The organism is Variovorax sp. GW458-11-26-14-LB1, from assembly GCF_059423965.1.
In genome coordinates this window covers 1-87,694 of record NZ_JBWKYW010000026.1, presented here as the reverse complement: position 1 = coordinate 87,694, position 87,694 = coordinate 1, and the positions used below count along the sequence as shown (strand labels likewise).

Sequence of the window (87,694 nt, the reverse complement as noted above, 5' to 3'; positions counted from 1 at the left end):
GAGGAGCCCGAAGGGCGGGGGACATTCGCGGAGCAAGGCACCCCGTCGGCGGGAGCGCCGCCCTGAACAGCAGCGCTCCCACCGGCGAAGCGAAATTACTTGGCTTTACCCGGGTCCTTCACGCCCTTCAGAACGTCGAACTCGATGTTGTAGAGCTGCCCGTCCTTCTTTTCAACCTTGCGCAGGTACACGTCCTGCACGATGTCGCGCGTCTGCGCATCGATCAGCACCTGGCCGCGCGGGCTTTCGAAGACCTGGCCCTTCATGGCTGCCAGCAGCGCTTCGCCGCCGCCCTGGCCCTTGGTGGTCTTGAGCGCTTCGTAGATCACGCGCATGCCGTCATAGCCGCCCACGGCCATGAAGTTGGGGCGCATCTTGGGGTTGGCTTTCTGGAAGGCCTCGACGAACTTCTTGTTCAGCGCCGAGGGGTGTGCGGCCGAGTAGTGGTGCGAGGTGACCACGCCCAGCGCGCCATCGCCCATGTCGTTCAGTTGATCGTCGTCGGTCACGTCGCCGGTGGCGATCATCTTGATGCCGGCCTTGTCCATGCCGCGCTCCAGGAACTGCTTCATCACCGCCGCGCCCGCGCCCGAGGGCACGAAGACGAACAGCGCGTCGGGCTTGGCGTCGCGCACCTTCTGCAGGAACGGCGCGAAGTCGGGGTTGCGCAGCGGCACGCGCAGCTTCTCGAGCACCTTGCCGCCGTTGAGCTGGAAGCGGTCGCTGAAGAACTTCTCGGCGTCGTTGCCGGGGCCGTAGTCGGTGACCAGCGTGACCACCGACTTCACACCGTTCTTGGGCGCCCAGTCGCCCATCACCACCGACACCTGCGGCAGCGTGAAGCTGCTGCGCACGATGTAGGGCGAGGCCTCGGTGATGCTCGAGGTGGCGGCGGCCATCACGACCTGCGGCGTCTTCGACTGCGTGGCCAGCGGCGCGGCGGCCAGCGCGGCCGGGGTGATGCCGAAGCCGGCGATCACGTTGACCTTGTCGTTGACGATGAGCTCCTGCGCCAGGCGCTTGGTCACGTCGGGCAGGCCGGTGTCGTCCTTCACGATCAGCTCGACCTTCTTGCCGGCCACGGTGTCGCCGTTCTGTGCCATGTACAGGCGCGCGGCGGCCTCGATCTGGCGGCCGGTGGAGGCCGACTGCCCCGTCATCGGCAGGATCAGGCCGATCTTGAACTTGTTGTCCTGGGCGCTGGCCACAGGCAGCGACAGCGCGGTGGCGAGCGCAATCGCCGAAAGGCCGGCGGTCTGGATGAGATGGCGTCTTTGCATGGAATTTTTCCTTTGAGGGACGGAACGCGAAACCGGGCGTATTTTGAACAATTCGCAACAATTGACGGAGCAGGCAACCACCTACCCACCCGCCGCACGGGTCTTTGTTGCGCGATCAGTCGAATGGTTGCGCGATGATCGCGCAACCGATGTTTTCAACGGTCCGGGCGGTACGCGGAATCGAGCGTGAGCGTACCCACGGCGCGTGACACGCAGGCGCAGATGCGCGTGGTCGCCTGCTTCTCGTGCGGGCTCAGGAACACGTCGCGGTGGTCGACTTCGCCGTCCACGGCCAGCACGTCCATGGCGCACAGGCCGCACTCGCCGCGCTTGCAGTCCGACAGGGTCTGCACGCCGGCCGCATCGAGCGCATCGAGCAGGGTGCAGTCGGCCGGCACGGTGATCGACAGGTCGTGGCGCGGAATGCGCACGGTGAAGGCCTGCGTGGCGAGGCGGCCGCTGCTGCCGAAGGTTTCGAAACGCAGATCGGCGAGCGGCCGGCCCGCCGCGGCCCAGGCGCGCTTGACGGCTTCGAGCATCGGCACCGGGCCGCAGGTGTAGAGCTGGCCGCCGGGTGGCAGCGCGGCGATGGCGGCGTCGAAGTCGATGGGCGCGGCGCCTTCGTGCGCCTGCACGCCGGCCTCGCCCAGCGCGTCGCGCAGGGTGTCGAGATAGCCGAACTCGCCTGCGTGGCGTGCGCCGTACAGCATGGCCACCGGCACGCCGCGGCGTCGGGCCAGCGCGCCCAGGCGCTGCGCCATCAGCACCAGCGGCGTGATGCCGATGCCGCCAGCCACGAGCAGGTAGCCGGGCGCCGCGAGGTCGAGCGGAAAGTGGTTCTGCGGCGCGCTCACCTGCAGCCGGTCGCCCTCGGCCAGGCGCCACATGGCGCGCGAGCCGCCACGGCCGTCGTCCAGCCGCTTGACGGCGATGCGCCAGCAATTGCCGTCGCCCTCGCCCACCAGCGAGTAGGAGCGCGTCTGCACGCGACCCTGCTCGGTCATCACCTGCACCTGCAGGTGGGCGCCGGGCTCATGCGCGGCGACGAAGTCGGTGTCGGGGCGCAGCGTGAACTCGCGCACGGTGGGCGTGACGTCGCGCAGCGCCACCACCTGCGCCTGCATCCATTGAAGATCGCTTTTCATCGGGGAACACCAGCGGGGAAAGAAAGAAAAAAGAAGTCGTCGATCAGCCGCGACGGCGGATCAGTTGCACGCCCGGCAGCGGGCGCTGTTCGGCGCTCGGCGTGCCGTGCAGCGCCTCGCGCAGGTTGCGCCGTGCGATGCGGCTGTGCTCGCGCATCAGCGCCTCGGCGCGCGAGCCCTCGCCGGACTCGATGGCGTCGAGCACCTGCAGGTGCTGGTCTTGCGCGATCACGAGCATGTCGCGCGCGGCCGGCGAATTGGCCTGCACGATGACGAAGCCCGAGGGCGAGGCGAACGGCAGGTTGACCACGCGTTCGAGCTGCTGCGCGATGACGGGGCTGCCCGCCATCTCGCACAGCAGCGCATGGAATTTCTCGTTGTGCGTCACGTAGCGCGAGAAGGCCGCGTCGTCGAGCGCGGGCTCGCGCAGCAGCTCGTCTATGCGCGTGAGGCAGGCGCGCGCTTCGCGCAGCACCACGGGCGCCGCGCCGCGCTCGGCCGCCAGCCGCGCCACGAGGCCTTCGAGCGTGCCGCGCAGCTCGATGGCATCGGCCACGTCGCGTTCGGAAAACGTGCGCACCGCATAGCCGCCGTTGGGCAGCGCTTCGAGCAGGCCTTCCTGTTCGAGTCGCATGAGCGCGCTGCGCACCGGCGTGCGCGACACGCCGAGCTGTTCGGAAATGGCGACCTCGGCAATGCGTGCGCCGCCGGGCAGCTCGCCCGCCAGGATCATTTCGCGCAGCCGCAACTGCGCCTTCACGGCCTGCGAGCTGCCGCTGTCGCCGGGCTCGGCGGGAGAGACGGTGGCGACCTTCATCACGCGGCCTGGCTCTCTGGGGCGGGACGGATCGGGATCGCGGCGCGCGCGGGCCGCTCCTTCTCGATCATGCGGTCGATGAGGCGGCGCGCCCACATCGAGCCGGCGTCGATGTTGAGGTTGTAGAACTGGTGGTCGGGGTGCTCGTCGATGGCCTTCTGCTGCGCCTCAAGCACGATCTCGTCCTCGCGGAAGATGCCCGACACGCCCTCGCGCAGCTCGTGCGTGAGGCGCTGCTCGCCCAGGCAGTAGTTGCGCGCGAAGGCCCAGAAGTACAGGCAGGTCTTGTCGGTCTCGGGCGTGATGGTGTTGAGCACGTAGCCGTTGACGCCCTTGCTGCGGTCGCCGGCGTTGTCGTTCGACGGCACCGCGCCGCTGCCCGCCTCGGCCACGCCGACGTCGATGTTCACCGTGCACGGCCCCTCGAAACGGATGATCTGCCAGCGGTCGACCTTGCCCGTGTAGCCGCGCGCATGACGGATCTGGTTGCCCCAGAACGGCGGCGCGTCGATGTTCTCCATCCAGCGCGTCACGGTGGCCGAGCGGTCGCCGTGCGTGGCCACGAAGGGCGCCTCGGCCACCTCGCGGTTGCCGATCGACGAGCCGTGCACGAAGGTCTCGTGCGTGAGGTCCATGAGGTTGTCGACCACGAGGCGGTAGTCGCAGTGGACGCGGATCATCTTGCCGTCGCCGGCCCAGGCCGGGTCGTCGTTCCAGTGCATGTCGGGCACCAGCGCCGGGTCGGCCTTGGCCGGATCGCCGGGCCAGATCCACACGAAGCGGTGCTTCTCGACCACCGGAAAGCTGCGCACGCAGGCCGAGGGGTTGAGCGTCTCCTGGCTCGGCATGTGGGTGCAGCGGCCCTGGCTGTTGTAGACCAGGCCGTGGTAGCCGCAGACCAGCTCGTCGCCCTCGAGGCGGCCCAGCGACAGCGGCATCAGCCGGTGCCAGCAGGCGTCTTCGAGCGCGGCCACCTGGCCGTCGGTGCGGCGGAACAGCACCACTTTCTGGTTGCAGATGGTGCGTGGCAGCAGCGCGTGACGCACTTCGACGTCGTAGGCGGCGGCATACCAGGCGTTGAGCGGAAAGGCGATCGTGGGCGTCTTCATGAATACGCAATGTATACATAACAGCGAAGAATTCCAGAGTTGAACCCCTTATTCAAGGGTAAACACTGACGTCTACGTATACAAACAGGATTTTCACGAAGGCGCTAGGATTCCGCTCGTTCACAGTCACGACGGAGTTCATTCCATGTCCCAGCATGCCGCCCTGCCCGCCCGCTACGACCACGTGGGCAGCTTCCTGCGCCCGCAGTACCTGCTCGAAGCCCGCGAGCAGAAAGCCAAGGGCCAGATCACGCCCGCGCAACTGCGCGAGGTCGAAGACAAGGCCATCACCGAGATCGTCCGCTTCCAGGAAGACATCGGCCTGAAAAGCATCACCGACGGCGAGTTCCGCCGCACCTACTTCCACATCGACTTCCTCGACCAGCTCGGCGGCGTGAAGACCGACATCCCGGTCACCATCCGCCGCCCCGACGGCACCGAGGAACTGGCGCCGCCCGCGATGCGCGTGATCGACAAGGTGCGCCACGTGAAGGACATCCAGCTCGCCGACTTCCAGTACCTCAAGAGCCAGGTGTCGGTCGGCCGCACGCCGAAGGTGACGATCCCCTCGCCGACCATGCTGCACTTCCGCGGCGGCCGCGCGGGCATCAGCAAGGACGCCTACCCCGAGCTCGACCCGGTGTTCTATGACGACGTGGCCAAGGCCTATGGCGACGAACTGCGCTCGCTGGCCGCCGCCGGCTGCACCTACGTGCAGATGGACGACACCAACCTCGCCTACCTGTGCGACGAACACATGCGCGAAGCCGCCCGCAAGCGCGGGGACGACCCGAACGAGCTGCCGCACCGCTACGCCGCCTTCATCAACAAGGTGGTGGCGCAGAAGCCGCCGGGCATGCTGCTGGCCATGCACCTGTGCCGCGGCAACTTCAAGAGCACGCACGCCGCGGCCGGCAACTACGAGCCCGTGGCCGAGGCACTGCTGAAAGAGATGGACCTCGACGCCTACTTCATGGAGTACGACGACGCCCGCTCGGGCGACTTCAAGCCGCTGCGCTACCTGCCCAAGGGCAAGACGGTGGTGCTCGGCCTCGTGACCACGAAGTTCGGCGAGATGGAAGACAAGGACGAGCTCAAGCGCCGCATCGAGGACGCCAGCAAGTACGCCTCGCTCGACCAGCTCGCGCTGTCGCCGCAGTGCGGCTTCTCCAGCACGGTGCACGGCAACAACATCGCCGTCGAAGCGCAGCGCAACAAGCTGCGGCTCGTGGTCGAAACGGCGCAGGAAGTCTGGGGCTCGACCTGACGCGCGGTTTCTGTTGAAGTCGGGGGCATGACGACGACGCAGATTTACTCCGGCCCCCTCAGCATGTTCGGTGCGAAGGTGCAGATCGCCGCGTACGAAAAAGGCATCACTTTCGAGCTCACCATGGTGCCGTTCACCACCGACGACGCCTACGAGCCCAAGCACCCCGAGGTGTTGCGGGTGAACCCGGTGAAGCAGCAGGTGCCGGTGCTGGTCGACGACGAGGTGGCGCTGTTCGACTCGACGCAGATCTTCGAGTACCTCGAAGATCGATACCCCCAGCCCGCGCTGTGGCCCGAGGGCATTGCCGATCGGGCCCGCGCGCGGCAGCTGGAGCAGAAGTCGGACGAGGTGTTTTTTCCGAACGTCATCAAGCTCTTCGGCTTGCAGGACGCCATGCAGAGCGTGCCGGCCGTGGCCGCATGCGCCGGCTGCGCGCGCTTCTACGAAGAGATGGAGGGCCTGCTCGCCACGCGCGAATACCTGGCCGGCCCTTACTCCTTCGCCGACATCGCCTTCTACATGGCGCATGTGTTCGCCGACCGCAAGGGCGCCGGCATGACCGACGCCACGCCGCGCCTCGTGGCCTGGCGCGAGCGCGTGGGCGCGCGGCCCGCGGTACGCGCGGTGGTCGATCCGATGATGCGGTTCCTGGCTTCGCAAGGGCGCGGCGTGCCGGCCTTCCTGCAGCGCTGAGCGGGCACCGAGGCATCACCCGCCCATGCCGGACCCCCTCTTCGACTGGCTGCCCTCCCCTTCGCAGCATTTTCTTGTCGTCACTTTCGCGTTGCTGGTTTATGTGCTGACCACGCGCACGCGCCGCGAGCAGCGCGCCCCCACCACCGCCATCGCGTGGGTCATGGGGCTGGTGCTCATGCCCTACGCGATCCTGCCGATGTACCTGCTGTTCGGCCAGCGCAAGCTGCGCCCGGCCGGCGCACCCCGGCCGCCGCGTTCGCTGCCGCCGGGCCACTGGGCGGCCGACCTGATCGAGAGCTTCGGCCTGGCGCCGCCCGGGCGCTGCGCGATCCGCATGCACGCCGACGGCGAGGCCGCGCGCGAGGCGCTGTTCGAGGTGATCGACGGCGCGCGCCAGCGCCTGGACGTGTGCACCTTCATCATCGGCGACGACGCGCTCGGCCATGCCGTGCTGGCGCGGCTCGCGCAGCGCGCGCGCGAGGGCGTCAAGGTGCGCGTGCTGCTCGACGGCTTCGGCGCGCTCTCGCTGCCGCGCCATCACTTCGACCGGCTGCGCGCGGCCGGCGGCGAGGTGGCGGTGTTCCGCCCCTTCTTCAGCCTGCGCCGCATCGGGCCGCGCAACCTGCGCAACCACCGCAAGCTCACCATCGCCGACGACCGCTGGCTGTGGTCGGGCGGGCGCAACCTCGCGGGCGAGTACTTCTCCGGCAACGACAAGCACCCCGAAGCCTGGCACGACCTCTCTTTCGACCTGCAGGGCAGCGTGGCCGCCGCCGCCGCGCGCCAGTTCGACCACGACTGGAGCTCGGTGCGCGGGCGCAAGGCGCGCGCCATCACCGCCGCCGACGTGCCCGCGGGCCCCGGCTGCGCGATGGCCCAGTTCCTGCCGAGCGGCCCCGACCAGACCGAGGACACGGCGCACGCGCTGCTCATCGACGCCTGCTTTCGCGCCGAGCACCGCATCCTCGCGATCACGCCCTACTTCGTGCCGGGCGACGGCTTGCGCGATGCGCTGCGCCTCGCCGCGCGGCGCGGCGTGCAGGTGACCATCGCGATGCCCGCGCAGTCGAACCACCGGCTGGCCGACTTCGTGCGCGCACGCGCCATGCGCGACCTCGCGCGCGCGGGCGTGAGCTTTCGCATGCTGCCCTTCATGGCCCACGCCAAGGCCGTGGTGGTCGACGACGAACTGGCCATGTGCGGCTCGATCAACCTCGACCTGCGCAGCCTGCTGCTGAACCACGAGGCGGCGGTGGTGTTCTACGGCCACGACGACATCGAATGGCTGGCCGAATGGATCGAGACCACCGCCTCGGCCGGCGAGCCCTACCGCGCGCGGCGCCCGGGGCTGCTGCGCGACGTGGCCGAAGGGCTGCTGCTGACCGTCGCCTTCCAGCTGTAGACGGGCAGTGCATCGCCCAAGATGCACGAATGCAACACAATTGCAACCAATTGAACATTCACACTAGAATCGCCACCGGTTCCGGTGGATGACCGTTCTTCCGGAGCCCCCTGCATTGCGGGGCAGCCCGCTCCGGCCCGGCCTCATGGGGCCCACCGAAGCGCCATTCGTACCGCCGTTGTCGTGAGAAAGTGCCCAAATAACAGGCACCACTACAGCGAGGCAAGTTCCCTTCCTACGAGCCCAGAAATTAAGATAAAGGTTCACTGATTGTTGCCACATCGTGGGGAGGAATGAGCGGTACGCCCGCCCTCCACACTCAATGAGCAACCAGTAGTCCCCCGCACTTCAGAAGCATCGGCGCCCGTCAGGGCGTATCGCCTTCGGCGACCTCGATGCGATGCAGGAGCGTGACCGGCAAAGGCGGTCGCCGCGGGGTTTGAGCGCTGGGCGCCGGGCGACACCTTCGCGCGGCCCCAAGCGATCCCCTTTGTTGTCGATCACTGCCGGATTCCCCTGAGCACGGGGAGAAAAATCGATGCCTTTCATTGATTCGCCGCTGGCGCTCGCGCGCCGGCTGGGCGCAGCCTTGCCTGTCGTTTTGGCCCTGCTGCTGCCGTTGTCCGCCGCCCCGACCTGGGCGGCCCTGAACGAAGTCGGCCGCGCCACGCCGAGCGTGCACCGCCTGCGCTTCTTCATCGACCCGCAACTGGCGGCCGACATCGGCGCGCCCGAGGCCGGCCGCCGGCTCGCGCAGTACGTGGCCGACCTCAACACCGTGTTCATGCGCGAGACGGTGCGCAGCTTCTCCTTCGACCCCGCGAAAGACCTGCAGATCGTCGCGCCCGGCGCGGCGCCGCCCTGCGGCTTCAGCGGTGTGGCCGGCGGCGAGATCGTGCTGTGCGTCGGCCCCTCGAAGCGCGGCTACAGCCACGGCGGCCTGACCACCAGCACCACCTTCCCGCCCACCGGCGTGACCTGGAACCTGAACTGGACCGCCATCCACGACCCGCTGCGCCTGTCGCGCGCCATCACCTCCGCCGCGCCCGAGTCCACCGAGAAGGACTACCTCGGGCGCCAGCTCAAGACCCTGCTGCACGAGCTGGAGCACGTGTTCGGCGCCGGCTCGGGCGAGTACTACAACGCCATCGCCGTCGCCGACACCACCGAGACCGCGCCCGCCAGCGACCTGGCCCTGGTGAAGCACACCGACCGCTACTGGTGGCCGCGCCAGCACTGGCGCCTCGACCCGCTGCTGGGCACCGTGTTCGAGCAGCGCTACGACCCGGCCGCCAACCGCGTCGCCACGCTCGGCCTGATCCGCTTCACCGAAGGCACCAAGGCGCAGATCAACACCGACTGGCGCGACTGGCCCAAGCTCGGCAGCTCGAAGTTCATGGCCGCGACCACCGCCACGCAGGTGCGCGTGACCGAGCGCGAGAGCGGCGCCGCGCTGGCCGGCGCGCCGGTGTCGGTGTGGCGCGACCCGGGTGCCGGCAAGCCGCTGGAGCCTATCGCGCAGGGCACGACCAACGCCGACGGCCGTTTCGTCTTCGACTGGCGCTGCGGCTTCAGCTGCTTCGCCGTCGGCAAGACCACGCTGCTCGTGAAGGCCCAGGCCCCGGGCCGCGCGCCGGGCGCCACCTGGTTCACCATCTTCGATGCCTTCGAGCAGAAGGCGGTGCAGGGGCAGGCGGCCTTCACCATCGACCTGCCGCTGGGCGTGCCCGACAGCCAGAAGCCGGCCGTGTCCCTGGCCGCCCCCGCGATGGCGACCGTGGGCCAGCCCGTGGCGCTGGCGCCCGTGGCGGTCGACAACGTCGGCGTGTTCGGTGTGAAGGTGATCGGCACCGACAGCCTGCCGATCTGCACCTTCACCGCCCCGCCCTACACCTGCCACTGGACGCCGACCGCGCCGGGCGTGCAGATCGTCCGCGTGATCGCCATCGACGCCGCGGGCAATGCCGAGGTCGCGTCGGCGCAGGTGATCGTGCGCGCGCCCGCCGACACCACGGCACCGACCGTGACGCTCAATGTGCCGCCCATGGCCTCGTCGGCCGCCGGCCTGCCGGTGCGGCTGTCGGCCAGCGCGACCGACGATGTCGGCGTGGCCGAGCTGGCCTTCATCGTCGACGGCAAGACCGTCTGCGCGCTGCGCACCGCGCCCTACGCCTGCAGCTGGACGCCCGCGCGCGCGGGCTTGGCGAACATCGAGCTGCGCGCCACCGACGCGGCGGGCAACGTCGCCACCACCTCGGCCACCGCGCGCGTCGGCGCGGAACTGCGGCCCGAAGACCTGTAAGGGGTAGCGCTCAACGCCGGTTCGTGAAGCTGGCGTTGCCCAGCCCGGTGCCGATGGTCAGCACGCCCCAGTGGCGCACGTCGCGCATGAAGGGCAGCTCGCTCAGGCCCTGCACCACCGCGTCGTTGTGCATGAGCACCAGCGTCGCGCCCGAGCCGATGATCGGCAGCCGCCGCCACAGCGCGGCCGGCAGGTGGAAGGCCCGGCTCTCCCAGTCGCCCGGCAGGTTCTGCGCGCCGCGCGCGATCGAGCCGTCGGAGCGGATCAGCCCCGGGCAGCCGATGCCGATGAAGGGTGCGAGCCTGATCTTGCGGCGCTCGGCATAGATCACCATGTCCTCGAGCATGTCGGCGATGCGCTCGACCATGTGGCTGCGGTTCGGGCCGTCGTCGGCGTGGCGCCACTTCTCGCGCTTGACCACTTTCGCGCGCGAGAAGTCGGGCGCCTTGCGGTGGCGCGTTTTCACGATGCCGCAGCGCACGTTCGTGCCGCCGATGTCCACGGCCAGGATGGCGTCGTGCCCCTTCAGCAGGGGCGGCGGCGTCAGGTGCGCCCACCCGATCAACCCGCCGTCGTCCACGTTGTGCGACAGCCGGCCCAGCTGCACATGCACGCCCAGGTCTTCGAGCATCGCGCCCGCCTCCAGGATCGCGCGCTCGCCCACGTCGCTCTCGGGAAAACCGCCGCCAACCACGATGCGCTGCACCTTGCGCCACGAGGGCTGGCGCACGAAGCGCTGGACCACGAAGGCCAGCTCTTGCGCGAACTCCTCGATGGCGCCATGCATCACGTCGCCGGCGGCCGTGGCAGTCTTTCCCTGCAGCGCGCGGTCGAGCTGCTTCTTGCTCAGGTCGCGCGAGTGGGCCGCGCCCAGCGGGTCACGGCCGGCCTTGCGGCGCCGCTTGCGCCAGCGCTCGAGCAGTTCGCGAAACGCCGTCTGGCTGGCCTGGTCGCCGACGAAGCCGTCCTTGTCGCGCAGCTGCAGGCTGTAGCCGTCCACGCGCAGGCCGGGCAGCTCGCGCAGGCCGTGGATGTCGGGACCGGGGGGCGCGTGCCTGGTTTTTTTCATGACGGTCACTATGGGCCGCCGCGTGGCCCGGGCGCATCGGCTTCGCGCACCACGGCGTGTAGGAGACGGACGGGTACGGCTGGCGCGGTGATGCCGATACACTGATCCGGATGCACCTGCCTCGCAGCTTCTGGCACCCCGCCCTGTGGCTTTTCGCGATGCTCTGGCTGGCCGCCGCCGCCCCCCGCGCGCAGGCCGCCGACGAGACGCTGCGCGTCGGCTCCAAGCGCTTCACCGAGTCGTACATCCTGGCCGAGGTGCTGGCGCAGACCGCCGCGCCGCACACCGCGTCGCCGCCCGTCGTGCGGCAGGGGCTGGGCAACACGGCCATCGTGTACGAGGCGCTGCGCTCGGGCGCCATCGACCTGTACGCCGAATACACCGGCACCATCGCACTCGAGATCCTCAAGGGTTCGCCCGCCGGCACGCGCGAGGCCATGAACGCCGCGCTCGCGCCGCTCGGACTGGGCGTGGCGATTCCACTGGGCTTCAACGACGGCTACGCGCTGGCCGTGCGCGCCGCCGACGCCGACAAGCTCGGGCTGCGTACGCTGAGCGACCTGGCCCGGCACCCCGAGCTGCGCATCGGGTTGTCGAACGAATTCATCGGTCGCGCCGACGGCTGGAAGGGCCTGGCCGCGCGCTACGGCTTCACGCAGACGCCGACCGGGCTCGACCACGGCCTGGCCTACGAGGCGATGACGGCCAAGCAGATCGACGCCATCGACATTTACACCACCGACGCCAAGATCGATCACCTCGGCCTGCGCGTGCTGGTGGACGACAAGCAGCACTTTCCGCGCTACGACGCGGTGGTGCTCTACAAGCTCGACCTGCCCGCGCGGCTGCCGAAGGCCTGGGCCGCGTTGCAGGCGCTCGAAGGCAAGATCGACGAGCACGCCATGATCGCGATGAACGCGCGCGCCGAGCTGCAGGGCGTGCGCTTCGACACCATCGCGCGCGACTTTCTCGCGGGCGCCACCAAGGACGGCAAGACGCCGCCGAGCGCCGCGCGCGGCTTCACGGCCAAGCTCTTCGGGCCCGACCTCTGGCCGCTGGCGCGCCAGCACCTGCTGCTGGTGGCGGTGTCGGTCGGCGTGGCCATCCTCATCGGCGTGCCGCTCGCGATCCTCGTGTTTCCGCACCTGCGGCTGCGTGCCGTGGTGCTGGGCTTTGCGAGCGTGATGCAGACCGTGCCGTCGCTGGCGCTGCTCGCGGTGCTGATCTCTTTGCTTGGCGCCATCGGCGCCCTGCCCGCGCTCATCGCGCTCACGCTGTACTCGCTGCTGCCGATCATGCGCAACACCGTGACCGGATTGACCGAGGTGCCCAACGGCCTGCGACTGGCCGGCACCGCGCTGGGCATGACGCCGCCGCAGAGCCTTCAGTTGGTGCTGCTGCCTCTCGCGTTGCCCACGTTGTTGGCGGGCGTTCGCACCGCGACAGCCATTGCCATCGGCACGGCCACCATCGCGGCTTTCATCGGCGCAGGTGGTTTCGGTGAGCGCATCGTGACAGGACTCGCGCTCAACGACCGCGAGCTGTTGATGGCCGGAGCGATGCCGGCTGCGGCCATGGCGCTGATCAGCGAAGGCATCTTCGAGCTGATCGAATTTCTGATGCGCCGCAGCCGCAGGGCGCCATTGGCCTGAGCTGTTCAGGGCGACGCTCCCGCCGACGCGGTACCTTGCTCCGCGAATGTCCCCCGGGCTTCGCCCTCCTCCTTGATTTCGCTGCGCAAGGCACCCCATCGACGTGAGCGTGTTCAGTGCGGTCGTTGATGGGCTGCGCACCACCGCCGCTTCCCGTGCGCAGGACACTGGGTGCTTCCCGCAGCGAAATCAAGGAGGAGGCCGCAGGCCGGGGGACATTCGCGGAGGGAAGTACCCGGTGGCCTGTGCACGCGCCCCGAAAAACACAGGCGTAAAAAAGCCCCCGACTGGGGGCTTCCAACAATTCAGAAAGAGGCGTCAGGCCAACGTGTAAGCCGTCTTCACCGTCGTAAAGAACTCCTGCGCGTACTTGCCCTGCTCCCGCGGCCCATAGCTCGACCCCTTGCGGCCACCGAACGGCACGTGATAGTCCACCCCCGCCGTCGGCAGGTTGACCATCACCATGCCCGCCTGGCTGTGCCGCTTGAAGTGCGTCGCGTACTTCAGCGAGGTCGTCGCAATGCCGGCCGACAAACCGAACTCCGTGTCGTTCGCCGTCGCCAGCGCCTCTTCGTAGTTCTTCACGCGGATCACGCTCGCCACCGGCCCGAACACTTCCTCGCGGTTGATGCGCATGTTCGCGCCGGACTCGCTGAACAGCGCCGGTGACATGTAGTAGCCGTCCGTCTCCAGCTTCAGCAGCTCACCGCCGGCCGCCAACGTGGCGCCCTCGCCCTTGCCGATGGCGACGTATTCCATGTCCTGGTCGAGCTGCGACTTCGACGAGACCGGCCCCACGTCAGTGCCCTGCGCGAGCGCATCGCCGACCTTGATCTTCGCCATGCGCGCCTTCATCGCCTCGATGAACTTCGGGTAGATGCCTTCGGTGACGATGAGGCGGCTCGACGCCGTGCAGCGCTGGCCGGTCGAGTAGAACGCGCTCTGCACGCTGAGCTCCACGGCCTGCGCGAGGTCGGCGTCGTCGAGCACCACCTGCGGGTTCTTGCCGCCCATTTCGAGCTGCACCTTCTTATGGTTGGTGACGCACTGCACCGCGATGTTGCGGCCCACGCCCACCGAGCCCGTGAAGCTGATCGCATGGATGCCGGGGTGGTTCACCAGCGCATCGCCGATCACGCTGCCGCGCCCCATCACGAGGTTGAACACGCCGGCCGGAATGCCCGAGCGGCTGATGATCTCGGCCAGCGCCCACGCGCAGCCCGGCACGAGGTCGGCAGGCTTGAGCACCACGCAGTTGCCGAAAGCCAATGCGGGCGCGATCTTCCAGGCGGGAATCGCGATGGGGAAGTTCCACGGCGTGATGAGCCCGACCACACCCACCGGCTCGCGCGTGATTTCCACGCCGATGTTCGGGCGCACCGAAGGCAGCACCTCGCCCGACAGGCGCAGGCACTCGCCCGCGAAGAACTTGAAGATCTGCCCCGCGCGCGTGGCCTCGCCGATGCCTTCGGCCTTGGTCTTGCCCTCTTCACGCGCCAGCAGCGTGCCGAGTTCTTCCTTGCGCGCGAGGATCTCGGTGCCGATCTTGTCGAGCGCATCGGAACGCGCCTGGATACTGCCCGTCGCCCAGGCGGGGAAGGCGGCGGTGGCTGCTGCCACGGCCGCATCGACCTGGCCCTTGTCGCCCTGCGTGTACTGGCCCAGCACGTCGGCCAGGTTGCTGGGGTTGATGTTGGGGCTGTAGCTGTGGCCAGCCAGCCATTCGCCGTTGATGAGGTTGTTGAATTCAGTCATCGTCGATGTCCTTGTGTGCGTGTTGCGGTGAGGAGGTTGGAAAAGTCCCAAGGCTAGGTGGCGCCTTCGGACTCCACGTAGAGGGCGTACAGCGAATGGCTGGCCGCCATGTAGAGGCGGTTGTTCTTGGGGCCGCCGAACGTCAGGTTGGCACAACGTTCGGGCAGGCGGATGAAACCGATGGGCTTGCCTTGCGCATTGAAGATCTTGACGCCATCGAGGTCTTCGGACTTCGCCTGCGGCTGATAGACCTTCATGCCGTTGCCGGCATCGATGGGTTCGGGAGCGACGGCGCCGTTCCAGCCCCAGCCCATCCAGAGATTGCCGTCGCGGTCGACGCGAAAGCCATCGAGCGCCGCAGCGCCCGTGCCATCGATGAGCTTCACCTTGTTCGACACGCTGCCATCGACCGCCACGTCGTAGCTCCAGAGGCTGCGGTTGGGCGTGCCCTTCCACTCGACAACGTAGAGCTTTTTCTCGTCCGGCGAGAAGGCCAGGCCGTTCGGGTTCACGAGGTCGGTGATCACCGCCGAGAGCTGGCCGTCGGGCGTGAGGCGGTACACGTTGGTCGTCGCCTGCTCGGGCGCGGCCTTCTCGCCTTCCCACGTGCCCGAGATGCCGAAGATCGGATCGGTGAACCACACGGTGTCGTCCGATTTCACGACCACGTCGTTCGGCGAGTTCAGGCGCTTGCCCTGGTAGCGGTCGGCCAGCACGGTCACGCGCCCGTCGGATTCGGTGCGCACCACGCGCCGCGTCACCGAGTGCTCGCAGCTGATGAGGCGGCCCTGCCGGTCACGCGTGTTGCCGTTGCAGTAGCCGGCGTTCGCCTTGTGGACCTTGAACTCGCCGGTCTTCTCCTCGTAGCGCATCAGACGGTTGTTCGGGATGTCGCTGCACACGAGATAACCCTCGCGCGGCAGGTACACCGGGCCCTCGGCCCAGCGCATGCCGGTGCCGACCTGCTCGAGCGTGCTGCTGTAGATGCGGTACTTCGCAAAGCTGGGGTCGAGGATCAGCACCGACGGATCGGGATACCGCTGCTGCGGCTTGTAGGGAAACGACTGGGCGCCCGCGACGGCGGCCACGGCGCCGAGTGCCGAGCCGGCAGCCGCTTGCAGCAGGCGACGGCGATCCATGTGCTTGTTCATTCAGGCTCCTTGGATGTTTCAGCCGTCAGCGCACGAAGGCACCGGGCGCTCAGCGGACCATGCAGGGGCGCTTGTTGTCGAAGGTCCAGTTCGGAATGAGGAACTGCATCGCCTGCGCGTCATTGCGCGCGCCGAGGCCATGTTTCAGGTACAGCTGGTGCGCCTTCTCGACCTCGGCCATGTCGAGCTCGATGCCCAGGCCGCCGCGCGTGGGCACCTGCACGAGGCCGCCCTCGATCTGCAGCGGCGCCTTCGTGAGGCGCTGGCCGTCCTGCCAGATCCAGTGCGTGTCGATGGCCGTGACCTTGCCGGGCGCGGCGGCGGCCACGTGCGTGAACATCGCGAGCGACACGTCGAAGTGGTTGTTCGAATGCGAGCCCCAGGTCAGGCCCCAGGCCTGGCACAGCTGCGCCACGCGCACCGAGCCCTGCATCGTCCAGAAGTGCGGGTCGGCCAGCGGAATGTCGACCGACTGCAGCGACAGGCTGTGCACCATCTCGCGCCAGTCGGTGGCGACCATGTTGGTGGCGGTGGGCAGGCCCGTGGCGCGGCGGAACTCGGCCATCACCTCGCGGCCCGAGAACACGCCCTCGGCGCCGCACGGGTCTTCGGCATAGGCCATCACGCCGTGCAGGTCGCGGCACAGGCGGATGGCGTCGGCCAGCAGCCAGCCGCCGTTCGGGTCGAGCGTGACGCGCGCCTGCGGAAAGCGCTCGTGCAGCGCGCGGATCGCCTCGACTTCTTCCTCGCCGCGCAGCACGCCGCCCTTGAGCTTGAAGTCGGTGAAACCGTAGCGCGCGTGCGTGGCCTCGGCCAGGCGCACGATGGCCTCAGGCGTCATCGCTTCTTCGTGGCGCAGGCGGAACCAGTCGTTGTCGGCGCCGGGGTCGGTCTCGTACGGCAGGTCGGTCTTGGTGCGGTCGCCCACGTAGAAGAGGTAGCCGAGCATCTGCACCGCATCGCGCTGCTGGCCTTCGCCGAGCAGCGCGGCCACGGGCACGCCCAGGTGCTGGCCCAGCAGGTCGAGCAGCGCGGCTTCGGCGGCCGTCACGGCATGGATGGTCACGCGCAGGTCGAAGGTCTGCAGGCCGCGCCCGCCGCTGTCGCGCGCGGCAAAGGCGCTGCGCATGCGGTTGAGCACGGCGTTGTGGTTGCCGATGGGCTGGCCCACGATGAGGTCGCGCGCGTCTTCGAGCGTCTGGCGGATCTTCTCGCCGCCCGGCACTTCGCCCACGCCGGTGTGGCCGGCGCTGTCGGTGAGGATCAGCAGGTTGCGCGTGAAGAACGGGCCGTGCGCGCCGCTGAGGTTCATCAGCATGCTGTCGTGGCCGGCCACGGGCACGACGCGCATGGCGGTGACGACGGGCGCGCCCGACACGACATGGGAAACGGATTCAGGACTTGTCATCTTCGGGCTGTGGCCTCAATCGGCAGTGATGTGGCGGGTGTCGATCAATGTCTTCCATCGCGCCCACTCGCGCAACTGGAAGGCGGTGAAGTCCTCGGGCGTGCTGGCGACGATTTCCAGGCCCTGGTCGAGCATGCGTTTCTTGGTCTCGGGGTCCTGCATGGCGGCGATGACCGCGTCGCTCAGCTTCTTCTTCGTGGCGGGCGGCAGGCCCTTGGGCGCAGCCATGCCTTGCCACGAATAGACCTCGGCGCCCTTCACGCCGGCCTCGGCGAGTGTGGGCACGTCGGGCAGCACGGGCGAGCGCTTGTCACCGGTGACGGCCAGCGCGCGCAGCTTGCCGGCGCGGATGTGCGGCAGCACGGCGTTCACGTTCTGGAACGAGAAGTCGACCTGGTTGCCCAGCAGGTCGTTCACCGCTGGCGCGCCGCCCTTGTAGGGCACGTGCACGCCTTCGGTCTTCGATTGCTGCCAGAAGAGCTCAGCCGACAGGTGGTCGGACGAGCCGTTGCCCGAGCTCGCGAACGAGACCTTGCCGGGCGTCTTGCGCAACAGCGCGAGCACGTCGGCCACGGTGTGTTCGGGCCGCGCGACATTGGCGACGAGCACGTTGGGCGCCTGCACGGGCACGCTGATGTAGTCGAAGTCCTTGGTGGCGTCGTAGGGCACGCCTTTTTGCAGGTGCGGCGTGACGACGAAGGCGCCCAGCGACGACACCAGCAGCGTGTAGCCGTCGGGCAGTGCGCGCTTCACGAAGCCGGTGCCGATGGTGCCGGTGGCACCGGGCCGGTTGTCGACCACGAAACTGCCGCCGAGCTTGGCCTGCAGCTGCTGCGCCAGCGTGCGCGCCACCATGTCGGTGGAGCCGCCGGCGGGGAACGGCACGATGATCGTCACGGGCTTCTGCTGCGGCCATGCATCGGCCTGCGCCGAGGCGTGCAGCGGCGACAGCAGCGCGGTGGCGGCGAGCGCGAAGCCCGTCGCCAGGAATTGCGTTCTCTTCATGCGCGGTGGTCCGATCAGGAAGGAAGGCGAACGGCCTGGCGCGCGAGCAGCTTCCACTCGCCGCCCTGCTTCTGCCAGACGCCGAGGATCTTCAGCGCGACCTTGCCGGGCTTGCCCGAGTCGTTGGTGTCGGCCGTGAGCGTGTGGCGCACGATGGCGGTGTTTCCGTCGACCACCTTGATGGTCTGGTCGGTGATCGCGATGGTCACGAAGTCGGACTTGCGGTCGAGCAGGTCGCTGATGAAGCTGGCCTGCGTGTCGACCTTGCCGCCCGAATGGCCGTAGCTCAGGTCGTCGGACACCAGCGCGCGCAGCGCGGCGGGCGTCGGGTCGACCATGGCGACGCGCAGCCGCTCGGCGGCCGCCGCAACTGCGGGTTCGGCCGCTGCGCCGCTGCTGCTGCCACCGCTGGCGGCACAACCCGCGAACACGGCGGTCGCTGCGGCGGCGAGCAGGAATTTTCTGATGAGCATGTCGTTGTCTCCTGTTTGTTTTGTGGTGCGGTCGACTGCGATCAGTGCCGGCTTACTGCGGGCCGAGCGTGTCGATGAGCGCTTTCAGTGCGTCCATCTCGTCGGGCTTCAGGTCGGTCAGCGGCGCGCGCACGGGGCCGGCGTCGTGGCCGACGAGCTTGGCGCCCGCCTTCACGATGCTCACGGCGTAGCCGGGCACGCGGTTGCGCAGTTCCAGGTAGGGCATGAAGAAGTTCTTCAGCAGGCGGTGCTGCGTGGCCATGTCGTCGTTGGCGACTGCGTGATAGAAATCCATCGCCGTCTTCGGAATGAAGTTGAAGACCGCCGACGAGTACACGGGCGTGCCCATCGCCTTGTAGGCCGCGGCATAGACCTCGGCGGTCGGCAGGCCGCCCAGGTAGGCGAAGCGGTCGCCCATCTTCTGGAAGATCGCGACCATCGCCTCGATGTCGCCCACGCCGTCCTTGAAGCCGACGAGGTTCGGGTTGCGCTCGGCCAGGCGGGCCAGCGTGTCGGGCTTGAGGCGGCTCGAAGCGCGGTTGTAGACGATCACGCCGAACTTCACGCTCTTGCACACGGCCTCGACGTGCGCGGCCAGGCCTTCCTGGCCGGCTTCGGTGAGGTAGTGCGGCAGCAGCAGGATGCCGTGCGCGCCGGCCTTCTCTGCCGCTTGCGCGCACTGGATGGCGAAGCGCGTCGGGCCGCCGGCGCCGGCAATGATCGGCACCACGCCGCGGCAGGTGTCGACCGCGGTCTGGATGATGCCGGGGTACTCGTCACCCGTCAGCGAGAAGAACTCGCCCGTGCCGCCCGCGGCGAACAGCGCGCTCGCGCCGTAGGGTGCCAGCCATTCGAGGCGCTCGATGTAGCCCTTCTTGTTGAAGTCGCCGTTGCTGTCGAAGTCGGTCAGCGGGAACGAGAGCAGGCCGGAGCCCATGATGGTCTTGAGTTCTTGCGGGTTCATCGGAAATCGTCCAGTGAAAAATGAAAAAGGGAAATGAGGAAGAAGGGATCGCTCAATCGAGCTTGAGATTGGCCTGCTGGATCACCTGCGCCCAGCGCGCGCGCTCCTTGGCGAAGAACTGGTCCTGCTCGGGCGCGGTCATGGTCACGACCTCGGCGCCCTGCCCCGCCAGCCGCGCCCGGATGTCGGGCGTGCGGATGATGCGGACCAGTTCCTTGTTGAGCCGGGCGATCACCGCGTCAGGGGTGCCGCGCGCCGCGACCACGCCCTGCCATGTGCCCGACTCGTAGCCGGGAACGCCCTGCTCCGCGATGGTCGGCACGCTGCCGATCAGCGGCATGCGCGTCGATTTCGAAACAGCAATGAGCTTGAGCTTGCCGCTTTGCACATGCGGATAGGTGGCCAGCATGCCGTTCATGAGCACCTGCGTCTGGCCCGCGACGGTGTCGAGCACGGCCTGCACGCCGCCCTTGTAGGGCACGTACTCCCACTTGGCGCCGCTCTTGCGCTGCAGCTCGACGCCGGCCAGGTGCGCGGTGCTGCCGCTGGCGGTGACGGCGAAGTTGAGGTCGCTCTTCTTCGACAGCTCGACCAGTTCCTTCAGCGTGTTGGCCTGCACCGACGGGTGCACCACCAGCAGATGCGGCGAGTAGGCCAGCATGGCCACGCTGCGCAGGTCCTTCGACGGATCGAACGGCAGCTTGGGGTACAGCGACGGGCTGATGGCCAGCGCGCCGAGGTCGCACAGCATGAGCGTGTGGCCGTCGGCCGACGCCTTGGCCAGCATGTCGGCGCCGAGGTTGCCGTTGGCGCCCGCGCGGTTCTCGATGACCACGGGCTGGCCCAGCGCTTCGGACAGCGGCTGGCCGATGGCGCGCGCAATGATGTCCGACGAGCCGCCCGGCGGGTACGGCACGATGAGACGGATGGGCTTGGAAGGCCAGGTGCCGCCCGCCCCTTGCGCGAACGCGTGCAAGGGCAGGCTGGCGGCCAGTGTGGTGGCGAGGGCGGCGCCGAGCGCGCCGCGTCGGTTGACGGTCATGGGGGCTGTCTCCTGAGGTTCGATGCAGGCATGCGGGGCCGTGATGGCGCCACATGTTATCAGTCATCGTACAACTAGAAAATCAGCTTGTCCAGACTTGAGCCCCGAAAACCCGGGGCGAACTCAGCGCGAAGGGGTGTTGTCGGACGAGGCGGCGCCGTGGCCGGCCGCCTCCGCCCTGGCTTTCTGTTGTTGCGCGGCTTCCTGCGCCATGCGCAGCCGCTCGCGGCTGTTGGTCAGGTGGATGCGCATCGCGGCGCGTGCCGACTCGGGGTCGCGGCGCGCGATGGCCGCGTAGATTTCCTCGTGCTCGCGGTTCACGCGGCTCAGGTAGCTGCCGTCCTGCACGCGAATCGCGCTGATGCGCGTACGCGGGATGATCGTCGTGCCCAGGTGCCGCATGATGTCGGCGAAGTAGGGGTTGCCGGTCGACTGCGCGATCTCCAGGTGGAAGGCGAAGTCGGGCGCCACGGTGTCGCCGCCCACCTTGACGTTCTGCTCGAACGCGTCGAGCGCCTGGCGCATCGCCACCAGCTGCTCGTCGGTGCGCCGGCTCGCGGCCAGCCCGGCGGATTCGGTCTCCAGGCTGATGCGCAGCTCGAGCACGGCGAGCACGTCGACCGAGGTCGCGATCTCGCCGGGATCGAGCCGGAACACGCCGCCCATGCCACCCGGACGCGGCTGCAGCACGAAGGTGCCCACGCCGTGCAGCGTCTCGACCAACCCGCCCGCCTGCAGCTTGGACAGCGCCTCGCGCACCACGGTGCGGCTCACGCCGTAGGCCTGCATGATGGCCGACTCGGTCGGCAGCTTGTCGCCGGGGCGCAGCGACTGGCTGCGGATCTTCTCGCCCAGGTCTTCCACCAGCCCGTTCGCCAGGCCGCGCGCGCGCTGGCGCGGCCGCCCCACGAAAGCGGCGTTGCCCGCCGGGTTGTCAGCGGTCGTTATCTGAACTTCGGGATTACCCGCAGTCGTTGAGGCCATGACGACGATCATAATCCCCTCACAGTTGTACGACAACAGATAACTTATCACCTAAAAACGGTGACGACGTTGTCCACCTCCTCTGCTTCCCCTCACACATCCCGAAGACATGTCGACGCCTGAAGCCCCCTCCCCCCAGCTCGGCCGCCTGCTGCTGACCGGCGCCGCCGGCGGCCTGGGCCGCGTGCTGCGCGAACGGCTCGCGCCTTTTGCGAACGTGATCCGCCTTTCCGATATCGCCGACATCGCGCCGGCCACGGGCACGCATGAAGAAGTCGTGCCCTGCGACCTGTCCGACAAGGCCGCGGTCGACGCGCTGGTGGCCGGCTGCGACGCCATCGCCCATTTCGGCGGCGTGTCGGTGGAGCGCCCGTTCGAAGAAGTGCTCGAAGCCAACATCAAGGGCGTGTTCAACCTGTACGAAGCCGCGCGCCGCCACGGCGTGAAGCGCGTGGTGTTCGCCAGCTCGAACCACGTGATCGGCTTCTACAAGCAGGACGAGCACATCGACGCGCACGCCGCGCGCCGGCCCGACGGCTACTACGGCCTGTCGAAGTCCTTCGGCGAAGACATGGCGCAGTTCTACTTCGACCGCTGGGGCATCGAGACCGTGAGCATCCGCATCGGTTCGTCGTTCCCCGAGCCGCTCAACCGCCGCATGATGAGCACGTGGCTCAGCTACCGCGACCTCACGGCGCTGATCCAGAAGTCGCTCTTCACGCCCGGCGTGAAGCACACGGTGGTCTACGGCATGTCGGCCAACCGCGACCTGTGGTGGGACAACGCCGCCGCCGCGCACCTGGGCTTCATGCCACAGGACAGCTCCGAGGTGTTCCGCGACAAGGTCGAGGCGCAGCCGAAGGTGGCGCCCACCGACCCGAACGCCATCTACCAGGGCGGCGCCTTCACCGCGCAAGGCCCGTTCGGCGACTGAACGCGCCTCACCACATGCAAGCCGAACTCGTTCTCGACGCGCGCAACGGCACGGGCGAAAGCCCGGTGTGGCTGGCCGCGCAGCAGGCGCTGTACTGGGTCGACATTCCCGCGCGCACGCTGAACCGCTGGCACGCCACCGAAGGCCATGCGCAGTGGCGCGCCGACGAAATGATCGCCTGCATCGCGCCGCGCGCCGACCGGCCCGGCGAATGGATCGCCGGCATGGAAAGCGGCCTGTTCTCGCTGCGCGAGCGCACCGACGGCACGCTCGCGGCCACGCCGCTCGCCCCGGTGGCGCACGCCGCGCCGGGCATGCGCTTCAACGACGGCCGCTGCGACCGGCAGGGCCGCTTCTGGGCCGGCACGATGCTGCTCGAGATGGCCGCCGGCGCACGCGTCGGCCGCCTGTACAGCTACGGCGCCGGCGACGAGAGCGCAGCCCTGAAGCTGAACGACCTGATCGTGCCCAACGGCCTGGCCTTCAGCCCCGACGGCCGCACGATGTACCTGTCGGACTCGCACCCGAGCGTGCAGGCCGTCTGGGCCTTCGACTACGACACCGACACCGGCACGCCGAGCAACCGCCGTCTCTTCGTCGACATGAATCCCCTGCCTGGCCGCCCCGACGGCGCGGCGATGGACGTCGACGGCTGCTACTGGATCTGCGGCAACGACGCCGGCCTGGTGCACCGCTTCACGCCCGACGGCCGGCTCGACCGTTCGCTCGCCGTGCCGGTGAAGAAGCCCGCCATGTGCGCCTTCGGCGGCCCGACGCTCGACACGCTGTTCGTCACCTCGATCCGCCCCGGCGGCATCGACCTGTCGGACCAGCCGCTGGCCGGCGGCGTGTTCGCGCTGCGCCCCGGCGTGGCGGGCGTGCCCGAGCCGGCCTTCGGCGGCTGACCCCTTTCTTTTTCCTTTCATTCACGACAACCACCAAGAGGACGAGACAAATGAAGCTCTACAAGACACTCATCGCACTTGCTGCCGGCGCGGCGGCCGCGTTGACCACGCTGGCTGCCAGCGCCACCGAGTTCCGCTCGGCCGACATCCACCCCGACGACTACCCCACCGTGACCGCCGTGAAGTTCATGAGCGAACGGCTCAAGGCGCTGTCCGGGGGCAAGCACAGCATCAAGGTCTTCAACAACAGCGCGCTCGGCAACGAGAAGGACACGATCGAGCAGACCAAGATCGGCGCGCTGCAGATGGTGCGCGTGAACATCGCGCCCATGAACAACATCTGCCCCGAGACGCAGGTGCCGACCATGCCCTTCCTGTTCCGTTCGGTGGAGCACCTGCACAAGGTGCTCGACGGCCCGGTCGGCGAAGAAATCCTGAAGTCGTGCGAGAAGCAGGGCTTCGTGGGCCTGGCCTACTACGACAGCGGCGCGCGCTCGATGTTCACGGCCAAGAAGCCGGTGCGCAACTTCGCCGACATGAAGGGCCTGAAGGTCCGCGTGCAGCAGTCCGACCTGTGGGTGTCGATGCTCGAGGCCATGGGCGCCAACGCCACGCCGATGCCGATGGGCGAGGTCTACACGGGCCTGAAGACCGGCCTCATCGACGCCGCCGAAAACAACTACCCCACCTACGAAAGCGCGCGCGCCTTCGAGGTCGCCAAGTACTACAGCAAGACCGAGCACTCGATGGCGCCCGAGATGCTGCTGTTCTCCAAGCGCGCGTGGGACAAGCTCTCCGCCGAAGAGCAAGGCTGGCTGCGCCAGGCCGCCAAGGAATCGGTGCCCTACATGCGCAAGCAGTGGCAGGAGCGTGAAGTGAAGTCGCTGGCCACGGTGAAGGCCGGCGGCGCCGAGATCATCGACGTCGACAAGGCCCCGTTCCAGGCCGCGATGAAGCCGGTGTACGACAAGTTCATCACGGACGCGAAGCTCAAGGACCTCGTGAAGCGCGTCCAGGACACGAAGTAAACAGGGCTCGCCCCCAGGCTTCGCGCACTTCGTGACCCTGCGCCCCTGCCGGGGGCCACGAAGGGGCGGAGCCTCTCCATTTTTCGCGCTGGAAATATGTACACCAAACTTTGCCGCACGCTCGCCCGTGCCTGCATGTGGTTGGGCATCCTCGGTCTCGTCGCGGTGATCTGCGCCGTGAGCTGGCAGGTGTTCGGCCGCTACGTGCTCAACAACACCCCCACCTGGGCCGAGAGCCTCGCGCTGCTGCTGGTGCTCTACGTGACCATGCTGGGCGTGGCCGTGGGCGTGCGCGATGCGGGCCACATCGGACTTGAATCGTTCCTCGTGCTCGCGCCCGACTGGCTGCGCCTGAAGATGGAATACCTCATCCACGCGCTGATCCTGCTGTTCGGCCTGGCCATGGCCTGGAACTGCGCCTCGCTCGCCGAATCGGTGTGGGACTACCGCTTGCCCACGCTGTGGATTTCCGAAGGCTGGAAGTACGTGCCCGCCGCCGTGTCCGGCGTCCTCATCGTGATGTTCTCGATCGAACACATCATCGCCTTGGCCCAAGGCCGCGAAGTCGAACCCGCCTGGGGCTGAACCTCATCATGACGACCCCTCTTCTCATTCTCTGCCTCTCGTTCACGCTGTTCCTGCTGCTCGGCGTGCCGGTGGCGTTCTCGATCGGCCTGTCGGCCCTGGCCACGCTGCTGTACGAAGGCCTGCCGCTCGCGGTGGGCTTCCAGCAGATGACCTCGGGCATGGGCATCTTCTCGTTCCTGGCCATTCCCTTCTTCATCTTCGCTGGCGAGCTGATGCTCTACGGCGGCATCGCGGACCGCATCGTCAACTTCGCGCGCAACCTCGTGGGCCACGTGCGCGGCGGCCTCGGCATGTCGAACGTGGTGGCCTGCACCCTGTTCGGCGGCGTCTCGGGCTCGCCCGTGGCGGACGTCTCGGCCATGGGCGCCGTGATGATCCCGATGATGAAGAAGGAGGGCTACCACGCCGACTACGCGGTCAATGTGACGACGCACGCGGCCCTGGTCGGCGCGCTGATGCCCACCAGCCACAACCTCATCATCTATTCGCTCGCAGCGGGCGGCAAGGTGTCGATCGCGGCGCTGATCCTGGCGGCGCTGCTGCCGGCGGCGGTGCTCACGCTGAGCAACCTCGCGGCGGCGTACCTCGTGGCCGTGAAGCGCGGCTACCCGGCCGGCAGCTTCCCGGGCTGGGCCATCGTGGCGCGCTCGTTCGCAGCGGCGCTGCCGGGCCTGTTCATCGTGGTGCTGATCCTCGGCGGCATTTTGTCGGGCATCTTCACGGCGACCGAATCGGCGGCGGTGGCGGTGCTCTATGCGCTGGCGCTCACGATCTTCGTGTATCGCACGCTGAAGTGGGAGCACTTCATCAAGGCGGCTTCGAAGGCCGTGCGCACCACGGGCGTGATCCTGCTGCTCATCGGCATCTCGAGCACCTTCGGCTACCTCATCAGCCTGTACGGCGTGGCCGAGCTCACGGGCCAGATGCTGTCGCAGGTGACGACCACGCCGTGGATGATCTTCCTGCTCATCAACATCATCCTGTTCGTGCTGGGCACCTTCCTGGACATGGCCGCGACCATCCTGCTGTGCACGCCGATCTTCCTGCCCATTGCACAGCAGTACGGCATGACCTCGGTGCAGTTCGGCGTGGTGATGCTCATCAACTGTGCGCTCGGGCTGAACACGCCACCCGTGGGCACCACCCAGTTCGTCGGCTGCGCCATCGGCGGGGTGTCGGTGGGCACGGTGATGCGCACGATCTGGCCCTTCTACGGCGCGCTGATCTTCGCGCTCGGCGTGGTCACCTTCGTGCCGGCGTTTTCCACCTGGCTGCCGAGCCTGTTCATGGTGGTGAAGTAAAGAAAAGAGAAAGGGCCTCCCGATGGCCGATGCGAACACCCGACCGCCGCTGTACATCCGCATCCACGCGGCCGACAACGTCGCCATCGTCGCGAACGACGGCGGCCTGAAGGCCGGCACGGCCTTCGACGACGGCCTGGTGCTGGTCGACACCGTGCCCCAGGGCCACAAGGTGGCGCTCGTCGACCTGGCCGAAGGCGACGCCATCCGCCGCTACAACGTGGTGATCGGCTACGCGCTCAAGGCGCTGCCGCGCGGCAGCTGGGTGCACGAGCGCGTGATGCGCATGCCGGTCGCGCCCGAGCTCGACGGCCTGCCCATCGCCACGGTCAAGCCCCCTGCCCTGCCGCCGCTCGACGGCTACACCTTCGAGGGCTACCGCAACGCCGACGGCTCGGTGGGCACGCGCAACATCCTCGCGATCACGCAGACCGTGCAGTGTGTGGCGGGCGTGACCGAGTTTGCCGTGCAGCGCATCAAGGCCGAGCTGCTGCCGAAATACCCGAATGTCGATGACGTGGTGGCGCTCGAGCACAGCTACGGCTGCGGCGTGGCCATCGACGCGCCCGACGCCATCGTGCCGATCCGCACCCTGCGCAACATCAGCCTCAACCCCAACTTCGGCGGCGAGGTGATGGTCGTGAGCCTGGGCTGCGAGAAGCTGCAGCCCGAGCGGCTGCTGCCGCCCGGCACCATCCCCATCGCCGACCAGCGCGGTGCGCCCGCCGACGACCTCGACGTGGTCTGCCTGCAGGACGACGCGCACGTCGGCTTCATGTCGATGATCGATTCGGTGATGCGCCAGGCCGAGACGCACCTCGCGCGCCTCAACAAACGCCGGCGCGAGACCGTGCCCGCGAGCGAGCTCGTCGTGGGCGTGCAGTGCGGCGGCAGCGACGCCTTCTCGGGCGTCACCGCCAACCCGGCCGTGGGCTTCTGCACCGACCTCCTGGTGCGCGCCGGCGCCACCGTGATGTTTTCGGAAGTCACCGAGGTGCGCGACGGCATCGACCAGCTCACCTCGCGCGCATCCACGCCCGAGGTGGCCGACGCCATGATCCGCGAGATGGCCTGGTACGACGCCTACCTCGACAAGGGCCGCGTCGACCGCAGCGCCAACACCACGCCGGGCAACAAGAAGGGCGGGCTGTCGAACATCGTCGAGAAGGCGATGGGCTCGATCGTGAAGTCGGGCTCGGCGCCGATCACCGGCGTGCTCGCGCCCGGCGAGAAGCTGGCGCACAAGGGCCTCATCTACGCCGCCACGCCGGCCAGCGACTTCATCTGCGGCACGTTGCAGCTGGCGGCCGGCATGAACCTGCACGTGTTCACCACCGGCCGCGGCACGCCCTACGGGCTGGCCGAGGTGCCGGTGATCAAGGTCGCCACGCGCAGCGACCTCGCGCGCCGCTGGCACGACCTGATGGACGTGAACGCGGGCCGCATCGCCGACGGCGAGGCCAGCATCGAAGACATCGGCTGGGAGATGTTCCGTCTGATGCTCGACGTGGCCAGCGGCCGCAAGAAGACCTGGGCCGAGCACTGGAAGCTGCACAACGCGCTGGTGCTGTTCAACCCGGCACCGGTCACCTGATCGAACCACCCTCACGGAGCACAGCCATGGAAGACCTCAAGGACAAGACCGCCCTCGTCACCGGCGCCAGCACGGGCATCGGCGCCGCGGTGGCCATCGCGTTTGCCGCGCGCGGCATGCGCGTGGCCGTGCACTACAACAGCTCGGCCGATGCGGCGGCCCGCGTGGTCGACACCATCCGCGCCGCCGGCGGCACGGCCTTCGCACTGCAGGCCGACGTGCGCGACACGGCCGCGATCCGCGCCTGCGTGCAGGAAACGACGGCGCAGTTCGGCCGCATCGACGTGCTGGTGAACAACGCCGGCAGCCTGGTCAAACGCATGCCCATCGCCGAGTTCGACGATGCGCTGTTCGACGAAGTGATGCACATCAACGCGCGCTCCGTGCTGGCCTTCTGCCGCGAAGCCGTGCCGCAGATGCGCAAGCAAGGCGGCGGCGCCATCATCAACGTGACCTCGGTGGCCGCGCGCACCGGCGGCGGCCCCGGCGCCTACCTGTACGCGGGCGCCAAGGGCTTCGTGAGCACCGCGACGCATGGCCTGGCACGGGAACTCGTGGGCGACCGCATCCGCGTGAACGCGGTGGCGCCGGGCGTGATCCAGACGCCGTTCCAGGACCGCTTCTCGACGCCCGCGATGCTCGAGACCTTCAGGACCGGCATCCCGATGGGGCGCCTGGGCACGGCCGACGAGTGCGTGGGCGCGTTCCTGTACCTCGCGTCCGAACAGCTCTCGGGCTACGTGACGGGGCAGGTGCTCGAGGTGAACGGCGGGCAGTACATGCCCTGAGCCTGCGCCCTCCCCTGCGCCACACAACAGATCAACAACGGAGACAGAGACACCATGCAAAGAAGCCAGTTCGTCCGCGGCCTTGCCGCCCTTTCGGCCACCGCCGCCCTCTCGCTCGGCCTGGCCGCGCCCGCCGCGGCGCAAGCCAACGACTTCCCGAACCGCACCATCGAGCTGCTCGTGCCCTACCAGCCCGGCGGCGGCACCGACGGCCTGGCGCGCGCGTTTTCCGAAGCCAGCCGCAAGCACATCTCGCAGAGCATCGTGATCGTCAACCGTCCCGGCGCGGGCGGCGCCATCGGCTGGACCGAGGTGATCAACGCCAAGCCCGACGGCTACAAGCTCGCCGTGCTCACGGTGGAGCTGCTCACGCTGCCGCACCTGGGCCTGGCCAAGTTCAACTACGACGACTTCCAGCCCATTGCGCAGCTCAACGCCGACCCGGCCGCGATCACCGTGAAGGCCGATGCGCCGTGGAACACCATCGAAGAATTCCTCGCCGCCGCGAAGAAGTCGCCCGAGGGCATCCGCGTGGGCAACTCGGGCAACGGCTCGATCTGGCACCTGGCCGCCGCCGCGCTCGAAGACAAGACCGGCACCAAGTTCGGCCACATCCCGTTCCAGGGCGCCGCGCCCGCCGTGCTGGCGCTGCTGGGCGGCCACATCGAAGCGGTGGCCGTGAGCCCCGCCGAAGTCACGACGCACGTGCAGGGCGGCAAGCTCAAGGTGCTGATGGTGATGGCCGACAAGCGCGTGAAGGGCTTCGAGAAGATCCCGACCGCCAAGGAGCGCGGCATCGACCTGTCGATCGGCACATGGCGCGGCCTGGGCGCACCGAAGAACACGCCGCCCGAAGTGATGGCCAAGCTGCGCGAGATCACCGCCAAGACCGCCGCCGAGCCGCTGATGCACGAGGTGATGGACAAGCAGAACCTGGGCTACGTCTACACCGACGGCGCGGTGTTCAAGGAAACGCTGGCCAAGGACAACGCCTACTTCAAGGCGCTGATCACCAAGCTGAACATCAAGCCGTGAACGCGACACGACAAGGAGACACAGCCATGCAACGTCGCACACTCATCCAGTCCGCCCTCGCCGCCTCGCTGGCGGCAGCCCTGCCCGCCTTCGCGCAGGGCGGCAACACCTGGCCCACGGGCAAGGCCATCACCTACCTCGTGCCCTTCCCCGCGGGCGGCACCACCGACGTGCTGGGCCGCCTCATCGGGCAGAAGCTCGGCACCGTGCTGGGCACGAGCGTGATCATCGACAACAAGGGCGGCGCCGGCGGCAGTGTCGGCTCGGAGATCGGCGCGCGCGCCGCGCCCGACGGCTTCACACTGGTGGGCGGCACGATCAGCTCGCACGCCATCAACGTGAGCCTGTACCCCAAGCTGGGCTACGACCCGCAGAAGTCGTTCGCGCCCGTGACGCTGATCGGCACTAACCCGGTCGTGCTGGTGGTGAACCAGGCCAGCCCGTACAAGACGTTGAAGGACGTGATCGCCGCGAGCAAGGCCAAGGCCGGTGGCCTCTCGTCGGCCTCGGCGGGCACGGGCACCTCGCAGCACCTGGCGCTGGAACTGCTGGGCTACAAGTCGGGCGTGAAGTTCACGCACATCCCGTACAAGGGCAGCGGCCCCGCGATCCAGGACGTGATCGGCGGACAGGTCGACATGATGTTCGACACCACCGTGGTCGCCGGCCCGCACATCCAGAGCGGCAAGCTGCGCGCCATCGCCGTGACCTCGGCCAAGCGCCTGGCCTCGATGCCCGACGTGCCGACGGTCGCCGAATCGGGCATCGAGGGGCTCAAGGATTTCGAGGTGGTGTCGTGGCAGGCGATCTTCGTGCCCGCGGGCACGCCAGCGCCCGTCGTCGACCGCCTGCACACCGAGATCCGCAAGATCCTCGCGACGCCCGAGATGCAGGACAAGCTCAAGGGCTTCGGCATGGAGCCCGCCGACCTCACGACCGCGCAGATCGCTTCTTTCCAGAAGACGGAAGTGGAGAAGTGGGCGCAGGTGATCAAGGCCGCAGGCATCAAGGCCGACTGACCTACCCGAATCCGGCAGCCACCACACCCCCCACAAGCGCCCGGTGGGCGGTGTGGTGTGGGCGGCCCCTCTGTGCCGCCGAGGCGCGCAGCGTTTCGCGGATCAGGGCTCGCAGCTGTTTGAGCGAAGCGAGTTCTGCGAGACCCCGCGAAACGCGAGCACCGCAGGGCAGCCGCGAAGCGGCCGGCACAGTGGGGCCGCCCGCGCCGCACCGCCCACCGGGCGCGCATCCACACAGGTAAAGAACAAGCAAGCAACCAAGGGAAGCTTCCTACGTCCCCAAGGAGAAGCGCTTTATAGAATGCCCGTCCGATTCCGCATTCCAGGCCTTTCACAACGTGTCCGATCGCTCCGCAGTTCTGCCCCAATACCTGTTCCCCAAGCAGGCCCTGACCAATTTCGCCGGCTGGGTCGCAGGCAAGGAACGAGGCGCGGTCACCACCTGGATCATTCGCCGCTTCGTTGCCAAGTACAACGTCGACATGGGCGAGGCGCTCGAGTCCGACATCCATCACTACAAGAGCTTCAACCAGTTCTTCACGCGCGCCCTCAAGCCCGGCATGCGCCCGCTCGCGCAGGCCGACCTCGTGTGCCCCGTGGACGGCGCCATCAGCCAGTTCGGTGCCATCGAGGGCGACCAGATCTTCCAGGCCAAGGGCCACAACTACACGACCACCGCGCTGGTCGGCGGCGACGCGGCGCTGGCCGCCAAGTTCGCGCACGGCAGCTTCGCCACGCTGTACCTGAGCCCCAAGGACTACCACCGCATCCACATGCCCTGCGACGGGCGGCTGGTGCGCATGATTCACGTGCCCGGCGACCTGTTCTCGGTCAACCCGACCACCGCGCGCGGCGTGCCCGGCCTGTTCGCGCGCAACGAGCGCGTGGTGTGCGTCTTCGAATCGGCCCACGGCCCCTTCGTGCTCGTGCTCGTGGGCGCCACCATCGTCGGCAGCATGGCCACCGTGTGGCACGGCGTGGTCAACCCGCCACGCGTGGGCGAGCTGCGCGAGTGGCACTACAACGACCAGCAGATCGACATCAAGAAGGGCGACGAGATGGGCCGGTTCTTGCTGGGCTCCACCGTCGTCATGCTGTTCCCGGCGCCTGCGCTGGCCTTCAACCCGGACTGGTCGCCCACCCGCGCGATCCGCCTGGGCGAAGCCATGGCCAACTACGTCTGATTTGTGAAGCTTTGTCTCGAAACCCGCATGCTGCATGCCTGCACAGCTATAAAACCAGTAGCATCCTGATCCTTCGCGCTATAGTCGTCGGCCAGCCAGACGGTCCATGACGACCAATCACAAACAAGAGTGCGCCGCCCCGGCCTGCCCCCGGCCGACGGTCCGCCCAGCTTCGAGGAGATGATGTCGATGAGTACCAAGGAAAACGCAGCCATCAGCCAGTTGCTCGCCCTGCTCGAAGCCCGCTATGCGCTGCGTGTGCTGTGGGCCCTGCGCGACGGCCACGCCCAGACCTTCCGGCTGCTGCAGGACAGCGTCGGCGGCATCACTCCCAACACCCTCAACACCCGCATCAAGGAGCTGCGCGAAGCCGGCGTCGTGAGCCACGGCAGCGACGGCTACTGCCTCACGCTCAGCGGACAAGACCTGCTCAAGCGCCTGTCCGACCTGCAGGCCTTCGCCGCCAAATGGCAGCTCGGGCAGAGCAAGAAGGCCGCGGGGCCGGCCGCCGCGCAGCCCGCATCGGCCGAGGCATCCTCGCCCGCGGCACCCGCTGCGCCGGCGCCTTCCGCCCCCGACACAGCACCTCCCGCAGCCACGCCGCCCGGCTCCGACAGCCAGGGCTGAAGCGGGGTCCTCGCGGGCCTCGGTAAACTCCGCGCCTCCGATTCCTCTCCCATTTCATCGACGCAAGGAGCGTTTCCCATGCCCACCACCCCCTCCGGCCTGCAATACGAAGACACCGAAGTCGGCACCGGCGCCGAAGCCAAGGCTGGCCACCACGTGCACGTGCACTACACGGGCTGGCTCTACAACGACGGCGTGCAAGGCGCCAAGTTCGACTCCAGCCGCGACCGCAACGACCCCTTCGCGTTCTCGCTGGGCGCCGGCCAGGTCATCAAGGGCTGGGACGAAGGCGTCGCCGGCATGAAGATCGGCGGCAAGCGCACGCTGATCATCCCCGCCTCGCTGGGCTACGGTGCCCGCGGCGCCGGTGGCGTGATCCCCCCGAACGCCACCCTGAAGTTCGACGTCGAGCTCCTCGACGCACACTGATCAGGCTCGCCCCCAGGCTGCGCGGCACTTCGTGTCCGCTTCGCCAACCCCCTACCGGGGGCGGCACCTGCGGCCCGGCGAAGCCGGTTCCGCGGTGTCTCTCGCGAAAGCCACTTCGCACCCCTCTTGCGGCCGCTTTGGCCGCATTTTTACGCTTGAAAAGCCCTAGAGCAGCCCCAAGTGGCTGGCTGTGTTTGTTTTCCGGCGCACGCCGGTTCTTTGAAAAATGTCTGACCCGCAACAATCCGCACAGAATTCTCAAATGCTGCAAGGCGAGCCCAGTCCCGAAGAACTGGAGGCCGCGCAAGCCGCCAACGAAGCCGAGGCGCTCGACGCCCTGGCCGTGGCGCAAGGCGAACTGGCTGCCCTTCAGACCAAGAATGCCGAGCTGGCCGACCAGTACCTGCGCGCCCAAGCCGACGTGCAGAACGCCCGCCGCCGCGCCGACGACGAGATCACCAAGGCCCGCAAGTTCGCGGTCGAAGCCTTTGCCGAGAGCCTGCTGCCGGTGACCGACAGCCTCGAAGCCGGCCTGGCCGTCAAGGACGCCACGCCCGAGCAGATCCGCGAAGGCGCCGAAGCCACGCTGCGCCAGCTCAAGAGCGCACTCGAACGCAACAAGGTGATCGAAGTGGCCCCCGCTGCCGGCGACAAGTTCGACCCGCACCTGCACCAGGCCATCTCGATGGTGCCCGCCGACCAGGACGCCAACACCGTGGTGGGCCTGCTGCAAAAGGGCTACACGATCAACGAGCGCGTGCTGCGCCCGGCGCTGGTCACCGTGGCCGCCCCGAAGTAAATCGGCACTGCCCCACAAGATTCCCACAGGAAATCCCCGCGTCGTCCCTTGAATCGCACCGGGTTATCCACAAGTTCATAACAACATATTTTTCCGAATTTCAGGAGTAAGAACATGGCAAAGATCATCGGCATCGACCTCGGCACCACCAACTCGTGCGTGTCGATCATGGAAGGCAACACCACGCGTGTGATCGAGAACTCGGAAGGTGCGCGCACCACGCCGTCGATCGTCGCGTACCAGGAAGACGGTGAAGTCTTGGTCGGTGCCTCGGCCAAGCGCCAGGCCGTCACCAACCCCAAGAACACGCTGTACGCGATCAAGCGCCTGATCGGCCGCAAGTTCGAGGAAAAGGAAGTCCAGAAGGACATCGACCTGATGCCCTACACCATCGCCAAGGCCGACAACGGCGACGCATGGGTGGAAGTGCGCGGCAAGAAGATGGCCCCGCAGCAGGTCAGCGCCGACATCCTGCGCAAGATGAAGAAGACCGCCGAAGACTATCTCGGCGAAGCCGTGACCGAAGCCGTGATCACGGTGCCGGCCTACTTCAACGACGCACAGCGCCAGGCCACCAAGGACGCCGGCCGCATCGCGGGCCTGGACGTCAAGCGCATCATCAACGAACCCACCGCTGCAGCCCTGGCCTTCGGCCTGGACAAGCAGGACAAGGCCGACCGCAAGATCGCCGTGTATGACCTGGGCGGCGGTACCTTCGACGTGTCGATCATCGAGATCGCCGACGTCGACGGCGAGAAGCAGTTCGAAGTGCTGTCGACCAACGGCGACACCTTCCTGGGCGGCGAAGACTTCGACCAGCGCATCATCGACTACATCATCGGCGAGTTCAAAAAGGAACAGGGCGTCGACCTGAGCAAGGACGTGCTGGCCCTGCAGCGCCTGAAGGAAGCCGCTGAAAAGGCCAAGATCGAGCTGTCGAACAGCGCGCAGACCGACATCAACCTGCCGTACATCACGGCCGATGCCACCGGTCCGAAGCACCTGAACATCAAGCTCACCCGCGCCAAGCTGGAAAGCCTGGTCGACGAGCTGGTCGAGCGCACCATCGCGCCCTGCCGCCTGGCCATCAAGGACGCCGGCATCAGCGTGAGCGACATCAACGACGTGATCCTGGTCGGCGGCATGACCCGCATGCCCAAGGTGCAGGAAAAGGTGAAGGCCTTCTTCGGCAAGGAACCGCGCAAGGACGTGAACCCCGACGAAGCCGTGGCTGTCGGCGCCGCCATCCAGGGCCAGGTGCTCTCGGGCGACCGCAAGGACGTGCTGCTGCTGGACGTGACCCCGCTGTCGCTGGGCATCGAGACCATGGGTGGCGTGATGACCAAGATGATCACGAAGAACACCACGATCCCGACGAAGTTCGCGCAGACCTTCTCGACCGCCGAGGACAACCAGCCGGCCGTGACCATCAAGGTGTTCCAGGGCGAGCGCGAGATCGCCTCGGGCAACAAGCTGCTGGGCGAGTTCAACCTGGAAGGCATTCCGCCGGCATCGCGCGGCACGCCGCAGATCGAGGTGAGCTTCGACATCGACGCCAACGGCATCCTGCACGTCGGCGCCAAGGACAAGGGCACCGGCAAGGAAAACAAGATCACCATCAAGGCGAACTCGGGCTTGAGCGAAGACGAGATTCAGAAGATGGTCAAGGACGCCGAGCTCAACGCCGACGAAGACAAGAAGAAGCTCGAGATCGTGCAGGCGCGCAACCAGGGCGAAGCCATGGTGCACAGCGTGAAGAAGTCGCTCGGCGAGCATGGCGCCAGCCTCGAAGCCGCCGAGAAGGACGCGATCGAAGCCGCGATCAAGGACCTGGAAGAAGCCCTCAAGGGTGAAGACAAGGCCGTGATCGAGGAAAAGACCAACACGCTGATGACCGCGAGCCAGAAGCTCGGCGAAAAGATGTATGCCGAATCGCAGGCCGCGGCCAACGCCTCGGCCGCCAGCGGCCCGGCAGGCGCGGAAGCTTCCGCCAGCGCGCAGGCCGACGACAACGTGGTCGACGCCGAAGTCAAGGAAGTGAAGAAGGGCTGATCCCCTGCCCTTCAAACAAGGCTGGAACACCTGAACAGGTGCTCCAGCCTTTCTCGCTTCCAGTTCCCCGACGAGTTCCTGCCGCCCGACCGAATCTGCTGCCATGGCCACCAAACGCGACTACTACGAAACCCTCGGCGTTCCCAAGAACGCGAGCGAGGAAGAAATCAAGAAGGCTTATCGCAAGCTTGCGATGAAGCACCACCCCGACCGCAACCACGGCGACACCAGCAAGGACGCCGAGGCCAAGTTCAAGGAGGTGAAGGAAGCGTACGAAATGCTGTCGGACGGCCAGAAGCGCGCGGCCTACGACCAGTACGGCCATGCCGGCGTCGACCCCAACATGCGCGGCGGTCCCGGCGCGGAAGGCTTCGGCGGCTTCGCGGAGGCCTTCGGCGACATCTTCGGCGACGTGTTCGGCGGCGGCCGCGGCCGCACCAGCGGCGGGCGCCAGGTGTTCCGCGGCAGCGACCTGAGCTACGCGATGGAAGTCACGCTCGAGGAAGCCGCCGACGGCAAGGACGCGCAGATCCGCATCCCGAGCTGGGACGACTGCGGCACCTGCCACGGCTCCGGCGCCAAGCCCGGCACCAAGCCCATCACCTGCACCACCTGCCACGGCGCGGGCGCCGTACAGATGCGCCAGGGCTTCTTCAGCGTGCAGCAGACCTGCCCGACCTGCCACGGCAGCGGCAAGATCGTTCCCGAGCCCTGCACCGTGTGCCATGGCCAGGGCAAGATCAAGAACAACAAGACCCTCGAGGTGAAGATCCCGGCCGGCATCGACGACGGCATGCGCATCCGCAGCACCGGCAACGGCGAGCCCGGCACCAACGGCGGGCCGCCCGGCGACCTGTACATCGAGATCCGCCTCAAGAAGCACGACCTGTTCGAGCGCGACGGCGACGACCTGCACTGCGTGGTGCCCGTGAGCGTCACCACCGCGGCGCTCGGCGGCGAGATCAACGTGCCCACGCTCAAGGGCGCGGCCGCCATCGACATTCCCGACGGCACCCAGAGCGGCAAGCAGTTCCGCCTGCGTGGCAAGGGCATCAAGGGCGTGCGTTCGAGCTACCCGGGCGACCTGTACTGCCACGTGCGCGTGGAAACGCCTGTGAAGCTCACCGAGCACCAGCGCAAGCTGCTCAAGGAGCTCGACGAATCGCTCAAGAAGGGTGGCGAGAAGCACAGCCCGACCGACAAGGGCTGGTTCGACAAGGCCAAGGAATTCTTCAGCTGATGATGCTGACGCGCTGACGGCCTTCGTCAGCGCCGGGCCGACGCCCTGTCGGCCCGAAGCGTGCCCTCTTTCGGCCGCTGCCGCCCTGCGGCGGCGCGCCAGGCACGCGAACGGTGCTCCCCGCACCGTTGCGGAACGCCGCCGACCGGCACCCGCGTTGTCTTCCCACGTTGCCATGCGCCAGCCACTCGCCACAGGAGTGGCGCGGGGATTGCTTTAATGTTTTTTTGGATATGCAATAAACCAAACGACAGGTCGCGCGTTATTGCTGAAAGGCATCGGCTTTATTGAACCCGGGTTCAATTAGGAAAGGTGTTCGCCACAGAATTTCAATGAGGACGATAGCCATTCGGCATAGTCATTTCATCCGGGGACAATTACGCGAGCGCGAGCTTTTCAATTTAACAGAAACACGAATAGAAGTTCCTTGTTTTCCGAGGAACTTTACTCGGCAGAGGGGTTCAGAATAAATAAAACATTTGCCCGGTTCATTCTTTGCTTTATGCTGATTGAACCGATTGTGTAGATAGTGTGTAAGGGAGTTTTCCACGGCATACAGCCATGGGCGGGGCCCCTCTTCCAAGAGGAGCGACGCAGTCTCTGGCTGTAGGCATCGGGGTCAAAAGCCCCGCCGACCTGAAGGAGGCGCGACCATGGACGTGATCAGCAACTTTGCAGCCCGCTACGAACGCACCCGCGAGGAAGTTCTCTCGCTGCAGGAATATCTGGATATCTGCAAACGCGATCCGACGGCATATGCAACGGCCTCCGAACGAATGCTCCAGGCCATTGGCGAGCCGGAACTGGTAGATACCCGCAATGACCCCCGTCTTTCGCGCATCTTCGCGAACAAGGTCATCAAGATCTATCCGGCGTTCAAGGAGTTCTATGGCATGGAAGATGCCATCGAGCAGGTGGTGTCCTATTTCCGCCACGCCGCGCAGGGACTCGAAGAAAAGAAGCAAATCCTTTACCTGCTGGGGCCCGTCGGCGGCGGCAAGAGCTCGATCGCGGAGCGCCTGAAGCAGCTCATGGAGCACGTGCCCTTCTATGCGATCCACGGCTCCCCGGTGAACGAATCGCCCCTCGGGCTCTTCGACACCCTCGAAGACGGCGAGATCCTCGAAAAAGAGTACGGCATCCCCGTGCGCTACCTGAACCGCATCCTGTCGCCCTGGGCCGTGAAGCGGCTCGAGGAGTACGGCGGCGACATCCGCCAGTTCAAGGTGGTCAAGCGCTACCCCTCGGTGCTGCGCCAGATCGCGGTCGCCAAGACCGAGCCCGGCGACGAGAACAACCAGGACATCTCTTCGCTGGTCGGCAAGGTCGACATCCGCAAGCTCGAGACCTACGCCCAGGACGACCCCGACGCGTACGCCTACTCCGGCGGCCTGTGCCTCGCGAACCAGGGCCTGCTGGAGTTCGTGGAAATGTTCAAAGCGCCCATCAAGGTGCTGCACCCACTGCTCACAGCCACGCAGGAAAGCAACTTCAAGGGCACCGAAGGCTTCGGCGCCATTCCCTTCGACGGCATCGTGCTGGCCCACAGCAACGAGAGCGAGTGGAAGGCGTTCCGCAACAACAAGAACAACGAGGCTTTCCTCGACCGGATCTACATCGTCAAGGTGCCGTACTGCCTGCGCGCCTCCGAAGAGATCAAGATCTACGAGAAGCTCGTGCGCAACTCCTCGCTGGCCAAGGCGCCGTGCGCGCCCGGCACCTTGCGCATGATGGCGCAGCTGTCGGTGCTCACGCGCCTGAAGGAGCCCGAGAACTCCAGCACCTTCAGCAAGATGCAGGTGTACGACGGCGAGAACCTGAAAGACACCGACCCCAAGGCCAAGTCGATCCAGGAGTACCGCGACTACGCGGGCGTCGACGAGGGCATGAGCGGCGTCTCCACGCGCTTCGCCTTCAAGATCATCTCCAAGGTCTTCAACTTCGACAGCACCGAGGTGGCCGCCAACCCGGTGCACCTGATGTATGTGCTCGAACAGCAGATCGAGCGCGAGCAGTTTCCGCCGGAAACCGAGCAGAAGTACATCAGCTACATCAAGGAGCTGCTGGCGCCGCGCTACGCCGAGTTCATCGGCAAGGAGATCCAGACCGCCTACCTGGAAAGCTACAGCGAGTACGGCCAGAACATCTTCGACCGCTACGTGACCTACGCCGACTACTGGATCCAGGACCAGGAGTTCCGCGACGTGGACACCGGCGAAGTGTTCGACCGGGCCTCGCTCAACGGCGAGCTCGAGAAGATCGAGCGGCCCGCCGGCATCGGCAACCCGAAGGACTTCCGCAACGAGATCGTCAACTTCGTGCTGCGCGCACGGGCCGGCAACGCAGGGCGCAACCCGGCGTGGACCAGCTACGAGAAGCTGCGCGCAGTGATCGAGAAGAAGATGTTCTCCAACACCGAAGAGCTGCTGCCGGTGATCAGCTTCAACACCAAGAGCAGCGCCGACGAGCAGAAGAAGCACGAGGACTTCGTGACCCGCATGGTCGAGAAGGGCTACACCGCCAAGCAGGTCCGGCTTCTGTGCGAGTGGTACCTGCGGGTGCGCAAGAGTTCATAGCGGACAGCGGGAACAACGGACGCGTGCGAAGGACCTAACCAGCGCACCGTCCACCGTTTTGCAAGGAGCTTTGAAAACATCGTGGCCATCCTGCAGCAGATCATCGATCGCCGGCTCTCGGGCAAGAACAAGTCCATCGGCAACCGCGAGCGCTTCCTTCGGCGCTACAAGGGGCAGATTCAGGAGGCGGTGCGGCGCGCGGTCAGCGGGCGCAACATCCGCGAGCTGGAGCAAGGCGAAGACGTGACCCTGCCGCGCCACGATGTCTCCGAGCCGGTGTTCGGCCATGCGCGCGGCGGCGACCGCGAGTACGTGCACCCCGGCAACCAGGAATACCTCAAGGGCGACCGCATCGCGCGCCCCGAGGGCCAGGGCGGCGGTGGCTCGGGCAGCGGCGAGGCCAGCGACAGCGGCGAAGGCGAGGACGACTTCGTCTTCCGCCTCACGCGCGAGGAGTTCATGCGCGTCTTCTTCGACGACCTCGCGCTACCGCACCTCGTGCGCACCCAGATCGCCGAAGTGCCCGAATGGAAGAGCCATCGCGCCGGCTTCACCAGCGACGGCTCGCCCAACAACCTGCACGTGGTGCGCTCCATGCGCGGCGCGCTGGCGCGGCGCATCGCGCTGGGCGGCGAACCGCGCAAGGAGCTCAAGCGCCTGGAGGCGCACCTCCTGGTGCTGAAAGCGCATCCGCAGGTCGAGACCGCGCTGATCCAGAAGGAAATCCGCGAGACCGAGGATCTCATCGCCGAGCTGCGCCGCACCATGCGGCATGTGCCCTACATCGACCCGATCGACCTGCGCTACCGCAACCGCGTGAAGACGCCCGTGCCCAGCGCCAAGGCCGTGATGTTCTGCCTCATGGACGTGTCGGGCTCGATGGACGAGGCGCGCAAGGACATGGCCAAGCGCTTCTTCATGCTGCTGTACCTGTTTCTCACGCGGCACTACGAGCGCATCGACCTCGTGTTCCTGCGCCACCACACGCAGGCGCAGGAAGTGACCGAAGAAGAGTTCTTCCACGCCACAGAAACCGGCGGCACCGTGGTGTCGAGCGCACTGGTGCTCATGGACGAGATCATCAAGGCCCGCTACGCCAGCGGCGAATGGAACGTGTACGGCGCCCAGGCCAGCGACGGCGACAACTGGCACCAGGACAGCGGCCGCTGCCGCGAACTGCTGGTCGACAACATCCTGCCCGTGGTGCGCTACTACGCCTACGTGCAGGTGGCCGAGACCGAGCAGAACCTGTGGCAGGAGTACCAGCAGCTCGAAGGCGTGGCGCCCAACTTCGCCATGCGCAAGGTATCGGACGCGCAAGACATCTACCCGGTGTTCCGCGACCTGTTCAAGAAGGAAGGGGTGCCCACATGATCACCACCGAACGCCCTCCCGGGGCCCCCGTCCTGCCGCGCAGCACCGACCTGCCCACCTCCCGCCTCGAGCGCCTGCCCAGCCCGTCCGACTGGACCTTCGAGCTCATCGAGACGTACCACACCGAGATCGCCAAGACGGCGAGGAGTTTCGGCCTGGACACCTACCCGAACCAGCTCGAGGTGATCACGGCCGAGCAGATGATGGACGCCTACGCCAGCGTGGGCATGCCCATGATCTACAGGCACTGGTCGTACGGCAAGCAGTTCATCTCCACCGAGAAGAACTACAAGCGCGGTCACATGGGGCTGGCCTACGAGATCGTCATCAACTCCGATCCGTGCATTGCCTACCTCATGGAAGAAAACACCATGGCCATGCAGGCCCTGGTGATCGCGCACGCGGCCTACGGCCACAACAGCTTCTTCAAGGGCAACTACCTGTTCCGCATGTGGACCGACGCGTCGTCGATCATCGACTACCTCGTCTACGCGCGGCACTACATCGCCGAGTGCGAGGAACGCCACGGCCTCGATGCGGTGGAAGACCTGCTCGACTCCTGCCACGCGCTCATGAACTACGGCGTCGACCGCTACCGCCGTCCGCAGAAGCGTTCGCTGGCGCAAGAGAGCGCGCAGCGCACCGACCGCGAGCGCCACATGCAGCAGCAGGTGAACGACCTGTGGCGCACGCTGCCGCGCAAGAGCGAACAGGCCGCCGAGTCCGAAGCCGCGCGCCGCTTTCCGCCCGAGCCGCAGGAGAACCTGCTCTATTTCATCGAGAAGAACGCCGCCCTGCTCGAGCCGTGGCAGCGCGAGGTGGTGCGCATCGTGCGCAAGATCGCGCAGTACTTCTACCCGCAGCGCCAGACCCAGGTCATGAACGAAGGCTGGGCCACCTTCTGGCACTACACGCTGCTCAACACCATGTACGACCGCGGCCAGCTGGACGACGGCTTCATGATGGAATGGCTCAGCTCGCACACCAGCGTGGTGTTCCAGCCGCCCGTGGGCCACCGCGCCTACAGCGGCATCAACCCGTATGCGCTGGGCTTCAAGATGTTCACCGACCTGCGCCGCGTCTGCGAAAAGCCGACCGACGAAGACCGCCGCTGGTTCCCCGACTTCGCGGGCACCGACTGGGTGAAGACGCTCGACTACGCGATGCGCAACTTCAAGGACGAGAGCTTCGTCGGCCAGTTCCTGAGCCCGAAGACGATGCGCGATTTCCGCCTGTTCTCGATCCGCGACTACCAGAGCGAATCGGAACTCGAGGTGTCGGCCATCCACGACGACAGCGGCTACCAGGCGCTGCGCGAATCGCTGTCACGCCAGTACGACATCGGCAACCGCGAGCCCGACATCCAGGTCTGGAGCGTGGCCACGCGCGGCGACCGCTCGCTCACGCTGCGCCACACGCAGCGCAACAACCTGCCGCTGAACGACAACGCCGAAGAAGTGCTGAAGCACGTCGCAAGGCTCTGGGGCTTCGACGTGCACCTGGAAAGCGTCGACAGCGCAGGCCGGGTCAGCCGCAGCTGGAAGGCCGCGGCGCCGAAGCAAACCTACTGAGGAGACGCTGCGATGCAGGGCGGCTGTTGATTAGCCGCTCGCCAAGAGCGTGCCCTCGTGCGCAGGGCACTGGGTGCTTCCCGCAGCGAAATCAAGGAGGAGGGGCGAAGCCCCGGGGGACATTCGCGGAGGGAAGTACCCGGTGTCCTGCGCACGCCCCCCGAAAAACTCAAGGAACCAGCGCAGCAATCGCCAGCGTGTAGCCTTTCACCCCCAGCCCCACGATGATCCCGCGCGCCGCAGGCGAGATGTACGAGTGGTGGCGAAACTCTTCCCGCGCATGCACGTTCGAGATGTGCAGTTCGATCAGCGGCACGCTCGCCCCCTTGATGGCGTCGTGCAGTGCAATGGATGTGTGGGTGTAGGCCCCCGGGTTCATCACCACGCCCAACATGTTCCCGGCGGCCACTTCGCGGCCCGCCTCCTGGACCCAGTCGATCAGCACGCCTTCGTGGTTCGACTGGCGGCACTCGATCTCGACACCGAGTTTCGCGCCCGTCTCCTTGCACAGGCGTTCGACGTCGGCGAGCGTGTCGCGGCCGTACTGTTCGGGCTCGCGCGTGCCGAGCAGGTTGAGGTTGGGGCCGTTGAGGACGAGGATTTTCTTCATGATGGATCGGTGAAGGAAGCTGGCGGATGCAGGAAGAAGAAAGCCGATTATGGTCGCGCCGCCGACCGCGCCCGCCGTGCAGGTGACACCGCCGCGGTCGACCCCACGTAGTGGTTGTACGAGCCGATGTCCACCACGCAGCGCGCCATCAGGTCGACGAAGGCCCGCAGCTTCTGCCCCATGTAGCGCTGCCGCTGGTAGGCGCAGTACAGCCGCCGCGCCTCCGGCGGCCACTGCGGCAGCACCGGCACCAGCACGCCCTGCGCCACCTCGGGCCCGGCGAAGAACACCGGCAGCGGCGCAATGCCCAGGCCGTCGATGCAGAAGGTCTTCATCACCCAGTGGTCGTTGGTCTCGAAGGCCGGCTCCGAGCGCACCACATGGCGCCCCGAGGCCTGCTGCGACACCAGCCGCAGCGGCGATGGCGGCCCCGACGGCTCGCGCATCGCGATCATCCGGTGCTGCGCCAACGCCTCGGGCGTCTGCGGCGTGCCGTGCCGCGCCAGGTACTGCGGGCTCGCGTACAGGCCGTAGGCCAGCCGGCCCAGCAACTTGGCGACCAGGTCCGGCAGGTCGGGCGGCGCCGAGCCCACATAGCAGTCGACCTCGCCGATCCGCGGGGCCTGCGCGCCGTTCGCCACGTCGAGCTGGCAGCGCACGTTCGGGTGCGATTCGAGAAAGATCCGCACCACATGGCAGACGAAGGAGGTGCTGAACTGCGTGTCGGACAGCAGCGTGAGCCGCCCCGACACCCCGCCGGTGAGCTCCTGCACCTCGGTGCGCGCCGTTTCCAACCGACCGCTCACCTCGCCGAGCAGCCCCTCGCAGCGTGCGAAGAACGCACGCCCGGCCTCCGTGGGCGCGATGCGGCGCGAGCTGCGCAGCAGCAGCTGGGCGCCCAGCAGTTCCTCCAGCCGCGTGAGCTGCCGGCTCAGCGTGGCCTTCGACACGCCCGACAGGCTCTCGGCCTTGGTGAGGCTGCCGCTCTTCATCACGAGGACGAAGGCCTCGACCAGCGCGAGGTCGATGCGCCCTGCGCTCATGAAAGCCACCGCCGTGGGAGTCGTCGTTGCAGGAATGAAAAGGAGCGTCTTGGCATGGGGCTTTCATCGGTGCGACGGACACGCTACGGTAGGCGGCACCGCCGACAAGGGCATGGCCGATGCTATGCCGATTTGTGGCGCCCTTTCCCGCCGCCCCACGATCAAGACCCATGAACCCTTCCGCCACCTGGCACCCCGTCACGCCCTCCGCCGAGGTGCGCGCCGGCGCCAACATCGTCGCCGGCTTTGCGCAAGGCCAGGAGCTCGCGCTGTGGCGCGCGGCCGATGGCTCCCCGCAGGCCTGGGAGAACCGCTGCCCGCACCGCAGCGTGCGCTTCACCCTCGGCCAGGTGACCGGCGGCGACCGCCTGGCGTGCGCGTACCACGGCTGGCAGTACGAGGCCGGCAGCGGCGCGTGCGTGCGCATCCCGGCGCACCCGGCCATGCCCGCGCCGCGCAACGTCTGCGCCAAGACGTTCGCCACGGCGGATGCTGCGGGGATGCTGTGGGTGCGCCTCGCGGCCGACGGCGCAGAGGCGCCGCCCGAACTGGCCGGCGCCGTGCCCGCCGGCTGGCACCTCGCCCGCACCCTGACGCTGCGCGTGGCCGCGTCCGTGGTGCGCGCTGCGCTGGCGCCGCATGGCTTCGCATCGACGGGAACGCCCGATGCATGGCAAGGCACGCTGGGCGAATCGCCCGTCGCCGCCCTGCTGCTCGACGCCCAGCCGCAGCTGAGCTTCCTGCACCTGTGGACCGACGCCGCCCCTGGCTCCGACGCGATGGCCCGGGTGCACCGCGCGGCGCGGCAGCTGCGCAGCGACATCGAAGCCGCCGCATCGCTCTGAACAAGAAGAAAGAGAAAACATGCCCTTCGTCACCGACGATCCCAACATGCTCGACGACTGGCTCGTCGTCGGCCCCGCCAGCGGCTTGCCACGCACGGCGCGGCTGCTTGGCGACACCCTGCACCTGCACACCGATGCCGACGGCACGCCGCACGCCCGACTCGGCACCGACGCGCTGACCGTGCAATCGCGCTACGGCTTCCTCTGGGTCTGCCCCAGCGGCCGCCCGGCGCGCCCGCTGTTCGCCTTCCCCGAATACGACGAGCCCGGCCGCCGCATCGTCGATTGCGGCGGGCTCGGCGTGGCCGTGTCGGGCTTGCGCGTGATCGAGAACTTCCTGGACATGGCGCACTTTCCCTTCGTGCACCCCGACTACCTCGGCAAGGTGCCACACACCGAAGTGGCCAAGTACAACGTCGAGGTCGATGCCGCCACCGACGAGATCTGGGCCACCGACTGCCGCTTCTGGCAACCCCGCGCCTCCGCCGCCCACGACACGGGCAGCGAGGTGTTCTACAAGTACCGCGTGATGCAGCCCTTCTCGGCCATGCTCTACAAGTCGAGCCACCGGCCCGACAGGCTCGACGCCATCGGCCTCTTCCTGCAGCCGGTGGACGACGAGCACGTCATCGCCCACACCCTGCTGGCCTACTTCGACGACGTGTCGAGCGACGCCGAGCTCATCGCCTTCCAGCACACCATCTTCGGGCAGGACAAGCCGATCCTGGAGAACCACGCCTTCAAGCGCATGCCGCTCGAAGGCCGTGCCGAAACGCCCACGCGCGGCGACACCACCTCCGTCACCTACCGCCGCTGGCTGCGCGAGCGCGGCATGCGCTTCGGTACCGCGAGGGCCGCCGCATGACCGTCAAGCTCTACGACTACCCGCTCTCGGGCAACTGCTTCAAGGTGCGGCAGATGCTGCTGTGGCTCGGCGTGGACCACGCGAGCGTGCCGGTCGATTTCCATCCGGGCCGCGAACACAAGTCCGCCAGATTCCTCGAGCAGGTCAACCCGCTCGGCCAGCTCCCGGTGATCGACGACGAAGGCTTCGTGCTGCGCGACGCGCAGGCCATCCTGGTCTACCTCGCGAGCCGCTACGACGACGCACGGCAGCGCTGGTACCCCGCCGCCCCGAAGCTGCGCGGCCAGGTCGCGATGTGGCTCGCCATGGCCGACGAGATCACGCGCACCGCCTCGGCCGCTCGGCTGCACGACGCGCTGGACTACACGCACCTGGACATCGAGGCCTGCCGGCGCGGTGCGCGCGCGGCCTTCCGCGTGCTCGACGACCACCTGGCCGAGCAGCATGCCGCCACCGGCCTGCGCTGGCTCGTGGCCGCGCCCGAGCCGACCATTGCCGACCTCGCCTGCTTTCCGTACGTGGCGCTGGCGGGCGAAGGCGGCGTCTCGCTCGACGAGTTTCCCGCGCTGCGCCGCTGGGTCTGGGACTTTCGTCACCTGCCGGGCTTTGTGGGCATGTCGGGTATCTTCCCGGCTGGCCCCGCCTGAAGGCTCGCCTGAGTATCCTTGTCCCCTTCCGCTCTCTGAAGAACCGAATCCCATGAAAACCAAAGCCGCCGTCGCTTGGCAAGCAGGCCAACCCCTGACCATCGAAACCGTGGACCTCCAAGGCCCGAAGTTCGGTGAAGTGCTGGTCGAGATCAAGGCCACCGGCATCTGCCACACCGACTACTACACGCTCTCGGGCGCCGACCCCGAAGGCATCTTCCCCGCCATCCTGGGCCATGAAGGCGCGGGCATCGTGGTCGACGTCGGCCCCGGCGTCACCACCCTGAAAAAGGGCGACCACGTCATTCCGCTGTACACGCCCGAATGCCGCCAGTGCAAGTTCTGCCTGAGCCGCAAGACCAACCTGTGCCAGCTGATCCGCGGCACGCAGGGCAAGGGCCTCATGCCCGACGCCACCAGCCGCTTCAGCCTCGACGGCAAGCCCATCTTCCACTACATGGGCACGAGCACTTTCAGCAACTACACGGTCGCGCCCGAGATCTCGCTGGCCAAGATCCGCGAAGACGCGCCCTTCGACAAGGTCTGCTACATCGGCTGCGGCGTCACCACCGGCATCGGCGCGGTGATCTTCACGGCCAAGGTCGAAGCCGGCGCGAACGTCGTGGTGTTCGGCCTGGGCGGCATCGGCCTGAACGTGATCCAGGGCGCCAAGATGGTGGGCGCCGACAAGATCATCGGCGTCGACTTGAACCCCGAGCGCGAGGCCATGGCCCGCCAGTTCGGCATGACGCACTTCATCAACCCCAAGACCACCGAGAACGTGGTCGACGCCATCGTGCAGCTGACCGACGGCGGCGCCGACTACAGCTTCGAATGCATCGGCAACACGCAGGTGATGCGCCAGGCGCTCGAGTGCACGCACAAGGGCTGGGGCCGCAGCATCATCATCGGCGTGGCCGAGGCCGGCGCCGAGATCAGCACGCGCCCGTTCCAGCTGGTCACCGGCCGCAAGTGGGAAGGCTCGGCCTTCGGCGGCGCGCGCGGACGCACCGACGTGCCGAAGATCGTCGACTGGTACATGGAAGGCAAGATCAACATCGACGACCTGATCACGCACACCATGCCGCTGGAAGACATCAACAAGGGCTTCGACCTGATGAAGCGCGGCGAGTCGATCCGCGGCGTGGTCCTGTACTGAGCCCGAGGAGGCGCCCGCCATGAACCGCATGGAACCCCTGCGCAGAATCGAAGCGGGCGTCCTCGAAGTCGCCTACTACGAAGCCGGCCCCGCCGACGGCCCGCCCGTGCTGCTGATGCACGGCTTTCCATACGACATTCACACTTACGCCGAGGTCGCGCCGATGCTGGCCGCCCAAGGCTGCCGTGTGATCGTGCCGTACATGCGCGGCTACGGCGCCACGCGCTTCCTCGCCGACGCCACGCCGCGCTCGGGCGAACAGGCGGCCTTCGGCGCCGACCTGCTCGCGCTGCTCGACGCGCTGAAGATCGAGCGCGCCGTGCTCGCCGGCTACGACTGGGGCGGCCGCGCCGCCTGCGTGGTCGCGGCGCTGTGGCCCGAACGCTGCGCGGGGCTGGTCTCGCTCAACAGCTACAACATCCAGAACATCGCCAAGGCGATGGAGCCCGACACGCCCGCCAACGAGCACAGCCTCTGGTACCAGTACTACTTCCACAGCGAACGCGGCCGCGCCGGCCTCGCGAAGGACCGCAAGGCCCTCACGAAGCTGCTGTGGCAGCTGTGGTCGCCGACCTGGCGCTTCGACGACGCCACCTTCGAACGCAGCGCCGCCGCCTTCGAACACCCCGACTTCGTGGACGTGGTGATCCACTCGTACCGCCACCGCTTCGGCCTCGTGCCCGGCGACCCGGCGTATGCCGACATCGAACGCCGCCTCGCCGCGCAGCCGACGATCACCGTGCCCGCCATCACCTTCGACGGCATCGACGACGGCGTGCGACCGCCCGCCGATGCCTCGGCCCACGCGCACCGCTTCAGCGGGCCGCGTTCGCACCGCCTCGTGCCCGGCGCAGGCCACAACCTGCCGCAGGAAGCGCCGCGCACCTTCGCCGACGCCGTGCTCGAACTCGTGCCCGCGCTGCGAAGCCAGACGACCTCTTTTTCATGACCGACACCACCCCGACACTCCTTTCCGAACACCACGCCTTCGGCGGCGTGCAGCGCTTCGTCGAGCACCGCTCGCACGAGATCGGCCTGCCGATGCGCTTCTCGGTCTACCTGCCCCCGCAGGCCGCGCACACGCGCGTGCCCGCCCTGCTCTACCTTGCCGGCCTGACCTGCAACGAAGAGACCTTCGCGGTGAAGGCTGGCGCGCAGCGCATGGCCGCGAGCCTGGGCGTTGCGCTCATCGCACCCGACACCAGCCCGCGCGGCGCCGGGCCCGAAGGCCTGCCGGGCGCGAAAGACAGCTGGGACTTCGGCATTGGCGCCGGCTTCTACCTCGACGCCACCGCCGAGCCCTGGGCCACGCACTGGCGCATGGAAAGCTGGATCGTGCACGAGCTGCTGCCGCTGGTGGCCCGTCACTTTCCCATCGAGGGCGAGCGCATCGGCATCTTCGGCCACTCGATGGGCGGCCACGGCGCGCTCACGCTGGCGCTGCGGCACCCGGGGCGCTTCAAGTCGCTCTCGGCCTTCGCGCCGATCTGTGCGCCCACCCAGTGCCCGTGGGGCCAGAAGGCCTTCGCCGGCTACCTGGGCGAGCCCGGCGACGACCGCGCGCAGTGGCTCGCGCACGACGCCAGCGCGCTGATGCAATCGCAGACCGTGGCGCCCTATCCGCAGGGCATCCTCATCGACCAGGGCCTGGCCGACAAATTCCTCGCCGAGCAATTGCATCCCGAGGCCTTCGAGGCCGCCTGCTTCGCCGCCGGCCAGCCGCTCACGCTGCGCCGCCACGCGGGCTACGACCACGGCTACTACTTCATCCAGAGCTTCATGGCCGACCACATCGCGCACCATGCGCAGACGCTGAACGGCTGAGCACAAAGAGGTGCGGTCCGCACCCGGCGTGGCTATCATGGTCCGCATGTCCGCCGCCCAGATTCCTGCCTTCCAGCTGCGCTCGCGCGATGGCGGCGCCGAAGAGAACATGGTGCTCGCGGGCATCTGGCGCCGCGCCTGGGTGTCGGCCAACCGCAGCGCCGTCCACGTCGAGCCCATCGGCCACTGGCTGCGGCGCGTGCAGACCGAATTCATCCCGCCCGCCGACGTGGTGCTGGCCGAGCGCGACGGCCAGGTGCTGGCCTTCATGGTGCTGCTCACGGCGCGCGAGTACGTGGCCCAGCTGTTCGTCGAACCGCACCTGCGCAGCCAGGGCCTGGGCAAGGCGCTGCTCGACGAGGCCTGCGTGCGCATGCCGCACGGCTGGCGGCTGCACGTGGCCGTCACCAACACCGAGGCGCAGCGCTTCTACGAACGCTACGGCCTCGTGCGTGGCGTGGTCGACCGCCACCCGGGCAGCGGGCGCGAACGCATCGCCTACCATTGGTCGCCCACCCGCGCGCCCTGGCGCACGGGCTGACACCCTCCGCACTTCCTTTCTGCCCCATGCGCATCCGCATCGATCACATCGCCCTCTGGACCACCGACCTCGAACGCTGCAAGCGCTTCTACGTCGACTACTTCGGCGCCACCGCCGGCGCCGGCTACGTCAACCCGGCCAAGGGCTTCGCCTCGTGCTTCCTGAGCCTGGGCGACGGCGCGCGCATCGAGGCCATGACCACGAGCACCCTGTCGCCCGTGGTCGCCGAGGCCGGCGCGCAGCGCATGGGCTGGACGCACCTGGCGATCTCGGTCGGCTCCGACGCCGAGGTCGATGCGCTCACGCAGCGGCTGAAGGCCGACGGCTATCCGCTGCTCGACGGCCCGCGCCGCACCGGCGACGGCTACTACGAGAGCGTGGTGCTCGACCCGGACGGCAACCGCATCGAGATCACGTCATGAGCGTCTTTGTTCAAAGCCTGCACGAGACCTTCGAGCGCCTCGGCCGCATCGAGACGCGCCGCATGTTCGGCGGCCACGGCGTGTGGCACGAGGGCCGCATGATCGCGCTCGTCGCCAAGGACACGCTGTACCTCAAGGCCGATGCCGGCAGCGCCGCGCACTTCGATGCGCCGAACCTGCCGCCCTTCACCTACGTGCGCGAGGGCAAGGAGATGCCGATGTCGTACCGCCTCGCGCCGGCCGACCTGTTCGAAGACCGCGAGGAAGCCGCGCGCTGGGGCCGCCTGGCCTACGAAGCCGCGCTGCGTTCGGGCCAGCCGCCGAAGCCGAAGAAGCCCAAACCCAAGACAACCCCCAAGGCCGCGAAAGCGAAGACCCGGTGAACGCCCCCCACAACAACAGCCACCGGCTCCCTCCGCTTCCCGAGCGCGAACAGATCGCGCTGCTCGACCCCTTCGACAGCCTCGACCTGAAAGACATCGTGGTCGTCAGCTCGCTGGCCGAAGCCGAGCGCGCCGCGGACGAATTGCTCGACGCCGGCGTGGCCGGCTTCGACACCGAGTCGCGCCCCACCTTCGCGAAGAACGAAGTGTCGACCGGCCCGCACGTCGTGCAGTTCGCCACGCGCGACACGGCCTGGCTGTTCCAGCTGCACCGCAACGAATGCAACCCCGTGGTCGCGGGCCTGCTCGCGTCCACCGAACTGCGCAAGGTCGGCTTCGGCCTGTCGAGCGACCTGTCGCTGATTCGCCTGCGGCTGGCGATTGCGCCGCAGGCCGTGTTCGACATCGACGACGAGTTCCGCCGGCGCGGCTACCGCCGCTCGGTGGGCGTGAAGACGGCGGTGGCGCTGATGTTCAACCGCCGCTTCGCCAAGTCGCGCAAGGCGACCACCTCGAACTGGGCGCACAAGCAGCTCACCGAATCGCAGATCCGCTACGCGGCCAACGACGCCTATGCGTCGCTGCGCGTGTTCGACGCGCTCTTTCCGAACGGCTGAAGTCTTCCGTCAGTCGCGCCCCGCTTCGAGGATCGCCTGCGCCAGCCGCTGCGGGTTCGAGAAGAACATCTCGTGGCTGCCCGGGCACTCCACGAGCCGGAACAACCCCAGCCGCTCCGACAGCCGCGGATGCCACGGCAGGCTGTGCGGCAGCGCCATGTCCTGCTGGCAGTTGACGTACGACTTGCCCAGTGCCAGCGCCGCCAGCGGCTGCTTCAGCTGGATCTTGTCGGTGAAGGTGCGGTACGGGTGCGGGTTGAGCTGGTCGTAGGCGGACTGCGCCAGCGCGAGGTCGGCGTCGTTGATGAAGGCCTCGCGCCAGATCTCGAAGGGCAGCGTCACGGCGTTGTGGTTGGCCGCAGCCACCGCGTCGAACATGGTCACGTAATGCGGCGGCACCATGTCGTTGAGCGCCTCGCCGTCGAGCGGCACGAAGGCATTGATGTAGACCAGCCGCCGCAGCCGCGCCGCGATGCGGTCGGCCACGCCCGAAATCACCATGCCGCCGTAGCTGTGGCCCACGAGCCGCACCTGCATGAGGTCCTTGCCCTCGATGAAGCGGACCACCGAGGCGATGGCGTCGGCCAGGCCGGTGCCCGCGCGGTCGTCGCCGGGGTTGTTGCCTGCCACGGTGGGGCAATGCACGGTGTGGCCGGCCGCGCGCAGGCCGTCGGCCACGGCCTCCATTTCGGCGCCGGTGTGCCAGGCGCCGTGAACCAGAACATAGGTGTCGGACATGGGTGTCTCCTTCGTTGGATGCTTCGTTGGGGGTAGAGCCGAGGGCGACTGTAGAAAAAGCGGTACGTCGCGGATGGCCGCTATCTGCCAGGGCGATGGCCGATTCGTGCCACCGATCTTTTTGTCTTCTGGGTTGTCTTTATTCAATAATTCAAAGATACTTGAATAATGGAAGAAAACGATGTGGTCCGCGCCTTGGGCGCACTCGCGCAACCCGTGCGCCTTCGGGTGTTCCGTGCTTTGGTGGTCGCCGGGCCCGACGGGCTGACGCCGGGTGCGCTGACCGAAGCGCTGGCGGTACCGGCGACGGGGTTGTCCTTTCACCTCAAGGAGCTGGTGAACGCGAGCCTCGTCTCGCAGGAGCGCCAGGGGCGCAACCTCATCTACCGCGCGTCGTTCGACCGGATGAACGGCCTGCTCGGCTACCTCACCGAGAACTGCTGCCAAGGGGAAGCCTGTCTTCCGGCGAGCACCTGCGACTGCTGACCATGAAAGCTTGTGCGGTTGCACGCAGCGTGCGTGTGCTCTGGCGTGCTCCCGCCGACGGGGCACCTTGCTCCGCGAATGTCCCCCGCCCTTCGGGCTCCTCCTTGATTTCGCTGCGCAAGGCACCCCATCGACGTGAGCATGGGGCAGTGCAGTCGTTGATCGGCGCGCACCAACAGCGCGTCCCCGTGCGCAGGACACTGGGTGCTTCCCGCAGCGAAATCAAGGAGGAGGCCGCAGGCCGGGGGGACATTCGCGGAGGGAAGTACCCGGTGGCCTGTGCACACGCCCTGAACAGAAGAACATGATCCCCGCCCTCCTCATCTTCATCTTCACGCTCGTGCTCGTCATCTGGCAGCCACGCGGCCTCGGCATCGGCTGGAGCGCCTCCCTGGGCGCCGTCATCGCCCTGCTCTTCGGCGTGGTGCAGCTCACCGACATCCCCGTCGTCTGGGCCATCGTCTGGAACGCCACCGCGACCTTCATTGCCGTCATCCTCATCAGCCTGCTGCTCGACGAGGCCGGCTTCTTCGAATGGGCCGCCCTGCACGTGGCCCGCTGGGGTCGCGGCAACGGCCGCCGGCTGTTCGCCTTCATCGTGCTGCTGGGCGCGGCGGTCTCGGCCCTCTTTGCCAACGACGGCGCGGCGCTGATCCTCACGCCCATCGTGATGGCCATGCTCGTGGCGCTCGGCTTCACGCCGGCGACCACCCTGGCCTTCGTCATGGCGGCGGGCTTCATTGCCGACACGGCCAGCCTGCCGCTCATCGTGTCGAACCTCGTGAACATCGTGTCGGCCGACTTCTTCGGCATCGGTTTCAACGCCTACGCCTCGGTGATGGTGCCGGTCAACGTCGCGGCCGTGCTCGCGAGCCTGGGCGTGCTGCTGTGGTGCTTCCGGCGCGACCTTCCCGCGCACTACGACATGGCCCGCCTCAAGAATCCCGCCGACGCGATCCGCGACCGCGACACCTTCCGCGCCGGCTGGGTCGTGCTCGCGCTGCTGCTCGTGGGCTTCTTCGGCCTGGAGCCGCTGGGCGTGCCGGTGAGCGCCGTGGCCGCCTTCGGCGCGGTGATCCTGCTCGCGGTGGCGGCGCGCGGCCCGATGATCGGCACGCGCCAGGTGCTGCGCGGCGCGCCCTGGCAGATCGTCGTCTTCTCGCTGGGCATGTACCTCGTGGTCTACGGGCTGCGCAACGCCGGGCTCACCGGCCAGATCGCCACGCTGCTGAACCTGTTCGCGCAGGGCGGCGTCTGGGGCGCGGCCATGGGCACCGGCTTTCTCGCGGCGGTGCTCTCCTCGGTCATGAACAACATGCCGACCGTGCTGGTCGGTGCGCTGTCGATCGAGGCCTCGGGCGCCGTGGGCCTCGTGAAGGAGGCGATGGTCTATGCCAACGTGATCGGCTGCGACCTCGGCCCGAAGATCACGCCCATCGGCAGCCTTGCCACGCTGCTGTGGCTGCACGTGCTCGCGAAGAAGGGCATGACCATCACCTGGGGCCACTACTTCCGCATCGGCATCGTGCTGACCCTGCCCGTGCTGGCCGCGACGCTCGCCGCGCTGGCGCTGCGGCTCAGCCTGGGCTGACCCTTCTTTCGTTTCTTCTTCTCCAACGAGCCTGCCATGAGCGACATCACCATCTATCACAACCCCGCCTGCGGCACCTCGCGCAACGTGCTCGCGCTGATCCGCAACACGGGCGACGAGCCCGCCGTCATCGAGTACCTGAAGACCCCGCCCGACCGCGCCACGCTCACGCAGCTGATCGCGGCGATGGGCGTGCCCGTGCGTGAGGTGCTGCGCCAGAAGGGCACGCCGTACGACGAGCTGGGCCTGGGCGATCCGAAGTGGCGCGACGAACAGCTCATCGACTTCATGCTGCAGCACCCGATCCTCATCAACCGCCCCATCGTCGTCACGCCGCTCGGCACGCGCCTGTGCCGGCCTTCGGAAGCCGTGCTCGACATCCTGCCCAAGCCGCAGCAAGGCGCGTTCGCCAAGGAAGACGGCGAAGCCGTGATCGACGCGAAAGGCCAGCGTGTCGCCAAGCCCTGATCTCCCGCAGCTCGACGCCGACGCGTTCCGTGTCCCTCGCCTGCAGGAGCTGCTTCCCACCGCACGCGCCACGCACGCACCACGCATCCTGCTGCTGTACGGATCGCTGCGCGAGCGCTCCTACAGCCGCCTGCTGACCGAAGAGGCCGCGCGCCTGCTGCGCGCCATGGGTGCCGAGCCCCGCATCTACGACCCGCGCGGCCTGCCGCTGCCCGACGGCGAACCCGAAGACCATCCGAAGGTGCAGGAGCTGCGCGATCTTGCGCAGTGGGCCGAGGGCATGGTGTGGACCTCGCCCGAACGCCACGGCGCGATGACCGGGATCATGAAGGCGCAGATCGACTGGATTCCGCTGGCCGTCGGCTCGGTGCGGCCCACGCAGGGCAAGACGCTCGCGGTGATGGAAGTGTCGGGCGGCTCGCAGTCGTTCAACGCGGTGAACCAGCTGCGCGTGCTGGGCCGATGGATGCGCATGATCACCATCCCCAACCAGTCGTCGGTGGCCAAGGCCTTTCTCGAATTCGACGACGCGGGCCGCATGAAGCCCTCGCCCTACTACGAGCGCGTGGTCGACGTGATGGAAGAGCTGGTGAAGTTCACGCTGCTCACACGCGACTGCGCGGACCACCTGGTCGATCGCTACAGCGAGCGGCGCGAGAACGCCGAAGCGCTGTCGAAGCGAGTGAATCTCCGCAGCATCTAGACACAACCCGGGCAAGCTTCTTGCAACGGGGACGCCCGTTGCCCGGGCAACTCCCATGGCGGCGCGCGGCGCACCCACGTAGATTCCAGCGTAGAAAAAAGCGTCCGTTTCCGTCGCTTTCCCCACTTTGGCCCCGCAGGAGTGTCCATGGACGCATGGTCGAGTCAGCAACTGTCCCCGCTGTACAGGCGCGAGGTCTTCCGCTCGCGCGAGGCCGAAGAGACGCACGCGCGCGTGGCCCATGAGCTGAAGCCGCACCGCAGCGTGTGGCGCTCGGGCGATGTCGACGCGATCTTCTGCCGCGCCGAGATGAGCGCACTGTCGCTGTGCATCCTGCGCTACGGCTGCGACGTCGACATCGAGCCCGATGCGCTCGGCAACTTCGTGCTGGTGCAGATGCCGCTGCGCGGCCGTGCCGACATCCACACCGGCGGGCAGACGCTGCAGATCCACCCCGGCCAGGGCGCCATCATTTCGGCCCACAAGCCGGTGCGCCTGCGCTGGCATGCCGACTGCGAACAGCTGATGCTGAAGATCGAACTCAGCCGCCTGCAGGAGGTGGCGCGCCATGCCTTCGCGCTGCGCGGCGGCGACACCGTGGGCGAGATCGATTTCGACATGCCCCTGCGCCTGGACGACGCGGCGGGCACGCAGTGGTGCCGCATGGTGGCAAGCCTGGCTTCTCTGCTGCCGCCCACGGAGTTCGAGCGCTACGACCCGCGCTGGCTCGCGCACTGCGAAGACAACCTCATGCTCTACCTGCTGTGCCACCGGCCGAACTCGGTGCTGCAGCGGCATGCCGACGCGCAGCGCGGCACCGAAGAAACCAGCCTGCGGCAGCTGCGCCGGGCCGAAGAGTTCATGCGCGAACGGCTCGACTCGCTGCTCTCACTCGAAGAGGTGGCGCAGGCCGCGGGCGTCACGCGCCGCGGCCTCGCCCTGCTCTTCAGGCGCCACCGCGACCTGTCGCCCGGCGAGGTGCTGCGCAACATGCGGCTCGATGCCGCGCACGCGCAGCTGACGCGGCACGACGGCGCCAGCGTCACCGAGGTGGCGCTGAACTGCGGCTTCTCGCACCTGAGCCGCTTTGCCGCCTGCTACCGCGAGCGCTTCGGGCAGCTGCCGCGCGACACCTCGCGCGATCCCGCACGGCTGCCCGCCGCGCGGCACTGAAACGCCTCAGGACTTCATCGCGCACTGCACAGCGGTGCGGTCCTGGTAGCGCTCCAGCACGGTGCCGATCACCTTGTTGGCGATGCGTCCGCTGCCGTCCTTGGCGACCACGCGCAGGTAGTAGTTCTGGATCGGGAAGTTGTTGGGCCCGTAGCGGAAATCGCCGCGCACCGACTTGTAGTTGGCCGCCCTGATCGCCTTGAGCAGCGCGGGCTTGTCGGCCACCTTGCCGCCGACGTCACGCACGGCCGCATCCATCGCCATGAGCACGTCGTAGGCCTGGCCGGCGTAGAACGACGGGTTGCGCCCGTTGTTCTGCTGGCGGAACGCGGCCACGAAGCGCTGGTTGGCCGGGTTGTCGAGGTCGAACGACCAGTGCGCGGTGTTGAAGAGGCCCAGCATCGGCTCGCCGACGGCGGGAATCATGTCTTCGTCGGCCGAGAACGCGGTGGAGATCAGCGCCACGTCTTTCGACAGCCCCGCGCCGACGAACTGCTTGATGAAGCTCACGCCCATTGCGCCGGGCAGGAAGAAGTACAGCGCATCGGGCTTCGACGCGCGGATCTGCGCCAGCTCCGCCGAGTAGTCGAGCTGCCCGAGCTTGGTGTACAGCTCGTCGCCCACGGCGCCCTTGAAGGTGTGCTTGAAGCCGTTGATGGCGTCCTTGCCGCCGGGGTAGCTGGGCGCGATCATCGCGACCTTCTTGAAGCCCTTGTCGCTCGCGAACTTGCCGGCCGATTCGTAGTACGCGTCGTTCGGGTACGAAGCGCCGAAGAAGTACGGGTTGCAGCGCGCGCCCGAATAGTCGCTCGGGCCGGTGTTGCTCGACAGGTAGGGCACCTTGGCAGCGAAGAGCGGCGGGCCGACGGCCAGCGCGACCGACGAACCGACGGGCCCGGTGAACAAATCGATCTTGTCGCGCAGCAGCATGCGCTCGACCACCTGGCGCGCCATCTCCGGGTTGCCTGCCGTGTCGGCCTCGACGAACTCCACCGGCACGCCCCCGAGCTTGCCGCCCAGCTGCTTCATGGCCACGGCGAAGCCGGCCTTGGCCTCGGCGCCGCCGACGGCGAAGGGGCCGGACAGGTCCATCGCCAGGCCGACTTTCACGGTCTGTGCCTGCGTAGGTAAAGCCAGCGCGCCCACCAGGACGGTGAGCGCGCACAAGACGGATCGGGGCGTGGCCTGCGACATGAAAGGTCTCCTCGGGGTGAGTTTGTTGAACGTGGGGGGCAGCAAATGCAGGGCGCAGTCTCTGTGCGGCTGCGGCGCCCCGCTATCCGTTTCGTGCGGCGCAAACCGCTGCACGAAATGGACAGACAACGCCCCGGCACGCTCCCCAGAATCGCCGCCGACCCCACCACTTCAAGAGACGAACCGATGAGCAACACCATCGACATTCCCACCGGCGACGGCACCCAGACCTTTCGCGGCTACCTGGCCCTGCCGGCCTCGGGGCGCGGCCCCGGCATCGTGCTGTGCCAGGAGATCTTCGGCGTCAATGCCTACGTGCGCGAGGTGGCCGACCTCTATGCGCAGGAAGGCTACGTGGTGCTCGCGCCCGACCTGTTCTGGCGCATGGAGCCCGGTGTCGATCTGGGCTACTCGCCCGAAGACTGGCAGCGCGCTTTCGGCTTCTTCCAGAAGTTCGACATCGAAGCCGGCGTGGCCGACGTCACGGCGAGCGTGAAGGCGCTGCGCGCGCACCCGGCCTGCACCGGCAAGGTCGGCGCACTGGGCTTCTGCCTCGGCGGCAAGCTGGCCTACCTGGCCGCCGCGCATTCGGGCGTGGACGCGGCCGTGGGCTACTACGGCGTGGGCATCGAGGGCGCGCTCGACCTCGTGCCGCAAATCAAATGCCCGATCGCCCTGCACTTTGCGGAGCTCGACCAGTTCTGCCCGCCCGAGGCCCGCGCCCAGGTGCTCGAAGCCTTCGCCGGCCAGCCCGAGGCGCAGATGTACGTTTACCCCGGCGTCGACCATGCGTTTGCACGCACCGGCGGCGAGCACTTCGACAAGCCCTCCACGCTGATGGCGCACCAGCGCTCGATGGCGCTGTTCAAGGACGCGATCGGCCCGGTGTACGACCTCTCGGCGCTGTGGGACAAGCACTGCGAGTACGAATTCGCCACGCGCGACGTGGTCGCCACCATGGCCACGATGGTGAGCGAGCCCTACGTGAACCACATCCCGACCATGACCGGCGGCGTGGGCGCCAAGGAGCTGTCGCGCTTCTACAAGCACCACTTCATTCCGAGCACGCCGCCCGACACACGGCTCACGCCCATCTCGCGCACGGTGGGCGCGACGCAGATCGTGGACGAGATGCTGTTCAGCTTCACCCACACGGTCGAGATCGACTGGCTGCTCCCGGGCATCGCGCCCACCGGCAAGCCGGTGGAGATTCCGCTCGTGGCCATCGTGAAATTCCGCGGCGACAAGCTGTACCACGAGCACATCTACTGGGACCAGGCCAGCGTGCTGGTGCAGATCGGCCTGCTCGATCCGAAGGGCCTGCCCGTGGCCGGCGCCGAGACGGCGCGCAAGCTCGTCGACGAAACGCAGCCGTCGAACACACTGATGCCGCGCTGGGAAAAATCGACCGGCCTCACCATCGCCGACCCGGCGCTGCCCCTGGGATGAGCAGCGCCGCCGACATGCTGGCGCTGGTCGTGGACGCGGTCACGCCGCTCACGCCGGCCATCAAGGCCTTCGTGCTGCGCTCGGCCGACGGCGAGCCGCTGCCGCCGTTCACGCCGGGTGCGCACCTGGGCGTGCAGGTGGTGCAGGCCAACGGCCATCCGGGCCAGCGCGCGTACTCGCTCGCCAAGCCGCACGACGGCTCGGACCGCTGCGAGATCGCCGTGCTGTGCGAACCGCAGGGCGCGGGCGGCTCGGCCTGGATGCACGCGCTGCAACCGGGCACCGCACTGGTCGCGCACGCGCCGCGCAACGACTTCGCTTTGCACGCGGGCAGCGCGCCGCCGCTGCTCATCGCGGGCGGCATCGGCATCACGCCGCTGCTGTGCATGGCGCGATCGCTCGCGGCCGAAGCGCGCCCCTTCGACTTCGTCTATGCCACGCGCAGCGAAGAAGCCACGGCCTACCTGCACGAGGTGCGCGCGCTCGGCGGCACGGTGGTGCACGACGGCGGCGACCCCGCACGCGGCCTCGACCTGCGCGCGCTGCTGGCGGCGCCCATGCCCGGGCGCCACCTGCATGTGTGCGGCCCGCGCGGCATGGTGCAGGCCGTGATCGACACCGCCCGCGCGCTCGGCTGGCCCGACGACCACGTGCACTTCGAACTCTTCGCCGGCGCCATCGAGCAGGCGGGCGATGCGCCCTTCGAGGTGCGCACGCTGCGCTCGGGCAAGACGCTGACCGTGGCGCCCGACCAGAGCCTGCTCGACGTGCTCATCGCCGCCGGCCTGGACCCGCTGTACGACTGCCGCCAGGGCGACTGCGGCGTGTGCGTGGTGGACGTGGTCGAAGGCGTGCCCGACCACCGCGACCACAACCTCAGTCCGCGCGAGAAGGCGGACGGCAAGACCCTGTGCACCTGCGTGTCGCGCGCGAAGACGCCGCACCTGGTGCTCGACATCTGATGACGTTTCAGGAGACCCACCCGATGAATTCCGTGATCCCCATCATCCCCATGGCGGCGACAAGCCCGATCGACATCCAGTCGCTCGTGCAGCCCGACCGCGTGCACAAGCGCGTCTACACCGACCCCGCCATCTTCGAGCTGGAAATGGACCGCGTGTTCGGCCAGGCCTGGATCTACGTCGGCCACGAAAGCCAGGTGCCCAAGCCCGGCGACTACTTCACCACCCGCCTGGGCCGCGAGCCCGTGGTGATGGTGCGCCACACCGACGGCCAGGTGCACGTGATGTTCAACCGCTGCCCGCACAAGGGCGCCAAGCTCGTGCCCGACGGCAGCGGCAGCGCCGGCAAGTTCCTGCGCTGTCTGTACCACGGCTGGACCTTCAAGTGCGACGGCAGCCTGCTGTCGGTGCCGCTGCGCAGCGGCTACGAATGCACCGCGCTCGACCTGAAAGACCCGCAGTACGGCGTGCGCAAGGTGGCGCGCGTGGCCACGCACCGCGGCTTCGTGTTCGCGAGCCTGTCGGAAGACGGGCCGGAGCTGAAAGAATTCCTGGGTGGCGTGGCCACGTCGCTCGACAACTTCTGCGACCGCGCGCCCGAGGGCGAAGTGGAAGTGGCGGGCGGCGTTCAGCGCGTGATCCAGCGCAACAACTGGAAGATCTTCTTCGAGAACCTGCACGACACCATCCACGCCGTGGCCACGCACGAGTCGTCGTGGCGCGCGGCCAAGGAAGAGCACGAGGCCATGCCCACCGGCACGCCCAAGCCCTTCGAGGTGGTGATCGTCGACGGCAACGGCGAGCCGCTGGAGTTCTGGGAAAAGCTGGAGCTCAAGGGCTACGACCACGGCCACGGCTTCATGGAAGGCATCTTCGTGCCGCCCACCGACCCGGTGAGCCTGGCCTACGTGGCGTCGCTCGAAGCGGCGAAGGGCGCCGAACAGGCCGACGCGATCCTGCGCGTGAACCGGCACAACACCATCGTGTACCCGAGCTGCTCGCCGCACACCTCGTTCCAGCAGATCCGCGTGATCCGGCCGCTGTCGGTGGACCGCACGCTGGTCGAGATCTTCAGCTTCCGGCTCAAGGGTGCGCCCGAGGCCACCTTCCAGCGCACGCTCAAGTACACCAACATCGTCAACTCGCCCTCGTCGAACGTGATGCCCGACGACCTGGAGGCCTACAACCGCGTGCAGGAAGGCTTGGGTTCCGACGGCGGCGACTGGGTGAGCATGCACCGCGCCGCCGGGCGCGACCAGCCGCTGCCGGGCGGGCGCGCGTCCAACGGCAATAGCGAGATGCCCTCGCGCAACATGTTCGCGGCTTGGGCCGGGTACATGGGCGTCGACACGGCTGCACAGACCGGGAGCGCCGAATGAACTTCCGCGACTGGAACGAACAGCAGGACCTCACGCAGTTCCTGCACCACGAGGCGCGCCTGCTCGACGAGCACCGCTGGGACGAATGGCAGAAGCTCTTCACGCCCGACGGCCTGTACTGGGTGCCGCTGGTGCACGGCCAGGTCGACCACCTCAACCATGCGTCGCTGTTCTGCGAAGACGCCCTGCTGCGCTCGATGCGCGCGCGGCGGCTCGAGCAGGCCCGCGCCTATTCGCAGCAGCCGCCCACGCGCACCGTGCACGTGCTGGGAAACATCGCGCTCGAATCGCGCGACGACGCGGGCTGCACCGTGCGCTCGACGTTCCTGCTGCTGGAGTGGCGCAAGACCGAGCAGCGCACCTTCGGCGGCAGCGTGCTGCACACGCTGCGCCGCGCCGACGACGGCTGGCGCATCCAGACCAAGCGCGTCGACCTCGTCAACTGCGACGCGCCGCACGAAGCCCTGCAGGTGTTCCTGTGAAGGCCGCGCTGCTGGCGATGCACTACCAGAACGACGTGCTGCACGTCGACGGCAAGGTGCGCGTGGGCGTGGCCGCCGACGACCCGGCGCGCCCGCGCCTCATCGCCTCGGCCGCGCGGCTCATCGCCGGGGCGCGCGCGAACGGCGTGCCGGTGATCTTCGTGCGCATCGCCTTCGCGCCCGACTATTCGGACTGCCTGCGCAACTGCACGCTGTTCCGCCGCGTGGCCGAGAGCGGCGCGGTGCAGGAAGGCAGCTGGGGCGCGGGCTTCTACGACGAACTCGCGCCGCGGCCGGGCGAGGCCGTCGTCACCCACAAGCGCAACAACCCCTTCTGGGCCAGCGGGCTCGAAGAGGTGGTGCGCGCCACCGGCGCCAGTCGCCTGTACGTGGCCGGCATCGCGACCAACCACGTCGTCGAGCACGGCGCACGCCATGCGAGCGACCTGGGCTACGACGTGGCGGTGGTCGCCGACGCCTGCAGCACCGCACAGGCGCACCTGCAGGCGGCGAGCCTCGAAACCCTGGCGATGCTCGCGGACGTGGTGCGCGTGGACGACGCCATCGCGCAGATGGGAGGCCGGCCATGACGACGCTGCAAGGCAAGGTCGCGATCGTCACCGGCGCCGCCGCGCTGCTGGGCAGCGCCATCGTGCGCGCCTTCGTGCAGGCCGGCGCGCGCGTGGTGGCGGTCGACATCGACACGGCGCGCGGCGCCGCCTTGGCGGCCGACGTGGGCGCGGGCTGCCGCTTCGTCGCCTGCGACATCGCCTCGGACGACGCGCTCGATGCGCTCGTGACCGGCACGCTTCGCACCGAAGGCCGCATCGATTTCCTCATCAACAACGCGGTGGTCTACGGCGATGCGGGGCTGGATGCCGCGCGCGCCGACTGGCTGGGCGCGCTGAACGTCAACCTGGTCTCGGGCGCGATGCTGGTGCAGAAGACCGCCGACGCGCTGGCCGCGCACGGCGGCGCCATCGTGAACATGGGCAGCGTCGGCGGCAAGTTCGGCGCCGCGGGCCGGGCGCTGTACCCCGCGGCCAAGGCCGCCATCCTTCAACTCACGCGCAATCAGGCCGCCACGCTGGCGCCGCGGGGCGTGCGCGTGAACTCGGTGTCGCCGGGCTGGACCTGGTCGGACGCGCTGTCGCGCATGACGAACGGCGACCGCGCACGGGCCGACCGCGTCGGCGCGCCGATGCATCCGCTGGGCCGCGTGGGCGACGGCGACGACGTGGCGCAGGTGGTGCTGTTCCTGTGCTCGGACGCGGCGCGCTTCGTCACCGGTGCGGACATCCCGGTCGATGGCGGCTTCTCGATGCTGGGGCCCGACCAGGGCCGCTCGGCGCGCGACTGGTTCGGGGCCTAGCCGGCGTTCAGCCGCGCGACTGCCGCAGCGCGCCCGGCGTGCCGCCCAGGTGCCGGCGGCACAGCCGCACGAAGTGCGAGGCGTCGGCCAGCCCGACGCGCAGGCCGATCTGCGCCACGCTCAGGCGGTCGAAGCGCGCATCGGCCAGCATGCGCTGCGCCACCTGCATGCGGCAGGCGGCCAGCGCGTTGGCGAAGGTGGTGGCGCTGTGCCCTGCCCCGCCGCCTTCGGCCAGGCAACGGTGCAGGCTGCGCTCAGAGATGCCCAGCCCCTGCGCCACGGCCGCGGCCGTGAGGCCCGGCTCGGCATGGCGCTCGCGCGTGGCGTCGAGCACGCGCTGGCGCAGGGCGGCGCGGCTGCACGGGTCGGGCATGGCCACGCCACCGGTCGGGCCGAGCGCCAGGGCCAGCAGGCCGCCTAGCTGGTCGGCCAGCAACGCCGCCGGCAGCGGCGGCCGCAGGGCCACCTCGGGCGACAGCGCCTGCGCGAAGCCGCTGAGCGCCGCGCCCCAGCCGCTGTGGCCGTCGATGCGGCGCGCCACGTGGTCGCCGGCATCGGGCAGCCACGACTCGACCCACGCGGTCGGCAGCTCGATCGACACGGTGTCGGCCGACTGCTGCAGGTGGAAGGCGTAGCAGCGCCGCGAATCGACCAGCACCGCGTCGCCGGGCAGCAGGCGCGCCGAGCGCTCTTCCTGCACCGCGACCCAGGGCGAGTCGGCCTTGCACAGCAGGTAGTAGAAGTTGTGGCGGCTGTGGGCGATGGCGCGGCGCGTGCGGTACACGTCCTGCGCGCTGCCGCGCACGCGGTTCACGTGCAGCGGCCCGAGCGGCGCGGATTCGAGCGAAGCGCCGAAGCGGCCGGCCAGCGGGCTGGTCACGTCCATCTCGAGAAAGCCTTCGCAGACCGCGCCGATCCAGTAGTCCAGCCGCTGCGGCGGCGGCACGGTGTCGGTCGACCAGGTGTGGATCGCAGCAGGGGCTGCGGGCATGGCGGCGGAAGTCATCCCGCCAACATAGCCAGCCCGGGCCCGTTTGCCAAGCGGGTATAGACGCCCTCCGACGCCACGCCGCGCGGGTGCCCGGCACAATGGCCCGCTTCATCCACCGCACACGCACGAAGGGCCCGGCACACATGAGCAAGCAAAGCGATTTCGGATTGATCGGCCTGGCCGTGATGGGACAGAACCTGGTGCTGAACGTGGAAAGCCGCGGCTTCCAGGTCAGCGTCTACAACCGCACCGAGGCCACCACCGAGGCCTTCATTGCCGCCCACCCCGGCAAGCAGCTGGTGGGCGCGAAGACGCTCGAGGAGTTCGTCCAGAGCCTGGCCAAGCCCCGCAAGATCCAGATCATGGTCAAGGCCGGCGCGCCGGTCGACCAGGTGATCGAGCAGCTCATTCCGCTGCTCGACAAAGATGACATCGTCATCGACGGCGGCAACAGCCTGTACACCGACACCGAGCGCCGCGACGCCTACCTTGCAGCCAAGGGCCTGCGCTTCATCGGCGCGGGCGTGTCGGGCGGCGAGGAAGGCGCGCGCAAGGGGCCATCGATCATGCCGGGCGGCCCGGCGTCGACCTGGGAGGTGATGAAGCCGATCTTCGAGAGCATCGCGGCCAAGGTGGACGGCGAGCCCTGCGTGATCCACATCGGCCCGGGCGGCGCGGGGCACTACGTGAAGATGGTGCACAACGGCATCGAGTACGGCGACATGCAGCTGATCTGCGAGGCCTACAGCCTGTTCAAGGCGGCCGGCTTCTCGACCGACGAGATGGCCGCGATCTTCAACGAATGGAACGAGGGCGAGCTGCAGAGCTACCTGATCCAGATCACCGCCAAGGCGCTCGAGCAGAAAGACCCCGAAACCGGCCAGCCGGTGGTCGACCTCATCCTGGACAAGGCGGGCCAGAAAGGCACGGGCCAGTGGACGCTGCTGAACGCGGCTGAGAACGCGGTCGTCATCAGCACCATCAACGCCGCGGTCGAGGCGCGCGTGCTGTCGTCGCAGAAGAAGCAGCGCGTGGCGGCCAGCCAGTTGCTGCAGGGGCCGAAGATCGAACTGTCGCTGGAGAAAAAGGCGCTGGTGGCCAAGGTGCACGACGCGCTCTACGCCTCGAAGGCCATCAGCTACACGCAGGGCTTCGACCTGATCCAGACCATGGGCGAGAAGAAAGGCTGGCAGCTCGACCTGGGCGGCATCGCCTCGATCTGGCGCGGCGGCTGCATCATCCGCGCGCGTTTTTTGAACCGCATCACCGACGCCTTCCGCCGCGACCCGGCGCTGGGCAACCTGATGCTCGACCCGTTCTTTCAAGACCTGCTGAACCGCACGCAGCAGAACTGGCGCGAGGTGGTGGCGCTGGCGGTGAGCAACGGCATCCCGGTGCCGGCCTTCAGCGCCTCGCTGGCCTACTACGACAGCTACCGCACGGCACGCCTGAGCGCGAACCTGCTGCAGGCGCAGCGCGACTTCTTCGGGGCGCACACGTACGAGCGTGTCGACAAGCCGGAGGGCCAGTTCTTCCACACGGACTGGCCCGAAGTCATCGAATAAATAAACTGGGCTCGCCCCCAGGCTTCGCGCACTTCGTGTCGCTTCGCCAACCCCCTACCAGGGGCAACACCAGCGGCCCGGCAAAGCCGGTTCCGCGGTGTTTCTGGTGAATGCCCGGTCGCCGCCTCTTCAGGTGATGCGACTCAGCCGGCGTCGGCCAGCCAGTCGCGCACCGCACCGACCGACTGCGCCAGCGGCGCCGTCGCATCCACCGCCAGCACGCCGGCCTCGCCCACCGGCGATTCGAGCGTGGCGAACTGGTTGGCCACGAGGCTGGCCGGGAACATGTGCAAGCCAGCGCCCGCGCGCGCGGCCACGCGGCGTTCGGCTTCGGCGCGGTCGATCTGCATGAACACGAAGCGCAGGCCCGGCGCGGCGGCGCGCAACTGGTCGCGGTAGCTGCGCTTGAGCGCGGAGCAGGTCATGACGGCGCCCTGCGGCGCGTCGGCCAGGGCGCGGCCCAGCGTGGCCAGCCAGCCGGCGCGGTCGGCGTCGGTGAGCGCGATGCCGCGGCTCATCTTGTCGACGTTGGCGGGCGGATGGTGGTCATCGCCCTCGATCAGCGGCAGCCCGAACGCCGTGGCCAGCGCCGCGCCCATGCTGGACTTGCCGCAGCCCGAAACCCCCATCACCACGAGCCAGACCCTGTTCATGCGCACCCTTGACCTTTGTTGAAGCTGACAGGCGCGTGCCGGGGCCGGCACGCGCGGTCACGAATCTACCGCGTCGGCACCCGGGTGGGCGCAAAGCCGGTGCCGGCCACGGGTCAGACCAAGTGCCAGCGCCGGCTGTGCGGCCCCTGCTTCGCGAACACGTGCGCGAGGTGCTTCTTGACCGTGTTGACGCTGATGCCGAGCCGCTCGGCGATCTGCTTGTTGGTCATGTCCCGGTGCATGAGCGACAGCACCTCGTCTTCCCGTGCAGTCAGCCGGAGGGCCGGCGTGGCACCGCCGGACGCCGACCGCCCGCCGCTGGCCTTCGCGCGCAGCACGCACAGGTACAGCGCCTGCACCACCGGCCCCGGAAAGCCCAGGGTACCCGCCAGCACGGCGTCCAGCGATTGCGCGAACTGCTCGGCGCTCGCGGCCCACTCGACGCTGCCGCGCGCCTGGCTGCGGAGCGCGGCATCCAGGCCCTGCGGGGACGGCGCCTCCCAGCCGAGGAGCCAGTCGGTGGCGGGAAAGCGGCGGCGCAGACCGTCCAGGCTGGCGACGCTCTCCGGCGCCATCAGCGCGATGTCCACCAGCAGCAGACGAGGCGCCTGCGGCCGGCAGCGGGCTTCCAGCTCGAAGAGGCTGTCCACCTGCACGCACGCGACCTCGTACATCCGCCCGGCCCGCTGCCGCGAGGCCAACAGGCCCTGCCCGAACCGCGGTGACGCGCGGCTGGGGCCGGTGGCGACAAGCACCGGCACGCGGAGGTCGGCCGCAGGGCCAGGGAGGTCGGGGAACGCCGGTTGAAAACAGTCCGATGCCAACAGCGCGGGTGGCACGGAGGGCGCGAACGGCGACAGGGGACGCAAGCCCTGCATGAACGGCAGCGGGTCTGCGTTCCACGCAGGTTCCAGCCCAGCAGACGGCAGTGGGACTTGTTCCATGGTTTCCCTCCGAGGTGCCTATTGGGAGGCAGCCGGAGCTTAATGATAAAGACCACAAATTCCTGCAGACAGGTCTGCCGACCTCGCAAGGTATCAAAGGGTAAGGGCGCGCGATCGGCGCGGCGCATCACCCAATGGGTGACAACTTTTATCCTATGGACAGGGCGCAGCCCGGCGGTTCAGCATTCCTCTCTGCTGATATGTGAACGTGGTTGATCGCCAGTGCATGCAGGTCAATCGGGAGCACTGATTCCAGTCGGCGCATCTTTTCAACCAAGGAGTTCCCATGGCTGCGCTCAACCTGACGGCCGGCTCGACCGTCACCCTGGATGAATCCGCCAATTTGCAGAACCTTGCCGCTACTCCCGCTGCCGCCGGCGACAGTAACGACAATGACATCTCCGCAAGTTCACTGCCCACCGCCTTCAGCACCCGCCTGGCGGCCCAAGGCGTCGGCACCGCCATCAACGCGGCGTTGAGTGGCTACAACGGGACCAACACCGGCACCAACGCCTTCACGTTCAGCGTGACGGGCACGGTCACCGACATGTCCTTCACGGACGCGAACGGCGCGCCGCTCAATGGCCTGGACAGCGGCCTCAACACCGCCGACGGCGAAGACATCTTCCTGTACACCGACGCGACCAACAACAACGTCGTCTACGGAAAGACCGCCCTCAATGTCGTCGTGTTCGCCGCCTACCTGGAAGAGACGGGCAGCCCGGTGAACGGCGCCAAGATCTGGACCGTCCAGTACGAAGCGATGTCGAACCCCGACGCGGCCAACGCCGACGATCCGATCGACCTGACGGACAAGGTCTTCGTCAGCGTCAGCCAGGACACGGAGTTCAACCTCGAGGACGCGCCCTCCGGCCAGAACCTGTTCCTGATGTTCACGACCGGCAGTCCGACCATCGTCGATGGCCGCATCTCCAACGTGTCGATCATCGCGACCGGCAAGGACCCGGCCAACCAGTCCGGGGCCAATCCCAACAGCACCGCCGACGACATCAACATCTCGACCGGCGACACGATCAACACCAGCAAGGCGGGCGGACCGACCACGTTCGGCACCAACAGCCAGATGATCACCGAGCAGGAAGGCATCCGCTTCACGTTCGTGACGGGAGCCCGGGCGGACGTCACCATTCCGAACCTGGACCAGAACGAGGCCGACCTGGAGTCGAACATCGACTTCACCGGCATGTTCGGCGCGAGGACCGCCGACTTCGACGTGGTGCAGCTGCAAAGTGGCAAGAGTGCCCAGGTCAAGATCTCGGCCTTCAGCACGGCGGCGGAGTCCGGCAACAGCTTCATCGACGGCTATGCGGGCGACGCGACGGTGGCGATCACCAGCGTGCGCGTGCTCAATTCCGCCACCGGGGCCGTGCTCGAAACCTTCTCGGCCGGCGCCGAAGGCGGACTGAGTTCGAGCCTTGCCATCACCATCACCGGCGGCGTCGCGACCATCACCGGCGTCGTGGCCGGCCAATCGATCGAGTACACGACGTCGGCGGACCACAACCGCGTGCTCATCGAAAACGGGGCGGCCCTCAATGCCTCGGGCAACACACACGCGGACTTCGACATCGGCGGCTTCCGGCTGCTGAGGTCGTCCACCGCCACGGCGCAGATCGGCTCGCAGATGATCTTCGAGGACGACGGGCCGAGCATCGCGGTCGCCGATACGGCGCCGCCCGACGCATTGACGGTGGACGAGAGCGCCCTGGCCACCAACGCGTCGGCCAGCTTCGCCGACAACTTCTCCAGCACGCCGAGCTACGGCGCGGACGGCGCAGGCACGGTCACCAGCGCCTACGCACTGAGCCTGAAGACCAGCGGCGCGGACTCCGGGCTGGACGACGTGGCCACCGGCAACAGCGTGTTCCTGTTCCTCAACGCCTCGGGCGTCGTCGAGGGGCGCCAGGGCACGGACGCCGCGGCGGCCGCCACGGGCGACATCGTCTTCACGGTGAGCGTCAACGCCGCAGGCACGGTCACGCTCGACCAGGTGCGCGCCGTCGTGCATCCGAACACCGCCAACCCGGACGATTCGAAGACGCTCGCCGCAGCCGACCTGATCGTGCTGACGCGCACCGACACCATCACCGACAGGGACGGCGACCCGAACACGGGTTCGGACTTCCTCAACATCGGCCAGGCCCTGAACTTCAAGGACGACGGCCCGAGCATCGCGGTCGCCGATACGGCGCCGCCCGACGCATTGACGGTGGACGAGACCGCCCTGGCCACCAACGCGTCGGCCAGCTTCGCCGACAACTTCTTCAGCACGCCGACCTATGGCGCGGACGGCGCAGGCACGACCAGCAGCGCCTACGCGCTCAGCGTCAAGAGTGCGGGCGTTGCCTCGGGCCTCGTCGACACCCTGACCAATCAGAGCGTGGTGCTGACCGTCAACGCCGGCGTGGTCGAGGGGCGTACCGCCATCAGCGGTGCGCTGGTCTTCACCGTCAGCGTGGACGCTGCCGGCCTCGTCACGCTCGACCAGCTGCGTGCCGTCGTGCATCCGGACGCCACCAACCCGGACGACTCGAAGACGCTGGCCGCGGCCGATCTGGTCGTGCTGACCCGCACCGACACCATCACCGACAAGGACGGCGACCAGAACACCGGTTCGGACTTCCTCAACATCGGCCAAGCCCTGAACTTCAAGGACGATGGGCCGAGCATCGTGGTGGCCGACACGGCACCGTCCGACACGTTGACAGTGGACGAAACCGCCCTGGCCACCAACGCGTCGGCCAGCTTCGCCGACAACTTCTCCAGCACGCCGACCTACGGCGCGGACGGTGCGGGTACGACCAGCAGCGCCTACGCGCTCAGCGTCAAGAGTGCGGGCGTTGCCTCGGGCCTCGTCGACACCCTGACCAATCAGAGCGTGGTGCTGACCGTCAACGCCGGCGTGGTCGAGGGGCGTACCGCCATCAGCGGTGCGCTGGTCTTCACCGTCAGCGTGGACGCTGCCGGCCTCGTCACGCTCGACCAGCTGCGTGCCGTCGTGCATCCGGACGCCACCAACCCAGACGACTCGAAGACGCTGGCCGCAGCCGACCTGATCGTGCTGACGCGCACCGACACCGTCACCGACAAGGACGGCGACCAGAACACCGGCGCGGACTTCCTGAACATCGGCCAGGCCTTGAACTTCGAGGATGACGGGCCGAGCATCACGGTGGCCGACACGGCGGCCGCCGATCCACTGACGGTGGACGAGACCATCTTCGCAACCAACGCGTCGGCCAGCTTCGCCGACAACTTCACCAGCACGCCGACCTACGGCGCGGACGGCGCCGGCACGGTCACCAGCGCCTACGCACTCAGCGTCAAGAGCGCGGGCGTCGCCTCGGGCCTGGTCGACACGCTCAGCAACCAGAGCGTGGTGTTGACCCTCACCGCCGGCGGCGTGGTCGAAGGGCGCACGGCCGGCAGCGGATTGCTGGTCTTCACCGTCAGCGTGAACGCCGCGGGCCTCGTCACGCTCGACCAGCAGCGCGCCGTCGTGCACCCGGACGCCACCAACCCGGACGATTCGAAGACGCTCACTGCAGCCGACCTGATCGTGCTGACCCGCACCGACACCATCACCGACAAGGACGGCGACCAGAACACGGGCTCGGACTTCCTCAACATCGGCCAGGCCCTGAACTTCGAGGACGACGGCCCGACCATCCTGGCCCGCACCGACCTCATCTACGCGAACACCAGCAACCCGTCGCCTGGCGGCACCGGCACCTTCGACTACGAGATCGGCGCCGACGCGCGGTCGAGCTACAGCGTCTCCAACTCCGACTTTTCAGCGATCACGCTGACCGGCACGGTGGGCAATGCGGCGATCACCAGCCCGACGGTGACCTGGACCTCCGAGACGGCGACCGGCGCCTCGTTCGCCGTGAGCTTCAGCTACAAGCCGGACCCGGGCTCGGCCACCACCACCAACGCGACCGGCACGCTGAGCTTCGACAAGGTGAACGGCACCTACTCGCTCGCGCTGAATGCGCCCATCGCGGGCTTCAACACCGTCTCGACCGGCCAGGCGCTGGGCTTCACCGGCTACACGGTGGGCACATCGACGGTCGACCAGACGCAGCCCGACGTGTCGGTGGCCCAGTTGAGCAGCAACTTCTTCGTGCAGTTCACCGGCTACAGCGAGCCGGGCGGCGGCACCGGTGCCAACAACATCCAGGCGATCGCTCCGGCAGCCCCGTTGGGCACGGCCAACGGAACCGCCTTCGTGAACGGCGAGCTGTTCAAGCAGGCCGGGACGTGGGTGAGCGTGTCCAACCTGGCCAACGGCGTGGCGGGCGACACCATCCAGCAGGGCGAGGTGCTGGACCTCGACTTCTTCGCCGCGAACCCGTTCGGCTTCACGACCGCGACGCCGACCACGCAGGCCGCCGGCATGTTCCTCAAGTTCGACGGCATCGGCAGCGAGGACCTGGTGCTCGTGCTCAAGCTGGTGGACCCGGACGACGGCAGCCGCACGACGAAGGCCATCATCATCGACAACGCCGACATCATCAAATCCGGCGGCACCATCCCGGCCCCGTACAGCATCTCGCTGGACAACAACGACGGCGCGGTCATCATCGAGTCGAACGACTTCAACACCGGCACCGAGAACTACGTCATCGAAGGTGCGCAGCTGCTGGTGTCGACCGAAGGCGTGACGGGCACGGCCATCAACCTCAATGCCCTGACCGGGGCCGGCGGCAACAGCACCACGCTGCAGGAATTCTCGGGAACACCCGGCACGGCCAACCCTGAAGCGGCCACGTCCGACAACGACGTCATCAAGATCTCGGACATCGGCTTCGTCACCCTCAACAGCGGCCAGCTCGACGCCAACCTGCAGTTCTCGCTGGCGGTCAAGGACGCCGACGGTGACGCCACCCCCACGCAGGTGCTGGACGTCGGCATCGTCGGCGGCACCGCCTTCACCGGCGGCGCGGATGACGAAGCGATCCAGGGCAGCACGGGCAACGACACGCTCAACGGCGGCGGCGGCAACGACACGCTGACCGGCGGACTGGGCAAGGACACGCTCACCGGGGGCGATGGCAACGATATCTACGACTTCAATGCCGTGGCCGAGAGTGCGGCCGGTGCGAACAGGGACGTGGTCACCGGATTCATGAGCGGTGCGGACACGCTCGACCTGTCGGGCATCGACGCCATTTCGGGCAACGCGAACGCGGACGACGCCTTCAGCTACCTCGGCGATGCAGCGTTCACCAACGTGGCCGGACAGCTGAGGTTCGACGTCGCCACCCAGACGCTGCAGGCCGATATCGACGGCAACGGCACCGCCGACTTCGAAGTGCAGCTGGTGGGTGTCGTGGCGCCGCCACCGCTGGACGACTTCTTCATGTAGGCCCGGGCATTGCGTGGAAGCGAGGGCGGCCCTACCGACCGCCCTCGTCAGCCGCAACGGCCGGGCCGGGGCGCGTCAGCGTTGCTCGCACTCAGAACAGGCTGCCCTGCCCTTGCGCGCCGGGCGGGCGGAAGGCCCCGGTGTCGAGCGCAATCCGCTCGCGGTTGAAGCCCAGCCGGTGCGTCGCCTTCTGGAAGCGCTGCTGGATCAGGTCGGCCCACAGGCCGGCGCCCTTCATGCGCGTGGCGAAGTCGGCGTCGTAGTCCTTGCCGCCGCGCATCTCGTGGATGCGCGCCATGACGCGCTCGGCGCGCTGCGGGTAGTGCAGCTCGAGCCATTCCTTGAAGAGCGGCGCCACCTCCCATGGCAGCCGCACCACCGTGTAGAAGGCGCTGCGCGCGCCGGCCTCCCAGGCGGCTTCGAGCACCTGCTCCATGTCCTCGGTAATGAACGGAATCTGCGGCGCCACGCTCACGCCCACCGGCACGCCGGCCTCGGCCAGGGTGCGGATGGTGCGCAGCCGCCGGTGCGGCGCGGCGGCGCGCGGCTCGAGCTTGCGCGCCAGCTCGCCGTCGAGCGTGGTCACGGTGACGTACACGGCCGCGAGCCGGTCGGCGGCCATGGGCGCGATCAGGTCGAGGTCGCGCTCGACCGCGCTCGACTTGGTGACCAGCGCGAACGGATGCCGCACCTCGCTCAGCAGCTCGATCACGCCGCGCGTGAGCCGCAGTTCGCGCTCGATGGGCTGGTAGCAGTCGGTGGCGGTGCCGATGGCGAGGTTGCTGGGGCGGTAGCCCTTGCGCCCGAGTTCGGCGCGCAGCACCTCGACGAGGTTGCGCTTGGCGATCAGCTTGGTCTCGAAGTCGAGGCCGGGCGACAGGTTCAGGTAGCTGTGCGTGGGCCGCGCAAAGCAGTAGATGCAGCCGTGCTCGCAGCCGCGGTACGGGTTGAGCGAGCGGTCGAAGGGGATGTCGGGCGACTCGTTGCTGCTGAGCACCGACTTCACGTCCTCGAAGCGCACCTCGGTGGCCAGCGGCAGCAACCCGGCGGCTTCGGCTTCGCCGTCTTCCAGCGTGCCCCAGCCGTCGTCGAAGGCGTCGCGTTCGTCTTTGGAGAACCGGTGCGCGAGCCGCGTGGCCGCGCCTCGGCCCTTGATGATGTGGATGGGAACCTGGGCGGCGGGCATGGCGAGTCCTTGGAAGGAAACAGGAAACAAGGCAAATAACTGTTTATTCATACAGTATTTCACTTTTGATCCAGACATGCACAGTTTTTTATTTCTGTCTTGACAGAAATTCAGGAATTCCTAAACTCGACGCCATGGAACTCACCGACATTCAACGCAAGTTCGTCCTGCACTGGGGCGAGATGGGCTCCATGTGGGGCGTGAACCGCACGGTCTCGCAGATCCACGCCCTGCTCTTCGCGCACGGCAAGCCGATGCACGCCGAAGAGCTGTCGGAAACGCTGGGCGTGGCCCGCTCCAACGTCAGCAACAGCCTGAAGGAACTGCAGGCCTGGAACCTCGTGCGCGTCACCCACACGCTGGGCGACCGGCGCGACTACTTCGAGACCAGCGTCGACGTGTGGGAGCTGTTCCGCACCGTGGTGCGCGAGCGCAAGGAGCGCGAGTTCGACCCCACCATCCGCGTGCTGCGCGAGATCGTCGCCAGCCCCGATTTCCAGAAGGAGCCGCCCGATGCGCAGGACCGCATCCGCTCCACCATGGACCTCATGACCAAGCTCGCCACCTGGGCCGACGAGATGCTGCGGCTGTCGCCCGGCACGCTCGACAAGGTGCTCACGCTGGGCGCCAGCGTGCAGAAGTTCGTGCGCGGCGACAGCCCACCGCCCCCCGCCCCTCCTGGCGCGGGCAAGGGCGACGACCCCGACGCGCACCACGCCAGCCTGCCCATGATCTGAGAAAGGCCGCGTCCTTTTTTTGCCTTCTTATTTCTGTTTTGACTGAAATGTCGAAAACCAAAAGCACCATGACCCGCTTCGCCCCCGCCACCTACCCGCTCACCGTCTACTTCGACGCCACCTGCCCGCTGTGCACGGCCGAGATGGGCGCCATGCAGGCGCGCGACGCCGCCAAGCGGCTGCGCCTGATCGACTGCTCGCCCGCCGGCTTCGCGGACGGCCCGGCGCCGCGCGAGGCGCTGATGCGTTCGCTGCACGCGGTCGATGCCGCCGGCCGGCTGCGCGTAGGCGTGGATGCGATCCGCGCTTGCCGCGCGGCGGTGGGCCTGCCGGCCGGCGGCGCCGTGCTCGACCTGCCGGTGGTCGGCCGGCTGGCCGATCGCGCCTACGCGGTGCTGGCGCGCAACCGCTACCGGCTGCCGCGCTGGCTGGTCCTGCGGCTCGCGGGGCACGGTGCGATCGCGCCGGCCACCTGCGCCGACGACCACTGCAAGCTTTAGAAAAAAACCCACGCTGTCACACACCACCCGCTCACGTCCGAAGGAGTTTTCGATGCCCGACGTCTTCCAGCCCGACTTCCGCCTGCCCGGCACCGCGCGGCCCGCGCCGCCTGCCGTCGAAGGCCGCGTGAGCCGCGAGGACACGCAGGACTATTTCACCGAGGTCGCCGACGACTACCGCGTCTGGAGCCCCAGCTACAACATGCACTTCGGCTTCTGGCGCCTGGGCCTGAACCCGCTGCGGCGCGAGGGCATGCTGATCGAGATGAACCGCACCGTCGGCCGCGCGCTGCGGCTCGACACCGCCACCCGTGACCCGCGCTGCGTGCTCGACCTGGGCTGCGGCGCCGGCGCCACCTCGCGCACGCTGGTCGGCGACGACCCCGCGCTGCATGCGGTCACCGTGACCAATGTGCCGGTGCAGAACGGCATCGCCGCGCGGCTCGACGCCCGCGCCGGCGTGGCCGACCGCGTCGCGCACGTCGAGGCCGACTACACCCGCACCGGCCTGCCCGCCGCCCAGGCCGACGGTGCCTGGGCGCTCGAAAGCGCCTGCTACGCCGAGGGCACCGCCAAGGCCGACTTCGTGCGCGAGGCCGCGCGGCTGCTCAAGCCCGGCGCGCGGCTGGTGGTGGTCGACGGCTTCCTGCTGCGCCGCCGGCCGGGCCGGCTCGCGGGCTGGCTGCACCGCCTGTGGGCCGACAGCTGGGCCGTACCCACGCTGGCCGTGCGCGAGGACTTCACGGCCGCGCTGCGCGCACACGGCTTCGAGGACATCGAGTTCACCTCGCTGCGCTGGCGCGTGGCACCGAGCGCCTTGCACATCCCCGTGCTGGCCACCCGCTTCACGCTGGCCGAACTGTGGAAGGCCCGCGGCAGGCTCAGCCCCTGGCGCCGCAAGCACATCGTGGCCAGCTACTGCGCGCTCGCGCTGGGCATGTTCTGGCGCGACTTCGACTACGCCATGGTGACGGCCCGGCGCAGCGCCAGCTGAGACATCACAAAAAGAGGAGAAGAGATTTCCATGCGCACCGAGCCCGAAGAAAGCAAACTCGCCGACCTGCCTGCCAACGACGACGTGCCGGCCCCCAAGCCCGTGCGCGGCATGCCCTTCGGCTGGTTCTGGCCCATGTTCGCCGGCGCGGCGCTGGCGCTCGTGCTGCGCCTCGTCTTCAGCGGCGGCCCCGGCCAGCCCTTCTCGGCCATGCTGGGCTCCTTCGTCTATTTCGCGCCCGCGGCGTGCGGCGCGGTCACGGTGTACCTGGCCGAGCGCATCGAGCGGCGCAGCTGGGGCTACTACCTCTGGGCGCCGTGGGTGGCCACTGCGCTGTTCGTCGGCGGCACGCTGATGGTCTTCATCGAGGGCATCATCTGCGCCGCCTTCATCGTGCCGCTGTTCGCGGTGATGGGCAGCGTCGGCGGGCTGGCCATGGGCATCGTGTGCCGCATCACCAACTGGCCCAAGCCCGCGCTGTACAGCGTCGCCCTGGTGCCGCTGCTGCTCGGCGGCATCGAGCCGCAATGGCCCAACCCCGACCAGTTCTCGAACACCTCGCGCACGCTCTTCATCGCGGCGCCGGCCGGGCGTGTGTGGCACGAGCTCAACGCCGCGCGCGACATCCGCCCCAGCGAAGTCGGCGACGCGTGGGCCTACCGCGTCGGCGTGCCGATGCCGGTGTCGGGCGTGACCGTCGACACGCCCGAGGGCCGCGTGCGCCAGGTGCAGTGGCAGAAGAACGTGCGCTTCGAAGAGGTCGTCACCGAGTGGCAGCCCGATCGCCTGCTGAAGTGGCGCTTCCGCTTCACGCCCGACTCCTTCCCCGCCGGCGCGCTCGACGACCACGTGATGATCGGCGGCCAGTATTTCGACCTGCGCGACGCCACCTACACCCTGACCCCGCGCGACGGCGGCACCGAGCTGCGCGTCGCGGTGTCGTGGCGGCTGAGCACGCGCTTCAACTGGTATGCGGACCCGGTCATGCAGTTCCTGCTTGGCGACGCTTCCGAGAACATCCTGCGCTTCTACAAGGCGCGCAGCGAAGCCACCGGGGCGGTGGCGGGATGAGCAGCGCGCCACCCGTCTTCCAGCAGGCGCTCGGCCCTGCGTGGGACCAGCTCGGCGACGTCATCCGCCGGCACTACACGATGGCGCCGTTCTCCGACGATTACGTGTGCGTGCGCGGCACGATGCGCGAGGTCTGGCACGCCCCGTGGGCCGCGCTGCTGATGCCCTTCGGCCGGCTGTTCGGCGCGCTGGTTCCGCACCAGGGTACCCAGGTGCCGATCGAGGTGCACTACCGCTGCCACCCCGACGACTCTAATCTCTACTGGGACCGCGTCTTCCACTTCCCGGGCAGGCCGCCTTTTCATTTCCGCTCGCACATGGAGCACGGCGCGGCACAGGGCAGCGAGGTGATCGAATACGTGCGCTTCGGCATCGGCATGCGCCTGGCGGTGAGCGCGGAAGACGGCGCGCTCGTGTTCCGCGACCGGGGCTACATCTGGCGCCTCGCGGGGCTGCGCATTCCGCTGCCGCTGGGCCTCTTGCTCGGCACCGCCTACGTCGAGGAACGGCCCGATCCGTCCGACCCCGACCACTTCACGATGAAGATGCTGCTGCGCCACCGCTGGTTCGGCGATGTGTTTCGCTACAGCGGACGCTTCCGCCTCGGTTCACAATGAGCCCACCATGCCGCGCCGCCCCGAAAACCTCTACGCCCAGTACCACGCCCACATCTACTTCGCCCCCGCCACGCTGGCGCAGGCGCGCGAGCTCAGCGAGCGCGCCGGCCGCGAGCTGATGGTGGTGGTGGGCCGGGTGCACGAACGCCTGGTCGGCCCGCACCCGCACTGGAGCTGCCAGCTGGCCTTCGACGCCGCCGAGTTCGACGAGGTCATCGGCTGGCTCGACGCGAATCGCAACGGCCTCGACGTGTTCGTGCACGGCGTGACCGGCGACGACTTCGCGGACCACACAGCCCATGCGATGTGGCTGGGCGAAGAGAGCGCGCTCGACCTGCGGATGTTCAGGCGCTAGGCCTGCGCCAGCAGCGCGCAGACCTCCTCATCCGTCGTTTGCGAGAAATCTTCATACCAGGCACCGACCGCGCGAAACACCGTCGGGCAGCGCACGCACAGCACATCGTCGGCCTCGCGCTGCAAGGCCTCGCAGGCCTCGGGCGACGCCACGGGCACGGCGGCGACCACGGTGCCGGCGCCCTGTCGCCTCAGCCCGCGTACCGCGGCGCGCATGGTGGCACCGGTGGCGAGTCCGTCGTCGATCACGAGCACCGTGCGGCCTTGCACCTCGCACGCCGGGCGATCACCGCGATAGACCTGCGCGCGGCGCGCCAACTCGGCGAGCTCAGCACGGACCACGGCATCGATCTCCGACGGACGCAGGTCCAGCGTGCGCACCAGGTGTTCGTCGATCTCGGGCACGCCGTCGCCCGCGAGCGCGCCGAAGGCGTACTCGGGTTGTTCAGGCAGGCCCAGCTTGCGCACCACCAGCACGTCGAGCGGCAAGCGCAGCGCGCGGGCCACCTCGAAGGCCACCGGCACGCCGCCGCGCGGCAGCGCCAGCACCACGGCATCCGAAAAACCGCCGCGCCGCTGCAGCAACGCAGCGAGCTGGCGGCCGGCCTGTGCGCGATCACGAAACTTCACGGCGTGTGCTCCCGAGATGGAATGTTCACACGCTGTTCGCGCCGAGGCGAGCCCCTGCGCAAAGACCCGGATCACAGCGTGCGTTACGCAGCCTCTTGCGTTTCCACCTCGGCGTCGGACGCGCCGCCGTGCACCTTGAAGAAGCGCGCACCCTCGACCTTCTGGCCGATGGCCGCCTCGTAGGCCGCGCGCACATCGTCGGGCTGCCCTGCCTGCCCGAAGAAATCCTTCAGATACGGCCCCAGCAGCGGATGCGCGGCCAGTTCCTCGCGCGACAGGCCGTGCAGCATCTCGTCGCGGCAGGCCGACGGCAGGAACACGTCGCGGTTCTTCTCGGGGTCGCGGATCAGGCCCTTGGGCTCGTGCGCCGGGTCGGCCTGCATCGACTCGAGTTCTTCGAAGAAGCGCCGGCGCATCATCACGATGCCCTTGTCGCTCTGGCCCAGCTTCTCGCGCGTGCGGTCGGTCACGGTGCCCTGCCCGACCCACACGACGAAGTCCTGGTTTGCGACGTGGCTGGTGATCCAGCGGCCCGTGGCCGGGTCCTTGATGGGGCCGTACCACGAGGGAATGCGTTCCTGCACATAAGGCTCCTGCTCGGTCGGCACGCGGCTGAGCACCCACAGCACGCTCAGCGTGTGGTGGTCATCGATGGGCACGCGCCATTCGAAGTGGTGGCCGAGGAAGAAGCCGTTGGGCCACAGCGTGACGCGGCCGGTGGTCCACATCACGTTGTCTTCGCGCTCGCCGCCGCGCAGGCGCTTGTAGACGAAGCCGTGCTCGAACTCCTCGAAGGCGAGCTTCAGGTGCGTGGGCACGTAGGGGCCTTCGTCGCCCTGCAGGCGCGTGGTCCAGTTGTTGTGCGTCCACTCGAAGTGCACGGGGTCGATGGAGTTCTCCTGGCACTGGAACCAGTTGCAGGGAATCTCGGCGAACACAGCCTGCGCGAAACCGTTCTTGCAATTGAAGAGCTCCCAGTCGGGCAGCAGCGGCGCGGGCTGCGGGCCCATGTAGGCCCACAGCAGGCCGGCCTTTTCCTGCACGGGGTAGGCCTTGATCTTCGTGTTTTTGCGCATGCGCGCGTCGGGGTCCAGCGTTTCTTCAAACGGCTGGTGGATGCACTGGCCGCTCGTGTCGTACTGCCAGCCGTGGTAGCTGCAGCGCAGGCCGCACTTCTCCACGTAGCCGTACGACATGTCGGCATTGCGGTGCGGGCAGCGGCGGTCGACGAGGCCGTAGTTGCCGCTCAGGTCCTTGTAGAGTACGAGGTCCTCGCCAAGGATGCGCAGCGGCTTCACGGCCTTGTCGTCGAACTCGCTGGCGCCGGCGATCGGGTGCCAGTAGCGGCGCAGGTAGTCGCCCATGGGCTTGCCCGGACCCACTTCGGTCAGCAGGCGGTTCTTTTCTTCGCTCAACATGCATCGTCTCCTTGTCTGCGGGTGTGTAGGGTCAGTCGGCGCGGATGCCGAACTCGCGCACCAGCTTGCCGAAGCGCTGGTCGTCGTCGGCGATCTGGCGGGCCAGCACGGCCGGCTCGCCGCCCACGGGCTCGATGCCCAGCGCGGCCATGCGGGCCTGCACGTCGGGCATCTTCAGGATCTCGTTGACGTGGCGGTTGAGCGTCTGCACGACCTCGGCCGGCATGGCCTTGGGCCCGAGCAGGCCCATCCAGGCGCTCACGTCCATGTCGCGGTAGCCCAGCTCCAGGAAGGTGGGCACGTTGGGCATGAGCTTCGTGCGCTGGCGTTCGGCCACGGCCAGCGGCACCAGCTTGCCGGCGGCGATGTGGCCTGCCACCGCGCCGGGCGTGATCCAGCCCACGCTCACGTGGCCGCCCAGCGTGTCGTTGACCACCGGTGCCACGCCGCGGTACGGCGCGTGGGCAATGGCCACGCCGGCGTCCTTGTTGAAGAGCTCGCCCGCGATATGCATCGGCGAGCCCGCGCCCGGCGTGCCGTAGGTGAAGGCCTTGCCGGCCTTGGCGCCGGCCACGAGCTGCGCCACGTTCTGGATGCCGCTCGTGGGCGCCGTGACCATCAGCACCGGGATGTTGCCGGTCTTGACGATGGGGGTGAAGTCTTTCACCACGTCGTGCGCCACGCCGGGGCCGGCCTTGAGCACGTGCTGCGCGATGGGGAAGGTACTGGGCGTGAAGAGCAGCGTGTAGCCGTCGGCCGGCGCCTTCGCGACCCAGGCGTTGCCGATCATGCCGCTCGCGCCGGGGCGGTTGTCGACCAGCACCGGCTGGCCCAGGCGCTGCGCGAGCTTCTCGGCGTAGGTGCGCGCGATGGCGTCGGTGTCGCCGCCGGCCGGGTAGGCGACGACCAGGGTGATCGGCTTCGCAGGCCACGATTGCGCCAGCGCCGCTGTCGCGGCGCACAGCAAAAGAATGGCTCCTGCAGCGGCACGGACCATGTTTCGTTGGTGGAACATCTTGCGTTTTCCTTCTCGGTGAGACGACGTGGGGGTGTCGTCGGACTGTAGGAATGGCGCCGCGCGGCCAGAAGATATAGTTTCACTGGATGAACCTTTTTTCTTCGGAGGCGGCATGTCGGACACCAGCGGCGCGCACAGCGTGAAGTCGATCGACGCCCTGCGCCGCGGGCTCGACGTGATGCTGGCCATCCAGCGTTCGTCGGCCGTCACGCTGCAGGAGCTGCACCGGCAGACCGGCTTGTCGAAGGCCACGCTGCTGCGCATCCTGAAGACGCTGCAGCAGGCCGGATGGGTGGAGCGCAACGAGCTGGAGAAGCGCTACGTGCCCACCTCGGCCACCGGCCAGTCGGGCGCCGCTGCAGCATGGCGCACGCGGCTCACGGCCCTGGCCGCATCGCCGCGCGCCACGTTGCAGCGGCTGGTGCCGTGGCCGATCGACCTCGGCGTGCGCGACGGCACGGCGATGCTGATCCTCGACACCGACCGGCCGCGCAACGGCCTCGCGGTGAACTACCGCGCACTGGGCTTTCGTCCGCCGATGCTGCTGTCGTCGCTCGGGCGTTGCTACCTCGCGTTCTGCCCCGAGGACGAGCGGCGAGAAATCGTTGCCGCACTGGCGCGTTCACCCAACGATTTCGACCGCGGCGCGCGGCGCCCCGACAGCATCCGCCGCATGGTGGCGCATGCGCGCGACCAGGGCTACGCGGCGCGCGACCCCACGTCCACCAGCCTCGATTCGCCCGACCGCTTCGGCGCGGTGTCGGTGCCGGTGCGGCTGGGCGAGCACGTGGTGGGCTGCCTCAGCTGCGCATGGCTGCCGGCGGTGAAGAGCGAGCGCGAGATCGTGTCGGCGCACCTGGGCGACCTGCAGCAGGCCGCGCAGAGCATCGAGCGCCGGCTGCGGCAGGACGGCCTCGGCCTGCCGCCTGCGAGCGCGTGAAGAAGCAGCGTCAGAACTCCGCGTCGAGCTCGTCGATCTCGTCGGGCTCCTGCAGCGCGGCGGCCACCCATTCCTTCATGGCGGGCAGTTCCATCACGCGCTTGCAGTACGCGGCGCACACGCTGTCCAGCGCCACGTCGTAGCTCAGGAAGCGCGTGACCACGGGCGCGTACATCGCGTCGGCCATGCCGGGCTGCTTGCCGAACAGGAAGGGGCCGCCGTAGGCCTTGAGGCACTCGCGCCAGATGGCGACGATGCGGTCGATGTCGCCCTGCGCGCGCGACCACACCTTGAAGTTCTTGAAGCGGGCCTTGATGTTCATCGGCAGCGCGCCGCGCATCGAGGCGAAGCCCGAGTGCATCTCGCCGCAGATGGCACGGCAGTGCGCGCGCGCCGCGGCATCGGCGGGCAGCAGGCCGGCCTTGGGCTTGATCTCGTTCAGGTACTCGCCGATGGCCAGCGTGTCCCACACCTTGATGCCGCCGTGCTGCAGCGAAGGCACCAGCATCGACGACGACAGCAGCAGCATCTCGGCCTTCATGGCCGGGTCGTCGGGCGGAATGACCTTCTCGCTGAAGTCCAGCCCCGCGAGCCTGCACATCAGCCAGCCGCGCAGCGCCCACGCGCCATAGTTCTTGCTGCTGATCGTGAGAACGGGTTTGGCCATCGCGACACTCCTTGGACGATGCGTGCTGTGTGCAAGCGCCGTGCCACGAGTCGCCATGCTTGTTGGCCCACAACTTGCCTGCAACCCGTGCATGCTGTACCGCGCTTACCAGAACCAGGCCGACCTGCTCTCGCCATGGCGGCTCACCGCGCAGTACCTGGGCCGCGCCCTCTGGCAGGACGGCACCGAGCGCACCGCGCTGCGGCGCATGGCCGCGCGCTGCGAGGTCTTCTCGCGCATGCGGCTCACCCACACGCGGCCGGCCTACGGCATCGACAGCGTGGTGGTCGACGGCACCGACGTGCCCGTGCACGAAGAGGTCGCGCTGGTCTCGCCTTTCGGGACGCTGTTGCACTTTCGCAAGGCACACACCGAAGCGGTGCACCCGCGCGTGCTGCTGGTCGCACCACTGTCGGGCCATTTCGCCACGCTGCTGCGCGAAACCGTGCGCACCCTGCTGCGCGACCACGACGTGTACCTGACCGACTGGCACAACGCGCGCGACGTGCCGCTGTGGCAGGGCCGCTTCGGGCTGGACGACTACACGCTGCAGCTGATGCGCTTCGTCGAGGCCGTGGGCCCGGGCGCGCACATGGTCGCCGTGTGCCAGCCCTGCGTGGCCGCGCTGGCCGCGACCGCGCTGATGGCGGAAGACGATCACCCGGCCACGCCGCGCAGCCTCACGCTGATGGCGGGACCGGTCGATTGCCGCATCAACCCGACCGGCGTGAACGTGCTCGCGACCAGCAAGCCCATCGAGTGGTTCCGCCGCAACCTCATCAGCCACGTGCCGTGGCCGCATGCGGGCGCGATGCGGCGCGTGTACCCCGGCTTCCTGCAGCTCACGGCCTTCATGAGCATGAACCCCGAGCGCCACAAGAAGCAGTTCGAGGACATGGAGCGCCTGCTGGTCGAGGGCGAACTCGACAAGGCCCGCACCATCGCCGAGTTCTACGACGAGTACCTGGCCGTGAACGACCTGCCGGCCGAGTTCTACCTGGAGACCGTCGAGCGCGTGTTCCAGACCTACGACCTGCCGCGCGGCGTGCTCACCGTGGCCGGACGCACCGTGAACCCTGCGGCGATCCGGCGCACCGCGCTGCTCACGGTGGAAGGCGAGCGCGACGACATCTGCGCGGTCGGCCAGACCGTGGCCGCCCAAGACCTGTGCAGCGGCATCCGCCCGTACCTCAAGACGCACCACCTGCAGGCCGGCGTGGGGCACTACGGCGTGTTCAGCGGCAGCAAATGGAACACGCAGATCTACCCGCGCGTGCGCGAGACGATCCACGCGGCCGACGAACTGCACTGAGCGCAACCCGCGTTCAATCTGGCAGAGACCGCGGGGGCTTTGGTTGCCCGAACACCCCCGGCTTCCTACAATCGACCCTATGAACGTCATGGTTTTCATCCCCGGTTTCGATCGCGCGGCGGCCTCTGCGGCCCCGGGCGACGCGCGCGTGCGCGCACCCGCGGCGATGACGGCGAGGTCGCAGCAGACCCTCGCACATCCCTGAGCCCGGCGGTCAGCCTCCTTTTTTCTTCAGCGCACATCGACCGTCGGGCACCCGCCCCGCGCGGTCGCGCGTCCTGGCTTTGATCCGCCCGGGCGACGCACCACTTCCCCCAGCGTCCGACCTTCTTTCCGCCTCCGGCCCCGTGCCGCGCGGAAGGACCTCGCCCGCTTCGCCGTCGTGTTTCGTCGTGAGGATTTCCCCATGGTGGCTCTTGCCTGCTCCCCTTCCGTCCCTTTTTCGCCTTTGCCTGCCCTGCCGCCCTGGCCCGCATGGCTGTCGTTCGACGCGCTGCGCCGCCGCCTGCTGCGGCCGGCCGAGCTGCGCATCGACGTCGATCCGAAGAAGGGTCGCCCGAGCGAGCCGCTGACACCGGTGTACGAGCGCATGCGCGCCATGGGCGAGCGCGTGCAGGACCTGCCCGCGCTGCGCCTGGACGACCCCGACCTGCGCGCACGTTTTCGCGAGGCCGACGGCGAGACCTACGTGTACATCGAGGACGTGCGCCACCAGCGGCTGGTCGGCTACACCGTGTTCAACCGCCTGATCGAACTCGACCGCCGCGCCGACCGCCACATCCGCGCGCCGCATTCGCAGTACGACCCCGCCTACCAGCGGCGCGGCCTGGCCACGGCCGTGTACCGCTGGGCACTGGGCAGCGGCATGTGCCTGATGAGCGGCGCGCGCCAGTCGCCGGGCGCCCACGCGCTGTGGTTGCGCCTGGGGCGCGACTACACGACGGGCTTTGTCGACTTGCGCGAGAAACGGCTGAGCTACCTGGGCGACGAGGTGGACGGCGACACGCTGTCGCAGCTGCACACGCGCATGTTCATGCTCGGCGAAGGCTGGACGCTGGAGCGTTTCAGCAGCGAAACGCGCATGGCGATGTTGGAAACTGCCTAAGCCTGCGGCAACCGCTCGCGCAAAAACCCGATGAGCTCCTGCGCCGCCACGTTGCGCATCGGCCCCGGCAGGTAGGCCAGCACCACGCGCCGCTCGATGCGCGGCGCCGACAGCGGCACCACGGCCAGCTCGGGGTCGCGCAGCGACGAGGTGTACAGCTGCGGCATCAGCCCCAGCGCCTGCCCGCTGCGCACCAATGCATAGAGCGTTTCGGAATAGCTCACGCGGTACGGCTGCGCGCCCTGCGCGAACTGCGCGCGCGCCGGGTCGCCCAGCGCCGGCATGCTGCCGCTTTCGAACAGCACGAGGCGCTCGCTGCCGATCGCCTCCCAGCGCGCCTCGCCGGCCGCCGCCAGCGCGTGGTCGCTGCGCACCACCAGCACCAGCGGATCACGGAACAGGTCGATGCATGCCAGGCCGCCCGGCGGCTCGGTGATCGCGGCCACGGCCATGTCGAGCTGGCCGCTGCGCAGCTCGGCCAGCAGCACCGTGGAGGGCGCGTCGCGCCAGGCCAGCTCCACCTCGCCGCGCTGCTGCAGGAAGCCGGCCGCCGCCGCCGCGACGCGCGCGCTGGCCGAAGGGATCACGCCCACGCGCACGTAGGCCCGGCCGCGCTGCACCGTGCTCTCGATGTCGCGCAGCGCCACCTCGAAGGTGTGGACCAGGAAATCGGTGCGCGCCAGCACCTCGGCGCCGACGGGCGTGAGCTCGAGCCGGTGGGTGGAGCGGGTCAGCAGCTCGGCGCCGAGCAGCTTTTCCATCTGCTTGATCGCGTTGCTCAGCGCGGGCTGCGTGATGGCGAGGCGGCGCGCCGCGCGGCCGAAGTGCCCTTCCTCGACCAGCACCGAGAAACACTGCAGCTGGCGCAGCGTGAGCGCACGCAGGGGCAAGGCGGCCATGGGCGTCCTGGTTATCGATTCAATGAATCAAATTATAGAAATTCAAAATTTTCCTTATGAGCACGCACTGCCTAGACTGCGCCGCATGACCCTTGCCGCGCCTGCGCCCGCCACCGCTCCTTTCACGCTCGAAGCGATGCTGCACGCCATTCCCAAGGTGGAGCTGCACTGCCACCTTTTCGGCACCGTGCGCCACGAGACCTTCCGCCAGCTCAACCGGCGCGCCGGTGCGCCGCTCGCCGACGCGGAAATCGACGGCTTCTACACGCGCGGCGAAAAGCCCGTGGGCGTGCTGCGCGTGCTGCGCGCGCTCGACGCCCAGCTGGTGCGCAGCGCCGACGACCTGTACCAGCTCACCCTCGAATACCTGCAGGACGCGGCCTCGCACCAGGTGCGCTACGCCGAGTTCTTCTGGAACCCGACCGGCACGGTGCACGGCTCGGGCATTGCCTACCCGCTGGCGCAGGGCGCCATCGTCCGCGCGATCCACGATGCGCAGAAGGCGTTCGGCATCACCGGGCGGCTCATTGCCGCCATCGACCGCGAGGCCAGCGCCGAGGCGGCCGTGGAGATGGTCGAGTGGGTCCAGGCCCACCGCTGCGACGAGGTGATCGGCATCGGCATCGACTACCGCGAGAACGACCGGCCGCCCGAGCTGTTCGCACGGGCGTATGCCGAGGCGAAGAAGGCCGGCCTCAAGACCACCGCGCACGCCGGCGAGTTCGGCATGCCCTGGACCAACGTGCGCACCGCGCTCGAGCTGCTGCAGGTCGACCGCATCGACCACGGCTACACGGTGGTCGACCAGCCCGACTTCGCGCGCCAGTGCGCCGAGCGCGGTGTGATCTTCACCGTGGTGCCGACCAACTCCTACTACCTGCGCACGCTGCCGCCCGAGCGCTGGGCGCTGGACCACCCGATCCGCCGCATGCCCGGCCTGGGCCTGCGCATCCATCCGAACACCGACGACCCGACGCTGCACCAGGTCACGCCCACGGGCGCCTGGCTGATGATGGTGCGCGACTTCGGCTTCGGCCTGGACGACCTGCGCGGCTTCATGCACAACGGCCTGGACGGCGCGTGGATCGACGACACGCAGCGCCGCCAGTGGCGCGCCGAATGGAGCGGCGCCTTCGACGCGCTGCGCGCCCGCCTGCCCTCCGAGCCCACGCCTTCCGCC

At 68.2% G+C, this 87,694-nt stretch carries 82 protein-coding genes and 1 pseudogene; 57 read left to right on the top strand and 26 right to left on the bottom strand.

Translation table 11 applies throughout. The annotated features are described in order from the left end of the window. Positions 1-95: 95 nt before the first annotated feature. From AC07YS_RS18280 to AC07YS_RS18265, 4 genes are all read right to left on the bottom strand, one after another. Positions 96-1,280, bottom strand: a complete 1,185-nt coding sequence (locus tag AC07YS_RS18280; RefSeq protein WP_070059658.1) for an ABC transporter substrate-binding protein — start codon at positions 1,278-1,280, stop codon at positions 96-98. A gap of 155 nt (positions 1,281-1,435) precedes the next feature. Continuing rightward, the gene (locus tag AC07YS_RS18275; protein ID WP_495268715.1) at positions 1,436-2,425 is read right to left on the bottom strand and encodes a PDR/VanB family oxidoreductase; all 990 of its coding nucleotides are present in this window, start codon (positions 2,423-2,425) and stop codon (positions 1,436-1,438) included. Between the two features lie 43 nt (positions 2,426-2,468). Continuing rightward, the gene (locus AC07YS_RS18270) at positions 2,469-3,242 is read right to left on the bottom strand and encodes a GntR family transcriptional regulator (RefSeq protein WP_062470623.1); all 774 of its coding nucleotides are present in this window, start codon (positions 3,240-3,242) and stop codon (positions 2,469-2,471) included. Beyond that, on the bottom strand, positions 3,242-4,351 hold the full coding sequence (locus AC07YS_RS18265; protein WP_495268714.1) for an aromatic ring-hydroxylating dioxygenase subunit alpha: 1,110 nt from the start codon (positions 4,349-4,351) through the stop codon (positions 3,242-3,244). The genes AC07YS_RS18270 and AC07YS_RS18265 overlap by 1 nt, the downstream gene beginning before the upstream one ends. A 145-nt stretch (positions 4,352-4,496) precedes the next feature. Between AC07YS_RS18265 and AC07YS_RS18260 the strand changes: the two genes are divergently transcribed. The 4 genes from AC07YS_RS18260 to AC07YS_RS18245 all read left to right on the top strand — a co-directional run bounded on the left by AC07YS_RS18260 (position 4,497) and on the right by AC07YS_RS18245 (position 10,021). Beyond that, on the top strand, positions 4,497-5,618 hold the full coding sequence (locus tag AC07YS_RS18260) for a 5-methyltetrahydropteroyltriglutamate--homocysteine S-methyltransferase (RefSeq protein WP_495268713.1): 1,122 nt from the start codon (positions 4,497-4,499) through the stop codon (positions 5,616-5,618). A 27-nt stretch (positions 5,619-5,645) separates the two neighbouring features. Continuing rightward, positions 5,646-6,314, top strand: coding sequence for a glutathione S-transferase family protein (locus AC07YS_RS18255; RefSeq protein ID WP_495268712.1), 669 nt, complete (start codon positions 5,646-5,648; stop codon positions 6,312-6,314). A gap of 25 nt (positions 6,315-6,339) precedes the next feature. Beyond that, positions 6,340-7,719, top strand: coding sequence for a phospholipase D-like domain-containing protein (locus tag AC07YS_RS18250; RefSeq protein WP_495268711.1), 1,380 nt, complete (start codon positions 6,340-6,342; stop codon positions 7,717-7,719). A 538-nt stretch (positions 7,720-8,257) separates the two neighbouring features. Continuing rightward, positions 8,258-10,021, top strand: a complete 1,764-nt coding sequence (locus AC07YS_RS18245) for an Ig-like domain-containing protein (protein WP_495268710.1) — start codon at positions 8,258-8,260, stop codon at positions 10,019-10,021. Between the two features lie 10 nt (positions 10,022-10,031). Here the strand turns inward: AC07YS_RS18245 and AC07YS_RS18240 are convergent, their stop codons facing one another. Next, positions 10,032-11,090 carry an ROK family protein gene (locus tag AC07YS_RS18240; protein ID WP_495268709.1) on the bottom strand — a complete coding sequence of 353 codons (1,059 nt, stop codon included), beginning with the start codon at positions 11,088-11,090 and terminating at the stop codon, positions 10,032-10,034. A gap of 110 nt (positions 11,091-11,200) precedes the next feature. Here AC07YS_RS18240 and AC07YS_RS18235 point away from each other — a divergent pair, with 110 nt between their 5' ends. Next, positions 11,201-12,742 (top strand): ABC transporter permease/substrate-binding protein, encoded by a 1,542-nt coding sequence (locus tag AC07YS_RS18235; protein ID WP_495268708.1) that lies wholly within the window; start codon positions 11,201-11,203, stop codon positions 12,740-12,742. Positions 12,743-13,060: 318 nt separating this feature from the next. On the opposite strand, the gene AC07YS_RS18230 is transcribed toward AC07YS_RS18235, so the two are convergent. From AC07YS_RS18230 to AC07YS_RS18195, 8 genes are all read right to left on the bottom strand, one after another. Then, positions 13,061-14,497 carry an aldehyde dehydrogenase family protein gene (locus AC07YS_RS18230; RefSeq protein ID WP_495268707.1) on the bottom strand — a complete coding sequence of 479 codons (1,437 nt, stop codon included), beginning with the start codon at positions 14,495-14,497 and terminating at the stop codon, positions 13,061-13,063. A gap of 53 nt (positions 14,498-14,550) precedes the next feature. Then, positions 14,551-15,648: an SMP-30/gluconolactonase/LRE family protein gene (locus tag AC07YS_RS18225; RefSeq protein ID WP_495268706.1), complete on the bottom strand. Its 1,098-nt coding sequence runs from the start codon at positions 15,646-15,648 to the stop codon at positions 14,551-14,553. A gap of 49 nt (positions 15,649-15,697) precedes the next feature. After that, positions 15,698-17,056, bottom strand: a complete 1,359-nt coding sequence (gene gudD, locus AC07YS_RS18220; protein WP_495268705.1) for a glucarate dehydratase — start codon at positions 17,054-17,056, stop codon at positions 15,698-15,700. Between the two features lie 15 nt (positions 17,057-17,071). Continuing rightward, positions 17,072-18,061 (bottom strand): Bug family tripartite tricarboxylate transporter substrate binding protein, encoded by a 990-nt coding sequence (locus tag AC07YS_RS18215; RefSeq protein WP_495268704.1) that lies wholly within the window; start codon positions 18,059-18,061, stop codon positions 17,072-17,074. A 14-nt stretch (positions 18,062-18,075) separates the two neighbouring features. Further along, the gene (locus tag AC07YS_RS18210; RefSeq protein ID WP_095744587.1) at positions 18,076-18,534 is read right to left on the bottom strand and encodes a nuclear transport factor 2 family protein; all 459 of its coding nucleotides are present in this window, start codon (positions 18,532-18,534) and stop codon (positions 18,076-18,078) included. Positions 18,535-18,586: 52 nt separating this feature from the next. Beyond that, entirely contained in the window at positions 18,587-19,498 is a 912-nt protein-coding gene (kdgD, locus tag AC07YS_RS18205; RefSeq protein ID WP_062470656.1) for a 5-dehydro-4-deoxyglucarate dehydratase, read from the bottom strand. A gap of 52 nt (positions 19,499-19,550) precedes the next feature. Next, the gene (locus tag AC07YS_RS18200; protein ID WP_495268703.1) at positions 19,551-20,540 is read right to left on the bottom strand and encodes a Bug family tripartite tricarboxylate transporter substrate binding protein; all 990 of its coding nucleotides are present in this window, start codon (positions 20,538-20,540) and stop codon (positions 19,551-19,553) included. A 123-nt stretch (positions 20,541-20,663) separates the two neighbouring features. Then, the gene (locus AC07YS_RS18195) at positions 20,664-21,524 is read right to left on the bottom strand and encodes a FadR/GntR family transcriptional regulator (RefSeq protein ID WP_495268702.1); all 861 of its coding nucleotides are present in this window, start codon (positions 21,522-21,524) and stop codon (positions 20,664-20,666) included. Between the two features lie 109 nt (positions 21,525-21,633). Here AC07YS_RS18195 and AC07YS_RS18190 point away from each other — a divergent pair, with 109 nt between their 5' ends. From AC07YS_RS18190 to AC07YS_RS18105, 18 genes and pseudogenes are all read left to right on the top strand, one after another. After that, positions 21,634-22,458, top strand: a complete 825-nt coding sequence (locus tag AC07YS_RS18190) for an NAD-dependent epimerase/dehydratase family protein (protein WP_495268701.1) — start codon at positions 21,634-21,636, stop codon at positions 22,456-22,458. Positions 22,459-22,472: 14 nt separating this feature from the next. After that, the gene (locus tag AC07YS_RS18185) at positions 22,473-23,363 is read left to right on the top strand and encodes an SMP-30/gluconolactonase/LRE family protein (RefSeq protein ID WP_495268700.1); all 891 of its coding nucleotides are present in this window, start codon (positions 22,473-22,475) and stop codon (positions 23,361-23,363) included. Between the two features lie 50 nt (positions 23,364-23,413). Continuing rightward, the gene (locus tag AC07YS_RS18180; protein WP_095744583.1) at positions 23,414-24,391 is read left to right on the top strand and encodes a TRAP transporter substrate-binding protein; all 978 of its coding nucleotides are present in this window, start codon (positions 23,414-23,416) and stop codon (positions 24,389-24,391) included. 96 nt (positions 24,392-24,487) lie between these two features. Further along, positions 24,488-24,976 carry a TRAP transporter small permease gene (locus AC07YS_RS18175; RefSeq protein WP_062470671.1) on the top strand — a complete coding sequence of 163 codons (489 nt, stop codon included), beginning with the start codon at positions 24,488-24,490 and terminating at the stop codon, positions 24,974-24,976. An 8-nt stretch (positions 24,977-24,984) separates the two neighbouring features. After that, complete coding sequence (locus tag AC07YS_RS18170; protein ID WP_070059673.1) at positions 24,985-26,280, top strand: TRAP transporter large permease; 1,296 nt, start codon at positions 24,985-24,987, stop codon at positions 26,278-26,280. A 22-nt stretch (positions 26,281-26,302) separates the two neighbouring features. Further along, on the top strand, positions 26,303-27,874 hold the full coding sequence (garD, locus tag AC07YS_RS18165) for a galactarate dehydratase (protein WP_495268699.1): 1,572 nt from the start codon (positions 26,303-26,305) through the stop codon (positions 27,872-27,874). A gap of 26 nt (positions 27,875-27,900) precedes the next feature. Further along, positions 27,901-28,662: an SDR family NAD(P)-dependent oxidoreductase gene (locus AC07YS_RS18160; RefSeq protein ID WP_492685122.1), complete on the top strand. Its 762-nt coding sequence runs from the start codon at positions 27,901-27,903 to the stop codon at positions 28,660-28,662. 54 nt (positions 28,663-28,716) lie between these two features. Next, complete coding sequence (locus AC07YS_RS18155) at positions 28,717-29,697, top strand: tripartite tricarboxylate transporter substrate binding protein (protein WP_307694262.1); 981 nt, start codon at positions 28,717-28,719, stop codon at positions 29,695-29,697. 26 nt (positions 29,698-29,723) lie between these two features. After that, complete coding sequence (locus tag AC07YS_RS18150) at positions 29,724-30,716, top strand: Bug family tripartite tricarboxylate transporter substrate binding protein (protein ID WP_307585972.1); 993 nt, start codon at positions 29,724-29,726, stop codon at positions 30,714-30,716. A gap of 338 nt (positions 30,717-31,054) precedes the next feature. Beyond that, entirely contained in the window at positions 31,055-31,900 is an 846-nt protein-coding gene (gene asd, locus AC07YS_RS18145; RefSeq protein WP_495268698.1) for an archaetidylserine decarboxylase, read from the top strand. 189 nt (positions 31,901-32,089) lie between these two features. Further along, positions 32,090-32,392, top strand: a pseudogene (locus AC07YS_RS18140) (winged helix-turn-helix transcriptional regulator); the annotation flags it as partial. Between the two features lie 213 nt (positions 32,393-32,605). Then, positions 32,606-32,956 carry an FKBP-type peptidyl-prolyl cis-trans isomerase gene (locus AC07YS_RS18135; protein WP_019655816.1) on the top strand — a complete coding sequence of 117 codons (351 nt, stop codon included), beginning with the start codon at positions 32,606-32,608 and terminating at the stop codon, positions 32,954-32,956. 226 nt (positions 32,957-33,182) lie between these two features. Continuing rightward, positions 33,183-33,755: a nucleotide exchange factor GrpE gene (gene grpE / locus AC07YS_RS18130; RefSeq protein ID WP_082817966.1), complete on the top strand. Its 573-nt coding sequence runs from the start codon at positions 33,183-33,185 to the stop codon at positions 33,753-33,755. A gap of 114 nt (positions 33,756-33,869) precedes the next feature. Further along, on the top strand, positions 33,870-35,807 hold the full coding sequence (dnaK, locus tag AC07YS_RS18125; RefSeq protein ID WP_159272623.1) for a molecular chaperone DnaK: 1,938 nt from the start codon (positions 33,870-33,872) through the stop codon (positions 35,805-35,807). A 103-nt stretch (positions 35,808-35,910) separates the two neighbouring features. Beyond that, a complete protein-coding gene (gene dnaJ / locus AC07YS_RS18120; protein WP_062470698.1) occupies positions 35,911-37,047 on the top strand; it encodes a molecular chaperone DnaJ in 1,137 nt (378 codons plus the stop codon). Positions 37,048-37,700: 653 nt separating this feature from the next. Continuing rightward, positions 37,701-39,623, top strand: coding sequence for a PrkA family serine protein kinase (locus tag AC07YS_RS18115; RefSeq protein WP_062470701.1), 1,923 nt, complete (start codon positions 37,701-37,703; stop codon positions 39,621-39,623). Between the two features lie 81 nt (positions 39,624-39,704). Then, on the top strand, positions 39,705-40,997 hold the full coding sequence (locus AC07YS_RS18110; RefSeq protein WP_095744575.1) for a YeaH/YhbH family protein: 1,293 nt from the start codon (positions 39,705-39,707) through the stop codon (positions 40,995-40,997). Next, positions 40,994-42,568, top strand: coding sequence for a SpoVR family protein (locus tag AC07YS_RS18105; protein WP_223301264.1), 1,575 nt, complete (start codon positions 40,994-40,996; stop codon positions 42,566-42,568). Before AC07YS_RS18110 ends, AC07YS_RS18105 begins: the two co-directional genes overlap by 4 nt. 169 nt (positions 42,569-42,737) lie before the next feature. On the opposite strand, the gene aroQ is transcribed toward AC07YS_RS18105, so the two are convergent. Further along, entirely contained in the window at positions 42,738-43,178 is a 441-nt protein-coding gene (gene aroQ / locus AC07YS_RS18100; protein ID WP_062470706.1) for a type II 3-dehydroquinate dehydratase, read from the bottom strand. 47 nt (positions 43,179-43,225) lie between these two features. Then, positions 43,226-44,221, bottom strand: coding sequence for a LysR family transcriptional regulator (locus AC07YS_RS18095; protein WP_495268697.1), 996 nt, complete (start codon positions 44,219-44,221; stop codon positions 43,226-43,228). Positions 44,222-44,391: 170 nt separating this feature from the next. Here AC07YS_RS18095 and AC07YS_RS18090 point away from each other — a divergent pair, with 170 nt between their 5' ends. Genes AC07YS_RS18090 through AC07YS_RS18045 form a run of 10 tightly spaced genes read left to right on the top strand, consistent with a single transcriptional unit; the run spans position 44,392 to position 51,524 of the window. After that, positions 44,392-45,066 (top strand): Rieske 2Fe-2S domain-containing protein, encoded by a 675-nt coding sequence (locus AC07YS_RS18090; protein ID WP_495268696.1) that lies wholly within the window; start codon positions 44,392-44,394, stop codon positions 45,064-45,066. Between the two features lie 19 nt (positions 45,067-45,085). Continuing rightward, complete coding sequence (locus AC07YS_RS18085) at positions 45,086-45,931, top strand: aromatic ring-hydroxylating dioxygenase subunit alpha (RefSeq protein WP_495268695.1); 846 nt, start codon at positions 45,086-45,088, stop codon at positions 45,929-45,931. Further along, positions 45,928-46,578, top strand: a complete 651-nt coding sequence (locus tag AC07YS_RS18080; RefSeq protein ID WP_495268694.1) for a glutathione S-transferase family protein — start codon at positions 45,928-45,930, stop codon at positions 46,576-46,578. Before AC07YS_RS18085 ends, AC07YS_RS18080 begins: the two co-directional genes overlap by 4 nt. Before the next feature lie 52 nt (positions 46,579-46,630). Beyond that, the gene (locus AC07YS_RS18075) at positions 46,631-47,737 is read left to right on the top strand and encodes an S-(hydroxymethyl)glutathione dehydrogenase/class III alcohol dehydrogenase (RefSeq protein ID WP_070059685.1); all 1,107 of its coding nucleotides are present in this window, start codon (positions 46,631-46,633) and stop codon (positions 47,735-47,737) included. Between the two features lie 19 nt (positions 47,738-47,756). After that, positions 47,757-48,686, top strand: coding sequence for an alpha/beta fold hydrolase (locus AC07YS_RS18070; protein WP_495268693.1), 930 nt, complete (start codon positions 47,757-47,759; stop codon positions 48,684-48,686). Next, entirely contained in the window at positions 48,683-49,561 is an 879-nt protein-coding gene (gene fghA / locus AC07YS_RS18065) for an S-formylglutathione hydrolase (protein ID WP_495268692.1), read from the top strand. The genes AC07YS_RS18070 and fghA overlap by 4 nt, the downstream gene beginning before the upstream one ends. Positions 49,562-49,607: 46 nt before the next feature. Continuing rightward, entirely contained in the window at positions 49,608-50,102 is a 495-nt protein-coding gene (locus AC07YS_RS18060; protein ID WP_223301265.1) for a GNAT family N-acetyltransferase, read from the top strand. Between the two features lie 26 nt (positions 50,103-50,128). Further along, the gene (locus AC07YS_RS18055) at positions 50,129-50,524 is read left to right on the top strand and encodes a VOC family protein (RefSeq protein WP_235926677.1); all 396 of its coding nucleotides are present in this window, start codon (positions 50,129-50,131) and stop codon (positions 50,522-50,524) included. Next, positions 50,521-50,907: a TfoX/Sxy family protein gene (locus AC07YS_RS18050; protein WP_495268691.1), complete on the top strand. Its 387-nt coding sequence runs from the start codon at positions 50,521-50,523 to the stop codon at positions 50,905-50,907. The genes AC07YS_RS18055 and AC07YS_RS18050 overlap by 4 nt, the downstream gene beginning before the upstream one ends. Further along, positions 50,904-51,524: a 3'-5' exonuclease gene (locus AC07YS_RS18045; RefSeq protein WP_495268690.1), complete on the top strand. Its 621-nt coding sequence runs from the start codon at positions 50,904-50,906 to the stop codon at positions 51,522-51,524. Before AC07YS_RS18050 ends, AC07YS_RS18045 begins: the two co-directional genes overlap by 4 nt. A 9-nt stretch (positions 51,525-51,533) precedes the next feature. Here the strand turns inward: AC07YS_RS18045 and AC07YS_RS18040 are convergent, their stop codons facing one another. After that, positions 51,534-52,262 carry an alpha/beta fold hydrolase gene (locus AC07YS_RS18040; protein ID WP_495268689.1) on the bottom strand — a complete coding sequence of 243 codons (729 nt, stop codon included), beginning with the start codon at positions 52,260-52,262 and terminating at the stop codon, positions 51,534-51,536. Between the two features lie 168 nt (positions 52,263-52,430). Here AC07YS_RS18040 and AC07YS_RS18035 point away from each other — a divergent pair, with 168 nt between their 5' ends. The 5 genes from AC07YS_RS18035 to AC07YS_RS18015 all read left to right on the top strand — a co-directional run bounded on the left by AC07YS_RS18035 (position 52,431) and on the right by AC07YS_RS18015 (position 56,683). Then, positions 52,431-52,748, top strand: a complete 318-nt coding sequence (locus AC07YS_RS18035; protein WP_495268688.1) for an ArsR/SmtB family transcription factor — start codon at positions 52,431-52,433, stop codon at positions 52,746-52,748. A gap of 304 nt (positions 52,749-53,052) precedes the next feature. Further along, complete coding sequence (locus AC07YS_RS18030) at positions 53,053-54,339, top strand: arsenic transporter (RefSeq protein WP_495268687.1); 1,287 nt, start codon at positions 53,053-53,055, stop codon at positions 54,337-54,339. 36 nt (positions 54,340-54,375) lie between these two features. Further along, on the top strand, positions 54,376-54,807 hold the full coding sequence (arsC, locus tag AC07YS_RS18025; RefSeq protein WP_495268686.1) for an arsenate reductase (glutaredoxin): 432 nt from the start codon (positions 54,376-54,378) through the stop codon (positions 54,805-54,807). Then, positions 54,791-55,510, top strand: coding sequence for an arsenical resistance protein ArsH (gene arsH / locus AC07YS_RS18020; RefSeq protein ID WP_495268685.1), 720 nt, complete (start codon positions 54,791-54,793; stop codon positions 55,508-55,510). The genes arsC and arsH overlap by 17 nt, the downstream gene beginning before the upstream one ends. Before the next feature lie 147 nt (positions 55,511-55,657). Further along, a complete protein-coding gene (locus tag AC07YS_RS18015) occupies positions 55,658-56,683 on the top strand; it encodes an AraC family transcriptional regulator (RefSeq protein WP_492695080.1) in 1,026 nt (341 codons plus the stop codon). A gap of 6 nt (positions 56,684-56,689) precedes the next feature. Here the strand turns inward: AC07YS_RS18015 and AC07YS_RS18010 are convergent, their stop codons facing one another. After that, positions 56,690-57,877: an ABC transporter substrate-binding protein gene (locus AC07YS_RS18010; RefSeq protein ID WP_354347304.1), complete on the bottom strand. Its 1,188-nt coding sequence runs from the start codon at positions 57,875-57,877 to the stop codon at positions 56,690-56,692. A 186-nt stretch (positions 57,878-58,063) separates the two neighbouring features. Here AC07YS_RS18010 and AC07YS_RS18005 point away from each other — a divergent pair, with 186 nt between their 5' ends. The 6 genes from AC07YS_RS18005 to AC07YS_RS17980 are packed head-to-tail and all read left to right on the top strand — an operon-like array spanning position 58,064 to position 63,521. Continuing rightward, a complete protein-coding gene (locus AC07YS_RS18005; protein WP_495268684.1) occupies positions 58,064-59,326 on the top strand; it encodes a dienelactone hydrolase family protein in 1,263 nt (420 codons plus the stop codon). Then, positions 59,323-60,288 (top strand): PDR/VanB family oxidoreductase, encoded by a 966-nt coding sequence (locus AC07YS_RS18000; protein WP_495268683.1) that lies wholly within the window; start codon positions 59,323-59,325, stop codon positions 60,286-60,288. The genes AC07YS_RS18005 and AC07YS_RS18000 overlap by 4 nt, the downstream gene beginning before the upstream one ends. 23 nt (positions 60,289-60,311) lie before the next feature. Then, positions 60,312-61,667 (top strand): aromatic ring-hydroxylating dioxygenase subunit alpha, encoded by a 1,356-nt coding sequence (locus AC07YS_RS17995; RefSeq protein WP_495268682.1) that lies wholly within the window; start codon positions 60,312-60,314, stop codon positions 61,665-61,667. Continuing rightward, a complete protein-coding gene (locus tag AC07YS_RS17990) occupies positions 61,664-62,149 on the top strand; it encodes an aromatic-ring-hydroxylating dioxygenase subunit beta (RefSeq protein WP_159272640.1) in 486 nt (161 codons plus the stop codon). The genes AC07YS_RS17995 and AC07YS_RS17990 overlap by 4 nt, the downstream gene beginning before the upstream one ends. Beyond that, positions 62,146-62,739 (top strand): cysteine hydrolase family protein, encoded by a 594-nt coding sequence (locus tag AC07YS_RS17985; RefSeq protein WP_492685100.1) that lies wholly within the window; start codon positions 62,146-62,148, stop codon positions 62,737-62,739. The genes AC07YS_RS17990 and AC07YS_RS17985 overlap by 4 nt, the downstream gene beginning before the upstream one ends. Beyond that, positions 62,736-63,521 (top strand): SDR family oxidoreductase, encoded by a 786-nt coding sequence (locus AC07YS_RS17980; protein WP_495268681.1) that lies wholly within the window; start codon positions 62,736-62,738, stop codon positions 63,519-63,521. Before AC07YS_RS17985 ends, AC07YS_RS17980 begins: the two co-directional genes overlap by 4 nt. A 7-nt stretch (positions 63,522-63,528) precedes the next feature. Here AC07YS_RS17980 and AC07YS_RS17975 read toward each other — a convergent pair whose 3' ends face one another. After that, positions 63,529-64,527, bottom strand: a complete 999-nt coding sequence (locus AC07YS_RS17975) for an AraC-like ligand-binding domain-containing protein (protein ID WP_495268680.1) — start codon at positions 64,525-64,527, stop codon at positions 63,529-63,531. 128 nt (positions 64,528-64,655) lie between these two features. Here AC07YS_RS17975 and gnd point away from each other — a divergent pair, with 128 nt between their 5' ends. Further along, positions 64,656-66,077: a decarboxylating NADP(+)-dependent phosphogluconate dehydrogenase gene (gene gnd / locus AC07YS_RS17970; protein ID WP_495268679.1), complete on the top strand. Its 1,422-nt coding sequence runs from the start codon at positions 64,656-64,658 to the stop codon at positions 66,075-66,077. Between the two features lie 143 nt (positions 66,078-66,220). Here the strand turns inward: gnd and AC07YS_RS17965 are convergent, their stop codons facing one another. Together AC07YS_RS17965 and AC07YS_RS17960 are read right to left on the bottom strand one after the other, a co-directional pair. After that, positions 66,221-66,730, bottom strand: a complete 510-nt coding sequence (locus AC07YS_RS17965; protein WP_495268678.1) for a gluconokinase — start codon at positions 66,728-66,730, stop codon at positions 66,221-66,223. Between the two features lie 113 nt (positions 66,731-66,843). Next, complete coding sequence (locus AC07YS_RS17960) at positions 66,844-67,674, bottom strand: helix-turn-helix transcriptional regulator (RefSeq protein WP_495268677.1); 831 nt, start codon at positions 67,672-67,674, stop codon at positions 66,844-66,846. Between the two features lie 286 nt (positions 67,675-67,960). Between AC07YS_RS17960 and AC07YS_RS17955 the strand changes: the two genes are divergently transcribed. Then, a complete protein-coding gene (locus AC07YS_RS17955) occupies positions 67,961-73,066 on the top strand; it encodes a DUF5801 repeats-in-toxin domain-containing protein (RefSeq protein ID WP_495273897.1) in 5,106 nt (1,701 codons plus the stop codon). A 91-nt stretch (positions 73,067-73,157) separates the two neighbouring features. On the opposite strand, the gene AC07YS_RS17950 is transcribed toward AC07YS_RS17955, so the two are convergent. After that, entirely contained in the window at positions 73,158-74,252 is a 1,095-nt protein-coding gene (locus AC07YS_RS17950) for a PA0069 family radical SAM protein (protein WP_495268674.1), read from the bottom strand. A 134-nt stretch (positions 74,253-74,386) separates the two neighbouring features. Here AC07YS_RS17950 and AC07YS_RS17945 point away from each other — a divergent pair, with 134 nt between their 5' ends. The 6 genes from AC07YS_RS17945 (at position 74,387) to AC07YS_RS17920 (ending at position 78,526) form a co-directional block, all read left to right on the top strand. After that, positions 74,387-74,989, top strand: a complete 603-nt coding sequence (locus AC07YS_RS17945) for a GbsR/MarR family transcriptional regulator (RefSeq protein WP_354347325.1) — start codon at positions 74,387-74,389, stop codon at positions 74,987-74,989. A gap of 68 nt (positions 74,990-75,057) precedes the next feature. Then, positions 75,058-75,489, top strand: a complete 432-nt coding sequence (locus tag AC07YS_RS17940) for a thiol-disulfide oxidoreductase DCC family protein (RefSeq protein ID WP_495268673.1) — start codon at positions 75,058-75,060, stop codon at positions 75,487-75,489. Between the two features lie 52 nt (positions 75,490-75,541). Beyond that, positions 75,542-76,483: an SAM-dependent methyltransferase gene (locus tag AC07YS_RS17935; RefSeq protein WP_495268672.1), complete on the top strand. Its 942-nt coding sequence runs from the start codon at positions 75,542-75,544 to the stop codon at positions 76,481-76,483. A 30-nt stretch (positions 76,484-76,513) separates the two neighbouring features. Continuing rightward, positions 76,514-77,554 (top strand): SRPBCC family protein, encoded by a 1,041-nt coding sequence (locus AC07YS_RS17930; protein WP_495268671.1) that lies wholly within the window; start codon positions 76,514-76,516, stop codon positions 77,552-77,554. After that, a complete protein-coding gene (locus AC07YS_RS17925; protein WP_495268670.1) occupies positions 77,551-78,171 on the top strand; it encodes a DUF4166 domain-containing protein in 621 nt (206 codons plus the stop codon). The genes AC07YS_RS17930 and AC07YS_RS17925 overlap by 4 nt, the downstream gene beginning before the upstream one ends. 7 nt (positions 78,172-78,178) lie before the next feature. Beyond that, the gene (locus tag AC07YS_RS17920) at positions 78,179-78,526 is read left to right on the top strand and encodes a DOPA 4,5-dioxygenase family protein (RefSeq protein ID WP_095744544.1); all 348 of its coding nucleotides are present in this window, start codon (positions 78,179-78,181) and stop codon (positions 78,524-78,526) included. Here the strand turns inward: AC07YS_RS17920 and AC07YS_RS17915 are convergent. The 3 genes from AC07YS_RS17915 to AC07YS_RS17905 form a co-directional block, all read right to left on the bottom strand. Then, on the bottom strand, positions 78,523-79,155 hold the full coding sequence (locus tag AC07YS_RS17915) for a phosphoribosyltransferase (RefSeq protein WP_495268669.1): 633 nt from the start codon (positions 79,153-79,155) through the stop codon (positions 78,523-78,525). The two genes, AC07YS_RS17920 and AC07YS_RS17915, sit on opposite strands and share 4 nt — an antisense overlap. Before the next feature lie 83 nt (positions 79,156-79,238). Beyond that, positions 79,239-80,573 (bottom strand): Rieske 2Fe-2S domain-containing protein, encoded by a 1,335-nt coding sequence (locus tag AC07YS_RS17910; RefSeq protein ID WP_495268668.1) that lies wholly within the window; start codon positions 80,571-80,573, stop codon positions 79,239-79,241. A 31-nt stretch (positions 80,574-80,604) separates the two neighbouring features. Beyond that, on the bottom strand, positions 80,605-81,588 hold the full coding sequence (locus AC07YS_RS17905; RefSeq protein ID WP_495268667.1) for a tripartite tricarboxylate transporter substrate binding protein: 984 nt from the start codon (positions 81,586-81,588) through the stop codon (positions 80,605-80,607). 115 nt (positions 81,589-81,703) lie between these two features. Here AC07YS_RS17905 and AC07YS_RS17900 point away from each other — a divergent pair, with 115 nt between their 5' ends. After that, the gene (locus tag AC07YS_RS17900; protein WP_495268666.1) at positions 81,704-82,531 is read left to right on the top strand and encodes a helix-turn-helix domain-containing protein; all 828 of its coding nucleotides are present in this window, start codon (positions 81,704-81,706) and stop codon (positions 82,529-82,531) included. Positions 82,532-82,541: 10 nt separating this feature from the next. Here the strand turns inward: AC07YS_RS17900 and AC07YS_RS17895 are convergent, their stop codons facing one another. Continuing rightward, positions 82,542-83,198, bottom strand: a complete 657-nt coding sequence (locus AC07YS_RS17895) for a glutathione S-transferase (protein WP_062476661.1) — start codon at positions 83,196-83,198, stop codon at positions 82,542-82,544. Positions 83,199-83,289: 91 nt separating this feature from the next. On the opposite strand from AC07YS_RS17895, the gene AC07YS_RS17890 reads away from it, so the two are divergent. The 3 genes from AC07YS_RS17890 to AC07YS_RS17880 all read left to right on the top strand — a co-directional run bounded on the left by AC07YS_RS17890 (position 83,290) and on the right by AC07YS_RS17880 (position 85,615). Further along, on the top strand, positions 83,290-84,510 hold the full coding sequence (locus AC07YS_RS17890; RefSeq protein WP_495268665.1) for a polyhydroxyalkanoate depolymerase: 1,221 nt from the start codon (positions 83,290-83,292) through the stop codon (positions 84,508-84,510). A gap of 79 nt (positions 84,511-84,589) precedes the next feature. Further along, positions 84,590-84,715, top strand: coding sequence for a hypothetical protein (locus AC07YS_RS17885; protein WP_301179195.1), 126 nt, complete (start codon positions 84,590-84,592; stop codon positions 84,713-84,715). Between the two features lie 243 nt (positions 84,716-84,958). Beyond that, complete coding sequence (locus tag AC07YS_RS17880; protein WP_495268664.1) at positions 84,959-85,615, top strand: N-acetyltransferase; 657 nt, start codon at positions 84,959-84,961, stop codon at positions 85,613-85,615. Here the strand turns inward: AC07YS_RS17880 and AC07YS_RS17875 are convergent. Continuing rightward, positions 85,612-86,514, bottom strand: coding sequence for a LysR family transcriptional regulator (locus tag AC07YS_RS17875; RefSeq protein WP_495268663.1), 903 nt, complete (start codon positions 86,512-86,514; stop codon positions 85,612-85,614). The genes AC07YS_RS17880 and AC07YS_RS17875 overlap by 4 nt on opposite strands. A gap of 85 nt (positions 86,515-86,599) precedes the next feature. Here AC07YS_RS17875 and AC07YS_RS17870 point away from each other — a divergent pair. Then, on the top strand, positions 86,600-87,694 hold a 1,095-nt coding region (locus AC07YS_RS17870; protein ID WP_495268662.1), incomplete at its 3' end, for an adenosine deaminase family protein.

Coding starts and splice junctions, on each gene's coding strand:
- AC07YS_RS18280 (WP_070059658.1), bottom strand. CDS start 1,280: ATGCAAAGACGCCATCTCATCCAGACCGCCGGCCTTTCGGCGATTGCG.
- AC07YS_RS18275 (WP_495268715.1), bottom strand. CDS start 2,425: ATGAAAAGCGATCTTCAATGGATGCAGGCGCAGGTGGTGGCGCTGCGC.
- AC07YS_RS18270 (WP_062470623.1), bottom strand. CDS start 3,242: ATGAAGGTCGCCACCGTCTCTCCCGCCGAGCCCGGCGACAGCGGCAGC.
- AC07YS_RS18265 (WP_495268714.1), bottom strand. CDS start 4,351: ATGAAGACGCCCACGATCGCCTTTCCGCTCAACGCCTGGTATGCCGCC.
- AC07YS_RS18260 (WP_495268713.1), top strand. CDS start 4,497: ATGTCCCAGCATGCCGCCCTGCCCGCCCGCTACGACCACGTGGGCAGC.
- AC07YS_RS18255 (WP_495268712.1), top strand. CDS start 5,646: ATGACGACGACGCAGATTTACTCCGGCCCCCTCAGCATGTTCGGTGCG.
- AC07YS_RS18250 (WP_495268711.1), top strand. CDS start 6,340: ATGCCGGACCCCCTCTTCGACTGGCTGCCCTCCCCTTCGCAGCATTTT.
- AC07YS_RS18245 (WP_495268710.1), top strand. CDS start 8,258: ATGCCTTTCATTGATTCGCCGCTGGCGCTCGCGCGCCGGCTGGGCGCA.
- AC07YS_RS18240 (WP_495268709.1), bottom strand. CDS start 11,090: ATGAAAAAAACCAGGCACGCGCCCCCCGGTCCCGACATCCACGGCCTG.
- AC07YS_RS18235 (WP_495268708.1), top strand. CDS start 11,201: ATGCACCTGCCTCGCAGCTTCTGGCACCCCGCCCTGTGGCTTTTCGCG.
- AC07YS_RS18230 (WP_495268707.1), bottom strand. CDS start 14,497: ATGACTGAATTCAACAACCTCATCAACGGCGAATGGCTGGCTGGCCAC.
- AC07YS_RS18225 (WP_495268706.1), bottom strand. CDS start 15,648: ATGAACAAGCACATGGATCGCCGTCGCCTGCTGCAAGCGGCTGCCGGC.
- gudD (WP_495268705.1), bottom strand. CDS start 17,056: ATGACAAGTCCTGAATCCGTTTCCCATGTCGTGTCGGGCGCGCCCGTC.
- AC07YS_RS18215 (WP_495268704.1), bottom strand. CDS start 18,061: ATGAAGAGAACGCAATTCCTGGCGACGGGCTTCGCGCTCGCCGCCACC.
- AC07YS_RS18210 (WP_095744587.1), bottom strand. CDS start 18,534: ATGCTCATCAGAAAATTCCTGCTCGCCGCCGCAGCGACCGCCGTGTTC.
- kdgD (WP_062470656.1), bottom strand. CDS start 19,498: ATGAACCCGCAAGAACTCAAGACCATCATGGGCTCCGGCCTGCTCTCG.
- AC07YS_RS18200 (WP_495268703.1), bottom strand. CDS start 20,540: ATGACCGTCAACCGACGCGGCGCGCTCGGCGCCGCCCTCGCCACCACA.
- AC07YS_RS18195 (WP_495268702.1), bottom strand. CDS start 21,524: ATGGCCTCAACGACTGCGGGTAATCCCGAAGTTCAGATAACGACCGCT.
- AC07YS_RS18190 (WP_495268701.1), top strand. CDS start 21,634: ATGTCGACGCCTGAAGCCCCCTCCCCCCAGCTCGGCCGCCTGCTGCTG.
- AC07YS_RS18185 (WP_495268700.1), top strand. CDS start 22,473: ATGCAAGCCGAACTCGTTCTCGACGCGCGCAACGGCACGGGCGAAAGC.
- AC07YS_RS18180 (WP_095744583.1), top strand. CDS start 23,414: ATGAAGCTCTACAAGACACTCATCGCACTTGCTGCCGGCGCGGCGGCC.
- AC07YS_RS18175 (WP_062470671.1), top strand. CDS start 24,488: ATGTACACCAAACTTTGCCGCACGCTCGCCCGTGCCTGCATGTGGTTG.
- AC07YS_RS18170 (WP_070059673.1), top strand. CDS start 24,985: ATGACGACCCCTCTTCTCATTCTCTGCCTCTCGTTCACGCTGTTCCTG.
- garD (WP_495268699.1), top strand. CDS start 26,303: ATGGCCGATGCGAACACCCGACCGCCGCTGTACATCCGCATCCACGCG.
- AC07YS_RS18160 (WP_492685122.1), top strand. CDS start 27,901: ATGGAAGACCTCAAGGACAAGACCGCCCTCGTCACCGGCGCCAGCACG.
- AC07YS_RS18155 (WP_307694262.1), top strand. CDS start 28,717: ATGCAAAGAAGCCAGTTCGTCCGCGGCCTTGCCGCCCTTTCGGCCACC.
- AC07YS_RS18150 (WP_307585972.1), top strand. CDS start 29,724: ATGCAACGTCGCACACTCATCCAGTCCGCCCTCGCCGCCTCGCTGGCG.
- AC07YS_RS18135 (WP_019655816.1), top strand. CDS start 32,606: ATGCCCACCACCCCCTCCGGCCTGCAATACGAAGACACCGAAGTCGGC.
- grpE (WP_082817966.1), top strand. CDS start 33,183: ATGTCTGACCCGCAACAATCCGCACAGAATTCTCAAATGCTGCAAGGC.
- dnaK (WP_159272623.1), top strand. CDS start 33,870: ATGGCAAAGATCATCGGCATCGACCTCGGCACCACCAACTCGTGCGTG.
- dnaJ (WP_062470698.1), top strand. CDS start 35,911: ATGGCCACCAAACGCGACTACTACGAAACCCTCGGCGTTCCCAAGAAC.
- AC07YS_RS18115 (WP_062470701.1), top strand. CDS start 37,701: ATGGACGTGATCAGCAACTTTGCAGCCCGCTACGAACGCACCCGCGAG.
- AC07YS_RS18105 (WP_223301264.1), top strand. CDS start 40,994: ATGATCACCACCGAACGCCCTCCCGGGGCCCCCGTCCTGCCGCGCAGC.
- aroQ (WP_062470706.1), bottom strand. CDS start 43,178: ATGAAGAAAATCCTCGTCCTCAACGGCCCCAACCTCAACCTGCTCGGC.
- AC07YS_RS18095 (WP_495268697.1), bottom strand. CDS start 44,221: ATGAGCGCAGGGCGCATCGACCTCGCGCTGGTCGAGGCCTTCGTCCTC.
- AC07YS_RS18090 (WP_495268696.1), top strand. CDS start 44,392: ATGAACCCTTCCGCCACCTGGCACCCCGTCACGCCCTCCGCCGAGGTG.
- AC07YS_RS18085 (WP_495268695.1), top strand. CDS start 45,086: ATGCCCTTCGTCACCGACGATCCCAACATGCTCGACGACTGGCTCGTC.
- AC07YS_RS18080 (WP_495268694.1), top strand. CDS start 45,928: ATGACCGTCAAGCTCTACGACTACCCGCTCTCGGGCAACTGCTTCAAG.
- AC07YS_RS18075 (WP_070059685.1), top strand. CDS start 46,631: ATGAAAACCAAAGCCGCCGTCGCTTGGCAAGCAGGCCAACCCCTGACC.
- AC07YS_RS18070 (WP_495268693.1), top strand. CDS start 47,757: ATGAACCGCATGGAACCCCTGCGCAGAATCGAAGCGGGCGTCCTCGAA.
- fghA (WP_495268692.1), top strand. CDS start 48,683: ATGACCGACACCACCCCGACACTCCTTTCCGAACACCACGCCTTCGGC.
- AC07YS_RS18060 (WP_223301265.1), top strand. CDS start 49,608: ATGTCCGCCGCCCAGATTCCTGCCTTCCAGCTGCGCTCGCGCGATGGC.
- AC07YS_RS18055 (WP_235926677.1), top strand. CDS start 50,129: ATGCGCATCCGCATCGATCACATCGCCCTCTGGACCACCGACCTCGAA.
- AC07YS_RS18050 (WP_495268691.1), top strand. CDS start 50,521: ATGAGCGTCTTTGTTCAAAGCCTGCACGAGACCTTCGAGCGCCTCGGC.
- AC07YS_RS18040 (WP_495268689.1), bottom strand. CDS start 52,262: ATGTCCGACACCTATGTTCTGGTTCACGGCGCCTGGCACACCGGCGCC.
- AC07YS_RS18035 (WP_495268688.1), top strand. CDS start 52,431: ATGGAAGAAAACGATGTGGTCCGCGCCTTGGGCGCACTCGCGCAACCC.
- AC07YS_RS18030 (WP_495268687.1), top strand. CDS start 53,053: ATGATCCCCGCCCTCCTCATCTTCATCTTCACGCTCGTGCTCGTCATC.
- arsC (WP_495268686.1), top strand. CDS start 54,376: ATGAGCGACATCACCATCTATCACAACCCCGCCTGCGGCACCTCGCGC.
- AC07YS_RS18015 (WP_492695080.1), top strand. CDS start 55,658: ATGGACGCATGGTCGAGTCAGCAACTGTCCCCGCTGTACAGGCGCGAG.
- AC07YS_RS18010 (WP_354347304.1), bottom strand. CDS start 57,877: ATGTCGCAGGCCACGCCCCGATCCGTCTTGTGCGCGCTCACCGTCCTG.
- AC07YS_RS18005 (WP_495268684.1), top strand. CDS start 58,064: ATGAGCAACACCATCGACATTCCCACCGGCGACGGCACCCAGACCTTT.
- AC07YS_RS18000 (WP_495268683.1), top strand. CDS start 59,323: ATGAGCAGCGCCGCCGACATGCTGGCGCTGGTCGTGGACGCGGTCACG.
- AC07YS_RS17995 (WP_495268682.1), top strand. CDS start 60,312: ATGAATTCCGTGATCCCCATCATCCCCATGGCGGCGACAAGCCCGATC.
- AC07YS_RS17990 (WP_159272640.1), top strand. CDS start 61,664: ATGAACTTCCGCGACTGGAACGAACAGCAGGACCTCACGCAGTTCCTG.
- AC07YS_RS17980 (WP_495268681.1), top strand. CDS start 62,736: ATGACGACGCTGCAAGGCAAGGTCGCGATCGTCACCGGCGCCGCCGCG.
- AC07YS_RS17975 (WP_495268680.1), bottom strand. CDS start 64,527: ATGACTTCCGCCGCCATGCCCGCAGCCCCTGCTGCGATCCACACCTGG.
- gnd (WP_495268679.1), top strand. CDS start 64,656: ATGAGCAAGCAAAGCGATTTCGGATTGATCGGCCTGGCCGTGATGGGA.
- AC07YS_RS17965 (WP_495268678.1), bottom strand. CDS start 66,730: ATGAACAGGGTCTGGCTCGTGGTGATGGGGGTTTCGGGCTGCGGCAAG.
- AC07YS_RS17960 (WP_495268677.1), bottom strand. CDS start 67,674: ATGGAACAAGTCCCACTGCCGTCTGCTGGGCTGGAACCTGCGTGGAAC.
- AC07YS_RS17955 (WP_495273897.1), top strand. CDS start 67,961: ATGGCTGCGCTCAACCTGACGGCCGGCTCGACCGTCACCCTGGATGAA.
- AC07YS_RS17950 (WP_495268674.1), bottom strand. CDS start 74,252: ATGCCCGCCGCCCAGGTTCCCATCCACATCATCAAGGGCCGAGGCGCG.
- AC07YS_RS17945 (WP_354347325.1), top strand. CDS start 74,387: ATGGAACTCACCGACATTCAACGCAAGTTCGTCCTGCACTGGGGCGAG.
- AC07YS_RS17940 (WP_495268673.1), top strand. CDS start 75,058: ATGACCCGCTTCGCCCCCGCCACCTACCCGCTCACCGTCTACTTCGAC.
- AC07YS_RS17935 (WP_495268672.1), top strand. CDS start 75,542: ATGCCCGACGTCTTCCAGCCCGACTTCCGCCTGCCCGGCACCGCGCGG.
- AC07YS_RS17930 (WP_495268671.1), top strand. CDS start 76,514: ATGCGCACCGAGCCCGAAGAAAGCAAACTCGCCGACCTGCCTGCCAAC.
- AC07YS_RS17925 (WP_495268670.1), top strand. CDS start 77,551: ATGAGCAGCGCGCCACCCGTCTTCCAGCAGGCGCTCGGCCCTGCGTGG.
- AC07YS_RS17920 (WP_095744544.1), top strand. CDS start 78,179: ATGCCGCGCCGCCCCGAAAACCTCTACGCCCAGTACCACGCCCACATC.
- AC07YS_RS17910 (WP_495268668.1), bottom strand. CDS start 80,573: ATGTTGAGCGAAGAAAAGAACCGCCTGCTGACCGAAGTGGGTCCGGGC.
- AC07YS_RS17905 (WP_495268667.1), bottom strand. CDS start 81,588: ATGTTCCACCAACGAAACATGGTCCGTGCCGCTGCAGGAGCCATTCTT.
- AC07YS_RS17900 (WP_495268666.1), top strand. CDS start 81,704: ATGTCGGACACCAGCGGCGCGCACAGCGTGAAGTCGATCGACGCCCTG.
- AC07YS_RS17895 (WP_062476661.1), bottom strand. CDS start 83,198: ATGGCCAAACCCGTTCTCACGATCAGCAGCAAGAACTATGGCGCGTGG.
- AC07YS_RS17890 (WP_495268665.1), top strand. CDS start 83,290: ATGCTGTACCGCGCTTACCAGAACCAGGCCGACCTGCTCTCGCCATGG.
- AC07YS_RS17885 (WP_301179195.1), top strand. CDS start 84,590: ATGAACGTCATGGTTTTCATCCCCGGTTTCGATCGCGCGGCGGCCTCT.
- AC07YS_RS17875 (WP_495268663.1), bottom strand. CDS start 86,514: ATGGCCGCCTTGCCCCTGCGTGCGCTCACGCTGCGCCAGCTGCAGTGT.